Source organism: Streptomyces vastus (assembly GCF_039532825.1).
Taxonomy (GTDB): Bacteria; Actinomycetota; Actinomycetes; order Streptomycetales; family Streptomycetaceae; genus Streptomyces; species Streptomyces vastus.
The window spans coordinates 14,525-129,867 of record NZ_BAAASJ010000124.1 but is presented as its reverse complement, the minus strand read 5'-3'; the positions used below and the strand labels follow the sequence as shown (position 1 = coordinate 129,867).

Genomic DNA, 115,343 nt, shown 5'->3' with positions numbered 1-115,343 from the left:
TGGAGATCCCCCTCGGCGCGCTGTGCCGCAAGGGCCTCGCCAGGCACTTCGACGCCGACGACGTGTTCCTGGTGACCAAGCAGGGTCTTGACTTCTTCCACGACCACTTCGACTATCCGTACCCGTTCGGGAAGTACGACCAGGCGTTCGTGCCGGAGTACAACCTGGGCGCGATGGAGAACCCGGGCTGTGTGACGTTCCGGGAGGAGTTCATCTTCCGCGGCAAGGTGACACAGGCGTCGTACGAGCGGCGGGCGAACGTCATCCTGCACGAGATGGCGCACATGTGGTTCGGCGACCTCGTGACCATGGAGTGGTGGGACGACCTGTGGCTCAAGGAGTCGTTCGCGGACTTCATGGGGACGTTCTCGGCGGCCGAGGCGACCCGGTTCGCGGGCGCCTGGACCACCTTCGCCAACAACCGGAAGGCATGGGCGTACCGCGCCGATCAACTGCCTTCCACGCACCCGATCACGGCCGACATCAGTGACCTGGAGGACGCGAAGCTGAACTTCGACGGGATCACGTACGCCAAGGGGGCGTCGGTTCTCAAGCAGTTGGTGGCGTATGTGGGGCGGGACGCCTTCCTGGAGGGCGCGCGGCGCTACTTCAAGCGGAACGCGTACGGGAACACGCGGCTCGGGGATCTGTTGTCGGTCCTGGAGGAGACGAGCGGGCGTGACATGGCCGCCTGGTCGCGGGCCTGGCTGCAGACCGCCGGGGTCAACTCCCTCACGTCGCAGGTGCTGTTGGGCTCCGAGGGGCGGATCGACGAGCTCGCGATCCTCCAGGAGGCCGCCGAGTCGCACCCTGAACTGCGCCCGCACCGGGTGGCGGTGGGCCTGTACCGGCGGTCTTCCGAGGGTGCGCTGGAGCGGTACGCGCGGGCGGAGGTGGACGTCGACGGGCCACGTACGGTCGTGGCGGAGCTGGCCGGTGCCGAGGCTCCCGAGCTGGTGCTGGTGAACGACGACGACCTGACGTACTGCAAGATCCGTTTCGACGAGGGCTCGCTGGCGACGCTGCGGGAGCGGCTCGGCGAGATCAGCGACCCGCTGGCCCGCGCACTGTGCTGGTCCGCGCTGTGGAACCTGACACGGGACGCTCTGATGCCGGCCCGGGACTTCATCGACCTCGTCCTGCGCTTCGCGGGCCGCGAGTCCGACATCGGTGTGCTCCAGATGCTGCACGCGTGGGCGAACTCCGCGCTCACGCACTACGCGGCGCCCGATTGGCGGGAGGTGGGCGGGCAGTTGCTCGCGGAGGGTGCACTGCGGGAGCTGCGGCAGGCCGAGCCGGGCAGCCAGCATCAGCTGACGTGGGCGCGGTTCTTCGCGGCGGTCGCGTCGGGTGAGGCCGAACTGGGGCTGTTGCGGGATCTGTTGGAGGGGACGGCCAAGATCGACGGGCTGGAGGTGGACCAGGAGCTGCGCTGGGCGTTCCTGGAACCGCTCGCCTCGCACGGCGTCGCCGACGAGGCCGTACTCTCCGCGGAGCTCGCCCGAGATGACACGGCCTCCGGGAAGAGGCACCAGGTTCGGTGCCTTGCCGCACGGCCGTCCGCGGCGGTCAAGGCGCAGGCCTGGGCGGCGGTTGTCGAGTCGGACGCGTTGTCCAATGCGCTGGTGGAGTCAACGATCGCGGGGTTCGCGCAGCCGTCGCAGCGGGAGCTTGGGGCTCCTTATGTCGCCAAGTACTTCTCGGTGATCGAGCGCGTCTGGGAGGAGCGGTCCATCCAGATCGCCATGGACGTGGTCAAGGGCCTGTTCCCGTCCCTTCAGGACTCACAGGCGACGCTGTCCGCGACGGATGCGTGGCTCTCCGAGCATGAAGGGGCGGCTCCTGCGCTGCGGCGGCTTGTGCTGGAGGCTCGGGATGACTTGGCGCGGGCGTTGCGGGCACAGGCGTGTGACTCCGTCGGTTAGGCGGGGACGCGTTAGGGGCGGGTGCGTTGGTGCCATATGGCGGCTGCGGGTTCGTTGTGGCTGGTCGCGCCCGCGCGGCGGAGCCGCAAATTGATACAGCCCGCGCCCCTGATGGGGCGCGCCTGACTGGGCCAGCGTGAATCAGGCGCCCCAGGGACCGGGCCCGTATGAAGCGGGCGCAGCTTGAAGCGGGCGCGGGGCGACTCTGGCGGCGTCAACACACGTTGCCGGGCATAACAGTTACGGAATGCTGGTAATCGGGGCCGTAACCCCCATACGGACCAGGGGGTTTCGGCTGTCGTGCGCCTGCACTTCAGGGCTGGGCTGTCCGGGTTTTTCGACGGGAACGTAACAGCGGTTAGGGGGGCGGGCGGGTGCGGGAGATTCGGGGGCATGAACCACAACACCCCTCTCTCCCCCCGCCCCCTGAGCCACCTGTCCGACGCCCGGCGGCGCGTGCTGACCAACGCGCAGCTGCGGGCGCACGGCGTGACCAATGCCGAGATCAACGAGCAGTGCCGGCCGGGCGGAGCCTGGCAGCAGTTCCTGCCCGGTGTCTGCCTGTTGCACCCCGGCCCGCCCACCGGTGAGGAACGGCTGCACGCGGTCCTGATGTACGCGGCCCGCTCATCGCTGCGCGAACCGGGGCTGAAGGCACAGGGCATCCCGGCTCAGCCGGCCGCGACCGGGCCCGGCGCACAGGAACCGCCCGCACTCCAGCGTTATCCCGACGCGATGATCACCGGTCTCGCGGCCCTCGCCCTGTACGGCTTCCCGTCCGCACCCTCGCTTCTGTCGCTGGACCGGATCGACGTCCTCGTACCGCGCATGCGCCGGCTCCGCTCGACGGGCTGTGCGCGTATCGTCCGGGCCCCCGCGCTGCCGAAGCCCGAGGAGGTCACCGGTCTCCCGGTGGCTCCCGTTCCGCGCGCGCTGTCCGACGCCGTCGCCGAGCTCTCGGAGGCGGGCACCGTACGCCGTCTGCTGACCGAGGCGGTCCGCGGCGGCCACTGCGAACCGGCCGCCGTCGTACGGGAGTTGACGCAGGCCCGGCTGCTGAACCGGCCGCACGTCGTGGACGCCGTCGACACCCTGCTCGCCGAGGGCCGGGCCATCGCCGAGGACAACCTGTACCGCATGGTCCGCGAACACGGCCTGCCCGACCCCGTCTGGAACGTGGATCTGTGCCTGCCCGGCGGCCCTCACCTCGGCGGCCTCGACGCGTACTGGCCCGAACAGGCCGTGGCCCTCGAACTGGACACCAGGGCGCCCCGCCAGGACGACGACGCGCTGTGGTCGGAGTACGCCCGCAAACGCGACCACCTGGAACGGCTCGGTATCACCGTCGTCCACGTCACCCCGCGGAAACTGCGCGACGCCATGGAGCAGCAGGCAGCCGTCGTACGCACCGCGCTCATGGCGGCGTGCGACCGCGATCCGGCGGCTTACGTGGTGGTGCTGCCCCGGTGATCTGTGGGGGCCGCCGGACAACTGGTGGCCCCCACATCACTGATGGCCCCTCGCTCAGTCCACGATGGCCCCGCAGGAGATGTTCACGTCCGTCGCGGTCAGTGTGCGCGCCCGGTCGGAAGCGACGAAGGCGGCCACGTCGCCCACGTCCGCGAGGGTCGCGACGCGGCCGAGCTGGGTCTCCTTGACGAGGCTGTCGGTGATCGCCTCCTTGCCCGGGAACCCGTCGGGGATGCTCTCCGCCACGCCGCCCGACTTCAGGGTGACCACACGGATACCGTGCGGGCCCATTTCGATGGCCCACTGACGACGCAACCCCTCGAGCGCGTCCAGAGCGACCTTGAAGCCGCCGAGGCCGGGCAGCGTCTGCGTCCCGCCGCCGCCGAAGGCGAGGATGACTCCCGAGCCGCGGGCGGTCATGTGCCGGGCCGCCGCCCGGGTCGTCAGGAACTGCGAGCGCATCGCGTTCGTGATGGGCTGCAGAAAGTCCGCCACCGAGATCTCCATCAGCGGCTGCTGAACGTCCCCGATGCCGATGGCATTGAACGAGACGTCGATCCGCCCGGCCCGCGCGGCCACGCCGTCGACGAAGTCGTCCACCGCCGCCTCGTCCAGGGCATCGACCACAGCCGTCTCCGCCGTACCGCCGGCACCGCGAATATCTCCGGCGACCGCCTCGAGCGACGCCGCCGTACGCCCGGCGAGAAAAACCCGCGCCCCCTCGCGAGCAAAGGCCCGGGCCGCCGCCCCGCCGATGGACCCGCCGGCTCCGTACACCACGGCGACCTTCTCCTCCAGCAACATGATCGAACTCCATTCCTGCCCTGATCGACTACCGACTGTCCGATACCAACTGTCCGACCGAAGCCGACGGCTCCGGCCCACACCCGGCACGTCGGAGCCGCTCGCCGGATTTCGACAGACCCAGACAAAGTAAGATTCAATCTACGTAATATCGAATCTGAGTTTATTGAGCCGACCAGAGAGTGAGCCTCTGATGGAGTTCAAGGGCAGGACAGCCGATCTTGATCTGCTGGCTCAGCAGCTGGGCCTGGTGGTCGACGGTACGGGGGCCACCCGCGGACGGTCCATGATCATGATGGGCCGACGTCGCGTGGGGAAGTCCCGCCTGGTGCAGGAGTTCTGTGACCGGTCCGGGGTTCCTTACGTGGTCTTCCAGGCGACCCGGGGCCGTAATCCGGTGGCTGAGCGGGCCGACTTCACCGCGGCGCTCGCGCATTCCGCCCTGCCCGGCGCGGAACTGGTGGCCGGGCTGCAAGCCGCCGACTGGAACCAGGCGCTGCGCTCCATGGCCCTCGCGGTGCCGGACGACGCTCCGAGTATCGCCGTGATCGACGAGGTGCCCTGGCTGGTGGAGCAGGACGGCGAGTTCGAGGGGGCGCTGCAGACGGTGTGGGACCGCCATCTGTCCGCCAAGCCGGTGCTGCTCGTCCTCGTTGGCAGCGACATGTCGGTGATGGAGGCCCTGCAGTCGCATGGCCGTCCGTTCTTCGGCAGGGCGACGAAGATGACCGTACGGCCGCTGCACCTGGCCGATGTGCAGGCGGCGACCGGGCTCGACGCGGCGGAGGCGATGGACGCCCTGCTGATCACCGGCGGCTTCCCGGAGATCGTCCAGTCGTGGCGGCCGGGGACGCCCCGTACGGAGTTCCTGCGCGAGGCCGTGAGCAACCCTCTCTCGCCCCTGCTGGTCGCGGGCGAGCTGTCACTGCTCGGAGAGTTCCCCGAGGCGTCCCACTCACGTGCGGTACTCGAAGCCGTCGGCAGCGGTGAGCGGACCTTCTCCACCATCGCCGCACAGGCCGGCGGCGCGGGCGCGCTGCCCTCCGGCACCCTTGCCCCGCTGCTGAACACGCTGCTGGCCAAGCGGGTCCTGGCGGTGGACCTGCCGCTGTCCACAAAACCGGACAGCAAGAACAAGCGCTACCGCGTCGCCGATCCGTATCTGCGCTTCTGGCTGGCCTTCCTGCGACGCGGAATTCCGCTCATCGAACGCGGCCGGGGTGATCTGGCCCTGGAGCGCATCGAGCGGTCGTGGACGACCTGGCGGGGACGCGCCATCGAACCGGTGGTCCGCGAGTCGCTGCTGCGCCTGCTGCCGGACGACTTCTGGCCCGAGACCGAGGCGGTCGGCGGCTGGTGGAACCGGCAGAACAACCCCGAGATCGACCTGATCGGCGCGGACCGCGAACCCGTGGCGGGCGCCGTGCACTTCATCGGGTCGGTCAAGTGGCTGGAGTCCCAGCCCTTCGGGCGCCGCGAGTACGACGCCCTGGTCCGCGATGCACTCGCCGTGCCCGGTGCCGACCCGGACACACCCCTCGTCGCGGTCTCCCGCTCCGGTGTCACGGACGGCCTGCCGCTCGCGGCGCACTGGGGGCCGCAGGACTTGGTCGACGCCTGGCGGTAGGCGTTCCTTGTGTGAGGTGTACGGCACAGCCCACAGCCCCTCGATGCCCTACGCAACGCGGCTTTCATCACCGGTCGGCGGCGAGGAAAAGGGCCGTCACCCGGCTGTCCCGCCGGGTGACGGCCCTCCGGCGCACCACTGGCCGGGCGGGCCGATGGTGAGCGACATCAGACCCGCTCCAGGGGCCGGTACGGTCCACTGGGAAGTTCCGCTGCGATGGTGTCGCCCGGGCGCACCACGCCACCCTCCTTCACGATGCTCATGATTCCGGACTTGCGCACGACGTTCCCGGCTTCGTCACGGCCGACGACCTGCTTCAGCAGCCCGTCCTGGAAGTTGTCGATCTGCAGGCAGGGATTGCGCAGGCCGGTCACTTCCAGCACCGCGTCATCGCCGATACGCAGCAGCGTGCCGACCGGCAGGCCGAGCAGATCAATGCCGCGGGTGGTGATGTTCTCGCCGAGGTCACCGGGCACCACCTCGAATCCCTCCGCACCGACCTCGACGAAGAGCTCTTCATGGATGAGATGAACCTGGCGCAGGTTCGGCTGGGTGGGGTCCTGTGCGACCCGCGAGCGGTGCTTGACCGTCACGCCGGCATGTACGTCACCCTCCACACCGAGCCCGGCGAGCAGCGTGATGCTGTCCCGGTTCGGCTTGGTGAACGAGTACTCGCCGTTGCTGCTGACCGCCGTCACTATCCCGCTCATCCTCGGATCCCCCCTCAGCGACCTGATCAGCCACGACCCTAGCCCTTACGTCGTGTCCGGCGATCATTGAGCCAAACCGGCCGGCAGCCACCGCCGTACGGGGACTTCGAGCAGTACGCGGTCCCCGCCCGGTGTGTGCGGGGCGGAGACATCGCATCCGTACTTCGCCGTGAAGGCATCCGTGATCTTCTCCGGGAACAGGCCACGGTGCAGCACCGCCTACGTACGTACGCGGACGCCCTACTCGCCGCAGAACTCCGCCTCGATCACCGCCCCGCTGTCCCCCGCCCAGTCCCCGTTGAAGTTGAACGAGAACGAGTGGCGGCCGTCCGCCGTCGTGGCGGCCTCCGAGAGGGAGCCGTGGATGCCTCCGCCGTGGCCCCAGACCGTGATTCCGCAGCTCAGCTTGGTTGCCGACAGGCCGAGGCCGTACGCGAGGTTGGGGGAACCGTCGATCTTGACCGTCTTCTTCATTTCTGCGAGCTGGGCCTTGGGGACCAACTTGCCGCGCAGGAGGGCGGAGTAGAAGCGGTTCAGGTCGCCCGAGTCGGAGATCATGTCGCCCGAGCCGCCGGCGAGCGTGGCGTTCAGCTCCGTGACGTCGTACGTCGGGCCGGTCGCGGTCTCGGCCAGCTTCCCGTACGCCCGGCTGCTGGGCTGCGGCACCTTCGGATCCGTACCGGGGACGGACGTGGCGTGCAGGCCGAGCGGCTTGATGATGCGGTGGCGGATCTCGTTCCCGTACGAGTTGCCCGTGGCGCTCTCGATGACCATCGCGGCCAGGGTGTAGTTGGTGTTCGAGTAGTTCCAGGACGTGCCGGGAGCGAAGTCCGGCTTGTGGGACATCGCGATCTCCACGAGCTGCCCGAGGGTCGCCGTGTCGTAACGGTGCTTGAGGAAGCCGTCCTTGAGGAAGTACTTGCGGCCGAACGCCTCGTCCGCCGTGTAGTTGAAGATGCCGCTGGTGTGGTTGAGGAGCCGGCGGAGGGTGATCTTGCTGCCGTCGTGGCCGTTGCCGCGGACGACGCCGGGCAGCCACTTGTCGACCTTGTCGTCGAGCGAGACCCTGCCCTCCGCCTCCAGCTGGAGCAGCACCGTCGACACGAAGGTCTTGGTGATGCTGCCGACGCGGTAGCGGTCGTGGGCGGAGCGCGGCTGTTTCGTCTTGAGGTTGCCGACGCCCGAAGTGCCCTTCCAGACCCCGTGCTTGTCCTTCACCTGCCCGGCAACACCGGGGACGCCGTCCTTCACGGCGGCGTCCATCGCTTCCTGGGTCGCGCGGTGGGCTCTGGTGGTCGGGGAGGAGTCGGCCACCACGGGTTCCACCGCGGGAGCTGCCATCGCGGATGAGGTGAGCGACGCCGCGGTGAGCGCGACAGTGCCCGCCAGTGCGATACGCAGGGTGCGTGATGCGGTCATGTGTCGGTACGTCCCTTCCGTCGGAGGGTGATCGACGGAAGGGACACCGTAGCTGGGCAAGATGGTTGAACTGCCCTTGGGGGTTGGGCGCTTTTGAGCCTCGTGGGAACTACCCCTTGTTCAGGACGAGTTCCGTGTTCCGGTCCCCCGGCTCGCCCGTGAGGGTCGAGCGGGAGCCCGGGGCGTTGAAGGACAGTTCGCGGTAGAGGGCCGCGAGGCCTGTCTGGGTGAGGTCGGCGAAGTCCGTGCGGTGCGGGGCCGCGGATTCGATGAGGGTGGTGAATAGGGAGATCGTGCCGTCGTGGTTGTCGACGACCTCGATGACGCGGGCCAGTTGGGGGAAGTCGATGTGGGAGGCCGTGGAGATCTCCCAGAAGGAGCGGTTGCCCGGGGCGGGGTGCGGGGTGATGTTGTTCTTGTGGCTGTGGCCGTTCACCCAGGCCAGGGTGGAGCGGTAGCTGCCGAGGAGGGCGAGGACCTCGTCGCCGCCGTGGCGGCGCTCGCCGGGATGGTTCGGGTCCTCGCGGAGGTTGCGCATCGTCTTGCTGGTGTGGTGGCTGAAGACGATGACGTGTTCCTTGTTCTGCTCGGCCGTCTTCAGCGTCTGCTCCAGCCAACGCAGTTGGGCCGTGCCGAGTGAGCCTTCGTAGTGGCCGCCGGGGTCGGTGCTGTCGAGGCTGACACCGAGCAGGTCGTCCGCGATACGGAAGGTGTAGTACTGGGTCTTCGCGGCGAGGTTCGCCTGCGAGTAGCCGTGCCCGATGGGGCCGGGACCCGTGTACGCCGGGTCGAGGTGCGCCTGCAGGTACTCGGCGGCCGTGAAGGGCGCGCGCCCCTCGTCCGGGGTGACCGAACGCATCTTCCGCGCCTGCGACTTGAGCATGTCCTTGAGGAGCGTGCCCTTGGGGTCGCCACCCTTCCTGAGGTTCTTCCAGATGGTGGCGCCCACCGTCTCGTCGAGCGTCATCAGCTTCTTGCCGCCGACGGCCAGCTCGGCGAAGAAGGGGTCGCCGGGCGCGAAGCAGCCGCCGGGCAGGGAATCGTGGTTGCCCACCGTGGAGTACCAGGGCAGGTTGAGCCCGGGGCTCTGCAGTTCGCGTACGGCGGCGGCGAGGAAGCCGTCGATCTTCGGGAAGCCGAGCTGCTTGTCGCCGTCGCGGACGTCCGCGTCGGGCTGCCAGTACAGCTTGCTGCCGCTGTTCTGAACGCCCTCGTAGGACTTCGGGTCACCGGAGTTGGGGGTGATACGGCCGCCGCTCATCACCTTCAGGAACCAGTCCAGCTCCGTCTTGGCGTTGTTGTCGGTGTTGTCGCCGGTGGTCATCACGAAGTGCAGCGGGGAGCCTGTGACGGGGGCTCCGCGCAGCGCGTTGACCCGCTCGACGAGCGAGACCGCGCCGGCCACCGACAGCGACTCCTGCGGACGCCAGGCGTTGGCGGCCTGGGCGCGCAGATACTCGTACCGCAGCGGGTGCTGCACGTCGACCACGTGCAGGTCGGTGAACTGCACGAACGCGGCGAGCGCGGTGCGGCGTTCGCCGCGGCCCGCCTTGGGCGCGGCCAGGTCGCCGCGGACGACGCGCTGCCAGGCGGGGCCGTCGCCGAGCCGCCGGAAGCCGGCGGAGCCCCGCGGCGCCGCGACCGAGCCGAGTGTGGTGCCGCGGGTGTACGGCATGAGTGGCGCGGCGGGTGCCTGGCGGGATGACAAGGCGATGGCCGCCTGCCCCTCGTCGGCGGCGGGGACGGTGCTCCCGCCGCTGTCCGGGCGGAGTGCGAAGCCGATACCCGCGGAGAGTGACACCGCCCCGGTGGCGGCCAGGAAGGCGCGGCGGTCACGAACGGATGTGGCGACAGAGCGTATGCGCGACATGGCGCGGTCTCCCCGAGTGCGAACGCGTCAGCAGTGGTCGCGGGCGGTTCACTGACGCGAACTGCCCGCTCACACTGGATCGTTGGCACTGGGAGTGACCTGCACGTTAACTGAGCGGCAACGGGCAACGCCGATCACCGTACGTGGATCTTGGTCACTCTCCGCGTCCACCGACCCCTCGTCGAACGGAGGGGAGGCGGTCACTCCATGTTCACTTTGCTGGGTAGAGAACCTATTTCTCGGGGACCGGCAGCCCAGCCGTACGCCCGGTCGCCGGCCGTTCCCGCCAGAGCGCGAGCCCCACGTCGACGAGTCCGACCCGCTCCAGATCGTGGACTTCGTCGAGCGGATGCCAGGCCGCCATGTCGGTGGAGCCGCCGGTCTCGTGGCGGAGTTCGCCGCCGGTGACGCGGGCCTCGTAGACGATCCGCAGGCCCTGGAAGTCGGCCGTCGTGCCGAGCCGGCGCGGGTACTCGCGCCGGATGGAGTCGACCCCGAGCAGCGCGACGGGCTCGACCGCGTACCCGGTCTCCTCCTCGACCTCCCGGATCACGGTGTCGTACGGATCCTCTCCGTGATCCATCCCGCCGCCGGGCAGCGTCCACCGCTTGCTCCCGTCCCGCGCCACCCAGCGCGCGAGCAGCATCCGCCCGTCCCGCACGCATACGGCGTAGGCCGCCACCCTCAACTCCTTGTGCATGCACCGACGTTACGGCAGCGGCGGGTTGGCGGGTGAGTACTCGGGCGCCGACCAGCGCAGTGGGCTCGCTCCGGGCGTCTGGACGGCTTCGGTGACGGTGAAGCGGACCGTGCGCTCCCCGTCCGGGGCGAACTCGATGCGTGCCGCGCCGGTGAGCTGGAGCGTCGTGCCGGTGGTCCAGTCGAGGAAGAGCAGTCCCGCGCGCGGGTCGGCCGTGAGGTTGCCGAGAGTGAGGAACATCGAGTTGCCGGAGTAGTCCGGCCAGCTCAGTTCGTACGGCGAGTCGACCCGTACGAAGCCGGGGTTGCCGCCGCGATGGCTGGCGTCGGCACCTTCGCCATGGACGGTGGCGAGGAAGAAGGTGTCGGCTGCTTCGATGAACGCCTGCTGTTCGTCAGTGAGTTGCACACTCCTCCGGACGGCAGCCGAGGCCGGGCGCTCCACCTCCTCGTAACGCTCCCTCTTCTGCAGGTACTTGGGGCAGTTGGAGAACACCTGGTCGGCCTCGACCGCGAACCCGCGCGGCGTGGGGCGCGTCCGTCCGTTGAGGCGCATACGGCGACGGGTGCGCGGGTCGAGCGCGATGGTGCCGACCGGGGCGCCGTCCGGGGCGCCGGTCGCGAGCGTGTCCGCGAGGGGGTCGCCCTCACGGAGAGCTCCCGCGACCGAGATCTGCCGGGGTCCCGTGGCCCTGACGAACCCGGGGGTTCCCGTGAGCAGCGAGGCCCAGACGCGGCCCGCCCCGTCCGCCGCGCCGAGCACCAGCATCGGCTGGAGCTCCAGGAAGGCGGCGGCCACCGGTCTGATGCCCTGGCCGATGGACCGGCCGACGTGATCGGCGGACTCGCGCACGCCCAGGCGGTCCTGCACGGCGCGCGAGCCGGAGTGGTAGGGGTCGTACACAGGCAGGTCGTACGCAGCCACGGGACCCACTCCTCTAGAAGAAACCGCAGGTCGGAGTGGCCCCAGAGGGCGCCGGAGCCTCCTCGGCGCCGCTCGGCGCGTAGATTTCCAGGCGGGTGCCGTCCGGGTCGTGGAAGAAGATGCCGCCCGAGGCCGCGCCCTCGCCGTGGGCGACGACACCGTCGTACGCGAAGTCGACACCGTACGCGCGCAGCGCCGACTCGTACTCCCGGACCTGCTCGACCGTGTCGGCCTCCACGGCGAGGTGGTGGAGACCGGCGCGTTCCGCGTCGTAGCCGTCGTGGGCCTGCTCCCACAGCGTCAGCGTCGGGCGGCCGCCCTCCCCGAAGAACACGAAACGGCGTCCCTCCTCCTTGCCCTCGGCAAGTACGCCGAAGCCGAGGACATCCCGGTAGAAGGCCAGCGAGCGGTCGAGGTCCGTGACATTGAGGCCTATGTGGCCGGTGCGCAGCGTGCTGGTTGCCGACATGGCACACCCCTTCGTGGACGGCTGCCCGCCTCTTGCGAGCTAACCCTTGCAATGGAGATTAACGGTTAGGTGCGTGCGATGCAACCGGTCAAGTACTCTTTGCCGGTTAGCCAGGAAAGGGAGCCCCGAGATGTCCGCCGCCCTCGATCCGCGTCCGCTCACCGGCGAGCCGCTCTCCCTCGACCTGCTCAACACGCGCTGGATGCACGAGGGCGCCGTGCAGGACCTGCTCGTGGACACCGACGGGCTGGGCGTGTGGCTGGCCGCGAACGGGCTCGACCGCTTCGCCGCCGATGAGGCGACGCTGCGCCATGCACTGGCGGCCCGGGACGCCCTGCGGGCGGTCGTCGACGGCCCGCTGGAGGCGGACAGTGCCGGGCCGGTCGACGCCGTCCTCGCACACGGCCGGATCCGGGCGACGCTCACCGCCGAAGGACCGGGCGAGCGTGCGGAATTCGGGGACGAGTCCTGGGGGCCCGCGTGGCTCGCGGCGCGCGACTACCTGGAGTTGCTGAGCACAGCTCCCGATCGCATCCGTGCCTGCGCACACGAGGCGTGCATCCTGCACTTCTTCGACACCTCGCGGAACGGCACGCGACGCTGGTGCTCGATGGCGGTTTGCGGCAACCGGGCGAAGGCGTCCCGCCATTACGCGCGGACGACGCGCTCCGCGGAGCGCTGAGCGCTCCGCGGGAGGGGCAGTTTGGCAGCTGCAGGCCGTCAGTGGCTGGTCGCTCTCCCACTCTCGGCTTCGCTCGAGCGGGGGGACTCTCATCGCGGCGGAGCCCCTGATGTCACAGCCCCGTGCCCCTGACGGGGCGCGCCTGACTGTGCGCGCGCAGATGTGTGCAGCAAAATCGAATGCGGGCACATCCGCTTATGACGCTCTATCAACTCCATGGCGCATGGCGGGATTACGCCAGCTTTCCCTCGCGTACCTGTCAACTCTCCCCAAACAGGCATCTCTTGAGTAAAGCTGAGCGGTCATCCGGGTTCACATACCGGACTCATGCTCGTCCTTTACCTAACAGGGATGCTGATGACCCCCACTCCCGAGCCTCAGCGTGCTCCGATCAGAGGCGCGAGACACGTGGCCAGAATCGCCGTGGCCGCAGGCCTGGTGGCCGCACTCTCCGCGGCAGGGCCGATACCCATGGCCTTCTCCGCGGACGACCCCGCCGCCCGTGCGGCAACCGACCCGGCCGTCAAGTCCGCCGACGACAAGCTCGGTTCGGCCGATGCCGACCTGCTTGCCGAGGCCAAGGCCGACGGTGCGAAGAACGTCACGATGATGATCGCGACCGCGCCCGGCGAGACCGAGAAGGTCGCCGACCAGCTGGACGCGGTCAAGGGCGGCTCCGTCGGCCGCACCTACGACAAGCTCGGCTACGTCCGCGCCACCGTGCCCACGGCAAGGGCCGAGGCCGCCGTCGACGCCGCCGCGAAGCTCTCCTCCGTGCACGGCATCGACCTGCGGCACGAGATCGCCCTCGACGACCCGACACCGGGCGGCGACCGGGCCGAGGGCGCCGAGGCCACGGCGAAGAGGTACCCGGCCCCGGACAAGAACACCCCGGCGGAGAACCCGTACAACCCGTCCTTCGAGACGGGCGCCGTCGACTTCGTGAAGAAGAACCCGAAGGCGGACGGCCGCGGCGTCACCATCGGTGTGCTCGACACCGGTGTCGACCTCGGCCACCCGGCGCTGCAGAAGACCACCACCGGCGAGCGCAAGATCGTCGACTGGGTGACCGCGACCGACCCGCTCGTGGACGGCGACGCGACCTGGCGCGCGATGGTCACCGCGGTCTCGGGCCCGGTCTTCACCTGGGACGGCGAGACCTGGCAGGCCCCGGCGGGCGAGTACAAGGTCGGCCGTTTCCGCGAGTCCGCCACCACCGGCGGCGACGCGAACGGCGACGTCAACCGCGACGGCGACAAGACGGACAGCTGGGGCGTGCTGTACGACGCCGCGTCCGGCACCGCGCGCGTGGACGTGAACGACAACAACGACTTCTCCGACGACGCCGCCATGAAGCCGTACAAGGACGGTTTCCAGATCGGCTACTTCGGCACGGACGACCCGGCGACCCCCGTCGCCGAGCGCCAGCCGTTCGTCGTGGAGATCCGCAAGGACGTCCCGATGGACCCGCTGGGCGGCGACTGGGTCGGCAAGAAGTCCGACTTCGTCAACATCGGCATCATCGAGTCCGAGCACGGCACGCACGTCGCGGGCATCACCGCCGCCAACAAGCTGTTCGGCGGCAAGATGAACGGCGCGGCGCCCGGCGCCAAGATCGTCTCCTCGCGTGCCTGCATCTTCGGTGCCGGCTGCACCAACGTCGCGCTCACCGAGGGCATGATCGACCTCGTGACGAAGCGCGGCGTCGACATCGTCAACATGTCGATCGGCGGCCTGCCCGCCCTGAACGACGGCAACAACGCGCGCGCCGAGCTCTACACGCGCCTGATCGACGAGTACGGCGTCCAGCTGGTGATCTCCGCGGGCAACTCCGGCCCCGGCGCCAACACCATCGGCGACCCCGGCCTCGCCGACAAGGTGATCTCGGTCGGTGCGGCCATCTCCAAGGAGACCTGGGCGTCCAACTACGGCTCGGCCGTGGAGAAGAAGTACGCCATGTTCCCCTTCTCCTCCCGCGGCCCGCGTGAGGACGGCGGCTTCACCCCGACCCTGGTCGCGCCCGGCGCCGCGGTCAACACCGCGCAGACCTGGCTGCCCGGCGTCATAACCCCCGAGGCGGGCTACACGCTGCCGCCCGGCTACCAGATGCTCAACGGCACCTCGATGGCCTCCCCGCAGGCGGCCGGCGCCTCGGCGCTGCTGCTGTCCGCCGCGAAGCAGAAGGGCGTCGACCTGACGCCCGCGAAGCTGCGCACCGCGCTGACGTCGACCGCCGACCACATCAGCGGTGTCCAGGCGTACGCCGAGGGCGTGGGCCGGATCAACATCGTCGACGCGTGGAAGTCCATCAAGAAGGGCGCCACGGCGCACGAGTACACGGTCAAGGCCCCGGTCGACACCGCCATCGACGAGGCGCTCGAGACCCCGGGCTTCGGCACCGGCCTCTACGACCGTGAGGGCGGGCTCAAGGCCGGCCAGAAGAAGACGTACGACATCACGATCACCCGTACGTCCGGCCCGGACCGCGCGCTGCGGCACGAGCTGCACCTGGAGAACAACAGCGGCAAGACGTTCCGCATCGAGAGCTCCGACGAGGTGTCGCTGCCGCTGAACAAGCCGGTGACCGTGAAGGTCTCCGCGAAGCCGTCCTCGGACGGGATCAGGAGCGCGATCCTCGAGGTCGACGACCCGCGCACCGAGGGCATCGACCACCAGGTCATGTCGACGGTCGTGGTCTCGGCCCCGCTGAAGTACTCCTACTCCGCGTCGGGCTCGGTGCAGCGCAACAGCAACGACTCGTACTTCGTGACCGTCCCCGAGGGCGCGAAGACCCTCGAGGTCCGGATGAGCGGGCTGAAGGACAAGAGCCAGACCCGGTTCCTCTCCATCCACCCGTACGGCGTCGGGCTCGAATCGTCGTCCTCGCTGGACTGCTACCACAACTTCACGAGCCCGGACAGCAAGCCCTGCCGCCCCGACCTGCGCTCGTACGCGGATCCGCAGCCGGGCGTCTGGGAGATCGAGGTCGAGTCGCGCCGTACGTCGCCGCTGCTCGACAACCCGTACAAGCTGGACTTCGCCGTCCTGGGCGCGACCTTCGACCCGGAGCTCGTGACCATCCCCGAGGCCAAGGTCGGCACCCCGGCCGATGTCTCCTGGAAGGTGACGAACACGCTGGAGCCGGTCGAGGGCAAGCTCGCGGGCGGCCCGCTCGGCTCCGCGAAGAGCGAGCGGGCGACCATCGCCGAGGGCGCCACACAGACCAGCACGGTCGAGGTGCCCGCGGGTGCCGAGTCGCTGGACGTGACCATCGGCAAGCCGTCGGTCGCGAACGCCGACCTCGACCTGTACGTGTACGACGCGGAAGGCAACGAGGTGGGCAACTCGGCCGACGGCGACTCGGAGGAGTCGGTCTCCCTCGCCAAGCCCGCCGCCGGCACGTACACCGTGAAGGTCCTGGGCTACGCGGTCCCGGGCGGCTCCACGGAGTACGACTACCGTGACGTGTTCTTCTCGGCCGCACTCGGCGCGATCGAGGCCGACGACACGCAGGTGTCGCTCGGCACGGGCGACTCGGCGACGTTCTCCGGCTCGATCGTCGCGGCTGACGTGGCGCCCGAGGGCCGCGAGTTCTTCGGCCAGGTGCAGCTCGTGAACGCACGCGGTACGGCCGCGGGTACGGGCAGCGTGCTGATCGAGAAGGTCACGCCGTAGTACTCCGGTTGTGTACGACTGTGGGCGGGCGTCCGGTGTGTACCGGGCGCCCGCCCCTTTTGTTGCCCTCAGTCACTCCTCGGGCGGCGGGCACTTCAGCCCGTGTGCCCCAGGCAGCGCGTCGACGAGCCCATCGCGGTCTTCGGCGGCCTCGGGGCCGACCTTCCAGTCCTGCGGCTCCTGCGTGTGGATCGGCACCCGCACCAGGGCGTCGACGCCGACCTTCAGGTCCGCCCGCGCGCTGCCGTACAGGTTGACGGCGATGGTCGGGTGTTCGGCCACCGTCCGCTCGGGCCGGAGGTAGCGCTTCACCTCCAGTACGACTCGTACGTCTCCGTCGTCCCGAGGCGTGACGTTCTGTACGGTCCCTTCGACGAGGACCTTCGAGCAGGCGATGTACATCTCGGGTGAGAACGGTTTCTCGCCCGAGTCCGCGGCCGTGTCGTCGCCGCCGCCTTCGGCCCGGCCGGCGGCGGAATCGGCGGAGCTCGCGCCGGCGTCACCCCCGCCACCATTTTGGACGCCGAGCCATACCAGCCCGCCGAGCAGCGTGGTGCCCATGGCGACCACGAGGGCGCCCAGGGCGAGACCGGCGTAGCGCCGGGGCTGCCACGATCGCGCGGCGGGCTTGGGCGGTTTCGCCTTCACCTCGGCCGGACCTGGTGCCTTCACCCCGGCCGGACCGGGTGACACCGGGGCCGCCTGGGACCGCTCGCTCTCCGCGGCCAGCGCCTCCCCCATGAACAGCAACTGCTCCCGCAGCGCCGCCACGTCCGCCAGCGCCGCCCGGTGCTCCGCCATGAACTCCGGGTCGTCCAGGGCCTCTTGGGGCAGCGGTTCATCGGTGATCGCGGCCAGCAGCGCGTCGGTTCGCGCATCGCCTTCGCCCTCGTACTCGGCCACGTCACACCACCTCGTCCTCGTGCAGGCGGGCGCGCAGCGCGCGGACCGCCGTGTGCAGCCTGCTCTTGACCGTGCCCTCCGGGATGCCGAGCTCCTCGGCGATGCCGCGGACCGGCAGATCGGCGTAGAAGCGCAGGACGAGGATCTGCCGCTGGGCGTCGGGCAGCTCGTCCAGGCCCTGGGCCACGGCGAGCGAGAGCACCTTCGTGTCGTCGCCCGAGGCGTCGACGGGCTCCAGGTGGCGCAGCGCGGCGAGACGTTCCCCGATCCGCTCCTGCCGGCGCCTGGCCCGGTGCCAGTCCATCGCCAGGTTCGACGCCACGACCGCCACCCACGCGGACACGTCGCGCGGTGCCTCCGCCCCGCTGGCGGCCCGCTCCAGGAGCCGCAGCCGGACCTGCTGCACCCCGTCCGGCAGGTCCGACTGCGGTACGCCGCCGAGTGCGAGCACCGCACGCACCCGGCGTTCCTGGGCCGCGTCCAGCGGATCGTCCGCCGGAGCGTCGCTCCCCAGGCCGTCGCTCCCCTGGCCGCGGCGGCTTTTTCTGCGCAGCACAGCCACCCCTCCCCTCGCCACTGCCTCTACGACGCCGGTGCGGGCCAAAACGTTCGACCGAGACGTACGTCACTTCGTGCGGGCGCACACCGTCCCACTCCTCGGGCAGGAGCACAAAGGATTGGACAGGCGGGCCGGTGTGGGACGCATGATGGAACGCTGCCGCCCAGTGATGCACAGGTAAAGGGAGAGAGTCGCCGTGAAGGTAGGAATCGTCGGAGCCACCGGTCAGGTCGGCACGGTCATGCGCAGGATCCTCGTGGAGCGGGACTTCCCGGTCTCGGAGCTGCGCCTGTTCGCCTCGGCCCGCTCGGCCGGGTCGGTCATCGACGGTGTGACGGTGGAAGACGCTTCGACGGCGGACTACTCCGGCCTGGACATCGTGCTTTTCTCGGCGGGCGGCGCGACGTCGCGGGCGCTGGCCGAGAAGGTCGCCTCGCAGGGCCCGGTCGTGATCGACAACTCCTCCGCCTGGCGCAAGGACCCGGACGTACCCCTGGTCGTGTCCGAGGTGAACCCGCACGCGATCGTGAACCGCCCCAAGGGGATCATCGCGAACCCGAACTGCACGACGATGGCCGCGATGCCGGTGCTGAAGCCGTTGCACGAGGCGGCGGGCCTTGAGGCGCTGGTCGTCGCGACGTACCAGGCGGTGTCCGGCTCGGGCCTCGCGGGCGTGGCCGAGCTGCACGGCCAGGCCCAGAAGGTGATCGCCGACGCGGACAAGCTGACGCACGACGGTTCGGCGGTGGACTTCCCCGAGCCGCAGGTCTACAAGCGCCCCATCGCCTTCAACGTCCTCCCCCTCGCGGGCTCGATCGTCGACGACGGCCTGAACGAGACGGACGAGGAGCAGAAGCTCCGCAACGAGTCCCGCAAGATCCTGGAGATCCCCGGCCTCAAGGTCTCCGGCACCTGTGTCCGAGTCCCCGTCTTCTCGGGTCACTCCCTCCAGGTCAACGCCCGCTTCGCGCGTCCGCTGAGCGTGGAGCGCGCGACGGAGCTGCTGGCAGGCGCCCCCGGCGTCGCTCTGTCGGACATCCCGACCCCCCTCCAGGCCGCCGGCCAGGACCCGTCCTTCGTAGGCCGCATCCGCGCGGACGAGACGGTGGAAAACGGCCTGGCCCTCTTCGTCTCCAACGACAACCTCCGCAAGGGCGCGGCCCTGAACGCGATCCAGATCGCGGAGCTGGTGGCAGCAGAACTCAAGGGCTGACACCTGCCCGATTGAGGAAGGGGCGGTCACCGTACGGTGACCGCCCCTTCCTCATTTCCTCACGCCAGGATCGTCCCGTGTCTGCTCCGCCGCCGTTCGGCTTTCCCGAACCGGTCACCGCCGTGGCTTCGGCGGGTAGAGCTTGAACTGCGTGGTGTCCAGGCTGAAGCCGAACGGATCCGGAAGCTCGACGGGGTCGCCGAACGTGAACGGGTCCGACGTGCGGTAGCGGAGCTTGTGCGGATCCGGATCGGAGCACAGCTCCATGGTGCCGTCGTTCGGGTCGACGAGCAGGTAGAGCGGGATCTCGCTCATCGCGTACCACATGCGCTTCTTGATGTAGTCGCTGTCCTTGTCCGTCGAGACCACCTCGACGACCAGGTCGACGCGGTCGGCGGGCAGCGGGTTCCGGTTGTCCGAGATCTTCTCGAAGGTCGTGACGGTCAGGTCGGCCTTCGGCTCGAAGCTGGAGATGTCGGAGATCAGCGCCTGCTCGGCCAGAACCACCCAGCCCTTCTCATCGAGCTGTGTGGCCAGCTTGGTCACGATGAAGTTGTGCAACGGCGCTGCGGATGCCTGCATGACGATCTTTCCGTCGATGAGCTCGATCTTGAGCTGATCGAGCTCGGGGATCTCTTCCAGAAAGCGCAGCAGTTCGTGTCCGGTCTCGCCTCGCACGGTGTCCTCGGCTGTCTCGTGATGCATCAGTGTCATCGCGGCGCCTCCTTCCAGGCCGGAGCGTGGGGGCGGCGGCGTCCCGCTGCTCCACGGTAATCGCAGGACAGCACTATCGGGTGAATCCGACGCGGCATGGAAGGATGGTCGAACCGTTACATACGAGGACCGCACCGAGGAGATGACCGCGTGCCTGGCACAAACCTGACCCGTGAAGAGGCGCAGCAGCGGGCGAAGCTGCTCACCGTTGACTCGTACGAGATCGATCTCGACCTCTCCGGCGCGCAGGAGGGAGGCACCTTCCGGTCCGTGACGACGGTGCGCTTCGACGTCGCCTTGACCGGTATGGATTCCTTCATCGATCTGGTGGCTCCGACCGTCCACGAGGTCACCCTCAATGGGGACGCACTCGATCCCGACGAGGTGTTCAAGGACTCCAGGATCGCCCTGCCGGGGCTGCTGGACGGTCGCAACATCCTGCGGGTCGTCGCCGACTGCGCGTACACCAACACCGGTGAGGGGCTGCACCGGTTCGTCGACCCGGTCGACCAACAGGCCTACCTCTACACCCAGTTCGAGGTCCCGGACGCCCGCCGCGTGTTCGCGTCCTTCGAGCAGCCCGACCTGAAGGCCACCTTCCAGTTCACCGTGAAGGCCCCCACCGGCTGGACCGTCATCTCCAACTCGCCGACGCCCGAGCCCAAGGACGACACCTGGGTCTTCGAGCCGACGCCGAGGATCTCCACGTACATCACCGCGCTCATCGTCGGCCCGTACCACAGCGTCCACAGCGTGTACGAGAAGGACGGGCAGACCGTTCCGCTCGGTATCTACTGCCGGCCCTCCCTCGCCGAGTACCTGGACTCGGATGCGATCTTCGAGGTCACGCGGCTGGGCTTCGACTGGTTCCAGGAGAAGTTCGACTACGCGTACCCGTTCAAGAAGTACGACCAGCTCTTCGTGCCGGAGTTCAACGCGGGCGCGATGGAGAACGCGGGCGCGGTCACCTTCCGCGACCAGTACGTCTTCCGGTCGAAGGTGACGGACGCGGCGTACGAGATGCGCGCCGAGACCATCCTGCACGAGCTGGCCCACATGTGGTTCGGCGACCTCGTGACCATGGAGTGGTGGAACGACCTGTGGCTGAACGAGTCGTTCGCGACGTACACATCGATCGCCTGCCTCGCGTACGCACCCGAGTCGCGGTGGCCGCACTCGTGGACCACCTTCGCGAACCAGATGAAGACCTGGGCGTACCGCCAGGACCAGCTCCCGTCCACGCACCCGATCATGGCCGAGATCCGCGACCTGGACGACGTCCTCGTCAACTTCGACGGCATCACGTACGCGAAGGGCGCGAGCGTACTGAAGCAGCTCGTCGCGTACGTCGGCATCGACGAGTTCTTCCGGGGTGTGCAGGCGTACTTCAAGACGCACGCGTACGGGAACACGCGGCTGTCCGACCTGCTCGGCGCCCTGGAGGAGACCAGCGGGCGTGACCTGAAGAACTGGTCGGAGAACTGGCTCCAGACGGCGGGTATCAACATCCTCCGTCCCGAGATCGAGACCGACGCGAACGGCGTCATCACCTCCTTCGCCATCCGCCAAGAGGCCCCGGCCCTGCCCGCGGGCGCCAAGGGCGAGCCGACGCTGCGCCCGCACCGCATCGCGATCGGCCTCTACGACCTGGACGGTTCAGAAGGCGCGGGCGGCAAGCTGCTGCGCGACCCCGAGGGCGGCCGCATCGAGCTGGACGTCGACGGTGAACTGACCGCCGTACCCGAACTGGTGGGCAAGCGCCGCCCCGACGTCGTACTCCTCAACGACGACGACCTCTCGTACGCGAAGGTCCGCCTCGACGAGCAGTCGCTGGCCTTCGTCACGGAGCACTTGGGCGACTTCGAGGCGTCCCTCCCCCGCGCCCTGTGCTGGGCCTCGGCCTGGGACATGACGCGCGACGCGGAACTCGCCGCCCGCGACTACCTCTCGCTCGTGCTGTCCGGCATCGGCAAGGAGTCCGACATCGGCGTCGTGCAGTCGCTGCACCGCCAGGTGAAGCCGGCCCTCGACCTGTACGCGGACCCGGCCTGGCGCGAGACCGGCCTGACCCGCTGGACCGTGGCCACGCTGGAGCACCTGCGCGCGGCCGAGCCCGGCAGCGACCACCAGCTGGCCTGGGCGCGCGCCTTCGCGGCGACGGCCCGTACGCCGGAACAGCTGGACCTCCTGGAGGGGCTGCTCAGCGGCAGCGAGACCATCGAGGGGCTGGCCGTGGACACCGAGCTGCGCTGGACGTTCGTGCAGCGGCTCGCCGCGACGGGCCGGTTCGACGAGGCGGAGATCACCGCCGAGTACGAGCGGGACAAGACGGCCGCCGGTGAGCGCCACGCGGCGACCGCACGGGCCGCCCGTCCGACCGAGGCGGCGAAGGCGGAGGCCTGGGCCTCGGTCGTCGAGTCCGACAAGCTGCCGAACGCCGTGCAGGAAGCGGTGATCAGCGGCTTCGTCCAGACCGACCAGCGCGAACTGCTCGCCCCGTACACGGAGAAGTTCTTCGCGGCGGTCAAGGACGTCTGGGAGTCCCGCTCCCACGAGATGGCCCAGCAGATCGCGGTCGGCCTCTACCCGTCCGTACAGGTCTCCCAGGACACCCTGGACCGTACGGACGCGTGGCTCGCCTCCGCCGAGCCCAACGCGGCGCTGCGCCGGCTGGTCTCGGAATCCCGCTCGGGCGTGGAGCGCGCGCTGAAGGCACAGGCTGCGGACGCGGCCTCCTCGCACGAGTAGTACAGGTGTAGTAGCTGTAGTCCGTAGCGGACGGGGCGCCCGGTGTCGTACCGGGCGCCCCTTTCACCTGTCCAGGAGCTGCTGGGCCAGCCGGAGCATGGTGCGGGTGTGCAGCGCGGTCTGGCGGTGGACCGGTACCCAGCGGGCGTCGAAGGTGGCGTCGAGCTCGCGGCTCCAGTCGCTCACCAGGGCATCGAGGGCCTCGATGGCGGCCGTACCCGTCGCCGCCTCGCCGAAGGCGCCCCTCATCATCGCCGCCGCGCGCAGCGGGATGCGGCGGGCCGCGATGCCGAGGGAGACGGAGTTGCCGACGGTGGTGGCGAGTTCGGCGTCGCCGAGGCCCCGGGCGTCGTGCGTGGTCCAGGTGTCGACCACGCCGGGGCCGATGTCCATGAGCTCGCGGGCGGCCGTGTAGAACGGCAGCCGGGCGGGGTCCCGGGGCGGCCGGTCGGCCAACGGGCCTAGTACTTCCTCCAGTTGCTTGGAACGGCTGAGCAGGATCTCCGAGGCACGGTCGATCTCCCGTCCGGGGTCGGCGACGCGGCTCGGGTCGCTCACGGCCGCCACGCTCCACAGGGGAGCCTCGACGACGGCCGACACGGTGCCGTGCCGCATCGCGTACGTCCAGGTGGAACGGGAGGTGTAGCCGGACGGATCGCGTTCGTCGGCCGGGCTGCCGTCGGGCCGGACGAGCACGCCGGGACTGTCGACGAACCAGCCCATGCCGTCGAACGGCCGGTATTCCAGGGGTATTTGGAGCTCTGCCGCCACAGCGCGGAAGGCGTCCGGCGCGCCGGGCACGGGACGGGTGAGTTGCAGGAACGATCCGCCTGCTTCGACGCCGTGCAGCGAGAACTGCACGACGGGACGCAGCTCGTCGAGGAGCCGCGCGAGCGCTCGGGACTCCGGCAGGAGCGGACGCGGATCGGCCTCGACGGGCGGGAACTCCGGCTGTCCGGCGAAGGCGGGCCGGTAGAAGCCCCGGTAGTACTCCTCCAGCGTGGGCCGCTCGGCGAACCGGCGCTCGGCGAGCGCGGCACCGTCGGGATCCAGGCACAGCAGGAAGTGCCAGGTGCAGCCCCACTCTTCGAGGACACCCGGGTCGCGTACGAACTCCTCGGCCAGGGCCAGCGCGGACACCCCGCCGACGGGCTCGTTGGCATGCGCCCCGGCCACGGTGAGCACCTGCCGCTCACCCCGCCCGAACGACAGCACCCAGAGCGGCCGTCCGGCCCGCGACTCCCCGGCGCTCCGCAGCCGCACCACCCCGGGACGGGCCACCACCATCGCCCGCGCCGCGCGCGTCAGCTCGTCGACAGTGAGGATCACGCCCCCAACTCCTCACTTCCGCACGGATGTCGAGCGTTCATGACGGCCGATGGGGTCCGGTGGACCACCGCCTCGTCAAGGCTCGATGTGCCGCGTCAGGGAGTCAAGGGCGCGGTCCTGGGGAGCGGAGGGGGCTTTGGGGCGGCCGGGGCGGAAGTGCCGGGGTTCGTGTCGTCGCCGGGGCAGGCCGATCCTGCGGTCCGGGCATCCGCGCCGAGGCAGGCCGCTCCTGCCGACCGGGCGTCTGCGCCGAGGCAGGCCACGCCGTCCTCCCGCGCGCCGCCACCGCCGGAGAAACTCCGGCCCGCTCGCGGAGCTTCGTACGCGGTCCGAGCTGTCCCACCACCGTCGCCGCGAACGCCAGCGCCATACCCGCCAGTTGGACGGTGCCGAGCGACTGACCGAGCGCGACCCAGCCGACGACGGCCGCGGTCAGCGGGGAGAGCGGGCCGAGGAAGGTGACCTGGGTGGCGGCGAGGCGGCCGATGCCGCGGAACCAGAGCCAGTACGCCACCGCCGTGTTGGCCAGCGCGAGGTAGAGGTAGCCGCCGATCGCCCGGCCGTCGAGCGCGGGCGGTGCCCCCTCGACGAGCAGCGCGAGCGGAGCGATCAGCAGGCCGCCCGCGGTCAACTGCCAGCCGGTGAGCGCCAACGGGCCCACGCCCTCCGGCCGCCCCCACCTCTTGGTGAGCACCGTCCCGGCAGACATCGACGCGGTCGCGGCGAGCGCTGCCGCGACCCCTATGACGTCCAGCGCACCCGCCGCCTTGAGCACGACGAGGCTGACGCCGAGGGCCGCCGCGATGCCGGTGAGGAGCGTACGGACGGTCGGGCGCTCGCCGAGCAGGAGCGCCGCGAGGCCCGCGACGAACAGCGGGCCGACGGAGCCGACGACCGCCGCCAGGCCGCCGGGCAGGCGGTAGGCGGAGAGGAAGAGCAGCGGGAAGAAGGCTCCGATGTTCAGCGCGCCCAGGGCCGCCGCCTTCCACCACCACACGCCGCTGGGCAGCTTGCGGGCGACGGCGAGCAGGACGAGTCCCGCCGGCAGGGCCCGGATCAGGCCGGTGAACAGTGGGCGGTCGGCCGGCAGGAACTCCGTGGTGACGGCGTAGGTGGTGCCCCAGGAGATGGGAGCCAGGGCGGTGAGGGCGATGGTGAGGGGGGCGGCGAGCGTGGTGGGGCGGTTCATGACCGGCTCCAGAGGGCGGCGGGCAGGCGGGTGGCAGGGCGGACGGGGCAGACCGAAAGGGCTTGGCGCTAAGTAGCTTAGCCATAAGCTACTTAGCGTCAAGCTACTTTCTTGCGAGTGACTGGCCCGGCACGGATACTCCCCTCATGAGCAGCACGCCCAAGACCCCCCGGGACGCCGTCGACGCGATCATCGACCAGTGGGCCGTCGTACGACCCGATCTGGACACCGCCGCGATGGAGGTGTTCGGTCGCGTCTACCGGCTCTCACGGACCATGGGCGACCGGATGGACAAGGCGTACGCCCGGTTCGGGGTCTCGCGTGGCGAGTTCGACGTACTCGCCACGCTCCGGCGGTCCGGCGCCCCGTACACCCTCTCGCCCCGCCGGCTCTCGGAGTCGCTGATGCTGACCACCGGGGGCATGACGGGGCGGCTCGACAAGCTGGAACGGGCCGGTCTCCTCCGCCGGTCTCCCGACCCCCACGACCGCCGGGCCCTCCAGGTCACGCTCACGAACAAGGGGCTGGCGATGATCGACGACGCACTCGAGGCCGGACTGGCCCTCCAGACGGAGGCACTGTCGGCGCTCGACGACGAACAGGCCGGCCAGCTGGCCGACCTGTTGCGTCAGTTGCTCGCGGGCACGGTCACCCCACAGCCGTAGCCAACGCCTCCTCGATCTCCTCCGGGCAAGGCGCCGAAGGAGAGGCGGGAGTGCCCCTCCGGTGAGAACACGTCGAGGGCGCCGTCCTCGCCCACGTACCGCGAAACCTGCGTACGTGTGCGAGGGCGGCGCCCTCGACAGAAAACTCGGAGAGGACCGAGGTCAGGAGGCCTGCACCTGGTCCTCGCCCTGCATCCTGCCCTGCGCCTTGCCGCCGGGCTTCGGCTGCCGGTCCGTCGACCTGTCCAGGACCATCACCAGGCCGGCGATGACCGCGAACAGCGCGATCGGCGCCATGACGTACAGGCCCAGCGTCTCGATGACGCTCAGGCCCTGGCCGGGGTCGTCACCGTCGTCGGGGATCAGCGCGAGGGCGGGGGACGACGTGAGCAGCATCATCAGCGTCGTGCCGGCGGCCAGGGTGCCGGCTCGCAGGGCGTTCTTCTTGTCCACGGGCCCACGGTAGCCAACGGCTCCCTCGTGCGCTCGCCCGGGGTGCGTTTACCTTGGCCTGCGCCCACACCCCGCTGCCTCCGCCGGGTGGGCGCCTGTGGGTGGGCGGGGGTTCTTTCCCCAAGCCCGCCCCTTCCCGAAACTGAGGGCTGCGCCCCCAGGCCCCCGCCAGGGGGTGGGAGTGACAGTCGTGTCGCGGCTGCGGGTGCGTCGTGGCTTGTCGCGCAGTTCCCCGCGCCCCTTTGGGGCGCTACCCGGACCCCGCTCTTACGCGGCGCCCGGCGCTCTCCCCCGCACCACATCCAACAACGCATGCAGCCTGGGTGAGGCCGCCAGTTCCTCCAGTGTCACCGGGTGGCCCTCCGCGTCCGCGATCGGCAGGCGCCAGTTCGGGTACTGGTTCCAGGTGCCGGGGACGTTCTGGGGGCGGCGGTCGCCGACCGTGTCGGGGAGCCAGATGCCGATCATGCGGGCGGGGGTGCGGAGCAGGAAGCGGTGGACGGCCTGGATCTCCGCCTCCTCCGAGACTGCGGCTCCGCCGCCGAGGCCGTCGAGGAGGCCCAGGCGGGCCAGCAGGGTCAGCCACTCCCCCGCGTCCGCGGAGGCCTCGGCGCGTTCCTCCTCCAGGGAGCGGGTCAACAGGCCCAGGCGGTCGCGGAGTTCGACGTGGTCGCCGGTGAGGCGGGCCGCGGTGGGCGGCAGATCGTGGGTGGTGGCGGTGGCGAGGCAGTCGGCGCGCCAGCGTTCGGGCGGCAGGGGCTGGCCGTCGCCCTCCCAGTCCCGCTCGAACCACAGCACGGACGTGCCGAGGACGCCGCGCTCGTGCAGCGTGTCGCGGACGCCGGGTTCGACGGTGCCGAGGTCCTCGCCGATCACCAGAGCTCCGGCGCGCGAGGCCTCCAGTACGAGGATCGCGAGCATGGCTTCGGCGTCGTAACGGACGTACGTCCCTTCCGTCGGCGCCTCGCCCTGCGGGACCCACCACAGCCGGAACAGGCCCATGACGTGGTCGATGCGCAGCGCGCCCGCGTACCTGAACAGGGCGCGCAGGAGACGGCGGTAGGGAGCGTAGCCGGAGTCGGCAAGCCGGTCGGGGCGCCAGGGAGGCAGGCCCCAGTCCTGGCCGCGTGCGTTGAAGGCGTCGGGGGGCGCACCGACGGACATGCCCGCCGCGAAGTACTCCTGCTGCGCCCAGGCGTCGGCGCCGCCGGGATGCACGCCGACCGCGAGATCGTGCACGAGTCCGACGGGCATGCCGGCGTCGCGCGCGCTGCGCTGGGCGGTGGCGAGCTGGCTGTCGGTGAGCCAGACGAGACGGCTGTGGAAGTCGACGCGGTCCATCAACTCGCCGCGGGCGCGGGCGGTTTCGGGCGAGCGGGGATCGCGCAGGCCGGCCGGCCAGGAGTGCCAGTCGGAGCCGTATCTCTCCGCGAGCGCGCACCAGGTGGCGTGGTCCTCCAGGGCCTCGCCCTCCTCGGCGAGGAAGTCGCAGTAGGCGGCGCGTCGTCCGGGCCCGAGCGGCACGTCGCGTACGAGCTCCAGGGCTTCGCGCTTGAGTTCCCATACGGCGTCGCGGTCGATCAACGCGCCTTTGTGGAGCACGGATTCACGCAGCCGGTCGGCCCGCTCCAGCAGCGTACGAACGCGGTCGCGGTCCTCGGCGTACGCGAATTCCGGGATGTCCTCGACCCGCAGATGCACCGGGTCGGGGAAGCGGCGCGAGGAGGGCCGGTACGGGGAGGGGTCGGTGGGCTCGCCGGGCACGGCCACATGCAGTGGGTTGACCTGCACGAATCCGGCGCCGAGCGCCCGCCCCGCCCAGGCCGTCAGCTCGGCGAGGTCCCCGAGGTCGCCCATGCCCCAGGAGCGCCGGGAGAGGAGGGAGTAGAGCTGGACGAGCAGTCCGTACGTACGTCCCGGCGGCGCCGGCAGCCGGGACGGGGCGACCACGAGGTGGGCGCGGGCAGTGCGGCCGTCGGGGGCGGTGGCCGTCAATTCGTGGACGCCGTACGGGAGTTGCTCGGCGGAGGAGCGGGTCTCGCCCTGCTCGGTGCGGATCCGCAGGCGGGTGCCCGCGGGCAGTGCGGTGAGAGCGGCCGGCAGCGGACCGCTCGGGCGCCCGGCCCGGGCGGTCGGCGCGGGGTCGTCCGCCGCGGGTTCCCGGTCGCCGCTCACGGCGGCGGCTCCGCTCCAGCAGACCACGGTCGGCGGCAGCAGCCGCTCCCGCAGCTCCGTCTCACGGGCCGCGAGCGACCTCTCGACGGCCTCCGGAGTCCGGGCGTCGACGCCCAGCGCGCCGAGCGTGGCGATCACCGCGGCCTCCGAGGCGGGCACCGTACGGTCCGGGGACGGGCTGTAGGAGGTGGCGACGCCGTGCAGCGCGGCGAGCCGGGACAGCGGCATCAGACCCCCGGGAAGTCCAGGCCGGCGGCGGCGCCCGTGGAGGTGGGCTCGCTCGTCAGGGGGGCGGCGTCGGCGAGGGGCGGTTCGCTGGTGAGAGGAGCGGCATCGGGCAGCGGCGGCTCACTGGTCAGCGGAGCCTCGGCGCAGGAACCCTCGGCGCTGAAGACGCAAAGGTGCAGGTCGGGATCGGCGGGCAGGCCCGCCAGGCGTTTGGAGGGGTCCTCCAGGCGGTCTTCCGGGCGTTTGGAAAGGGCCGGGAGCAGAAGCGGTGCCGATGTGGCCACGAGGGCCTCCTTGAAGATGTCGATAGTGCGGGGTCAGGGGCCCCATACCCAGTGGGCGCGGACACAGACGTAAACGAGTGGGCAACGTGTTGGTGTTCACATTCTCTCCCGGATCCGGGGTTACCACCGAGGATCTTTTTGTCGGGCCGAGTCTCGGGCGGATTTCCTGCCTACTATTCACTCAGTACATATACCGCGTACATACTGGTCCCCATGAGCACCCGCCACATCCTGCTGGGGCTGCTCGCCGGTGGGCCGAGCCATGGCTACGACCTCAAGCGACGGCACGACGAACGTTTCCCGCAAGCCCGTCCGCTGGCCTACGGGCAGGTCTACACGACCCTGCAACGCCTGGTGCGCGACGGTCTCGCCGAGGTCGACGGCACCGATTCCGCCGGCGGCCCCGAGCGGACGCGGTACCGGTCGACCGGCGAAGGGGAGCGTGAACTGGCCAAGTGGACGGGCGAGATCACGCCGCCCGCGCCCTTCGTGACGAACGAGATCTTCGCCAAGGTCGTCTGCGCGATCCTCGCCTCCACGGACCCGGACGACTATCTGCGCGCCCAGCGCGCCGCGCACATGGAGCGGATGCGGCAGCTCACGGCGGTCAAGACCGCCCAGGGCGCCGATCTCGCGACGGTCCTGTCCGCCGACTACGCCCTGTCCCATCTCGACGCCGACCTGCGCTGGATGAACACCACCGCCGCCCGGCTCACCACTCTGACCGCGGAGGTCGACGCAGCATGAGCAACGAAATGCCGCTCCTGGCAGCCCGTGGCCTCGCCAAGGCGCACGGCAGAACGAAGGCGCTGCGCGGCGCCACGATCGAACTGCGCGCCGACGAGATCCTCGCCGTCACCGGCACCAGCGGCAGCGGAAAATCCACGCTCCTGCACTGCCTGGCCGGGATCGTCCGCCCCGACGAGGGCTCGGTGGTCTATGACGGGCGGCGCCTGGACCAGCTGCCGGAGAAGCAGCTCAGCGAGCTGCGGCGCACGGAGTTCGGCGTGGTGTTCCAGTTCGGGCAGCTCATCCCGGAGCTGACCGCGATCGACAACGTGGGGCTGCCGCTGCTGCTCGCGGGAGTGGGGCGGGCCGAGGCGCACCGGCGGGCGGGCGAATGGATGGAACGGTTCGGCGTACGCGGCCAGAAGGAGCTGCGGCCGGGCGAGATGAGCGGCGGTCAGGCCCAACGGGTATCGATGGCACGGGCGTTGGTGACCGGTCCAAAGGTCGTCTTCGCCGACGAGCCGACCGGCGCGCTCGACTCCCTGGCGAGTGAGCAGGTGATGACGGCGATGGTGCACACCGTCCGGGAGGCGGGCACGACGATGCTGCTCGTCACGCACGACCACCAGGTCGCGGCGTACGCGGACCGTGAGGTGCGGCTGAAGGACGGCGTCGTCCTTGAGGACTCGGTGGACCTGGAGGTTGCCCAGTGACGACGCCGGTGAAGGCCCCGGTGATGACCTCGGTGAAGCCCTCGCTGAAGACCTCGGTGATGGAGGATCTCCGGCTCGCGTGGCAGCTCACGCGGGGTTCCGACCGGCGCGAGTGGTGGCGCGTGCTGCTGACGGCGGTGGGAGCCGCGCTCGCCACCGGCTTCGGGCTCGCGGCGCTCGGGATCGGCGCGGTGCGCGGGATCGTGGAGTTCCCGTATCTCAACGGTCTGCTGGATGAGCCGGGGGTACGTTCCGGGGTGGTCGTCGCGTTGCTGCTCCTGCTCGTGCCGGTGCTCGGGTTCCTCGCGCAGTGCGCGCGGATCGGCGCCGTGCACCGGGACCGGCGGCTGGCCTCGCTGCGCCTGGTCGGGGCGACGGCCCCGCAGGTGCGGCGTATCGCGGCCCTGGAGGCGGGCCTCGCCTGTCTGCTGGGCTCGGCTCTCGCCGCGTCGGTTGCCGTACCCCTGGTGCTGCTTCTGTGGGAGCGGCCCCCGCTGTGGCTCTGGGCCGGCTTCGCCCTGGTGACGCTGGCCGTGCCGGTCGTCGCCGCGTTGGTGAGCGTTCTCGCGCTGCGCCGGGTGGTGGCCTCGCCGTTGGGGTGGGTGCGCCGGGTGCGGCCGGAGCGCGGCGGGAGTGCCCTGCTCACGCTGGGGGCGCCCGCGCTGCTAGTGGGCGTGGCGGGCGCACTGGTCCTGACGGGGGGCCGGCAGCTGAGCTATGCCGCGTTCCCGCTGGCAGTGTTCGGCGCGGTGACGCTGACCGCTGTGGGCTCGGTCGCCATCGCCGGGGCCACGGCCAGGGTCATGGGCTGGTGGCTCGCCGCGCGGACCGGGAACCCGGCGGTACTGATCGCGGCCGAGCGCCTGCGCACCGACCCCTGGGCCGCCGCGCGCACCCACGCCGCCGTACTCCTGGTGACCATCGTGGGCGTGAGCTTCCTGGGCATACGGCAGATCCTGCTCGACGACCTGAACGGACCGGGTCACAGCCGCTCCCCCGAGGACACGGCCTTCTACACCACCGGCATCAACCTCGCGGGCGCCGCCGTCCTCGTCGCGCTGGCCATCACCCTGAGCGGTCTCGCCGTCGGCGCCGCCGAGTCACTGGCCACCCGGCGCCGGGGCCTCGCCGCGCAGGCCGCCGCCGGGGTACCGCGGGCGGTGCTCGGCCGGGCGCTGCTCCTGGAGACGGCGCTGCCACTGGCCCCGGCGATGCTGCTCGCGGGTCTCGGCGGTACGGCGGTGTACCTCGCGTACGGGATCGCGACGGACGTCTCCGTCCCACTCCTGCTGCCGCTGCTGTTCCCCCTGGCGGTGTACGCGTCCTGCCTGCTCGCCGCGGCCACGGCGCTGCCGCTGCTCAGGCGTGTGGCCCAGCCGGGCGAACTGCGCTACGCGTAGCCCCGCGTGCCGGTGCGGTTCGGTGCGGCCGCGCCCCGAAGGGCCACGGGGAACTGCGCGACCAGCCACGACGAACCCGCAGCCAACAGCCGACGCAGCCCCCCTGCTCAACCCAGCGGAGCGCTTACGCAAGACGAAGGCCCGGAGCGTCAGGCAGAGATGCCATCGATCCGGGCCATCGCGTCATCCGCGCCGTACGGCTGCAAATACGGCAGCCAGCGCGGGTCCCTATGCCCGGTTCCGATGATGCGCCAGGCCAGACCCGAGGGCGGGGCCGGTTTATGGCGCAGCCGCCAGCCGATCTCGAAGAGATGGCGGTCGGCCTTCACGTGGTTGCAGCGGCGGCAGGACGCCACCACGTTGTCCCAGACGTGCTGACCCCCGCGGGAGCGCGGGATGACGTGGTCGACGCTGGTTGCGACGCCACCGCAGTACATGCACCGGCCCCCGTCGCGGGCGAACAACGCGCGACGGGTCAGCGGAACGGGCCCCCGGTAAGGGACCCGTACGAACCTCTTCAGCCGGACCACGCTGGGTGCGGGGACAGTAACGGTTGCACTATGCATAAAGGCGCCGGATTCCTCGAGGCAGACAGCCTTGTTCTCGAGGACGAGGACGAGCGCGCGGCGGAGCGGTACGACGCCGAGTGGCTCGTACGACGCGTTGAGGACCAGGACATGCGGCACGGATGCCTCCTTGTACGCCGGCGGCGCGTGGCTCGCGCCGGGACGATCTGTAGTCAGTCTCCCCTCATGCCTGGTGGAAGCGCCACCATGTCCCGGTAACGGGCTGGGAGTGTTTTCGACCACACCGTTTTCACTTCCCCGTGTTCATCCCCAGGTGAGCACAGTCTCCCCTCGGACATTGCGACGATCCACACATGGTGCCCCGATAGTGTGTTGAGTCTGCCCGTCCGGTGACCTTCTTGTGACCCCCATGCCACGGGCGGACCGCTACGCCTGGAGGTACCTGCCGTGTTCTTGTCCGTCCTGTCGGCCGCCGATCCCACAGACGAACCATCGGCTCCCTCGCTTCAGGACGCCCAGGAAAGCGCGAGCAACGCCGCGAGCTGGGTGGAGCAGAACTGGTCGACGTGGCTCAGCATCGGGCTTCGTGTCCTGCTGATCCTCGTGATCGCAGGCGTCCTGAGAGTGGTGATCCGGCGGGCCATCACCAAGCTGATAGACCGCATGAACCGCACCGCCCAGGCCGTCGACGGCACCGCGCTGGGCGGTCTCCTCGTCAACGTCGAGCGCCGCCGTCAGCGTTCTCAGGCAATCGGTTCGGTACTGCGCTCGGTGGCGTCCTTCCTGATCATGGGCACGGCCGGGCTGATGATCCTCGGCACGTTCGAGATCAACCTGGCCCCACTGCTGGCCTCGGCGGGTGTGGCGGGCGTCGCAATCGGTTTCGGTGCGCGGAACCTGGTGACCGACTTCCTCTCCGGCGTCTTCATGATCCTGGAGGACCAGTACGGCGTCGGGGACAGCATCGACGTCGGGGTGGCCACCGGCGAGGTGATCGAGGTGGGGCTGCGCGTGACCAAGCTGCGCGGCGACAACGGCGCGATCTGGTACGTGCGCAACGGCGAGGTCAAGCGGGTCGGCAACCTCAGCCAGGGCTGGTCGACGGCACACGTGGACGTCACGCTGCGCCCGGAGGAGGACCTGGACCAGGTCCGGTCGATCCTCACCGAGGTGGGCGAGGCCATGGCGAAGGACGAGCCGTGGAACGAGACGCTGTGGGGCCCGGTGGAGGTCCTCGGCCTGGACAGCGTGCTCCTTGACTCGATGGTGGTGCACGTCTCCGCGAAGACGATGCCCGGCAAGGCCATCGGCGTCGAGCGCGAGCTGCGCTGGCGCGTCAAGCGCACCTTCGACGCGGCCGGCATCCGCATCGTCGGCGGCATCCCGGGCCAGCCGGACGAGGGCGCGGCTTCCTCCCCTGTGGATGTGGCACCCCCGTCAGCACACGCGAGCACGGCGTAGCCGCAGCCGCAGGCGGCTACGCAGCTCTCTCCCGCACCGGCGGCTTCGGCTTCGCCGAACGTGGCGAAGTAGCGGCTTGCACTTGTACGGGGATGGCGGCGCCCGGAGGGTTCTGGGCGCCGCTTCGTTGTGTGCGTGGTGGCCGCGGTAAACGAACCGGCATGCTCGTTCGAATGATCGCTCGCGGAATTCCAGGTCACCAGCCGACCGAGCTCGACGAGTCGTACCGCAAGGCCCACAAGGGCTGGTACCCCATCGACATGATCGCCTTGGCCGGCGAGGTCACCCCGACCCCGAGGGCCCGCTCGTCCGCGCCGAAGCGCTGGCTTCCGGTCTCGTGGCGGTCGCGGCCGCAACGGCCATGGCCACTGCGTCGCGGGCGGGGCGGTCCAGGAGGTCCGTGAGGTCGGGGGCGGTGCCGTCCAGGAAGCCGTGTCGGATGCCAGTGGCGATCGAGGCGAGCATGGGCGGCTGGAACGGCAGCAGCCCCGGGGTCTCGTGGAGGAGCCTGCGCCGGTACTCGGCCAGGCTGATGGTGCGGTGCGGGACCCCGAGCCGGTCGGCCACCTGTCGCGCCGTGATCGGCGTGCCGACGAGGTCGTAGACGCGTCCGCTGTGCCGTGTCGGATTCGCCGCAACGATCGCCGCCGCATCGGCGAGATCCTCTCGCGCGACCGCGGCCAGGGCACCGTCCCCGAACGCAGACTCCACACCATCGCCGGCCCATATCAGGAGACCGCCGAAGAGTTCGGCGTAGAGGCCGTTGCGCAGGATCGTCCACGGCAATCCGCTTGTCCGGACAAGGCGTTCGGTCACACGGTGCGCGAGCGCGAAACCGAGATGGTCACCGGCACCGGTCAGGCTTGTGTAGACAACGTGATGGACGCCATCGCGGACGGTGGCGTCAAGGATGGCCGCATGCCGCGCGACGACCTGGTCGTCCTCGGCATAACCGGCGGAGATCAGCACCAGGTCCGACACACCGGCGAGATCGAGGCCCCCATGGTCGTCGAAGTCGAGACGCCGCATTCCCTCGCTGGGCGTGCGGCTGCCGCCCTTCGCGACGGCGCCACGAGCACGCAGCGCCGCAAGAGTGGCCGAGCCCAGATTCCCGTTCGCTCCGGTCACCAAAATCATGTCAATCGCAGTCTTCCGTCGTGGTTCTCATCGGTAACTACGCTTGATCCTTGACCGCACGCCCACGGGCTACAAGAAGGCAGTTTGATGTCACTCACGCACACCGGGGTAACCGCCACCCCCGCCGACCTCGAGCCCTGCGGACGCGAAGACCACCCCGACTGCGGCATCCGCGACGTCCTGGACCGCATCGGGGACAAGTGGTCGGTGCTCGTGATCGTCGAACTCGCGGGCGGGCCGCGCCGGTTCCGCGAACTGCAGCGCGCCATCGACGGCATCTCCCAGCGGATGCTCACCCTCACCGTACGCAGGCTCGAACGCGACGGCCTCGTGTTGCGCACCGTGTACCCGACCGTCCCGGCCCAGGTCGACTACCGCCTGACCGAGACCGGGACCGGCCTGACCCACCTGGTCAAGGCACTCGCCGACTGGTCCCTCGCCCACCGTGCCGCCATCGCCGAGGCACGCAGCGCGTACGACCAGACCCACCCCGACCACGACATCCGCTGACGAGAACCGACAACGCCCCTACCGGACGTACGTCGAGGATGTGCTGCCCCTGTGAGCTCGTCTCCTCCGGCATGCCCGCCTGCAAGGTCACGTCGGTCGGGGGCCAGCCCAGTACGCGCATCGCCCAAATGATGTCCTGGCCGTCAGTTGAAGGATGAGCACTTCATGTCCTTGCGGTTCGGCCCGGCACGGATCATCCACGGCCATAACGACCATATGTCCGTCACTTACTACGGGAATGGTCGTGACTTGATCGTTGACGGTGGGCATGACGGATATCGGGCCGATACCTACCGGAACTATCTCCGGTCTCCAGCTGCCCACAACATCGTCGAAGTCGTCGGTGTCCGGCACCGTTGGGACGCTCCGACACGGCTCACGCGGAAGACATTGGGTCCGCGGCACCAGTTTTACGAAACCACCGACAGAGCATACGGAGGAATCACCCGTACTCGGGGTGTGCTCCTGGTCGAGGATCCAGGATTCCTGCTCGTGTATGACCGAGGGCACGACCAGCAGGCACGCACCTGGGGAGCGATGTGGCACCTGGCTCCCGACTTCACACCCAGAGAGATCTCGCACTCCTACGTCAGTGCCCTGAGTGCCGACGGCAGAAGTCGGCTGCTTGTCAGCCAGGTGCCTCTTCCCGGCCACTCTGTGCCATCTGACAATACGCGTGTCGTACGTGGTGCCAGAGATCCGTACCAGGGCTGGGTCTCCCCTGCCGAAGGCCAACGGCTACCGGCAAGCACAGTCATGATGCATCGCCACGGGAAGGAACTTCGAATGCTCACCTTGATCGTTCCAGGAACCGCCCGTCAACCCGTCTCCTCATCGGTGCCCCAGGGATCCGATGGCTGGTATCGGGTTACCGTCCGCATCGGATCAGGCGAACGCACAATCCGGGATCCGCCCCGATGGCCATATGACGGGCTGACCTGTTCTGGAGGACTCGGTCTGGCCGGCCCAGCTGTACGCGCGCCGCTGGACCAGCGAAACGGTCTACCAGTCGGAGGCAGCCTGACGCGACCTCGCGATCTGCTACGACAGGGCCTACGGCCTCCCGCCGGGAGATGGCACGATGAACTCGTACGTGGGTGAGGCATTGAACACATTTCCTGTGGCCTGGTACCCGTGCGGTTCCAGAACGGAAAGGATCCGGGCCATTTCTTCCTCCGTGTGCGCCTCGGCGAACACCCTCGGCCGGTGATGCCTCAGCATTTCCTGGGCCCCCGCGAGCGCCTGCGCCTCCATGCCTTCGATGTCGAGCTTGATTACGGCGACAGGCCCTCTCACGAGCGTATCCAGCCGACGCGTGTGGAGCGTGTGGTTCACCCGGTCCAGACGGACGTCTACAGTGCCCTCGCGGTCGGACAGCGCCCAGTGTGAGGTGGTCACTCGGCTCTGTACGTTGTTGAGTTCCAGGTTGCGTTGAAGGCGTTTCATTGCTGCTGAACGCGGTTCGAAGGCATATACCCGGTCAGCAGGGCAGTGCACGGCGAAGAAGACCGTGTGTGTTCCGATGCACGCGCCGACATCAACGTATGTTCCTGGGATCTGCAACGAGGCAATGTAGTGAAGGAAGGCATGTTCATAGAATTTGCCCTTGAGTAGCGGCCCATACATGGTGCCGGGGCTCTCCGGATCGACGCCCTCGTCGTCGAAGTGGCAGACTTTCCCCGCATACTTGATGTCGATCACAAGTGGTCTCCTCTCATTGTTCAAACCGGTTTCGGTCGTCACGCTTCCACAGCACAATCCGCCATGCGTCCCGGTCCTTGATGACGAGTCCCCGGGCACCGGGCAGCGCTGCGGGGGACTCGGGCATCACCCGGACACGAGCAGTTCCGCCCAGTCTTGGGCCACCCGCTCCAGCGAGAAGGAATTCCGCACCTGAGTGCGGGCCAGCTCTCCGGCCGACTGCCAGTCGTCCGGGCCGAGATCGGCGATGGCGTCGGCCATCGCCTCCGGGCTGTCATGGATCCACTGTCGGTCGTAGATCTCGTCCGCACCCGCCCAGGGCAACAGCGCAGGTACGGCGCGGGAGGCCATGCTCTCGGCCGTGGCGAGGTGGAAGCTTTCCAGGTCGCTGGTGGACAGCACATGGCCAATGCGCCTGAGCCAGCTCGGCACGTCCGGTCCGAAGGCGTCGAAGACGACGGCTCCCTCCAGCAGCGGCGAGGTCTGCACGCGGCGCAGCACGGCGTCGTAATGCGCGCGCTCCTCGGGCTTGTTCCAGATCCACCAGTAATCCCACGGCGGCTTCGACTTGACCGACAGATGCCAGCGCCGATCCTGGGCGCGCAGCTTTTCGAGGACGTCGAGGCCGAGGTCGAGGCGTTTGAGGCTCGGCACGATGCCGATCATGCCGAGGCGGAAGCGGGCCCCGGGCACCTTGGGGCGGTCGAGCTGAGCGGTGTCGACCCAGTTCGGGATGACCGTGATCTTCGACTCCGGCCAGCCCGTGTGTTCGCGGGTGCTGCGGGCGTACTGCGGGCTGACGCACACCACCCGGTCGACCGCGTCGATGTCGACCTGCCGCGGCCATGGGCCGGTCAGTTCGAAGCGGTGCAGCCGTACGACGAGACGGCTGCCGCGTCGCTTGTGGCGGCTGTACCAGACGGCGGCAGGTCCGCACCACTCGACGAACACCACGTCGGCCCAGTCGGCGAGCTCCTTGCTCGCGGCCGGGTCGTGGCGGGCGAGCGCGGGCCAGGCGTCGATGCGTACGTCGAGGCCGGGCAGTGCGCGGAAATGGTCGAGCAGCCGGGTGAGGAACTTCAGGTCGTGGCCCGCGACACCGACCCGCAACGGCTGTTGCCGAGCGCCCACGGCAGGTGATCCCCCCTTCTCGAGCGAAGTCGAGAGCCTGGAGGAGGACGGGAAGGCGCGGTCGAGGTGCGCGCGCCAGCGGTTCGCCGCGGCCTCCAGGGTGTACCGCTGGGCGGCCTCCCGGCAGCGTTCGGCCGCCAGCCGCCGGGCTCCGGGCTCGTGCACTGCGAGCGCGACGGCGTCGGCGGCGTCGGCGAGCACGGCGCCCCCGGGCACGTACAGCGGATAGTCGCGGCCGAGCAGCGTCTCGTGCGCGGGCGTGCGGTTCACGACGACGGGCAGACCGAGTACCCCGAACTCCAGGATTTTGGTGGAGAGTTCGAGGCTGGCGTCGAGGAACGTGTCCCTCCAGCCCAGACCCAGATCGCAGTCGGCGGCAATGCACATGGCCTCCTCGCGGGACTTGCCGCCGTGGTGGTGGACGCCGGGTGCGCGCAGCGCCTGGATCATCTCGGCCTTGAAGTCGGGGCAGGCCCGGTCGTCGTGGATCTTGTCGCCCACCGTGTGGAGTTCTGCACGGATGTTCCGCTTACCGAGCAGCGTCGGCAGACGTGTCATGGGCAAGGTGTTCCAACGCGGCGCGAACTTGCCGGTGTAGACGAGCCGTAGTGGATCGTGCGGCCTGTCGCGCTCCGGCAGGGAGAATGCGGGTACGGGCACGGCGGGTGGGCAGAGCGCGCTCTTGCCGCAGGCCTCGGGCACCCAGGTCTCCAGGAAGCAGCGCAACTCCTCCGTCTGGCACAGGATGTGGCGGCAGGAGCCGGCGATGCGGGCGAGGTCCGTGCGGGCCGCCTCCGTCATCTCGGCGGCCGACTGCGGGATATCGGTGAGATAGGCCCAGATCCGTTCGTCGAAGGCGCCGTCGGCGACCAGGCGCCTGACCACTCTCTGACCGCGCAGCACCAGCAGGTCGCAGCGCTCGTCACCATCCAGCCGGGCGAGCAGCTGCGAGGCCTGCACGGGTGAGAGGGAGGAGCGCGGCCCCTGTTCGGGCACCAGCCGCTTCTCGTAGGGGCGCACCACCGTGACCCCGGGCAGCCCGGCCAGCGGTTCGATCAGTCTCTCGGTGCGGACCGGTGACTTGAGGACGAGCCGGGTCCGGCAACCCGCCCGCGACAGTGCCTGCACCGTCGACTGGGCCCATACGGCGGAGCCGTCGATGATGTTGAGGTCGACGTCGCCGTAGACGAGGGCGTTGAACGTGCGGGTCATGCGATCTCCTTCCCGCTTACGGCGAACAGCCGGTGCCCCTTGCGGAACCAGGTGTCCGCGGAGGTGCCGGCCAAGAACAGGGACCGCCGGACGAGGGAGGGCCGCAGGTCCGGTACGAAGGCGTAGTCGTCGTCAGCGGGCGTGTGGCCCACGGCGTCCGCGCCCGAGTACTCCTGGGCGCACATCAGGTCGAGCAGCAGGGTGTCCGGGCGGTCCACGGACAGATCGGTCCAGTCCGCGACCCACGGGGCGGTGGGTTCCCCGTCGTGGACGGCGACGCCCGCGGCGGTGAGTTCGTCGAGCGCGGCACCCGCCGGGTCGGGCACGACCACCTCGGTCGGCCGGTGCACCTGGCGGAGCACCTGGTCGGTGAGCCGGGCGATGTCGGTGTCGTCCCGGGGCGAGGCCAGGATGGCGACGCGTCGCCGGTCCAGCGGGTCGGGGGCCCCGACCAGCCTGGCGAGCCGGGACAGCCGTACGGGGGTGCCGGCGTGGCTGAACGCCTCCCACAGCCCTTCCCTGCCGTCCGCGACCGGGTCCAGCCCGGACAGCCGTACGCCGGTGTCGCCGTCGATGACGGCGTCCCAGGCGAGGTGGGCGAGCCCCGGTGCACCTGACGTCGGGGCGTCCCGCCACAGCACCGACTTCCGTCCCAGGGCCTTTGCCTGGCCTACGAGTTCGGCCAGGCTGCGGTCCAGGTCGGGGGCCAGTCCGGTGCCGGTGAGCGACCACGGACCGACGGCGTCGGAGCAGGCGCTCAGCTGGACGACGAGCGCGTCCGGGTCGGTGCGCTCCACGAGCAGCCGTCCGTCGTGCGGCAGTAGCCGGTTGACGACGGCGTACGCCGCGAAGTCCTCGGCGGTGCTGTCGCCGAGCACCCCCGCGATCACTAGCCGGTCGCGGGGCGCCGAGGAGAAGCCGCGGTGGGCGAGGTGGAGGCGGCCGTCGGGCACGGCGGCATCCGCTTCCCGGGTCTGTGGGACCGGGGCCGGACGGGCCGCCGTTCCGCGCCCGCGTCCACGCCACATGCCGTACAACTCCCGCGGCAACCGCACCATCCCGCGCCCCGGTGACCGGGCCGCCGCGACCAGCGCCCGTCCGGCCCGCAGCGAAGTCGAGCCCTCCAGCATGGCCACCCGAGCCTCCAGCAGCTCGACCCGGTCCCGGGCGCCGCGCAACGCGGAGTCCAGCTGCGCCTTCTCCCGCGTTACGGCGGCCAGGTGCTCGGCCGTGCCGCCGTCGCGCGCGGCGTCCAGGGCGCGGGTGGTCTCCTCGGCCGTACGCTCCAAATCGAGCGTGCGGGCGCGCAGGGCACGGGAGGCGAAGTCGGCGAGGACGTACTCGCCGGCCACGCGCAGCTGCGTGGCGAGGCCGTCCGACGGTACGGGACGGCCGAACCAGTCGTGGAGCGGCAGGAGTTCCTCGGTACAGGCGAAGACCGCGCCCGCGTGCAGGTGGGTGTAACCGAGGGCGGAGGCGCGCAGCACCTGGCAGCGATGGGTGACCAGATGGTCGAGCAGCCGGTGGTAGGGCAGTTCGAGGCCGTCATGGCCGAAGAGGATCAGGCCACGGCCGCCGGGGCGCATCCTCTTCAGTACGGTGAGGCAGGCCTCCTCATCACCGTGCAGCTTGGGATCGGGACCGTAGGACAGCAGCACCAACTGGCCTGGGCCGATGGGCTGTTCGTGGGTGCTCAGTCTGACACCCGGCGGCAGATGAACATAGCGGTCAAGGCGCAGACCGCCGCCCGCCGTGGCGTCCACGACGGTGGTGACGCCGTCCAGGTGAGGGTGGAGCAGATCGGTCAGGCGCATCAGCGGGTCCTCGTGAAGACGTGGAAGCCGAGTGGGTTCTCGCGGAATCCGTAGGGCTTGAACAGGGTGTGGCGCAGGCCGAGGGGATCGAGTTCCCGGCGGTAGGCGGCCGTTGGGCGGTGCACGATGTAGTCGCCGAGCGGGGTGCGCTCGTTCCCGTCCTGGTCGGCGACGATCAGACGGCCGGTGACCCGCACGAGGGAGGCGAGATTGCGCAGACCGGCCGCCCACTGCGCGTCGTCCATGACGTGGAAGAGGACGTCCACGCACAGCACGACGTCGTACGGCCAGGGGTTGCGCCAGCCGGTGAGCGAGGCTTCGGCGTAGCGCGGACCGCCGCCCTCGGCGCGGGCGTGCGCGACGGCCGCGGGGCTGGTGTCGAAGGCGTCGACGCGATGGCCGCAGCGTGCGAGTGCCCGGGCGAAGTGCCCTTTGCCGCAGCCCGCGTCGAGCACGAACAGCGGGGACTGGGGGCTCGACAGGTCGCCGATGAGGGTGAGCAGGGCGCCGAGCCGCAGCGCGTAGAAGATCTCGTTGCCGGGGCGGTCGAGGCCGATGTGGCCGCCGGAAGCGAGGTCGTCGCGTTGCCGGTGGCGGGTGTTCCAGTAGGCGCGGGTTCGGTCGTCGGCCGTGGTGGGGGCGCCCGTCGCGGCGCGGTTGTCCGGCGTGGTGCGGGTTCCCGGCGTGGCGAGGTCGTCCGCCGTGGTGACGTCAGCCATGGCTCTCCAGCCACCGGGTGAGCACACGCGCGATACGAGGGCCGGCCTTCCCGTCCCACAACGGCGGCCCCTCGGCCGACACCGTCGCCGTGCCGGCCAGCACCTTGTCCAGGGCGGGCGCCAACTCGTCATGCCGCACCAGGCGGTTGGTGCCGTGGGTGACGGTGACCGGGCGCTCGGTGGTGCTGCGCAGGGTCAGACACGGGACGCCCAGCACGGTGGTCTCCTCCTGGACTCCGCCCGAGTCGGTGATCACGGCTGCGGCGCCCCGGACCAGGCTCATGAACTCCACATAGCCGAGCGGTTCGAGGAGGTGGATGCCGGGCGCCTCCGCGAGGCCCGCCGCGCGCAGCGCCGCCCCGCTGCGCGGATGCAGTGGTACGGCGAGGTCGAGGTGGGCCGCGGCCTCGGTCAGGGCGCGGGCGGCGGCCCGCACCGCCTCGGGGTCGTCGACGTTCGCGGGCCGGTGCAGTGTGACCACGCCGTAGCGTTCGGGCAGTCCGTACGCGGCACGGGCGACGGCCGGGTCGAAGCGGTCCAGATGGCCGAGCAGGGTGTCGATCATGGGATTGCCGACGAGGTGGACGCGGGCCGGGTCGACGCCCTCCCTGGAGAGGTGGCCGACAGCTTCCGGGCTGGTGGCGAACAGCAAGTCGGCGAGCTGGTCGACCAGGCGCCGGTTGACCTCCTCCGGCATCGTCATGTCGAAGCTGCGCAGGCCCGCCTCGACATGGGCGAGGGGGATGGAGAGCTTGGCGGCGACCAGGGCGGCGGCGAGCGTGGAGTTGACATCGCCGTAGACCACGACCACGGTCGGCTCACGGGCGGTCAGCTCGGCCTCCAGCGCCACCAGCAGGTCGGCCGTCTGCCGCGCGTGGCTGCCGGAGCCGACGCCGAGGTCGGTGTCCGGTTCGGGCAGGCCGAGCTGGCGGAAGAAGACGTCCGACAGGCGTTCGTCGTAGTGCTGCCCGGTGTGGACGAGGGCCTGGTCGCAGCCGGCCGCGCGCAGCGCGGCGACGACCGGTGCCGCCTTGACGAAGTTCGGCCTGGTGCCGACGACATGGAGTACCTGGCCGTTCATTTCCGTTGTTCTCCGCTCCGTCGGCCTACCGTTACGATATGTCACTTCGTATCCCATATGCACTTATTCTTGCGGCATCGGTGGCCTGGGCCGAGCTGCGCCACGACCCCGTTCGGGCGATACTGCTCGGTTTGCGTCTGTTGCCGACGGCTGCCCGACGCCGACTGCGCCGGTTCGAGCGGTGGCTCACTGCCCGCGCCCGCACGGCCGGACCGACCGCGACGCCCTCCGCGGCGCGGCTACCCGCACCCGCCGGGCGGACCATCCGGCCCGTGCCGGGCCGGGTGCTCCACCTCGTCACCAACGGGCTGCCGTTCAAGCACGCCGGCTACACCGTGCGCACCCAGGCGCTGACCGAGGCACAGCGGGCGGCAGGGCTCGATCCGCACGTCGTGACGCGCATGGGGTTCCCGGTCGCGCAGGGGGTGCTGGACGCCCGCCCCTTGCACATCGTGGGCGATGTGCCGCAGCACCGGCTGCTGCCGCTGGTGCTGCCGTACGGGCAGAGCGCGGCGCTGGCCCGCAACGTCGAGTTGGCCGGCGGTCTGGTGGAGCGGCTGCGGCCCAGCGTCTTGCACGCGGCGACCGACCACGGCAACGGGCGTGTGGCGCTGGCCCTGCGCGAGAGCTACGCACTGCCCGTGGTCTACGAGGTACGGGGCTTCCTGGAGGAGACCTGGCTGACCCAGGCCCCGGGCCGTTCCCGCGACGACGAGACCTACCGCACCCGGCGCGATCTGGAGACGTACTGCATGCGCGAGGCCGATCTGGTGCTGACGCTGGGCGCGGCGATGAAGGCCGAGATCGTGGCGCGGGGGGTGCCCGAGGAGCGGGTCCTCATCTCACCGAACGCGGTGGACGAGACATTCCTCGCTCCGCTGCCGGACGGCGCGCCACTGCGTGCCCGGCTCGGCATCGCTTCGGACGACCTGGTCGTCGGCACCGTCAGCAGTCTTACGCCACACGAGGGCATCGGCACGTTGCTCCGTGCGGGTGCCGAGTTGCGGCGCCGGGGAGTACCCCTACGACTGCTGATCGTGGGCGACGGTCCGGAACGCCCAGCGCTGCAGCGACTTGCCGCCCGACTGGGCCTCGACGACGGCGTCGCTCTGTTCACCGGTCGGGTGCCGCACTCCCAAGTGCGCGATTACTACTCCGCGTTGGACGTCTTTGCGCTGCCACGCACCGACGAGCGCGTATGCCGTCTGGTGACCCCACTCAAGCCGGTCGAGGCGATGGCGAGCGGCCTTCCCGTCGTCAGCAGCGATCTCACAGCCATGCGGGAACTGGTCGAGCCGGAAGTGAGTGGTCTCCTGATTCATTCTCAATCATCCCGTGTCTGGGCAGATTATCTAGAAGAACTTATTTACTGTCAAAAGCGACGAAACGAATGGGGAGCAGCCGCCCGTGAGCTGGTCGCGCGCGAACGCACCTGGAAACGGGTCGCGGCCACGACCCGTGAGGCGTACCGCAGTCTCGGATGCGTCTGACGCCCAGATCCCCCAGCCGCACCGTCTTGCACCTTCGGTCCATCACGTCCTGCCGTCCGGCAGGACCTGCCTTGAGGCGGAGTGAATCGCTATGCAACTCTCACCGGCCGAACCGCTCGGGGAATTGAGTGCACTACTGGCGGAGGAAGAACGCGACGACCGCGTCGAACTCGCAGTGATCGGGCTCGGTTACGTCGGACTGCCGCTCGCGCGCGAGGCGGCCTCCGTCGGCCTGAGAGTCGTGGGGTTCGACAGAGATCCCCGGGTCGTCGCGGGACTCAACGCCGGCCGCTCCCACGTAGACGACGTGTCGGACGAGGACGTCCGCCGGATGCGGCAGGCGGGATTCACGGCGTGCACGGACGACGCCTGCCTCGCCCGGGCGCAGACCGTGGTGATCTGCGTGCCGACCCCGCTCAGCGGGGACGGAGGACCCGACCTGAGTGCGGTGGCCTCCGCGGCCCGCGCGGTCACGAGCAGGCTGCGGCCCGGACAACTCGTCGTCCTGGAGTCGACCACCTATCCGGGCACCACCGAGGAGATCGTACGGCCGCTACTGGAGGAGTCCGGGCTACGGGCGGGCGAAGACTTCGCACTGGCCTTCTCACCGGAGCGCATCGACCCCGGCAACACCACGCACGGACTGCGCGAGACACCCAAGGTGGTCGGCGGCTGCACCCCGTCGTGCGCCGCCCAGGCGGTCGCCTTCTACGGAAAGCTCGTCGACACGGTCGTCCAGGCCAAGGGCACCCGCGAGGCCGAGATGGCCAAACTGCTGGAGAACACCTACCGGCACGTGAACATCGCACTCGTCAACGAACTGGCCATCATCAGCCGCGAGTTGAATGTCGACGTCTGGGACGCCATCCGCTGCGCGGACACCAAACCGTTCGGCTTCCAGGCCTTCCGGCCGAGCGCCGGAGTGGGCGGGCACTGCATCCCCATCGACCCCAACTACCTGTCGTACAAGGTGCGTTCCTCGCTCGGCTACGACTTCCGCTTCGTCGAGCTCGCCCAGGACATCAACCGGCGGATGCCCGAGTACGTCGTACGCCGCGCCCAGGACCTCCTCAACACCGCCGGCCGGCCGCTGCACGGCTCCCGGGTGCTGCTGCTCGGCGTCACCTACAAGCCCGACGTCGCGGACCAGCGCGAGACCCCGGCCCTGCCGGTGGCCCGGCTGCTGCGAGGGCGGAAAGCCGAGGTGTCCTTCCATGACCCGCACGTGCCGCTGTGGACCGTCGACGGGGTGACCGTCCCCCGCGTCTGCGACCTCATGACGGCCGTACGCGATCACGACCTGACGATCCTGCTGCAGGACCACTCGGCCTACGACCTGCCGTTGCTCGCCGACGAGGCCCGCCTGCTGTTCGACACCCGAGGGCGGATCTTCCAGCCCGGGGTCGAAGTCCTGTAGACCGCCCCATCCACCGCGGCACGTTCCAACGTCCCTGGGCTGCCGGGGAGTTATGAGGTTCTTTGAATGCGTGTACTCGTCGTCACCATCGTGCATCACCCCGAGGATGCGCGGATCCTGCACCGGCAGATCGCCGCCCTGCGGGAGCGCGGCCACCAGATCGAGTACGCCGCGCCGTTCACGGCGTACGGGGTGACGCCGCGGCCGGGCATCGAGGGCGTGGACCTCCCCCGGGCCGCCGGCCGCGACCGCCGCGCTGCGCTGCGCGCGGCCCGCAAGCTGCTGGCCGAGCGCGGGCCGGAGGCGGACGTGGTGCTGCTGCACGACCCCGAACTGCTGCTGGCTGTGCCCGGCGCGATGCGCCGCTGGCGGCGTGGCGGGCGGGCTCCGGTGACGGTGTGGGACGTGCACGAGGACACGGCGGCGGCGCTCGTCATGAAGCGCTGGGTGCCGGGCGTGCTGCGGCCACCGCTGCGGCTGGGAGTGCGGGCCGCCGAACGGCTGGCGGAGCGGCATCTGCGGCTCCTGCTGGCCGAGGACGCGTACCAGGCCCGCTTCCGCCACGTCCAGCCCGTCGTGCCGAACTTCGCGACCGTACCGCCTCTCCCGCCCGAGCCGCCCTGCGACGACCGCGTCGTCTATCTGGGTCGCCTGTCGCGGGCGCGCGGCGTACTGGACATGATCGAAACGGCACGGCTGCTGGGACCTGCCGTGCGGGTCGAGGTGATCGGCGAGGCGAACCCGGACGTACGAGATGCACTCACGCAGGCCCACCGGGAAGGAGTCCTGCGCTGGTACGGCTTTCTGCCCAACAACCGTGCGCTCGCCAGGCTTTCTGGCGCTCTGGCCGGCCTCTCCCTCCTGCACGACCAGCCCAACTACCGCCACTCACGCCCGACCAAGGTGGTCGAGTACATGGCCCACGGTGTGCCTGTCGTCACCACACCCACGCCGCTCGCGTCGGAGCTGGTCGAGCGGCACGGCTGCGGACTGGTCGTACCGTACGAGGATCCGGCGGCCGCGGCGGAGGCCGTACGACGTCTGCGTGGCGACCCCGAGCTCCGAGCGCGCGCAGCTCGGCAGGGTCGTGAGGTTGCCCTCGCCGGCCTGAACTGGCGGGTCAGAGCGGCCGAGTTCGCGGCCCTCCTGGAGCGATGGGTGAAGGAGGCGGACGCCGGCATGCACGCCGCTTCCGGCTCCGTACCCAAGAGTGACGCGGCTCTGGTCGGCTGACCACGGCTCCGGACCTACGGTCCCCAGTCGGCGGGCCCGGTCTGCGGCCGCGGCGGCGTCGGCGCGCATGAGGATGGTGCGGCGCAGGCCGGGTGAGTCGTCGGGGCACTGGCGGCTTCTGCTTCGCCACAGTGCCGGTCAGCCACCGGCGACCTCGCGCTGCGCGGCGCGCGCGATGTCACCGGCCTCCCGTATCGCACGGTCGCGCACGGCCGGATCCGGGCTGCTGATCGCCGCTCAGCGGCGTGGAGTCGCCGGGCGGTCTCCGGATGGCGCTCGATCTCAACAACGACGCCCCACTGCCGGTAGAACATCCGGAGCGGTACGACGCTGTCCTCGTCCCGGCCCGCACGAACGCCTTCTGCAGGTCCTCGAAGAACTCGAGGAGCCGGGACGGCGGGACCGTGGCCACGGCCTGGCGCAGGGTGCACCAGCGGGAAATCGCGCGTCAACTGTCCTGGGCCGTCGGCTTGGTGGGGAACTGCTGCGACTGCGCGACGCCGTCGGAAAGACACAGCAGCAGGCCGCCAATGTCCTCGACGCGACCAACTCGAAGATCGTGAAGATGGAACGCGGCTGGATGCCGATGCGGACGTCGGCATCCGCGCTCTGTGCGAGCGCTACGGCCTCGACGACCGCAAGGCCGTAGCCCGGCTCCCGACCTGACCAGGCTGGACCGCGAGCGCCGTGTCGGCTGCCTCAACCTCATCGGCGGCGTGTTCGTGCAGCCAGCGCAGTGCGGTGTAGGCGTCCTCGAGCGGGGTCGGGAAGGGGTGGGTGCTCGGGGGCGCGGCGGTACTCGACTGACAGCATCGGTACGCCGCTGGCGGAGACGTAGCGGGCGAGCGGCCCGTCGAACAGGTCGATGTGGCCGAAGATGTATCCGCCGCCGTGGAAGAACAGCACGGCCGGGCGAGGCGCCGCGCCGTCCTTGGTGTACCAGCGCATGGTGATCCGCGCGCCGTCGCCGGTGGTCGTGTAGTGCTCGCTGGTCTTCACGTCGGCCGGGACCGGCTGGGCCGTTCCCGCGGCGCCGATGATCGGCTCCCACATGGCGCGCCGCGCCGAGATGTCCCCCACGGCCGGTGGTGTGGCGTCCGCCATCGCGCCGGCCATCGGGGCCAGCGCCTCGGCGATTTCGGGATCCAAACTCAGTGCCATGGCCTTTTCCTTTCGGTGGAGGATCGGCGTCAGGCGACGGGCGGGACGACGATGACCTTGCCGTGCACCGCGTTTTCGGCGGCCCGGGCGTGGAGCGCCGGCAGCTCGGCCAGCGGCACCCGCTCGGCGACGTCGACGCGCAGCTCGCCGCGGTCGATCAGCGCTACCAGCTGCGACAGCTGGTCGGCGTCACTGCGGACGAACAGGTCGATGCCGCGCACGCCGCGCTCCTGGTCGGAGGGCGCGGGCATCCATACCGTCGTGTTCACCACGACCCCGCCCGGACGGACCAGTGTGACGAGCGCGGCCAGCTCGGCCGGGTCGACCGGCGCGAGGTTGAGGACGACGTCGACCGGCTCGGTCACCGCCGCGCTCACGCCGGTGGTGGTGTGGTCGATGACCTCATCGGCGCCGGCCGACGTGACCGCCTCGCTGCTGCGCGGGCTGGCCGTGGCGATCACGTGGGCCCCGGCTCCCTTGGCCAGCTGCACGGCGTAGCCGCCGACCGCTCCGCCGGCGCCGTTGATCAGCACGCGTTGCCCGGCCGTCAGCTTGCCGTGGTCGAACAGCGCCTGCCACGCGGTGAGGCCCACGAGTGGCAGTGCGGCGGCGTCGGGCAGGGGGATGCTCTTGGGCGCCGGCGTCAGGACCTCGGCCGGCGCGAGGACGTACTCCGCGGCGGCGCCGTTCCCGTCCATCGGCAGGAAGCCGATGACGTCGTCACCGACCGCGATGCCGTCCACGCCCTCGCCCAGCGCGTCGATGGTGCCGGCGACGTCGATGCCGGGAGTGTGCGGCAGCACCACCGGGATGGGGCCGCGCATGAAGCCGCCGCGGATGTTGCCGTCGACGGAGTTGAACGACGTCGCGGCGACGCGGATCCGGACCTCACCGGCCCCGGGGACGGGCTGCTCCACGTCCTCGTAACGCAGGACGTCGGGGTCGCCGTACTCGTGGAAACGTACTGCCTTCATTTCGGTTCTCACCTTCACTGCAGTCGATGTTGCTTCGAATTCGAAGCAACTGTAATGACGATACCTCTGCTTCGAATTCGAAGCAAGTGTTGTCGGTCACTGCCGGTGCGAGCGCATCGCCGCGGCGAGTTCGGCGGCGGCTTGGTCGATGCAGGCGCGCAGTCGTGCCGCGTCGCTGTGAGCCGTGGCCGGCCAGTCGGCGGGGTCGGCGACGACGACCGTGGGCACGGGGTCGGCGTGCACGCCGGCCAGGCGCCTGCGTAGCACCTGCGCGAGGTCCGGCGGCCGCCAGCGGGAGCCGCTGTTGAGCGCCAGCAGCACCGGCATGCCGGAGAGGACACCGTCCCCGAGGACGGCGAAGAACAAGTCGAGCACCTCGCTCGGGGAGGCGGCGAGCACCGGGGTCGCCACCACGAGCCCGTCGGCCGCCACGACCGCCGCGATCGCCTCCCGCAGGTCGAGGCTGACGCGGTCGTGGGTGGAGTGCTGGGCGAGGTCGGCCGCCAGCCGGTGCAGCTCCAGCACCTCCACCTCGGCGCGCGCACCACCGACCGCCAGTGACCGGCACACAGCCTCCGCGACCCAGTCCGCGAGCAAGCGGGTCGGGCGCCCGTAGCCGACGCCGGCGCACAGGACGGCCAGAGACACCGGGCTCCACGCGGCGGTGTTCATCCCGACATCGTGTTCATGGCTTCCTCCCCGCGGCCGGGCTGTCGTGCCGTCACCGGGGAGGGCCGCGGACGACGTTGCGCGAGGTAAGGGGTGTTCATGGCCGGTCCTCGAGATCTGTGGGCGGCGGCGCCGTCCTTCTGCTCGCAACCCTGCGCCGCATCACTGCCCGATCTCCATGTTCTGCGGTGCTCAGCCGGGCCCAACACTGCCCACACCGTGCGCGCACGAGGTCACGACATCAGACCCGTGAGACCCTCGCGTCCGGCTCAATACACCCGGCCGGGATGGCATCGAAACACGCGGAGAAGTTCGGTTCCAGCGCCGCCTGCGGTAACTGGAAGTCGCCACCCCACACTCTTCGAATTCGAAGCAGTAGACTTCGGTCATGCCTGATTCACCGCCGTCGCTCGACCCCGTGCAGCTCCGCGCTTACTTCGACCTCATCGAGGTGACCAGCCTGCTCCGGCATGCCGTCGAGCAGCAGCTGCGCGAGGCCGGCGATCTCAGCTATGTGCAGTTCCAGCTGCTGGCCCGCCTCGGGGACTCGCCGACGGGCAGTCACCGCATGACCGACCTGGCCGACGGCGTCGTCTACAGCCGCAGCGGCCTGACATACCAGGTGGATCTGCTCGAGAAGAAGGGCCTGGTCATCCGCGCTCCCTCGCCGGACGACGAGCGGAGCATCACCGTCACCATCACCGATGCCGGGCGTGCGCTGCTTGCGAAGGTGCTGCCGGGTCACGTCGAGGTAGTCAGCGGCCTCCTGTTCGAGCCGCTTTCGCGCGACGACGTCAAGGCTCTCGCCGGCCTGCTGGCGCCGGTGCGCGACCACATGCGCTCGACGCCGTCTCGCTCGGCCGCACCTCGCCGCCGCAAAGGCGGAGCATAAGGATCCGACCCAGGCCACGCAGAAGGGACCACGACACGTCCCGCTCGACGTGGGGCCAGTGGAAGAAGCGACGAGCCACGCCGAGGACAGGGACCGTGGCGTAGCACCCGGACGACGTCGAGTCGGTGCTGCATACATGCGAGCAGCGCTCTCCGTCCCGGGTGCTGCCCCGCGCTCGGTGCTACTCACGTCGAAAGCGCTTCATCAATAGGATCTTCGACGGCAAGATGGGCCTGACGAGAGGAGCCCGGATTGGGTGCGAGGGGCCTGGCGGGCCGGCTGGCCGCGGCACGAGCCGGTGCGCTGGTGGGCAGGGAGCCGGAGCGGGCGGTGCTCGACCGGATGCTCTCGGGCGCGGCGCAAGCGCCGTTTGTGGCGTACCTGCACGGCCCCGGTGGCATCGGCAAGTCCTCGCTGGTGCGCTACGCCGCCCGGCAGGCGGAACTCACCGGCCGCCGCGTGGTGCACGTGGACGCACGGTTCCTCGACGCCGATCCGCGCCGACTCGAGGAGGCCGCCGCCCCGGCGTGCACCGAACCCGGCACGGTGCTGCTCATCGACACCTTCGAGCAGTGCCAGCCCCTCGAGACGTGGCTGCGCGAAACCTTCCTGCTCCGGCTCGCCGACCATTCGATCGTGGTTGTGGCCAGCAGGACCGCCCCCGACGCCGAATGGTCGCTGGACCCTGGATGGGCGCAACTGTTCACCGCACTGGCCGTGCAGCCGCTCGACGCCGCCCAGTCCGACGCCCTGCTCGCCGCCCGGGGTGTCCCCGCCGAGCAGCGCGGCGCCTTCGTCGCCTTCGCCGGAGGCAGCCCGCTCGCCCTCTCGCTGGCCGCCTCCGTGCCCGCCGCGGCACCCGGCGCACCGTGGTACCCCACCGGCGACATCCTGACGACCCTGGTCGAGCGGCTGGTCGGCGACCTGCCCGGCGCCGTCCACCGACGCGCCCTCGAAGTCGTCGCGCAGGCCTACGTCACCCGCGAGCCCCTGCTCCGCAAAGTGCTGGGTGACCAGGACACCAACACGGTGTTCTCCTGGCTGCGCCAGCTGCCCTACATCGAGGCCACGCCTGAAGGGCTGCACCCGCACGACGCGGTGCGGGCGACCCTCGAGGCCGACCTGCGCTGGCGGGACCCCGAGCGCTACGACGACGTCCGCGCCCGCATCTCGCTCGCCGGCCTGCACGCCGTGCGCTCCGCCACCGCCGACGACGCGCTCTTACGAGTCGCGGAATGGATGTTCCTCTTCCGCGACCAGGGCGGCCCGGACAATCTGTACAACTACCGGACGCACCCCCATATCGAGGACACTCCGCTCCGGTCCGAAGACGTGCCCGGCGTGCTGCGCATGACCGAGGAGGCCGAGGGCCCGGCATCGGCAGCCGCGGTCGCACACTGGCTGCGCCGCCAGCCGGAGGCCTTCCGCGTCCACCGCTACGCGGGCTCTTCCGCACCCGTTTCGTTCATGGCCATCCTGCGGCTGGACGCACCGCTGCCGGAGGACCGCGCCGAAGACCCGGTGATCGCCGCAGTCTGGGACCTCGTGGAGGCGGCCGCTCCCCTGGGACCGGGCGAGCACCTGGGCATCCGCCGCTTCGCGGTGCAACCCGGCGGGCACCAGCGGCCCTCACCCCTGATGGAACTCATCAGCCGGCGCACCATCGCCGAGGAGATGACGAGCCACGGACGCGCGGTGACCTTCACCGTCTTCGAAGACGCCGACCGGTGGGGACGCTACCTCGCCAAGGCCGGGATGCCGGAGGTCGCGGCCGTGGACGTCGGCGGCCTGCGACAGCACGTCTTCGGCCGGGACTGGCGACGGCAAACAGTGGAACAGTGGGTGCAACACCGGGCTCGCACCGCGGTCACGCCCGTAGCGACATGGCCTGCAACCGCCTCCACGAGGGGCCCAGGCGACCAGCTGCCGCGCGCCGCGTTCGAGGAAGGCGTGCTCGAGGCGCTGCGCACCTGGCAGACCCCACGCGAATTCGCGACCAGCGTCCTGCTGCACTCCCATCTCGTGCCGTCGGGCTCACCCGACCCGGTCGCGGACCTGCGCGGCGCCATCACCACCGCCCTCGACGCGATACAGATCGACCCCGCGGGCGTCAAAGCCCACGAGGCTCTCACCGCCACCTACATCACGGCCTTGCGCACCCACAAGGCCGCCGCCCGGCGACTGGGGGTGCCCTACGGCACCTACCGGCGCCACCTTGCCCTGGCCAAGGAACGCCTCATTGAACAACTGCTGCGTCAACCGGCCACGGCATCCACACCGACCCCGCCACACTCGTCCCCGGAGGAGTGAGGCCACCGCGGTACCGCGGGGCAACGTCCTCAGGAGGACGGCGCCGCTGTCCGCGGACCTTTACCGCAACATGCGGGAGCTGCGCCCGCGGAGCGGCGGCACCGTCAGCATCCGGATGTTGTTCATCTTCGACCCCGTCCGGCGTGCGGTATTCCATGAAGCTCCCGCCCACCAGCCGGACGTCGGCCGACCAGCCGAGGGTGGCGAGATCGGCGGTCAGCGTCTCAGGGGCGTGGAAGACCTTCACTACGCGATGCCGGCTGCCGTCGTCCAGTTGGCGCACCACCGCGGAAGCGGACTGCGGCGCGAGAAATTCCTCGCGCCAGGCCTCGGACGGGCCCTCGTCGATGAAGATCGCCTTGCCTTGCGGGGCGAGTGCCTCGCGGACCGTGTTCCAGAAAGCGGGCAGTCGTGACGGCGGGACGTGCGAGAGCCAGAATGCGAAGAAGACCGTGTCGTAGCGGCGGGACGGGTGCCAGGTGAAGACGTCGGCCTGGGTGAACAGGACGTTGGGGGACGTGACGCGGGCGCACGCGATGTCCAGTGTCTCCGCCGCCGCGTCGAGCGCGGTCACCGAGCGGGCGCGTTCGGCGAGTGCGCCGGTCCACTGGCCGGTTCCGCAGGCCAGCTCCAACACGTCCCCGGAGATGGGGAGTTCGTCGGTGGCGGCCAGCAGGTTCCGTAGGTCCTCGCGCTCGGCATAGACCCGGTCGTACTCGGGTGCTCTGGCCTGGTAGTAGGCCATCTGCTCCGCCAGAAGGGCGTCGTCCGGAAGGCCATGGTCCACAAGCGCTTCGTCCTCGCCAGCCATGGGCCGACCCTAGCCGTACAGCCCCACGTAACGACTTTGTTGCCTGGCAGTGGCTGGTATTGACGCTTCCGTGGCCGAAGGCCTACCTTCCTCAACCAATAGGAAAGTTTCCTAACAGTGATTCGGGCAAGGTCCCGCATGGACGCCTGCACGAGATCGCTGAGAAGCTGGCCAAACGGAAGGGCAGGTGACGACAGCGATGGCAGGATCCGCCGGTACCCCGGGCACCCCGCGTGTCCTGCGCGCCATGAACGACCGGGCCGCTCTCGATCTGCTGCTGGAGCACGGGACGCTGTCGCGGACCAGGATCGGCAACCTCACCGGCCTGTCCAAGCCGACCGCCTCGCAGCTCCTCGCCCGGCTGGAAGCCGCCGGTCTCGTCGTCGTGACCGGCACCAGTGAGGGGCGGCCGGGGCCCAACGCCCAGTTGTACGCGGTGAACCCCGCCGCCGCCCGGGTCGCGGGCCTCGACGTCACCCCCACCGGAATCCGCGCCGCGATCGCCGACATCACCGGCGAGACCGTCGGACGGTTCGAACTGCCGACCCCCGGCCGCAGCGCACAGGGCGCCATCGACCGCGTACTGCTGGCCCTGGACGGCGCGGTCAAGGACGCCGGGCTGCACCGGGCCGACGTGCACCGGGTCGTGATCGGTACGCAGGGCGCCTTCGACCCCGCCACCGGCAACCTGCGTTACGCCAGCCACCTGCACGGCTGGCACTCGCCCCGGCTGCTGGAAGACATGGCCGCCGCGCTCGGCCCCATCCCCTTCGAAGTGGAGAACGACGTCAACCTCGCCGCCATCGCCGAGCAGCGCATCGGCGAAGCGCGCGGCTGCGAGAACTTCACCCTGCTCTGGGGAGAACGGGGCTTCGGCGCCGCGGTCGTGATCGGCGGCCGGCTGCACCGGGGCGCCACCGGAGGCGCCGGCGAAGTCGCCTTCCTCCCGTTGCCGGGAGCCCCGCTCGTACGCAATGTCGCCCGGAGCAACTCCGGCGGTTTCGAGGAACTGGCCGGTCGCCGGACCGTGTTGCGCCTGGCACGCGAACACGGACTGGCGGTCCCACCGGGCAGCGGCGGTGGCACCCTCACCGAGAAGGCCGCCGCGGTGGTCGCCGAAGCGGCCCATACGGCCGAGAGCCCCGGACCGGGGCAGGCCGTGCTCACCGAGTTCGCCACCCGGCTCGCCACCGGACTCGCCGCGGTCGTCGCGGTGATCGACCCCGAACTGATCATCCTCGCCGGCGCGGTGATCACGGCCGGCGGCGAACCCCTGCGCTCCCTCGTCCAGTCCGAGCTCGCCGAACTGGCCGTCCCCCGCCCCGCCATCCGCCTCAGTACGACACCCGACAGCCCCGTACTGACCGGCGCCCTGCAGTCCGCCCTCGCGGCCACCCGCGACGAGGTCTTCGACACCACGGGTCGCACCCCCTGACCCGTACTGCCTGTACTGCCTGTACTGCCTGTACTGCCTGTACTGCCTGACCGGTACCCCCAGCCTCGTACTGCCGGACCGGTACCGCCTGCCCACACCACCTGATCCATACCGCCTGATCCGCGGGCTCCGCCCCTCCTCTCCCCTCCCCACGCACGCCCAATTCCCTTCGCACGCCCAAAAGTTCCCCGCGTACGCCCCAAGGAGTTCAGTCATGCCCAGAATCAGTCCCGTACGTCTCGCCGTCGCGGCCACCGCGCTCGCCCTGACCGCCACGGCCTGCACCGGTTCCAGCACGTCCGGTGCGACCGACGACGCGAGCAAGCCGTCCACCATCACCTTCTGGCACCCCTGGAGCGCGCCCAACGAGGTCAAGGCGATCGAGGCGAACGTGGCGGCCTTCGAGAAGGCGCACCCCAACATCAACGTCAAGGTCGTCGGGAACGTCGACGCCGACAAGGTGAACCAGGCGCTGCGCGCGGGCGGTTCGAACGCACCGGACGTGGTGGCGTCCCCGGAGACCAGCAACGTCGGCAAGTTCTGTTCGTCGGGTGTCTTCGCCGACCTCGATCCATTCCTGGAGAAGTCGAAGATCGACACCGCGAAGACCTTCCCCAAGCCGATGCTGGACTACACCCAGTTCGAGGGGACGCGCTGCGCACTGCCGCTGCTCGGCGATGCCTACGGGCTCTACTACAACAAGACGATGTTCGAGGAGGCGGGCATCACGTCCCCGCCCAAGACGCTCTCCGAGTTCAAGGCCGCCGCGATCAAGCTGACCAAGAGCAAGGGCGGCAGTTACTCGCAACTGGGCTTCATGCCGAACTTCCACGGCTACGAGGTCACCGTCCCGCACCTCGCGGCGCAGTGGAGCCCGGAGTACTTCACCGCCGACGGCAAGTCGAACGTCGCCAAGGATCCGGCGTTCAAGGAGCTGCTGACCTGGCAGCAGGACATGGTGAAGTCGCTCGGCGGCTTCCAGAAGCTGGAGAAGTACCGCTCCACCTTCGGTGACGAGTGGTCGGCCCAGAACCCGCTGCACACCGGGCAGATCGCCATGAACATCGACGGCGAGTGGCGCGGCGGGATGATGAAGGACGCGGGCGTGGACTTCGAGGTGGGTGTCGCGCCGTTCCCGGTCCCGGACGACCAGGCGGACACCTACGGCAAGGGCTTCCTGACCGGCACGATCATCGGCCTCGCCAGCACCAGCAGCAAGCAGAACGCCGCCTGGGAGCTGGCGAAGTACATGACCACGGACACCGACGCGGTCGTCTCCTTCGCCAACGCCATCAACAACGTCCCCTCGACCTTCGCGGCACTTGAGTCCCCGAAGCTCGAGAACGACGCGACGATGCAGGCCTTCGTGAAGATCGCTCAGAACCCGAACAGCAACACCGCGCCCGCCGCGGTCAACGGCAGCGCGTACCAGGAGACGCTGCAGAACCTCGCGTACGACTACGAGTCCGGCAAGGTGAAGGATCTGGACGCCGGCCTTGCGAAGGTGGCCGGCCAGATCGACACCGACATCGCCAAGGCGAAGTAGCCCCATGACGATCCTGCACGGCCACTCGGCGGCGCTTCGCTCGAAGCGCCGCCGGGAGGGGCTGCGTACGCTGGCGTTCCTCTCCCCCTGGCTCATCGGTTTCAGCGTCTTCTTCGTCTATCCGCTGCTCTCGACCGTCTACTTCTCTTTCATGAAGTACGACGGCTTCAAGCCGCCCACCTTCAACGGGCTGACCAACTGGACGTACGTCTTCACGGACTATCCGTTCTTCTGGGCCGCGATGCGCAACACCCTGTGGCTCGTGGTGATCATGGTGGCGGCACGGGTCGTCTTCGGGCTCGGCGTCGGGCTGCTGATCACGAAGATCAAGACGGGTGCGGGCGTGTTCCGTACCTTCTTCTACCTGCCGTATCTCGCCCCGCCCGTGGCGGCGACCCTCGCCTTCGCCTTTCTGCTCAATCCCGGCACCGGCCCGGTCAACCAGGTGCTCGGCGACCTGGGTCTGCCGACGCCGGGCTGGTTCAACGACCCGACCTGGTCCAAGCCGGCGCTGACGCTGCTCGCGCTGTGGGGCATCGGCGACCTCATGGTCATCTTCATGGCCGCGCTGCTCGATGTGCCCAAGGAGCAGTACGAGGCCGCCGAGCTGGACGGGGCAGGCTCCTGGAAGCGCTTCCGGTACGTCACCCTGCCGAACATCTCGCCCATCGTGCTGTTCGCCGTGGTCACCGGCGTGATCCAGACGATGCAGTACTACACGCAGCCGCTCATCGCCGGTAAGACGGCCAGCGGTGTCATCGGCGCCGGGGCCGGCCAGATCTACGAGCCCGGCTACCCGGGGAAGTCCACGCTGACCCTCCCCCAGCTCATCTACAGCCTGGGCTTCCAGCGCTTCGACACCGGCTCCGCCTGCGTGGTCGCACTGGTGCTGTTCGCTCTGTCCATGGCATTCACCGCGCTGCTGATGCGCCGCCGCGGCGGCCTGATCACGGTGGAGGACTGATCCCCATGACCCACACCGTCACCACTCGCCCACCTGCCCCCACCAAACCCGTCGGCCCGCTCGGTACAGCCGGCCGGAGCTCCGCGGCCCGTACCGCCCGTCGCAAGGCGCTGCTGCACTGGATCGCCGTGCACTGCCTGGGCATCGCCGCTGCCCTCTTCTTCATCATGCCGTTCGTGTTCATCCTGCTCACGTCCCTGATGGACGATCGGCAGGCGCTGACCAGCGCCCTGTGGCCGAGGTCCTGGAACTGGGACAACTACGCGAACGTCTGGAACGCCCCCGGCTTTCTGACCTGGTGGCGCAACACTCTGATGTACGCGGGCCTGGGCACCCTCTTCACCGTCGTCTCCAGCCTTCCGGTGGCGTACGCCCTGGCGAAGTTCCGCTTCCGCGGGCGCCGGATCGCGACGATGCTCGTGATCTCCGCGATGATGCTGCCGCCGCAGGTGATCATCGTTCCGATGTACCTGTTCTGGGCCAAGCAGATGCACATGACCGGCACGCTGTGGCCGCTGATCATCCCGATGGCCTTCGGCGACGCCTTCAGCATCTTCCTGCTGCGCCAGTTCCTGCTGACCATTCCGGGCGAGTACCTGGACGCGGCGAAGGTCGACGGCTGCGGTGAGCTGCGCACGCTGCTGCGGATCGTGGTGCCGCTGGCCAAGCCGGGGATCGCGGCCGTAGCGCTGTTCCAGTTCTTTTACTGCTGGAACGACTACTTCGGCCCGCAGATCTACGCGAGCGACAATCCAGCGGCCTGGACGCTCAGTTACGGCCTTGAGTCGTTCAAGGACAACCACCATACGAACTGGAATCTGACCATGGCCGCGACCCTGCTGGTCATGGCGCCCGTGATCATCGTGTTCTTCTTCGCGCAGAAGGCGTTCATCGAGGGTGTCACGCTTACCGGAGTGAAGGGCTGACCGACCGTGAAACTGGCAGTAGTGGGCGGGGGTTCGACATACACCCCCGAACTCATCGACGGCTTCGCCCGGTTGAGAGACACCCTGCCCGTCGAGGAGCTGGTGCTCGTCGATCCGGCGGCCGAACGGCTTGAGCTGGTCGGCGGCTTGGCCCGGCGCATCTTCGCCAGGCAGGGGCACGGCGGCCGGATCGTCACGACCTCCGACCTGGACGCCGGCATCGAGGGAGCCGACGCCGTCCTGCTCCAACTGCGCGTCGGCGGACAGGCCGCCCGCGAGCAGGACGAGACCTGGCCCCTGGAGTGCGGCTGCGTCGGGCAGGAGACGACCGGTGCGGGCGGTCTCGCGAAGGCCCTGCGTACGGTGCCGGTGGTGCTGGACATCGCGGAGCGTGTACGGCGGACGAATCCGGGCGCCTGGATCATCGACTTCACCAATCCGGTCGGCATCGTGACCCGTGCCCTGCTCGAAGCCGGTCACAAAGCGGTCGGGCTGTGCAATGTGGCGATCGGTTTCCAGCGGAAGTTCGCCGGGCTGCTCGGCGTCGCACCCGTGGACATGCACCTCGATCACGTCGGGCTCAACCACCTCACCTGGGAGACGGGTGTACGACTCGGAGGTCCCGAGGGCGAGAACGTCCTGCCGAAGCTGCTCGCCGAGCACGGCGACGCCGTCGCCGCCGATCTGCGCCTGCCCCGCCATGTCCTCGACCGCCTTGGCGTCGTCCCCTCCTACTACCTGCGCTACTACTACGCGCACGACGAGGTGGTACGAGAGCAGCACACCAAGCCGTCGCGGGCCGCCGAAGTGGCCGAGATGGAAGGCGAGTTGCTGAAGATGTACGGCGACCCGGAGCTCGCCGAGAAGCCGGCGCTGCTCGGCAAGCGGGGCGGGGCGTACTACTCGGAGGCGGCCGTCGGCCTGGCGGCCTCGCTGCTCGGTGGCGGGGCGGGAAGTCCGTACCAGGTCGTGAACACGTACAACAAGGGGACGCTGCCCTTCCTGCCGGACGACGCCGTCATCGAGGTCCAGGCGGCCGTCGGATCCAGCGGGGCCACTCCGCTGCCAGTGCCGTCGGTGGATCCGCTGTACGCGGGCCTGATGGCGAACGTCACCGCGTACGAGGACCTGGCACTTCAGGCCGCGCTGCTCGGTGGCCGCGACCGGGTGTTCCGCGCCCTGCTCGCGCATCCGCTGGTCGGCCAGTACGCGTACGCCGACACCCTCACCGATCAGCTGATCGCGCACAACCGGGAGCACCTCGCGTGGGCGTGAGAGCGGGTGTTCTCGCCATCGACGCGGGGAACAGCAAGACCGATGTCGCCGTCGTCGCGCGGAACGGGCGGGTGCTCGCCGAGGCGCGCGCGGGCGGTTTCCGGCCGCCCGTGGTCGGGGTGCGGCAGGCCGTTGACACCCTGGCTCAGGCTGTCGACCGGGCCTTCGCCGAGGCGGACGTCACGTCCGTGGACCATGTCTCCGCGTGTCTCGCCAACGCCGATCTCCCCGTCGAGGAGGAGGAGTTGGCCGCCGCGCTGCACGCGCGCGCGTGGGGCACGAGTACCGAGGTGCGCAATGACACCTTCGCGATCCTGCGCGCCGGAGTCGCCGAGCCGCGCGGGGTGGCGGTGGTGTGCGGCGCGGGCATCAACTGCGTCGGCATGCGGCCCGACGGACGCATCGCCCGCTTCCCCGCCATCGGCCGCCTCTCCGGTGACTGGGGCGGCGGCGGGGGCCTGGCGGAGGAGGCCATCTGGCATGCGGCGCGCGCCGAGGACGGCCGGGGCGGCCCGACCGTGCTGGCCCACGCCCTGCCCGCCCACTTCGGCCTCGACTCCATGTACGCGCTGATCGAGGCGTTCCACCTCAGGCACCTGGGGCACGAACGGCGTCACGAACTGACGCCGGTCCTGTTCGCCACGGCAGCGGCCGGCGACCCGGTGGCCTGCGCGCTCGTCCACCGGCTCGCGGAGGAGGTGGCGGTCATGGCGAGCGTCGCCCTGTCCCGACTGGAACTGCTCGACGAGGACGCCCCCGTACTTCTCGGCGGCAGCATCCTGGCGGCCCGACACCCCCAACTCGACGACCGGATAAGGGAACTGCTGGCCGAACGCGCCCCCAAGGCCGTACCCCGAGTGGTCACCGCGAGCCCGGTCCTGGGCGCCGCGCTGCTCGGCCTCGACCACGTGGCGGCGCCTGACGGGGTGCACGCGCGCGTGCGGGCGCATTACGAGGGCTCACGCCGGGAACCGTAGGGTTCTGGATGGCGTATTCATGGTTGCGCTGCGGTACGGATTGCACTGCGATACGAACAAGATCCAGTCAGGGCCTGTGCGGATGTCAGTCCCGGCGGGGATACTTGCGGCCGTGCACTTCTTCCCGTGCGTCCTGACGTGCGGGCGGACGTGACGGAGGGATGACCATGGGGGAGGTCAAGTGACATACACGCCGAACGGCGGCTCGGCGCCACCTGGCGCGGGACCGCCCACGATGCCCGCCATGCCGCCGCAGCCCGGGCCACCGGTCGCGCTGCCACCGGCTGCACCCGCCGCGCAGCCCGGCCCTGCCGTGCCCGGCGGGCCCGCCCCGACGCCCCCGCGCCGTACGGCCTGGGCGGAAGGCATCGACCAGTTGCGTGCCGCGGCGACGACGGAGCCGGGGCGGCTGCGCATCATCGGTGCCGTGCTGGCCCTGCTCCTCATGGTGTTCGGCGCGATGACGGCCTGGCAGATGACGGAGCGTTCGGCCGCCGCGGACGACGTGCTGAACAGCAGTCAGCCGCTGAGCGCCGACGCCGCGCTCATCTACCGCTCGCTCGCCACCGCCAACACCGCGGCCTCCAGCGGCTTCCTCGCGGGCGGCCAGGAAACCGCCGAGTCCCGCCAGGAGTACGAGCAGGGCATCAGCACGGCCGCGGACAGGCTGGTCAACGCGGCGGCCAACTCCGAGCCGGGCTCCAAGTCGGCGGAGACCATCACCCGGCTGAACAAGCGGCTGCCCGAGTACAAGGGCCTCATCGAGCGAGCCCGGTCCAACAACCGGCAGGGCTACCCGCTCGGCGGCGCCTACCTGCGATACGCCAACGCGAAGATGCAGGTCATGCTCAAGGACGCCGAGGATCTCTACAAGATGGAGAACCAGCGGCTGCGTTCCGACTACGATGCCGCGACGCCCTATCCGTGGATAGCGATCGGCGCCGGCGTCGTGGCGATCGGCGGCCTCGTCTGGGCCCAGCGGCGCAATTTCCAGCGGACGAACCGGGTGCTGAACCACGGCATGGTCACCGCGACCGCCGCCTCCACGGTGGTGCTGCTCTGGCTGGTGGTCGGCCACAGCTTCGCCAAGGCAGGGCTGAACGACTCGTACGACCACGGGGTACGGTCGCTGAACGTGCTGAACGACGCCCGGATCGCCTCCCTCAAGGCACGCGGCAACGAGACCCTGACGCTGGTGAGCCGGGGCGCCGAGACCAAGGAGGTCGACGGCGAGGTCGTGGACGCGTACGACAACGACTACCAGGCGCAGATGAAGGACCTCTCCGCCAAGCTGGCCGCCGCCGAGAACCTCGCCGACGACAGTGCGGGCGAGTCCCCGGTGAAGGGCGCGACGGCCAATATGCAGGTCTGGCAGGACCGGCACAAGGAAGCCCGCAAGGCTGACGACTCGGGCGACTACCAGGGCGCGCTGGACAAGGTGGTCGGCTCCAAGGACGACAAGCCGACGGGCGAGTGCTTTGACAACGTGGACAAAGATCTCGACAAGGCGCTCCACCATGAGCAGGGCGAGTTCGAGGTGGCGGCCGCGGACGGCAAGGGCGCGATGACGGGGCTTCCGGTGGGTGCCGCGGTGCTCGCGGTGCTGGGTGCCTCGGGTGCGGTGCTCGGTATCGGGCGCCGGTTGTCGGAGTACCGGTGAGAGGGGGCATGACGATGAGGGCACGACGTGTGCGGGCCGCTCTGCAGGGCTGGGGCGGCGTCGGCGCGATGGCGGTCGTCCTGGCCCTGACGGCGGTCTTCGCGCTGGTGCTGCCGCTGTCGCAGTCCCGCGAGGACGGCAGCACGGGCACCGGCGGCCAGGGCGTGGCCAGGGGCATGCAGACCAAGGCCGAGGAGTGCACCAACCCGCAGGACCAGAGCCTTGCGCCGTCCGGCGACCAGAACGGCGAGACGATCCAGAAAATCCGGGAACGCGGCAAGTTGCTGGTGGGCGTCGACCAGAACAGCTACCGCTGGGGCTACCGCGATCCGAACAGCGACTTGAAGACCAGCGAGCTGGAGGGCTTCGACATCGATCTCGCGCACGCGATAGCGGGCGAGATCCTCGGCGACCGGGAGGCGATCGTGTTCCGCGCCATCCCCACCAACGAGCGGATCCCGGCGATCCAGGACGGCCGCGTCGACATGGTGGTCCGCACGATGACGATCAACTGCGACCGGCTCGAGCAAGTCGCCTTCTCCTCGCCGTACTTCCAGACCGGTCAGCAGGTCCTCGCCCCGAGGACCTCGGACATCAAGGGGTACGACGCGTCCTTGGCGAACAAGGAGATCTGCACGGCGAAGGGCTCCACCGCCCTGGCGGCCCTGGAGGTGGACAAGAAGGCAGGCAAGCTGGTCGCCTCCGCCGACATCAAGACCACCGTGCCCAACCAGCTCGACTGTCTGGTGAGGCTCCAGCTCGGTGAGGTCGACGCCGTGGTGACCGACGGCGCGCTCGCCGCGAGCCAGGCCGCGCAGGACCCGACGGTCGAGCTCAAGGGGGAGCCGTTCACCACCGAGTTCTACGGGGTGGCCATGAAACTCGGCGCCGACGACCTGGTGCGCCGGGTCAACCAAGTACTGGTGGACTACCGCAAGGACGGCTGGCAGCAGTCGTACGACAAGTGGCTCAAGCCGACCATCAAGAAATCGGCGGTACCACCGCCCGTCAAGTACAAGTAGCCGGAGCCCGGGTTCCGGCGGCCAACCTGATACCACCAACCTGATACCACTGGAGAGTTGCCCGGAGCGCGGGGGGACGCGCACAGGGAACGACTGAGAGCGAGAGGTGATCGATGGGCGTCGCGGGACCCTCCGGGCCGGTAATGGACCGGGACGAGGTGGACCGTGCGCTGGCGCGGCTCGGCGCGGAGCACGAGGCCATCGAGACCTCGCTCCTCGCCCTGCAGGACCACGCGGGCCGCAGACTCCTCGAAGGCGCCGAGCTCACGGGCACGACCCGGGAGCGCTGGACGGCCACCGAGGCGTCGATCTCGCTCCTGTGGACGTACTTCGACGCGTACGCGGACGCGTTGCGCTCTGCGCGTGACGTGCGCTCCCGCAGGCGCTGGCCGAACCGCGACGACCTGGTGGAGCTGACGGAGCTGCTGCGCGGCGAGAGCGTCACGGTGGCGGGCAGCGCCGCCGCGACGGCCTCCGCGCCCACCATGGCCGGCACGGGAAAGCTCAGTGAGCGCTTCACCCTCGTCGAACTCGTGGAGCGTATGAACGAGTTGTACGCGCAGTCGCTCGACATGGTCGTGGCGGCCGACGCCGTGTGGTCGGCGCTGCCCGCACGGATCGACCTGCTGGCCGCGGAGCTGCAGCGCACCCGCCAGCTCGCGCACTCCGTGGGCGTACGCCCCGGGGAGCACCCGGCGGGCGACGACCTGGAGCGGATCACGCGCACGCTGACGTCCCTGCGGGAGCAGGTGGTGTCCGATCCGCTGGCGTTCTGGCTGCCCGCGCAGGGCAGTTCGGCGCCGGGCGGCGGCCGTCCCGACACCACGCGCTACGACCGGGAGGCGCGCGCCCTGGACGAGGTGCGCCGCGAGATCGACGCGGTGCTGAGCGTGAGGCAGGACGCGGAGACACGGCTGGTGAAGCTGCGGGATGTGCTCTCGCGCGCGGACCGCACGCTTGCCGAGGCGCGCTCCGCGCGCGGTGAGGTGCTGGCGAAGATCGCCGCGTCGGAGGTGCCCGCGGTCAGCGGCCCGCCGACCGCGCTGCAGGAGCAGCTGGCGACGGCCGCCGAATACCGCAGACACGCGCAGTGGCATCGCCTCTCGCCGCTGCTGGAGTCCCTGGAGCAGCGGGCCGAGGACGAACTCCTCAGGGCCCGCGAGTCGTTGACGGCCGTCACCGCGCCGCTCGCGGTCCGCGCGGAGCTGCGCGGCCGGCTCGACGCGTACAAGGCGAAGGTCGCCCGGCACGGCCTCGCCGAAGACCCGCTGCTCGTGGAGCGCTACGACGCGGCGCGCCGCATGCTGTGGAGCGCGCCCTGCGATCTGCGCGTGGCGGAACAGGCGGTGCTGCGCTACCAGCACGCCGCCGCCGACTTGCTGGTGCCCAAGGTCCCCGGCCAGGCCGGTCACGGGGGACCACAGGACCGGAGGGGGCCCTCGCGTGAGCGATAAAGGGGATGCAGCATGAGCGAAGAGAACGCCGGCGAGCGGAAGCAGTGCCAGCGCCCCGGTTGCACGGGGGCGTACGAGGACGTGGGCGGCGGCGAGTTGTACTGCGACACATGCGGTCTGGCGCCGGTCGTCTCCTCGAGCGGCATGGTCGGCTCGCCGCCGACCGGGATCACGGCGGGCGGCAAGAACTCGCGCGGCTCCGGCCGCGGCAGTGCGAGTTCGCGCTCCAGCTCCCGGTCGTCGTCGCGCTCGGCACGCTCCTCGCAGTCCCGGCGCTCGGTGTCCGGGCGTCTGTCGCGCTCGTTGTCGGGGCGCACCTCGGGCCGTTCGGTGTCGGTGCGCAGCTCCGGTTCGACGGCCGGATCCTCCGGCCGCGGCCGGCTGGGCGTCGGCCTCGTCCAGGTCCCGGACGTGCCGCGCCCCGATCCGCGCGAGATGGTCCAGGACAACCCCGAGGTGCCCGAGCGCAAGCGGTTCTGCTCGCGCTCCGACTGCGGGGCGCCGGTGGGACGTTCGCGGGGCGAGAGGCCGGGGCGTACGGAGGGTTTCTGCACCAAGTGCGGCCACCCGTACTCGTTCGTGCCGAAGCTGCGTGCGGGCGATGTGGTGCACGGCCAGTACGAGGTCGTCGGCTGCCTCGCGCACGGCGGGCTCGGCTGGATCTACCTCGCCGTGGACCGCGCGGTGTCCGACCGCTGGGTGGTGCTCAAGGGCCTGCTCGACACGGGCGACCAGGACGCGATGGCCGCCGCCATATCCGAGCGCCGGTTCCTCGCCGAGATCGAGCACTCCAACATCGTGCGGATCTACAATTTCGTCGAGCACCTCGACCAGCGCACGGGCTCCCTCGACGGCTACATCGTCATGGAGTACGTCGGAGGCAAGTCCCTCAAGGAGATCGCCAACGAGCGTCGTACGCCCGCCGGGAAGCGGGACCCGCTGCCGGTCGAGCAGGCCTGCGCGTACGGCATCGAGGCGCTCGAGGCGCTCGGCCATCTGCACAGCCGCAACCTGCTGTACTGCGACTTCAAGGTCGACAACGCGATCCAGACCGAGGACCAGCTCAAGCTGATCGACATGGGCGCGGTGCGCAGGATGGACGACGACGAGTCGGCCATCTACGGCACGGTCGGCTACCAGGCGCCGGAGGTCGCCGAACTCGGCCCGTCGGTCGCCTCCGACCTGTACACCGTCGCCCGAACGCTCGCGGTGCTGACCTTCGACTTCCAGGGCTACACGAACGTCTTCGTGGACTCCCTGCCGGACCCCGACAACATCGAGGTCTTCCGCCAGTACGAGTCGTTCTACCGGCTTCTCGTCCGCGCCACCGACCCGGACCCGGCCCGCCGGTTCGCCTCCGCCCAGGAGATGGCGGAGCAGCTGACGGGCGTACTGCGCGAGGTCGTGGCCCTGCAGACGGGCCGCCCCCGCCCCTTCCTCTCCACGCTCTTCGGGCCCGAACTGAAGGTCACGGACACGGAGTTGTTCGGGGAGCTGGAGGGGGATGTGTCGCGGCTGGGGGCGCGGGCGGTACCGGTGGGACGGCGCCGCCGGGCGCTTGTCGGGGCCAACGGGGGCCGCGCGCTGGTGACGGGCAACGGCGGTGCAGCCGTTTCTTCAGGCACCGGAGGTGCCACGCTGTCCGGCGGCGGAGCCGCGGGCGGTCTTGGCGCTGGGGGCGCTGGGCAGTTGGGCGGCGGAGCCGCGGGCGCTCTCGGCAGCGGAGGCGCTGGGCAGTTGGGCGGCGCAGCCGCCAACACTTTCGGCGCCGGAGGCGCCGGGCAGGCAGGCGGTGCAGCCGCCAATGCCACCCCCGCCCAAAGCGCGGCAAGCGCCCTCGCGCCGCCGCCGACCGCACTGGTCAAGCCCGTCCAAACCGCGGCCAGCGCGCTCGCGCTGCCGGTCCCCCGGGTAGACCCCGCCGACCCGAACGCCGGTTTCCTCGCCGGCCTCATGGCGTCCGCACCCGCGGAGCTGATCGCCGCGCTGCACGCGGCGCCCACCGGCTCCCTGGAGCTGCGGCTGCGGGAGCTGCGGGCCCGCCTGGAGATGGGCGAACTCGACAGCGCCACCGGGGCACTCGCGGCCCTGGAGGCGGACCATCCCGACGACTGGCGGGTGGTCTGGTACCGCGGCATCGCCGCGCTCGCGAGCGGCGACCACGAGGTGGCGGCGCTGTCCTTCGACGCGATCTACGACGCGTTCCCCGGCGAGCCCGCCCCCAAGCTGGCCCTCGGCCTGTGCGCGGAGGTCCTAGGGCAGCTGGACAACGCCGCCGAGTACTACCGCCTGGTGTGGACGACCGACCCGAGCTATGTGAGCTCGGCGTTCGCACTGGCCCGCGTACAGCTGGCGGCGGGCGACCGGCAGGGGGCCGTACGGACCCTGGAGTCGGTGCCGGAGGCGTCGATCCACTACACGGCGGCCCGAGTCGCCGCCGTACGGGCGCGGCTGCGCCACCGGATGAACGAGGGGCCCAGCGCGCCGCTCCTGGACGACCTGACCGCGGCGGCCGGACAGATCGAGGCCCTGCGCGGATACGGCCTGGACGCGGTCCGCCGCGAGCAGTTGTCCACAGAGGTCCTCGGCTGCGCCCTGGACTGGGTACTCTCCGGTAGCCAGGGTTCCGCGCCACCGAGTACGGGAGCGCGGACCGTACTGCTCGGCAGTGACCTGGACGAGCGAGGCCTCCGCTTCGGTCTGGAGCGCTCGTACCGGACACTGGCCCGGCTCGCCCAAGGTGGCGAGGAGAGGATCGATCTGGTGGAGCGCGCCAACCGCTACCGCCCCCGGACGTGGGTGTAATTCATGTCGCAGATGCCCCCGGCGTTGTCGAAGTGCCCCAGCTGCGAGGAGCCGCTGGAGTCTGGCGACCGCTTCTGCGGTGCCTGCGGGTACGACCTGTCGGCCGTGCCCGCGCCGCCGGACGACAACCCCACGATGACCATGAACGGCACGGCGCCGCACCCCCCGTCGGCCGCCGCGCCGGTGGACTGGCCGGTCGCCCCGGAGGTGGACAGCTCCCACAGGCCCGCCCCGGTCCATGTGCCGTCCGAGATCCAGGGCACCGACTCGGCGGGCCACGAACTCCCGGCCCACGCGTCGGGCGTACGGTTCGACGGGCCCCCGGAGCCGGACGAGTACGCCTTGCAGGCGCCCGACCCGCGCACCGCCGAGTTCGCGGGGACACCGTCCGCGGGCACCAAGGTGTGCGTGGCCTGCCGTGCGGGCCAGGTCGACCAGGACGGCTACTGCGAGAACTGCGGCCACGCACAGCCGCGTGAACGGGACCACATGGAGCAGGAGTTGAGCGCCGTCTCAGCGGTCAGCGACCGGGGGCTGCGCCACCATCGCAACGAGGACGCGTTCGCGATCTCCTCGACCGCGCTGCCCGACGGCACCTCCGCGGTCGTGGCGATCGTCTGCGACGGGGTGTCCTCGGCGACCCGCCCGGACGAGGCCTCCCTCGCCGCGTCCCGCGCCGCCAACGAGTCGCTTCTGGAAGCCCTGCCCCGGGGCACGCACCCCCAGCAGGCCATGCACGACGCAATCGTCGCCGCCTCCCGGGCGGTCAACTCCCTTGCGGGAGCCGCGCCGTCCGAGCACGCCCCGCATCAGAACGCGCCCGCCTGCACCCTTGTGGGCGCAGTGGTGACCCCCACCCTCCTGATCGTCGGCTGGGTCGGAGACAGCCGCGCCTACTGGATCCCCGTGGACCGCGCCTCCCCCGCGGCCCGGCTCACCGAGGACGACTCCTGGGCCGCGCAGATGGTCGCCGCGGGCCTGATGAACGAAGCGGAGGCGTACGCCGATGAGCGTGCCCACGCGATCACCGGCTGGCTCGGGGCAGATGCGTACGAACTGGAGCCGCACACCGCTTCCTTCAAGCCGGACCGGCCGGGTGTAGTGGTGGTGTGCACCGACGGACTGTGGAACTACGCGGAGGCGGCCGAGGAGATGGCGCAGGTCATCCCGCACGACGCCGCGCTCCGCCCGCTGCACAGCGCGCAGGTTCTGGTCGGCCACGCCCTGGACGGCGGGGGCCACGACAACGTAACAGTGGCCGTCCTGCCGTTCCCGGCCCCGCCGATGGGGGCAGGATCGGCCTGAGGCCGGACAGGGAACGGTCTCCAGGGCCGGGCAGGACCGGCCTGAGGCCGGGCAGAACGGCCGTGGACCGGAGGGGACCGGTCCGCTCACCGACATCACCCACGGCTCGTGGGGTCCTGAGGGGGAGCTAAGAAGGCATGGCCAATTTCTCTAAGTCGAACGTGCCGCAGTTCTCGGTGGAGGTGTACCAGAACGAGTACCTGCCGGAAGGCGGTCGCGAGGTCAACGCGATCGTGACGGTGACCTCGACCGGCGGCGGCACCATCGGGAGTGCGGTCGCAGCGCCGCACCTCTACACCCCGGGCCAGGGCCCGGACGCGGCCGTGGCGATCATGGTCGACTGTTCGGGCTCGATGGACTACCCGCCGACCAAGATGCGCGGCGCCCGGGACGCGACGGCCGCCGCCATCGACGCCGTGCGCGACGGAGTGCACTTCGCGGTGATCGGCGGCACGCACGTGGCCAAGGAGGTCTACCCCGGCGGCGGGCAGCTCGCGGTGGCCGACGCGGGGACCCGCGAGCAGGCCAAGCAGGCGCTGCGCAAGCTGAGTGCGGGCGGCGGCACCGCGATCGGCACGTGGCTGCGGCTCGCGGACCGGCTGCTGGCCTCGGCGGACGTCGCGATCCGGCACGGCATCGTGCTCACCGACGGACGGAACGAACACGAGTCGGCGGAAGACCTCAAGGCCGCGCTGGACGCCTGCGCGGGGCGCTTCACCTGTGACGCGCGGGGCGTCGGCACCGACTGGGAGGTCAAGGAGGTCACCGGGATCGCCTCCGCGCTGCTCGGCACCGCCGACATCGTGGCCGATCCGGCGGGCCTGTCCGCCGACTTCACGCAGATGATGGAGACGGCGATGGGCAAGGAGGTCGCGGACGTCGCGCTGCGGCTGTGGACGCCGGTGGGCACCTCCATCAAGTTCGTCAAGCAAGTGGCGCCCACGGTCGAGGAGTTGACCGACCGCCGCACGGAGGCGGGCCCGCGCGCCGGGGACTACCCGACCGGCTCCTGGGGAGACGAGTCCCGTGACTACCACGTGTGCGTGGAAGTGCCGACGGCCGACATCGGCCAGGAGATGCTCGCGGCCCGGGTCTCTCTTGTGATTCCGCAGCCCGAGGGCCCCGCCCAGACGCTGGGCGCCCAGGGTCTCGTACGGGCCGTGTGGACCGACGACATGGCGGCGTCCACCTCGATCAACCCGCAAGTCGCGCACTACACGGGTCAGGCCGAACTGGCGCAAGTCATCCAACAGGGGCTGGATGCCCGCAAAGCGGGAGATGTCGACGGGGCAACGGCCAAGCTGGGCCGCGCGGTTCAGCTCGCCAGCGTCTCCGGAAACGCGGATACGGCGAAACTGCTTGCGAAGGTGGTGGACGTGGTCGACGCCCCGGCAGGTACTGTGCGACTGAAGGCGAAGGTCGAAGAGGCCGACGAGATGACACTCGAAACACGGTCGACAAAGACTGTTCGTGTAAAGAAATAGGTGGTCCGGCCCCTCCCCGGGGCCGGAGCGACGAACCCGGACCCTGTACCGAGGGGGACGGAGAACTTCGGTCCCCCGGGGCCGGAACAGAAAGGGGGAAGCGCCGACATGCCGACCTGCCCGAACGGACACCAGTCGGGTTCCGACGACTGGTGCGAGGTCTGCGGTCACCGCATGGCCGGTGCCGTACCCCCGCCTCCGCCGCCGCCCCCCGCCGCCGCCGGCTACGGCTATCCACAGCCCGGTTCGCCGCCGCCCGGCCAGGGCGGACGCCCGCACCTGTCCGCCGTACCGGACCCGTCACCCGAGCCCGAGTTCTGCCCGCAGTGCCATACGCCGCGCGAGGGCGCGGCTCCGTTCTGCGAGGAGTGCCGGTGGAACTTCCTGACGAACACGGCGACCTCGTACACCCCGGCCGCACCTCCTGCCGGCCCCGGCGGCCCGAACCCGGCGCTGCGGTTCCAGCAGCAGCCGCCCGGACAGCACGGTTCCGGCCATGACCCGTACGACTACCAGAGCTCGCGTCCCTCACAGATGAACCGTCCCGCCGAGCCGCTCTCACCGTACGGCGACCCCTCGGGCCAGGGTGGGTACCCCGGTGGTCCCGGGGACTTCGGGGGTCAGGGTGGTCAGGGTCAGGGCGGGCACGGTGGCCCCGGTGCCGCGCAGGCGTACCAGCAGCAGGCTCCGCCCGGGTATCCGCAGGAGACCGGGCATCCACAGGGTCCGGGCGGGCAGCCCTACGGGGGCGGGGACGACTGGGTTCTCCCTCCGCCGGGCGGGGATCCCGGCGGCCAGGGCCAGGGCGGCTACGGCTATCCGCAGCCCGGTGCGACGCAGGCCCCGCCCGGGTACCAGCAGCAGCCGATGGCCTGGAGCATCACGATCGGGCCCGACCGCGAGTACTTCATGGCGATGATGCAGCGCTCCGGTCCGGAGGCCGCGGGCCTGAACCTGCCCGCGTACTCCCCCGAGCAGCAGCGCCCGCTCATCGGCAACCAGATCACGATCGGCCGCCGTCGCCACTCCACGGGCGAGTCCCCGGACATCGATCTGTCGGTGCCGCCGGAGGACCCGGGCGTCTCGCACCAGCACGCGGTCCTCGTCCAGCAGCCGGACGGCAGCTGGGCGGTGGTCGACCAGAACTCCACGAACGGCACCACGGTCAACGGCGGCGAGGAGCCCATCCAGCCCTTCGTCCCCGTTCCGCTGCAGGACGGCGACCGGGTGCACGTGGGGGCGTGGACGACGATCACGATCCGCCGTGGCTGAGCAGCCGCGTCCTCTGGTCTGCGGTATGTGACCTGCGGTATGTGATGAGCGTTACGCGAGCGGCCAGGGGTACGGCCCTTCCGGGTCGTCCAGCCAGGCCCACTCGCGTTCGCCGCTGACCGTGATTCCGTACCGCGCGCGTTCCGGCTGTTCCTCGCGCTCCCACAGGGCCAGGGCCTCGTGCGGGTCGAGGGCGCCCGCGGTGAGGGCCAGCAGGAAGCGGAAGAGTTCGTTCTGGACCGCCCGGCGCGGCAGGCCGCCGTCTGCGGTGGGCCGCGGTTCGGGGCGCTCGGCGCCGCGCAGAGGCACGAAGTAGGCGGGCGTGTGCAGGAAGTGGCCCTCGGCGTGCTCGGCGTCGCGTACGCGCAGGTCGATCACGCCGGTCGCGATCGGCGCGAGGATATGGGCGCCCGGGTTGCACTGGGCGAGCCAGGGGCGCGGGATCGAGGTCACGGCGCAGGTCACGATGACGCGGTCGTACAGGGCGTGCTCGGGACAGCCGCGGGCGCCGTCGCCCGTGACGACTCTCGGGTGGTACCCGGCGGCGGTCAGATGCCGCCGGGCCGACTCGGTGATCTCCGGATCCAGGTCGATGGTGGTAACCAGTTCGTCGCCGAGGCGGTGGGCCAGCAGGGCCGCGTTGTAGCCGGTGCCCGCGCCGATCTCCAGGACCGCGTTGCCGTCCTGTACCTCCAGCTCCGCCAGCATCTTCGCCATCAGGGACGGCTGGCTGCTGGACGAGAGCAGCCGGCCGTCGCGGACCCGGGTGGCCAGCGGGGAGTCTGCGTACGCGCCGCGCAGCCAGCGCTCACGCCGGCGCGGGTCGGGGTCCTCGCCCCACAGTCGTTCGTAGCCGTCCTCGGCACCGACGTAGTAGTACGGCACGAAGAGGTGGCGCGGGACGCTCTCGAAGGCCTCCCGCCAGGCCGGGTCGCTGTCCCAGGCCCCGCTCGCCTCGATCTCGCGTACCAGCGCCGCCCGCGCCGTGGCGGCGAGGTCGTCAAGGCCGTGGTCGATGACGTGCGCGCTCATACCTCCACTGTGCGGCGCGAGGCTCCCGGAGGCGAGCGCGTGAACGCGCCGTTCCGCGAGCCTTGCGCATGGTCCTAAGCCTTGAGTCCTCGGTCTTCCCGTCTGAGACCATGGGGTACGTGGCTGCAATTTCCGGGGGACAGTCCCCGGACCCCCGGCCGAACAGAGCCAGGGGCTGACCAGAGCGATTTTTGTGAGGCCAACCAACGTGGTCGAGATTCGGCGCGGCACGCTTCAGGAGCAGACCTTCTACGAGCAGGTCGGCGGGGAGGAGACCTTCCGCCGCCTCGTCCACCGTTTCTACGAGGGTGTCGCCGAGGACCCGCTGCTGCGGCCCATGTATCCCGAGGAGGACCTCGGCCCGGCTGAGGAGCGCCTCACGCTGTTCCTGATCCAGTACTGGGGCGGCCCCACCACGTACAGCGAGAACCGCGGCCACCCCCGGCTGCGGATGCGCCACGCCCCCTTCGCCGTCGACCGCGCGGCGCACGACGCCTGGCTGAAGCACATGCGGGTCGCCGTCGACGAGCTCGGCCTCTCCGAGGAGCATGAGCACACGCTGTGGAAGTACCTGACATACGCGGCGGCGTCGATGGTGAACACGGAGGGCTGATCCAGATCGTGGGCTGACGCACCCGGCGGGCTACGCCACCTTTCGATCACAATCCGGTCAAGCCCGGACGACAAGCGCTTACCCTCGCCCGTTCCCTCTGACAACATCGCCCGGAGGTCCGGGGGGACAGTGGCGGGGGAGCCGGGTGACGGAGTTCGTCTTATCGCGCGCGCGGGCACACCGCCTGCTGCTGACCGCCGCGCTGCTCACCGTCCTCCTCACGACCGCCGTCCTGGCGACCCTCACCTCGTACTCCGGCGCGATCGGCGACGCGGCCCTGCGTCACTCGCTCCTCGAACCGGTCCGCGCCTCGGACACGTCGAGCGCATCGGGCGCCTCTGACGCCTCGGGCACGTCGGGCACGGAGAGCGCCGCGGCCACGACCCTGATCGTCGAGGCCGACGTACCGGCGGACGAGCGCGAGGCCGCCGACAAGGCCGTACGCGACGGGGCCCGGCGTACCTTCGACGGGCTCCCGGTGACGCTGCGGACGCTGGTGCGGTCGGGACCGTACGCGCTGCCGCGGTCCCTCCAGCCGCCCTCCGCACGGTCCGGCGACCCGGATCTCACGCACTTCGCGGCGCTGGACCGCTCGCAGGTCCGCCTCGTCGAAGGGCGGCTGCCCCGCGATATGGCAGGCCGCGAGATCGAGGTGGCCCTCCCCGAGGCGGCGGCACGGGCGCTGTCGCTGAAGCCGGGCGCGCTGCTCACCCTCGTCGACCGGCTCGACGGACCGGAGGCGCACATCCGGGTCAGCGGTGTGTACCGGCCCGGCCAAGTCACCTCGCCCTACTGGCAGTTGGACGAGCTCGGCGGCCGTGGCATCAAGAAGGTCGACTTCACCACGTACGGGCCGCTCCTCGCCGATCCGGCCGTACTGCGCGCGAACGGGCGCGTGAGCGAGGGGCCTTCGGCCTGGCTGGCGTCCGCCGACTTCTCGACGCTGACGACCGGCCGGATCGACGCCCTGCGGGACGCCGCGCGCGCCGGACCCAAGGCGCTGGTCAAGTCACCCGCGATGCACGGCACCACGGCCGTCACGACATCGTTGCCGGAGGAGCTGGACCGGGTCGAACGTTCGCTGCTGGTGTCCCGTTCGACGCTGCTGATCGTCGCGCTCCAGCTCGCGCTGCTCGCCGGCTACGCGCTGCTGCTCGTGGCCCGGCTGCTGAGCACCGAACGGGCCGGTGAGACGCGGCTGTTGCGGGCGCGCGGCGGTTCGCGGGGCCGGGTCGCGGGCTTCGCCGCGCTCGAGGCGCTGCTGCTCGCGGTGCCCGCGGCGGCGTGCGCACCGCTGCTCGCCGGGCCGTTGACGCGGTTGCTGGCCGGTCAGGGGGCGCTGTCCCGGATCGGGCTGCGGCTCGACACCTCGGCGGCGGGCGGCGCGGTGTGGGTGGTGGCGGCGGGGGTGGCGCTGGGGTGTGCGCTGGCGGTGACCGTGCCCGCGCTGACCGAGGGGACGGAACGCGGACGTGCCCGGGCACTGCCCGCGCCGGTGCGGGCGGGCGCGGACATCGGCCTGCTGGTGATCGCGGCGGTCGCGTACTGGCAGTTGAACCGGCAGACCTCCGGAGCCGTCACCGACGACACCTCCGGCACCCTCGGCGTCGACCCCCTCCTCGTCTCGGCACCCGCGCTCGCCCTGCTCGCCGGGACCGTCCTCACCCTGCGGCTGCTTCCGCCCGTCGCCCGCCTCGCCGAACGCCGCGCGGCCGGCGGACGCGGACTACCGGCGGCGCTCGCGGGGTGGCAGTTGAGCCGCCGTCCGATGCGCGGCGCCGGTCCCGTACTGCTGCTCGTCCTCGCCATCGCCCTGGGCATGCTAGCCATCGGCCAGGGCGCCTCCTGGGACCGCTCGCAGGACGACCAGGCGGACTTCCAGGCCGGTACGTCGGTACGTGTACTCGGTGCCGGCGAGGGCGGGTTGGGTGCGGCCGGGGTCTACTCCGAGGTCGAGGGCGTACGCGAGGCCGCACCCGCCATGCGTACGACGCTGCCGTTGTCCGGAGACCGGACGGCCACGGTGCTGGCCCTGAACACGGGGGACGCGGGAGAGGCGAGAGGCAAGGAGGGCTCCGGGGATGGCGGGTTCCTGATGCGGCGGGATCAGGCGGACCAGCCGATGGGGCGATTGCTGGCGGGGCTCGGGCCGGGGCAGGTGACTGCCGAGGGCACAAGGCTGCCGAAGGGAACCACCCGACTTGGCCTCGGCCTTCGGCTCCGCGACCTCTCCGACGCTTCCGGCGCGGGTCCTTCGGAGGTGACCGCGGACATCGCGGTGACCCTGGAGGACCGGTACGGGGTGCCGTACCGGGTCACCGTCGGCGAACTCCCCGCCGACGGCCGGGCGCACACCCTCACCCTTGACCTCGCGCGGGCCGCCGCGGCCCCGGCCGAGCCGCTGACGCTCACCGGGACGCAGCTGGACATGACCCAGCCGGTCGGCAGGGCCGAGCAACACCGGTTCTCCGTCGAGGAGTTGACGGCCACGGGAGCCGACGGCCGGCGGCAGGCGCTGCCGCAGCCCGCCTCCTGGAAGGCGAAGTCCCGCACCGACAGCACCACGGTGGACCCCGAGGGCGACGCGGCCCCGAAACGCCCGCACGTGGAGTCCACCCAACCGCTGACGGTCAGCTACGGCACCGGCTATCTGCCCCGCGAGTACGCCTGGCAGCCCTCGCCGTTGACGATCCGGATGCAGGTCGGTCAGCCCGTGGCAAGCGAGGTCGCGGCGCTGGCGACCGACCGCTTCCTGGAGTCGGCGGGCGCGCGCACCGGGCAGCGCGTTGACGTGCCGTTCGGCGGTTCGACCGTGCCGGTGCGGATCGTGGGGAACGTACGGGCGCTGCCGACGGCCGAGGACGCGGGGTCGACCAGCGGTGGCTCACTGCTGGTCGATCTGCGGTCCGTGAACCGGGTGCTGGAGGCGCGGTACGGCGAGAGCGTGACGCCCACCGAGTGGTGGCTGCGGGCCGCACCGGGCAGTGCGGCGCATGTGGCGGCTCAGTTGCGGGAGCGGCCCGATGTCGAGCCGTCGCAGGTGGTCGTCCGTGACGAGCTCGCCGAAGGCCTGCGCGACGATCCCTTCGGGGCGGGGCCACAGGCGGCGTTCGCGGCGGCGGCCTTGGTGGCCGCCGCGCTGGCCGCGGTCGGTTTCGCGGTGAGCACGGCGGGGTCGCTGCAGGAGAGGGGCGCCGAGTTCGCGATCCTCCGAGCCCTGGGCGCCCCGCGCCGCCAGCTGGCCCGGCTGATCGCCGCCGAGCAGGGCGTCCTGGTCGCCCTGGCGCTGGTGGTGGGCGTCGCCCTCGGGGCGGTGCTGACCCGGGCGGTGATCCCGCTGATCGTCCTGACCCCACGGGCCACGCAACCGGTGCCGAAGGTGCTGGTGGAGCTCCCGCCGGGTCAGGTGGCCGTCCTGCTGACGGCGGTCGTCATCATGCCGCTGCTCGTCACGGCGGTGATGGCGCTGCGCCGCCAGGATCCGGCGAGTTCGCTGCGCAGTCAGGGGGATGAGTGAGATGGCCGCACCTCGTGACACGGTCGGCCCCTGGACCCGTACCCGCCTGCGCGCCGCCCCTGGTGCCGCCGTCGCCCTCGCTCTGCTCGTGGCGCTGACCGCGTCGCTGGCCGGCGTCTTCCCGCGCGCGGTCGACCGTTACGAGGACGCGGGTCTGCGCCGGGCCGTCGAGGAGGCGACGGCCCAGTGGACCTCCGTACAGCTCTCCGCGCCTCAACCCGCGGCCGAACTCCCGCAGGAAGAACGGGAGTCGGCCCTGCTCCCGGACACGCTGGGCGAGCAGTACGCGAAGCTGCTGGACGTGGTCCGGCGCCCCCTCGTCGCCGACCGCGAGCAGTCCACGTACGGCGTCCGCAACGCCCAACCGCTCGAGGCGCCCGAGCCCTGGCTGCCGAGGCCGAGCGGGCTGCCCGCGCAGATGTCGCTCGCCGCGCCGAACGGCCTCGCCGACCACTCCCGGCTGCGCGAGGGCCGCCTCCCGCGCACCCACAGCACGGTGACCGCCGCGACGGCCGAGGTGGAGGCGGCGGTCACCACGGAGACCGCCGAGAAGCTGCGGATCAAGGCGGGTTCGGTGATCCACGTACCCGGAGTGGAACGCGCCCCGCTGGCCGTCCGCGTCACCGGCATCGTCGCCCCCCGCGATCCCGAGGGCGCGTACTGGACGACCCAGCCGCTGCTGCGCCGCCCCTCCCTCGCCCGGGTCCCCGGCTCGATCGGCAACGAGGACACGTACTGGCTGGGCGCCCTGCTGTTGCCCCCGGACGCGGCCCCGGCCCTCCTCGGCACGCCCGGAAACCCGCTGCGTTACTGGCGGCTCGCCCCCGACCCCGCCACCCTGACCGCGCGCGACCTGTCCCGGCTGAACAGCGCCGTCGCCGCGCTCGAATCCGGCCCGGACCTGCTGAAGGTACGTGACTTCATCCACCCGCTGACCGAAGCGACCACCGACCTCGACGAGGTCCTCACCTCGTACGCCGGACTCCGCTCCGGCATCTCCCCCCTCGTCGCCGTCGCCGCCTTCGGCACCGGCACGGTCGCGGCGATCGTCCTGCTCATGGCCGGTGGTCTCGCCGCCGACCGCCGCCGCACCGAACTCGCCCTGCTGCGCGCCCGCGGCGGCTCCCTGCGCGGCGTCATGGGGCGGCTGCTCGCCGAGACGGCCGTGGTCGCGGTTCCGGCGGGCGCGCTCGGCCTGACGGCCGCCCTGCTCGCCGTCCCGTACGGCCGCCTGTCGTACGCCGTGACGGCCACCGCCGCGGTCACCCTCCTCGCCTGCGCCGTGCTCCCCCTGCGCGCCGCGGCGGCCCATCGGGTCGTACGCGTCCACGGCGCCCGCGAGGACCTGACGTCCGTACGTCCCTCACGCCGCCGTACGGTCGCCGAGGTCACCCTGCTCGTCCTGGCGTCGGCCGCGGTGTTCGCCCTGCGGCGGCGCGGGGCGGCGTCCGGCGATCAACTGGTGTCGCTCGCCCCGGTGTTGATCGGCGTCGTCGCCGCACTCGTGCTGGTCCGGGTCTACCCGCTGCCCCTGCGCCGCCTTGCCCGTCCCGCGGGCCGGCTGCGCGGAGCCGTCGGCCATCTCTCGCTGGCCCGCGCGGGCCGCACCTCCGTCTCCACGGTGCTGCCCCTGCTCGCGCTGCTGACCGCGCTGACCACCGCCGCGTTCGGGGGGTCCGTGCTGGCGGGCGTCGCGGACGCGCGGGACCGGGCGGCGCTTCTCACCCTCGGCGCGGACGCCCGGATCGAAGCCACCCGTCCGCTGCCCGCCGACCTGCCCGAGGACGTCCGTTCGACGTCCGGCGCGGGCGAGGTGACGGCGCTGAGCATCGCGTACCTGGCGAAGCCGGAGGGCGGGCCGGTGACGGTGCCGCTCGCGGGGGTGGAGCCGGAGGAGTACGCGAGGCTGGCGGGCCGGACGGGTCTTGGGGCGTTCCCCGCGGGCGAGTTGAGCCGTCCGGAGGAGGCCGCGAAGGAGGGCACGCAGCGGGTGCTTCCCGCTCTCGCCTCCCCCTCCGTCGCCGAGCGTTTTGGCAGCCGCCCCCTCCCCGTACGCCTGGAGGACGGCAGCGAGATCACCGTCCGCATCGCCCTCGTACGTGACCTCACGCCTGCCGTGTCAGGCACCGATTTCCTGGTCGTGGACCGTTCGGGTCTCGGCACCGAGGCCGCGCGCCCGACCGCCCTGCTGGTGACCGGCGACCACCTCGACGCGGGCGCGCTGCACAAAGCCGCGGACGCCGGCACGGACGTACGACTGCGGTCCGAGGAACGGGCGCGATACGTGGACTCCCCTCTCCAGTCCGGCGCCGAGCGCGTCTACACGGCGGCGGTCGCGGCGGGGGCCGGATACGCCGTACTCGCGCTGCTGCTCGCCCTGGTCCGCGCCGCTCCGGAACGCGCCGCCCTGCTGGCCCGGCTGCGCACCATGGGCCTCACCCGGAGCCAGGGCCGCCGCCTGCTCGTACTGGAAGCCCTGCCGGGGGCCCTCCTCGCGGCGGCGGGCGGCGCCCTGACCGGCTGGGCAGCCGTCCGCCTCCTGGCGCCCGGCATCGACCTGACCGCGATCGCCCTCGCCACTCCCGGCGGTGCGCCCCCACCGGGCACCGCCCCGCTGCACACCGACCCGGCGTCCCTGTTGCTCCCTGCCCTGGCCGTGCTCCTCCTCGCGACGGGCATCGCGGCGGCTCAGGCGTGGTGGACGGGGAGGAAGGGCTCGGTCACGGAACTACGGGCGGGGGATGCCCGATGACACCGGACGGCACGGAGCCCCGTACGGGAGACAGCCGGCTGACCACTACCGGAGGAGCCGCCCGATGACGGCCACGAACCCGACCTTCGCCGACCTGGCCCACCGCGCCGCCGCCCGCCGTGACCGGCCCGCCTACGGCCACGACGCGCTGATCACCTGTGACCGTCTGGTCCGTGTCTTCTCCACAGACGGTGTGGAGGTGCAGGCGCTGCAGGGCCTCGATCTCCTGGTCCGCGAGGGCGAGTTGATGGCCCTGGTGGGCGCGTCCGGCAGCGGCAAGTCGACCCTGATGAACATACTGGCCGGCCTCGACACCCCCACGGCGGGCGCCGCCCGGGTCGCCGGCCGCGATCTGCTGACCATGAACGCGAAGGACCGCCTCCGCTACCGCCGCGAGACCGTCGGCTTCGTCTGGCAGCAGACCGCCCGCAACCTCCTCCCCTACCTCACCGCCGCTCAGAACGTCGCCCTCCCCATGCAGCTGCGCGGCACCCGCGGGCGCCGGGCGAAGGCCGAACGCGCGTCGGAACTCCTGGAGTTGCTCGGCGTCGCCGACTGCCGGGCCCGCCATCCGCACCAGCTGTCCGGCGGCCAGCAGCAGCGCGTCGCCATCGCCGTGGCCCTGGCCAACTCCCCCGCCGTGCTCCTGGCCGACGAACCCACCGGCGAACTCGACTCCCACACCGCCGAGCAGATCTTCGCCGCGTTCCGTACGGCGAACGAGCACCTCGGCACCACCATCGTCATCGTCACCCACGACCAGGCGGTCGCGGGCGAGGTCCGCCGCACGGTCGCCATCCGCGACGGCCGCACCTCCACGGAGGTGCTGCGCCGCACCGAGGTCGACGCCACGACGGGCCGCGAGAGGGTGGTGGCCCGCGAGTACGCGATGCTCGACCGCGCGGGGCGGCTCCAGCTTCCCGCCGAGTACACCGAGGCCCTCGGCATGCGCGACCGCGTCGCCCTGGAACTGGAGCCCGACCACATCGCCGTCCGGCCCGACGAGGGCGAAGACGAGTGATCCAGAGTGGTCCAAGGGTGAACCAGAGTGGTCCAGTGCCGTAACCGAACAGCAATCGCGCACAGGTATTGATGGGCCCGGGAGCCGGTGTCATGGTTACCCGCATCGAGACATCAGATGTCTGACGTCAGATCTGTAGATCACCATCGCGTTCATGTGATGTCAGACTCTGGATCAATACCTGCCCTGACCCGCCCGCCGGAGGCTCAACGATGTCGCTCTCCGAAGACCTCGCCGAGCAGTTGCTCAACGCGATCATCGACGGTACGTATCTGCCGGACGCAGCCCTCCCTCCGGAGGCCGAGCTGGCCGAGCAGTCGTCCGTGAGCCGCCTGACCGTGCGCGAGGCGGTGAAGCACCTGCGCGCCCAGAACGTCGTACGCGTGGTCCGCGGCCGTGGCACGTACGTGAACTCACCCGACCGCTGGACGGCCCTGGAACCCGTGGTCCGCGCCGCGTCCCGCGCCTCGCACACCGCCCTCTCCGAGCGGCTCATCGAGGCCCGCCGCCTCATCGAGAACGGTGCCACGGAACTCGCCGCGCTCCGCCGCAGCGAGGCCGACCTCGCCGAGTTGCGCGATCACCTCGCGACGATGCGCGAAGCGGCCGACACCGCCGACACGGAGCTGTTCGTGCAGGCGGACATCGACTTCCACGCCACGGTGATGCGCGCGACCGGCAACCTCTTCGTCCCCCTTCTCTTCGAGCCCTTCGGCCCGCTGCTGACAGAAGGACGCCGGGAGACCTCGGCCATCCCTCAGATCCGCGTCAACGCGATCGCCCACCATGAAGCTGTCCTGGTCGCTCTGGAGTCCGGCGATCCGGACAAGGCCCGCCGCGCGATGGACGCCCACATGAACCAGACCGCGAACGACCTGCGCACGCATGTGATCAAGGACCAGGCCCCGTAGCCGAAGGCCGTCATGCCGCCGGCGCGGCACCCGGCCCGAAGAACACAACACCCGACACACACCCGACACCCGGCGCGCGCCGGTGACCAAGCGCCGGTGACCGCGCGCGGGTGAGCATCCCAACAGCCGTACGGCCCTTGCCCTCGAGCCCCATGCCTCCGGGCACTCGAACCCCGGCCCGCACCGCTCCACAAACCACCCACCAGGCCCAGGAACCGCCATGTCCCTACCCCGTCATGCCCTCTCCGAGCACGAGGTCCTCTCCGGCCTCCCGCCCGTCCGGCCGATCCCGGCATCAGAGGTCGCCGAGAGAATCCAGTCCGCCCCTCGTCTGGCAGTCCTGGACGACGATCCCACCGGCACTCAGACCGTCAAGGACATCCCCGTCCTCACCACCTGGACCGTCGACGACCTCCGCTGGGCCCTTCGCCAGAACAGCACCGCCTTCTTCGTCCTCACCAACACCCGCAGCCTCGCCCCCGCCGACGCAGCCGCCCGTAACCGTGACATCGTGCGCGCCCTCCACAAGGCCTCCGAGGCCGAAGGCATTCCCTACGTCATCGCCTCCCGAAGCGACTCGACCCTCCGCGGCCACTTCCCCCTCGAAACGGACGTACTGGCCGAGGAGCTGACCCGCCTCGGCGCCGGCGCGCGCACCGGACCCGACAACGGCGAGCGCGGTCCCGACGGAGTCGTCCTCGTCCCCGCGTACATCGAGGCCGGCCGCCTCACCGTCGACTCCACGCACTGGATGCGCACCGCGGACGGTCTCCTCCCGGTCGGTGAGAGCGAGTTCGCCAAGGACGCCACCTTCGGCTATCGCTCCTCCGCCCTCCCCGACTGGGTCGAGGAGAAAACCGCGGGACGTATCCCCGCCGACAAGGTCCTGTGCATCACGCTCACCGACCTCCGCACCTACGGCCCCACGCACGTCGCCGCCCTCCTCACCAGCCTCCGCGACGGTGCCACCGCCGTCGTCGACGCCGTCTGCGACGACGACCTCCGCGTCCTCTCGCTGGCCCTCGCCGAGGCCGAGGAGAGGGGCGCCCGCCTCCTCTACCGCGTGGGCCCCTCCTTCGTACGCGCCCGAGCCGGCCAGTCCGCCCACCCTCCCCTCACCGCCTCCGAACTCCGCCCACTCCGCGGGGACGCCCCCCACGGCCTCATCGTCGTCGGCTCCCATGTCTCCCTGACCACCCGCCAGTTGGACCGGCTGCGCGAACAACGGGGCAGCCTCGCCGAGTACGAACTCGACGTCGCCCAACTCCTCGACGACACCCGCCGCGACGCCCACATCCAGAAGACCGCCACCGCCGCCGCGGCCGCCCTGGAGACCTCCGACGCCGTCATCCGCACCACCCGCGAGGTCGTCACCGGCAAGGACGCGGACACCAGCCTCGCCATCTCCCGCCGCGTCTCGGCCGCCCTCGTCGAGGCGGTACGCCTCGTCAACGCCGCCCGCCGCCCCGCCTTCGTCATCGCCAAGGGCGGCATCACCTCCAGCGACACCGCGACCCACGGCCTGGAGATCCGCCGCGCCTGGGCCCGCGGCACCCTGCTCCCCGGCATCGTCTCCCTGTGGCAGCCCGTCGACGGCCCGGCAGCCGGCATCCCGTACATCGTCTTCGCCGGAAACGTCGGCGGCGACAACGCCCTCGCCGACGCCCTCGCCCTCGCCCTGCTGAGGAGCGCCGCCTGATGCTGCTCACCGGCACCGCGGCAAGGTGCTCGTCAAGACCGGTATCGGTGACGCCGTCTCCGACCTGCTGCAGGCCAGCGGTCTGCCGCTGCTCGCCTTGGCCTTCCTGATGACGCTCGTACTGCGGGCCGCTCAGGGCTCGGCCACGGTTTCGCTGGTCACCGTCGGCGGTCTCCTCGCCCCGCTGGTGAAGGAGGTGGACCTGTCCTCGCCCCAGCTGGCGCTGGTCGCCCTGGCCATGGGCGGTGGAGCACTCGCCCTGTCGCACATCAACGACTCGGGCTTCTGGATCTTCACCAAGCTGGTCGGGATCAGTGTGAGTACCGCCCTGCGCACCTGGACGGTACTGACGACCGCGATGGGTCTGGCCGGCTTCGCGCTCGCGGCCGCTCTGTGGCCCCTGGTGTAGTAGCCGGGGCAGGAGTCGGGGCGCGGGACATGAGTCGGGCCGTGGGGCATCAGTCGGTGCACGGGGCACGAGGCCGTGCGCGGGCCACGAGGCGGGCTCAGCGCACGCTGACGTCCAGCGCCCCGAGTCCCGCCCTGCGTACGGCGATCGACCCGTACGGCGTCCGCAGTCTGAGCCACGTGCCCGACGAGAGCAGCGCCAGTGCCGCCTCGTTGGGCACGGCCGCGCGTGCCGCGGGGCGCAGGAAGCCCAGCGACTGCGCCGCGTGCGCGGCTCGGACCGGGAGTTCGGTGTCACCGATCGGCCGGGACCAGATCTCTCGCCCGATCCGGTCCAGTTCGGCGCGCGTACGCCGCTCGGGCGCCAACTCCCCGATACGGGAACGGAATTCGGTGACCGCCGAGGCGACCATCGCCCGTACCGTGTCCGGCGCGGGCAGCCCCGGCTCCTGGCGCCAGCCGCCGCGCGGCGGCAGCACCCCGGCCCAGGGCGGACCGGTGACGGCGGTGGGCACGAGCGCCGTGGCCGCCGACTCGTCGATGGACTCCAGGAGTTCACCGGCCGAGACGGTCACATCGAGCGAGGCGTCAAGGCCGTTCTCGTACGGCTTGGCCAGCCGCGCCGTACGGATCGCCAGCACCTCGAACGACGGGGGCCGGCCGAACACCGCGAGCGCCGTCCCCGACCCCTGCAACCGCACGGCTGCCGCGCGGTCGTAGTGGATCAGCCGGGCGAGGAAGGCGGCGAGGTCCGCCGCCTCCCCGGCGTCGGCGAGGTGCAGGGCCGTCATGCGGCGACGGCCTCCGAGGGGTCGCCGTCTTCCGCGGAGTCCGTGTACTCCTCGAGAAAGGCCCGTTCCTCGGCGGTGATACGGCGCGGTCGCTGCGCCTCGAAGTCGAACGGCACGATCACCGTCGAGGCCCGGACATACACCTGGTCCGGGTCCTTGACCTCGTACGAGATCGTGAACGACGCCGCCCGGATCTGGGTGACCCACAGCTCGATGTCCACCGGTGTGTGCCGGTGGACGAGCTGCTGCTTGTAGTCGATCTCATGTCGTGCCACCACGGACCCCTGCTGGAAATCCTTGTCCGGGCGGAACAGGAAGTCGATACGGGCTTCCTCCAGATACCGGAGGAAGACCACGTTGTTGATGTGGCCGTACGCGTCCATGTCCGCCCAGCGCAACGGGCAGCGGTAGATGTGCCGCAAGATCAGCCCCGGGTCAGCTTCTTGTAGGTGGCGCGGTGCGGACGAGCGGCGTCCGGGCCGAGCCGCTCGACCTTGTTCTTCTCGTACGACTCGAAGTTGCCCTCGAACCAGAACCACTTGGAGTCGCCCTCGTAGGCGAGGATGTGCGTCGCCACCCGGTCGAGGAACCACCGGTCGTGGGAGACGACCACGGCGCAGCCGGGGAACTCCAGCAGCGCGTTCTCCAGCGACGACAGCGTCTCGACGTCCAGGTCGTTGGTCGGCTCGTCGAGGAGCAGCAGGTTGCCGCCCAGCTTGAGGGTGAGCGCGAGGTTCAGACGGTTGCGCTCACCGCCGGAGAGGACGCCGGCCGGCTTCTGCTGGTCAGGGCCCTTGAAGCCGAAGGCGGAGACGTACGCGCGGGACGGCATCTCGACCTGGCCGACGTTGATGTAGTCCAGCTCGTCGGAGACGACGGCCCACAGCGTCTTCTTGGGGTCGATGTTCGCGCGGGTCTGGTCGACGTAGCTGATCTTGACGGTGTCGCCGACCTTGATGGAACCGGAGTCCGGCTCCTCCAGGCCCTGGATCATCTTGAACAGCGTGGTCTTGCCGGCGCCGTTCGGGCCGATGACGCCCACGATGCCGTTGCGCGGCAGCGTGAAGGACAGGTCGTCGATGAGGAGCTTCTCGCCGAAGCCCTTGCTCAGGTTCTCGACCTCGACGACCACATTGCCCAGGCGGGGGCCCGGCGGGATCTGGATCTCCTCGAAGTCCAGCTTCCGCATCTTGTCCGCCTCGGCGGCCATCTCCTCGTAACGGGCAAGGCGCGCCTTGGACTTGGCCTGCCGCCCCTTGGCGTTGGAGCGGACCCACTCGAGCTCTTCCTTCAGACGCTTCGCACGCTTGGCGTCCTTCTGGCCCTCGACCTTGAGACGGGTCTGCTTGGTCTCCAGGTACTGCGAGTAGTTGCCCTCGTAGCCGTGCAGACGGCCACGGTCGACCTCGCAGATCCACCCGGCGACGTTGTCCAGGAAGTACCGGTCGTGGGTGACGGCGACGACGGTGCCGGCGTACTTGGCGAGGTGCTGCTCCAGCCAGTTCACGGACTCGGCGTCGAGGTGGTTGGTGGGCTCGTCGAGGAGCAGCAGGTCGGGCTGCTCGAGCAGCAGCTTGCAGAGCGCGACGCGGCGCTTCTCACCACCGGAGAGGTTGGTGACGGGCCAGTCGCCGGGCGGGCAGCCGAGCGCGTCCATGGCCTGCTCGAGCTGGGCGTCGAGGTCCCACGCGTTGGCGTGGTCGAGCTCCTCCTGGAGCTTGCCCATCTCGTCGAGGAGCGCGTCGGAGTAGTCGGTCGCCATCTGCTCGGCGATCTCGTTGAACCGGTCGAGCTTGCCCTTGATCGAGGCGACACCCTCCTGGACGTTCTCCAGGACGGTCTTCTCCTCGTTCAGCGGGGGCTCCTGCAGCAGGATGCCGACGGTATAACCGGGCGACAGGAACGCGTCACCGTTGGACGGCTGCTCAAGGCCGGCCATGATCTTGAGGACGGTCGACTTACCGGCACCGTTCGGGCCGAGGACACCGATCTTCGCTCCGGGCAGGAAGCTCAGGGTGACGTCGTCGAGAATCACCTTGTCGCCGTGCGCCTTGCGCGCCTTGCGCATGGTGTAAATGTACTCAGCCAAGAGAAACCGTCCGGACGCTTGAAATCGGCAGTGGGCAGATACACCCCATACTGCCCGACGGCTACCCCTGGGGGGAAACTCATATCACCGAGGTGCTCTGACCTGCGGTTTCGCTCCTAGCCGGGAAGGACCTGTTCACGGGCGGGTGCAGCGGCCCGTCGGATTCGTGGCCGGTGGGCGGCATTGGAAGGCGAAGTCGGAGGCCTTCTTGCTCAGGTAGCGGCCCAGACAGGTGGTCGCGGTGGTGCGGCCGCGCTCGCGGCAGAAGGTCAGGGCGGCGCGGCCATCGGCGAAGGGGCCCGGGGCGTAGATGACCCAGAAGCCGGGGCGCAGGGAGGCGAAGTTGCCGCTGCGGACGTAGACGGCCTCGGGGACGGACTGGCGGATCCGGGCCAGCCGCTGGTCTCTGGCGGCCGTGCCCGCGCTGACGGGCTCGGAGTAGAGCTGGGCGATCCAGCGGCCGCCTTTGGGGGCGGCGGGTGGGTCGGTCGGGCCGGCGGTCTGCTTCGGCGGAGTCGGCGTCGGAGTCGGGGTTTGTGCGGGCGTCGGCTGCTGGTTCGGCTCGGGACTCTGGCGCGGCTGCTGCGTAGCCGGAGTGGAGGAGGTACCGCCGCGGGCCTCGTTGCCGTTCCGATCGCCGAGCGTGAGGGCGAGGGCAGTGGCGGCGGTGACCGCGAGGGCGACCGCGATGACCGCGATGACGATCGGCGTACGGCTGCGCGCGCGGCCGGGCGCGTGGTCGGGGCGGGGGTGCGGCGTCGTCGGGCGGGGCGTGTCCAGCTGGGTGAGCGGGTGCGGCACCGGGGCCGGGGCCGGCGGTGCCGTCGTCGTCACCGTCGGCGGTGCCCAGTGCGGGGTCGCGCCGTGCTCCACCTGCGCGAGCATCGCGTCCAGCCGTGCCTGGTCGGGGCGGGCCGCCGGGTCCCGTACCAGCAGCGCCTGGAGTACGGGTGCGAGGGGGCCGGAGCGCACCGGCGGCGGTACCGGATCGTCGAGCACCGCGGCCAGGGTGGCGAGCGTGGTCCCGCGGCGCAGCGGGCTGACGCCCTCGACGCAGACGTACAGCACGAGGCCCAGCGACCAGAGGTCGGAAGCCGGATCGTCGTCGTTGCCGCGGATCCGCTCGGGGGCGATGTACTCGGGGGAGCCGATGAGTTCGCCGGTGGCCGTCAGGGAGGTCGAGCCCTGGAGGGCCGCGATGCCGAAGTCGGTGAGCACGGCCGTGCCGTCGGAGCGCAGGAGGATGTTGGCGGGCTTGACGTCCCGGTGCTGGATACCGGCGGCGTCCGCGGCCCGCAGCGCGGCGAGCACCTGACGGCCGATACGGGCAGCCTCGGCGGGAAGCAACGGGCCGTCGTCGAGCCGCTGTTGGAGGGAGACGCCCCTCACCAGCTCCATCACGAGCCAGGGGTGCGGGTCCTCGTCCACGATGTGATGGATGGTCACCACGTTCGGATGGCTGAGCCGGGCGAGCGCCCGTGCCTCTCGCAGCACTCGCTCCCGCAGGGCGTCGGACGTCGCTGCGTCCGCCCGTACGGCCTTGAGGGCGACCTCCCGGTGCAGCACACTGTCGCGCGCCCGCCACACCGTTCCCATCCCGCCGCTTCCGAGCCGGTCGATCAGCTCGAACCGGCCGTCGATCATGTCCCCCGGTGCGTTCATGGGCGACAGGTTAGAGGAGTGGGGGGAGGGTTCGCCGGGTGGGCCCGTTCCCCGTTCACCGTTCCTCGGTCGCCGCGGAGTTGGCGTACAGACGGGGCTGAAGTGACGTAGCCGCTCGGTCAGTCGGATTCGGCCAGCCGGTGTTCGAGGCTGTCGCGCGTTGCCGTGGCCCGTGGATCGTCGTAGTCGGCGAGGAGCCTCAGTGCCTCCGTCCAGTGCCGGCGAGCCGCGTCCGGGGATTTGTCCAGCAGGGCCACGGCGAGGCCGTCGAGGGCGAGAGCTTCGTGCCAGGCATCGCCGAGGTCGTGGTGGGTGGCGGCGGCCTGGCGGTGGAAGTCGGCCGCCTCCGGGTGGCGGTCGAGCCGGCGGTAGACCTCGCCCACGCCGTGCCAGGCGCACGCCTGCCTGGTGCGGTCGCCGAGACGCTGATGCAGCGTGGCGGACCGCTGGTAGGAGGTCAGCGCGTCCGCGAATTGCCCGGCCGCCTGCTGGGCATCGCCGAGTGTGAGCAGCCAGTAGCCCTCCATGCGGAGGTTGCGGAGTGCCAGGGCGATGTCCACCGCGGACTGGGCTGCGGCCAGAGCCGCCTCGGTATCGCCCTGTTCACGTTTCAGGCCGCTCAACAGGCTCAGGATGTTGCCCTCGCCACGCTGGTTGCCGAGGTCCAGGTGTGCTGTGAGGGCCTGCTCGATGACGGTCGCGGTGTCCTGGAGGCGTCCCGCCCGGTAGTGGGCGGTCGCGAGGTTGGACAGCGCGGTGGCGGCCCAGAGTGCGGAGTCCTGCTCCTGGAAGACCGCGATGGCCTGCTCGAAGCGGCGGGCAGCACTGTCGAGCCGCCGGCGGCGCAGATGGTTCAGCCCGATCAGGTTGAGCGAGTGCGCCTCGTTGAGGCGGTCGCCAAGATCGGTCCAGATCTCCAGTGCGCTCCGGTGGCATTCGAGGCTTCGGTCCAGGTCGTTGACCCGCGCGTAGGCCATGCCCAGGTCCGTGCACAGCAGGCCCTCGGCGGCTCGGTCGCCGGACCGGCGTGCCGCTTCCAGGCCGGTACGGCCCACGCCCAGCCAGTCGGCCCCCGCCGCGGAAGGGAACTGCGCGTTCCACAGGACGGCGCACAGCTGCCAGGCGAGCCGGTCCGCTCCGGCGGCTGCCGCGGTGCGCACCGCCCGCAGGAGGTTGGTGTGCTCACGCTCGGAGAAGTCCACGGCCGCGTCGTAGTCGGCGAAGGACAGGGGACGTACGCCCTCCGGTGGCGCTGCGAGGTCCAGGTGGTCCTCGGCGGGAGCGATCCAGCTCTGTGCGGCGTCGGCGGAATGGAGGTACCACTTCAGGATGCGGCGCAGCGCCGCGCCCCGTTCCTCGGGGGGCTCCTCGTGCTGGGCCTGGTCGATGGAGTAGGCGTGCAGCAGGTCGTGGAACTGGTAGCGGTCCGGGGCGGTCTGCTCCAGCAGATGGGCGCCGACCAGGGAGTCCAGCAGCTGGCGGGTCCGGCTCGTGGTCGCGCCGGTCAGGGCCGCCGCGGCGTTCAGGCCGAACTCGGGGCCGGGGTGCAGGCCGAGCAGCCGGAAGAGACGGGCGGCCTGGTCGGGCAGGGCCCGATAGGACCAGGCGAAGACGGTGCGGACGGCTTCGGCTTCTTCGTCGTCGCCGGTGCTCAGGGCGTCCCACAGGGCGGATTCGTCGCGCAGGTCGGCCGTCAGATCGGCCAGCCGCATATGGGGATCGCTGGCGGCCCGTTCGGCGGCGATACGCAGCGCGAGGGGCAGTCGCGCACAGAGCCGGGCCAGTTCGGCGAGTTGCTGTTCGTCGTCCTGGGGCCGGTACCCGGCGGTGACGGTGCGCAGCAGGGCGATGGCCTCGCGCTCCGGCAGCGTGCCCAGGGTGAGCCGGCGTGCCCCGTCCCGGACCGCGAGTCCGGAGAGCCGGCTGCGGCTGGTGACGACGACCAGGCTGCTCGCACTGCCGGGCAGCAGGGGACGGACCTGCCCCACGGTGGCCGCGTTGTCCAGGACGACCAGGACCCGGCGGTCGGCCAGCAGCGAGCGGTACAGCGCCGCGGCGGCGTCCAGATCCCGCGGTACGGAGGGGGCGCTCACTCCGAGGGCGGCGAGGAAACGGTGCAGGGCCTCCTGGGCGGTGACCGGCTGACCGGGGTCGTAGCCGCGCAGGTTGACGTAGAGCTGGCCGTCCGGGAAGCGGTCGCGGACCTGGTGGGCCCAGCGCAGCGCGAGGGAGGTCTTCCCCGCGCCGGCGGTGCCGGCGATGACGTACACCGAGACGACCAGCGGGTCGTCCCCCTCACCGGTCAGGACCGCGTTCAGCTGGTCGAGTTCGTCGGTGCGGTTGACGAAACCGCGTACGTTCGCCGGGAGTTGCCGTGGGGTGGGGTTCGCCGATCCGCTGCCGTGGTCCGCCTTCGACTGTTCGTGGAAGTGGATTCCTCCGGTGACGTCCCTGGCCTGTACGACGTCATGGGAGGACGACCCCGACAGCTCGGAGTGCGTACTGCCGGGGTGCTTGTCATCGGGGCGAGGCTCTGTGATCGGTTACTCCGTCCTGGTCTGGGGCGGGGGGAGGTGTGCCACCTCGCGCTCGAAGTACTCCCGTACGTCGTCCCCGGCCTCGTAGAGCTTGCGGATGTAGCTCTGCCAGCTGTCGATCAGCTCGCGGTCGGTGTAACGGACGGCGCCGAGGGTGGCTCCGGACGGGGAGTAGAGGACCTGGAAGAGGGTGTCGTGGCCGAGGACGACGACTTCCGGCAGCAGGTGCTCGCGCTCGGCGGCGGCGACCTGTTCGGCGCTGACGACGCGGATCCGCTCGCCGTACTCCGCGCGCTGCCGATGGGAGTGGAGTTCCCACTGCACGTACGGCGTGAGTGGTTGCTCGACCACCCGTACCCGGTGGAAGCGGTGGCCCTTGCGGTCGTCGTCCCGAGCGGTGGCGAGCAGGTCGTCACGCCGCTCTCCCAGGAGCCGCAGGGCCTCCTGCCACTCCCCGCGGCGCAGCGCGTCCCGGCTGGGACTGCCCTGCTCCTCGAAGTGCTGGCGGCGCTCCAGCTTCCAGGAGTCCGCGTTCAGGATCCTCGCGTCGCGTTCGCGGAAGTCCCGTTTGTAGGCGTCGCGCGTGAGTCGTTCGCCCTGGTCGGGCCGGAGGAGGGGAGCGAGTAGGTCAAGCATCGGGGATGTCCGCCTTTGCCGCGCTGAGCATGCTGCCGGGAATGATCACCAACCGCTCGTCGGGGGCAAGGGTCACGCCGTCGGGGAGGCGGGGGCGGTAGACGGCCGTGAGGTCGCGGCCGATGACGGCGATATCGCCGTTGTCGAGCTGCCAGATGTCCGGGCAGTCGTCACGGCCGTCCGTCTTGCCGAGTTCCTTGGCCGACTTTCCCAGCCGTCGCTTGAATAACGCGGACGGGTCTGCTTCCCAGGCGCGGGTCAATTCCGTCTCCCCCTCGAGATGGTTGCGCATTCATTCACTACGGATTGTATCGGCTTGAATACGCAGCACAACTGGGGAATTGGGCTAATCGAGGTGCTTTTCGGTCGTTGTCGCGCCCGGGCGTGCGACTGACGCGACTCAGGTGAGCTGTGTGAACTCGGTCAGGAGTGCTGCCGCCGTCGTCACGTCGCCGGTGAGCGGGCGGTCCGCCATGGCCGGGTTCAGGACCTCCGCCGCGCGGGTGTAGGCCCGGCCCGCCGGGGTTCCTGGCGGGGGCGCCGTGCCGCGCCGGCGCAGGGCGCGGACCGCGGCTACGAGTTCGCAGGCCAGGACCTGGCGGTAGGCGTCGGTCAGGCGCAGGGTCTTGCGGGCCGCCTGGGTGGCGAAGCTCGCGGCCTCCTCCACTCCCTGGGAGAGCACCACGTGGGCGAGGGCGGCCGGGGTGGCGTACGTCTGGATCTCGGCGGTCGCGGCGGCCGCGCCGTACTCGAGGATCATCATTCCCGAGCCTGCGGACGCCTCGTCGGCCAAGTAGGAGCGCAGGCCGGTCAGTTCGGGGCGGCCGAGGGCGGAGAGGCGGGCGGCGGAGAGGCGGGCCGTGCCGAGGACGGCGAGGCACAGGTGGTCGAGTGCGAGGGTGAGCGGGGTGGCGAAGAAGCCGCCGTGGTGGTGTGCGACCGGCGTGCCGGTGGACTCGTCCCAGCCGATCAGAGGGTTCTCGGTGGCCGAGTTGAGGTCGACGAACAGCACTCGCTCCAGGTTCGCCCATGCCTCCATCGCGGGGCCGTGCACCTGGGGGAAGCAGCGGAAGCCGTAAGGATCCTGCACGCGGGGCCCCCGGGAGGACGGCAACTGTCGTACGGGCGATGACGGCAGGTCTCCTACGGACCGTATCGACTCGCCCCGTGCGGGCTCGACCGGTGTCGACTGGTCCGGTGCCGACTGGTCCGGTGCCGACCGGACTGTCACGCCCAGGAGTTGCCGTACGTCGGCCGCGGCGCGAACGGTCGCCGGATGCGGGTGCGCGCGGTGGACCTCGGGTGCGTACGCCTCCAGGGAGCCGTCCACCGCGTACAGCGAGAGCGCCGTCACCACGTGCGCCGAGCGCAGCAGGGCGCCGAGGTCGTGGCAGGCGAGGGCGGACTGGCCGAGGGTGAGAGCGTTGCTGCTCAACAGGGCGAGCGCGTCACCGCGTTGGATGCGCAGCGGCTCGGGTTCCTCGGCGGCCGTCGCATCGGACTCCCAGGGGGCGTGACCGAACAGCGCGAGGCCCAATTCGGCCAGGGCCGTCAGATCGCCGGTGCCCACCGAGCCGTACTCGTGGACCGGTGGATGCACCCCCGCCCGGAGCGCGCCCAGCAGAGCCGTGGCGATCTCGGGGCGCAACCCCGAGCCCCCGGCGAGGAGTTGGCCGGCCCGGACCAGCATCATCGCGCGCACCTGGCGCACCGGCAGCAGCTCACCGATGCCGCCCGCATGGCTGAGCAGCAGCCGCAGATCGTGGCCGTAGCCGTCCCGCTCCTCGACAGCGGCGCCACGGTGCGCTCCAACTCCGGTGCTGCGCCCATAGACCCGGCCGCCCTGCGCCGCGAGAGCACACGCGGCCTGCCGCGAGCGCTCCATCGCCTCCAACGCGGCCGGGTGCACGACGGGAGGGGGCGCTCCGTCGGCGACCCCGGCGACGGTGGCGGCATCGAGGCCCCGGCCGTCGAGCGATGCCGCGGCCGCCGGGTCCTCCCCCGAGGCAGCCGGGCGGGCCGAGGCCCGTCCCGGCCCCGAACCCGTCAGGTCAGTCCGTTCGAGGACAGCCAGGTTTTGGCCACCTCCAGCGGGTCCTTGTTCTCGTTCTGCACCTCGCCGTTGAGGCTGATCAGGGTTTCCGTGTCGAGCTTCGCCGATACGGCATTGAGTGCGGAGACTCCCTCTGCCGGGAGATCGCTCTTGAATGCCAACGGAGTTACGTTCTCGAAGCCGAACAGATTCTTCGGGTCCTGCATGATGAGGAACTTGTTCTTTTCGATACCGGGGTCGGTCGTGAAGATGTTCCCGGCCTGAATGTTGTCGCCCTTGAGCGCCGCCACCGTCAGCGGACCGCCCGCGTCCAGCGCCTTGAAGGACTTGAACTCGAGCCCGTAGTCGTCCTTGAGGCCCGGCAGCCCGTGGTGACGGGTCTGGAACTCGGGAGAACCGCCGATGACCAGCTCAGGAGCCGCTTCGGCGAGGTCGGCGAGCGTCGACTTCTCCGTCAGCTTGTACTTCTTGGCCGTGGCCTCGTTGACCGCGACGGCGTCCTTGTCCTGGGCCTCCGAGGACTCCAGCAGGGTCAGTTTGGGATCGAGTTCGGAGGCAATGGCCTTGTTGGCCTCCTCGGGCGTCGTCGCCTGCGCATCCTTGTTCAGATACGCCAGCAGCGCCCCGTTGTATTCGGGCAGAACCGTGATCGTGCCGTTTTTGATCAGACCGTAGGTCGTTTCGCGGCTGCCGATGTTCAGTTTGTAACTGACCTTGATGCCCTTGGACTTGAGGGCTTCGCCGTAGATGTCGGCGAGCAGGATGCTCTCGGGGAAGTTGTTGGAACCGACCACGACGGTCCCGCCCTTGGATGCATCCTCCTGCAAGGGGTCGGAACTGCCGGAGGAGTCGTCGGAGGAACCACATCCCGCCAGCGCGGCCGTGGCCACAACCAGCAGGGAAACGGCGTACGTTGCGGATTTTCTGGTGCTTCGTGCGATGGTCACGTTCGTCATCCAGACTTGCGGTGTGGGCGGTGCGGGCAGTGTGCCCATGGTGTCGACGTCGCGACGATCCAAGCGAGCCCGGTCACGGACCGTCAAGACACGAATAGATCACCGAAGGGCACCGGACGGCTTCGTCCCGTGTGCGCAACGGGGCCAATATACGAATGAATCCGGCGTATCTCCGTGCCAGTTTTTGGTTGATCATGGCCGTACTGTTGCGCCAGCCGCTAATGTTGGCCGCGTCGGGGGTTCTGTTCCACCTGGTTCCACTTGTCGGTCGAAGCGCGCTGTCGCGACCCTGCAACCCATGAGTTTCGGACAGCGGACTTCCCATGTGATGCAAGCAGCAAGGAGGTTCGGTGCCCGCGCACAGAAAGGCTGCCCGGGAACAATCCCCCGCGGCTCCCCGCACCGGCCCGACGCCGCCCCTCCTGGACCGCTGGCCCTTCCGGCGCAAACTGAACGTTCTGGTGATCGTTCCGCTTGCGGTCGTCTCGGCGATCCTCGCCTACGTCGTCTACGCCCAGGTCGACCAGGCCCGTTCCGCCGCCTCCACCGCTCAACTCGTGCGCGACAGCGCGCAGGTGACCCGGCTGATCGACAATGTGCAGACCGAGCACCGGCAGGCCCTGCTCATCTCCCTGCGGTACGAGGCCGCCGGCCCCGAGGAAGGACCGCCCGACACCTCCGCGTATCTCCAGGCGCAGCAGAAGGTCAACTCCCAGATAGAGACGGTCCGGGAGACCTACGGGGAGCGGCTGCCGGAAGGCGAGGTCCAGGCGCTGAAGGAACTGGAGGGCCTGGACAGCCTCAGGAAGACCGTGGAGCAGGGGCCCATCCCCGCCGACAACATCGACCCCGCGTACGGATCGGTGATCGAGGGCCTGATCAGCGGACTCGGGCTCGGTGAGTCGGGTGCCGAGTCCTCCTCGTCCGCGGGCAATCTGCTCGACGCGCTGCTGCGGGCCGACACGGCCCACGCGTCCTTCGAGACCAGCGTGTTCGCCGCCCGGACCCGTGACCCGAACGCGCTCATCCAGTTCACCGCCGCCGTCGGCGACCTTGAGCAGTACACCCACCAGGCCGAGCGGTTCACCCGGTTCGCCAGCCAGAAGCAGGGCGCGGAACTGGCCGGGATCGAGCAGAGCCCGTACCAGAGCGTCATCGCCCAGCACTATGTCTCGCTGCAGGTCGACCCCGGCGCGTTGGTCGCCGAGAACGCGACCCAGCTGCGCAGGGCCCTCGGCGAGGCGCTGCAGGCCGAGCCCACCTACGAGCGGCAGGCGCAGAACCGGCTGAAGATCACCCAGTCGCTCATCGACCAGATCGCCGCCGACACCCAGTCCGCGTCGAACACCGCCTGGTGGCAGGTGGCCTGGCTGGTCGCCGGCACGCTGCTCGCCTTCGGGGCCTGGCTGCTGTTCTCGGTGCTGGTGCGCCGTTCCGTGGTGCGGACCGTGCGGACCCTCACCGGTGCGGCCCAGCACGTGGCCGCCGCGGCCGAGACGGAGCTGGCCCGGGTCGCGGACGACGACGCCGACGACGCGAGTCCGGCGCGCCTGGAAGCCGTACCCGTGCCCGTACGCGACGAGATCGGTGAACTCGCCGAAGCCTTCAACCAGGTTCAGGTCACCGCGACCGCCCTGCTGGAGCGCCAGGTCGTCAGCCGTCGCAACATCGCCGAGATGTTCGGCAACGTCGGCCGCCGCGTCAGCAACCTCACCGCACGTCAACTCGCCCTGATCGACTCGGTGGAGCGCGGCGAGACCGACCCGCAGGTGCTGGAACGGCTCTACCGCATCGACCACATCGCCGTACGTCTCCAGCGCAACGCCGACAGCCTGATGCTGCTCGCCGGAATCCGCGAGACGGGCCTGAACACCGGGCCCATGCGGCTCAGCAACATCGTCCGGGCCGCGCTCGGCCAGATCGAGGGCTATCAGCGCGTCACTCCGCACGCCGAGGGCGATGTCACCGTCGCCCCCGACATCGTGGGCGATCTGACGCTGATGCTTGCCGAACTGCTGGAGAACGCGGTGACCTTCTCGCCGGCGCACACCAGCGTCGAGGTGGTCCTGCGGCCCCGGTTCGGCTCCGGCGGTGCCGTGGTCGAGATCATCGACCACGGGCTCGGGATGAGCGCCGAGCGGCTGGACGAGGAGAACGCCCGGCTGATCCGCCGTGAACGGCTCGACCTGGCGCCGACGGAGGTCCTCGGCCTGTTCGTGGTCGGCGGTCTGTCCCGGCGCTGGGGCATCGAGGTAGTGCTCTCCCGCACCCCGGGCGGCGGTGTCACCGCCACCGTCGCGGTCCCCCCGGCCCATCTGCTGTCCACCGACCCGACGGCACCCGCGGCACGCCCTGCGCAGATCATGCCGCCCGCCCGCCGCTCGGGCCCGGCCGAGCCGCGTCCCGCGATGGTGGAGGCGGCGCCCGGCCGCTCGTCCCTGCCCCGCCGGGTCCCCGCGCGGAGCCGACCGGAGCAGCCGCCGGCCCAATCCCCGACCCTGTCCCCGGCTCAGCCCCGGTCGCCCGGCCACGCGCGCCGTCTGGAAGCCACGGCGGAGAGCGGGCGCGGGCGCGAGGAAGCAGCCATGGGCCACACTCCGTACGGCCCCGGCACTCCCCCGCTGCCCCGGCGCGGCGCCCCCGCCCCCTCGCCAAGGCCCGCAGCCGGTACGGGAGTCGGCGCTCACGAGGCCGCCGGGCGCGGTGCCGGTGGCGGCAACAACGGATCCTCCGGTACGGCCCCGGCGCGGCCCGACGCTCCCGGCCCCCTGCGGCGCCGGGTCCGCGGTGCGACCCTGGGCGCCACCACCGCCTCCAGCCGCCAGCCCAAGCGAGCGCCGACGAACCAGCGGCCGTCCGCCTGGCAGCCCGTGGATCCGGAGGCGGCGCGGTCCGAGCTCGACGAGTTCGAGGCCGCCGTCCAGCGGGCCCAGCGTGAGGCCGCGGCCGAGATCCGGCCGCGTACAGCATCAAGACCCATAGATCCGAGACCTACAGATCCCCATTCCCGGAAGGCTTGAGCAAGTGATGATGTGGACAGGTGGACCGCAATCCGGGGCCGTCGAGCCGGTGACGGATGTGAAGACCGCCGCTGCCGACTTCAACTGGCTGCTGAACCGCTTCGCCACCGAGACCGCCGGGGTTGTCGACGTGATCGGTGTCTCCTCCGACGGGCTGCTGATCGCGGTGTCCCAACTGCGCGGCCAGGCCGACTCCGAACGGCTCGCGGCGATCGTCTCCGGTATCACCAGCCTGGCCATGGGGGCGTCGGGCAACTATGGACTCGGCGGCCTGAACAAGGTCATCATCGACCTCGAGGAAGGACACGTCCTGGTGTCGGCGCTCGGCGCGGGCGCGGTGCTCGGCGTGGTCGCGTCCAAGGAGGCGAAGCTCGGCAACATCGCGTACGAGATGACCCTCTTCGCCAATCGCGCCGGTGCCGCGCTGAGCCCGCAGCTGGTCATGGAGCTGAAGAACACCGTGGGGATCGCGCCGGCCGGGTGACGGACGGCCGAGAACCGGGGCGTTGGCCGACAATGACGCCCGTGAGGTGAAGGGGGAACGTGATGACGGCCGGTGAGCCACCAGCCGCCGACGACGCCTTGTGGGGGCCTGAGCCTCCCGCGCCTCTCGTTCGGCCGTTCCTGCTGACGGCGGGGCGGATCGCCGGTGGCGACAGTCTCGTGCCGCCGATTCCGATCGAGACACAGGTGATCGCGACCGACGTGGGTCTGGCCACGCTGGACGCCTTCGCCTTCGACCAGCACCGCGACATCATCATGATCTGCCGCCGGCCGCAGTCGCTGGCGGAGATCGCGGCGAAACTGCGGATGCACCTCAATGTGATCCGGGTGCTCGCCGACGATCTGCGCGCGGACGGTCAACTGGCCTTGTACGTACCGCAGGACGGTTCCGCCCGCGACGCCACTGTATTGCGAAGGGTTATCGATGGTCTTCGAGACATCCCCGACTCCCGGGGCCGGGTCCGTGAACGATGAGGCCCAGGGGACCCGGCCGCCGCTGCCGGTGAAGATGGTGATCGCGGGCGGCTTCGGCGTGGGCAAGACGACCACGGTGGGCGCCATCTCCGAGATCGAGCCGCTGACCACCGAGGCGTCCATCACCTCGGTCGCCGCCGGCGTCGACGACCTCTCGCACACCCCGGAGAAGATGACGACCACCGTCGCCATGGACTTCGGCTGCGTCACGCTCGACCCGACGCTGAAGCTCTATCTGTTCGGGACGCCCGGCCAGGAACGGTTCGGCTTCATGTGGGACGACCTGGTGGACGGCGCGCTGGGCGGGCTCGTCATCGTCGACACCCGCCGCCTCGACGACTGCTACGCGGCCGTCGACTACTTCGAGCACCGGAAGATCCCTTTCGCGGTGGCCGTCAACGCCTTCGACGGCAAGGTCGAGCACGACCTGAACGACGTACGGTGGGCCCTCGACGTCGCCGACCACGTCCCGCTCACCGTGTTCGACGCCCGCGAACGCGGCTCGGTCCGGGACGCGCTCCTCGTGGTCCTGGAACACGCCCTGGCCACCGCCGAAAAGCGGTGACCCGGCGGGGCGGGCCCCCGGTCAGGCCGCCCCGCGCCTGCGTACCCCCGGGGACACCGCAGTGCGGCCCGCGGCCCAGAACACCACGAGGACGAGCAGGGCGAGGGCGGCGGTGAGGGTGGCGCCGCCGACCACCTTCTCGTAGTCGCGCTGGTAGAGGCCGTCCACGATGTACCGGCCGACGCCGCCCAGAGAGACGTACGCCGCGATCGTCGCCGTGGAGACGATCTGGATCGCCGCCGAGCGCAGCCCGCTGAAGATCAGCGGCAGCGCGGCCGGCACCTCCACCTGGAACAGGATCTGAGACTGTGACATGCCCATTCCGCGGGCGGCGTCGACGGGCGAGGGGTCCACGGTGCGCACCGCCTCGTAGGTGGTGATGAGGATCGGCGGGATCGCCAGCACCACCAGCGGGATCATCACGGGCAGCACGCTCAGCCCGAGCCAGACGAACATCAGCACCAGCAGTCCGAACGTGGGCAGGGCGCGGGCCGCCGCCGCCACGAACGCCATCGCGTTGCCGCCGCGGCCGGTGTGCCCGGTGACCAGACCGATCGGCAGGCCGATGGCCGCGGCGATCGCGAGCGCCGCGGCGGAGTACTGAAGGTGCTCCCACACGCGCTGCGGGATGCCGTCGTAGCCGCTCCAGTGGGCGCTGTCGCTGAAGAAGGACTCGATGAAGTTCAGTACGTTCAAGAGACGCGCTCCGGTGCGCGGGCGGCGCCCGCCGTTGTGGACGTGTCCCCCGCCGAGGGGCCCGCCGCGGTACGCAGCGCGGTGCGCCTGGCCTTGCTGTCGGACGGCGGCTGCCAGGGGGTGAGCAGCCGGCGCGCGAGGACGAGCAGGGCGTCGACGAGCACGGCGAGTACGGCGGTGGTGACCACCGAGTTCAGGGCCAGCGCGGGGCGCTGGTAGAGCAGCGCGGTGGTCAGCAGATTGCCCAGCGCGCCCTGGTTGCCGATCAGCGCGCCGACGCTGACCAGGCTGATGCTGGAGGCGGCGGCCACCCGCAGTCCGGCGATGATCGCGGGTACGGCGATGGGCAGTTGGACCTGGAGATAGCGGCGTACGAGGCCGATGCCCATGGCCTGGGCGGCGGCGTTCGTCTCCTCGGGAACCGACCGGATGCCGTCGACGACCGACGGGACGAGGACGACCAGGCTGTACAGGCACAGCGGGATCATCACCGTGAGCTTGCTCAGCCCGGTGTAGTCGATGAGCACCACGAAGAAGGCCAGCGACGGGATCGCGTAGATCACCGTGGTGGTCCACAGCACGGGCGGGTAGAGCCAGCGGACGCGGACGCACAGCAGGCCGATCGGCAGCGACAGCAGGAAGCCGACCAGCACCGGGATCAGGGCTTCTTGCAGGTGCGTGGAGATCAGGCCGAAGTAGCTGCTCTGGAGGTCGCTCGGGATGTCGAAGAAGCCGTTCATCGCGTGGCCTTCACCGGAGGCGGGTCCTGCGGAGAGTCCGTGCCCCGCGCGGAGCCCGCGGCGCCGGCGGCGTGCTGCCGGCGGGCGGCGCGGATCGCCGCGGCGATCGTCTCCTGACCGGCGATCCCCAGCACTCGTCCCGACCTGTCCACGGCGACCGCGTGACCGGTGGGCGACAGCACCGCCCGGTCCAGGGCGACCCGCAGGGAGTCCCGGCCGACCTCGAAGCTCTGCCCGTACGGCGTCAGGGTCACGGCGTCGCCGTCCCAGGCCGCGGGGTCGGTCCAGCCGAGGGGCTTGCCGTCGGCGTCGGTGACCAGAACCGGCTGGGCATCGGCGGTCCCGGAGCCGGTGGCCTCGGCGATCCGCTGCCGGTCGGTGCTGATCGGGAAGATCCGGGAACGGTCGAGTTCGAGGTCGCGCGTGGACAGGAACGACAGTCCGCGGATGCCCCGGTCGCCGCCCAGGAACTCCTCCACGAACTCGTCGGCGGGCGACGACAACAGCTCGTCCGGCGCGGCGAACTGGGCGAGCCGGCCGCCGGTGCGCAGCACGGCGATACGGTCGCCGATCGTGATGGCCTCGTCCATGTCGTGCGTGACGAACACGATCGCCTTGCCGAGTTCGCCCTGAATGCGCAGCAACTCCTCCTGCAGACCCCGGCGGACGACCGGGTCGACGGCGGAGAACGGCTCGTCCATCAGCAGGATCGGCGGGTCCGCGGCCAGCGCACGGGCCACGCCCACACGCTGCTGCTGACCGCCGGAAAGCTGGTACGGGTAGCGGCGGGCCATGTCCTTGTCGAGGCCGACCCGTTCCATGAGCTCGGCCGCCCGGGCCCGGGCGCGCTGCTTGGACCAGCCCAGCAGCCGCGGCACGGTGGCGATGTTGTCGATGATGGTGCGGTGCTGGAAGAGGCCGGCATTCTGGATGACGTAACCCATGGAACGGCGCAGGGCGTTGACCGGCTGACGCTGGACGTCCTCGCCGTTCACCCGGATTGTGCCGCTGCTGGGCTCGACCATGCGGTTGATCATGCGCAGCGTGGTGGTCTTGCCGCATCCCGAAGGCCCGACCAGCACGGTGATGGAGTGGTTCGGAATCTCAAGGGACAGGCGATCGACGGCCACCGTGCCGTCGGCATATCGCTTGCTGACCTCTTCGATGGCTATCAAGCGTCGAAACCCTTCGGGAACGGCATGGCCCGTACGTGGCGCGATCACGTGCACGGGGGTGCGAGTCTAGCCAGTCGGTGGCTGACTGTGACCGGGCCGGGGGCTGTTCGTACCACTCTCTACCCGGGTGTGATCACCACGGTTACCGTTCGGTTTCGTGCGGCGCTGTCGTACGGGGCGTCCTGCTGTTCCGCGCTGGTGGTGGTGAACGCGGTGAGGGGTTTGCCATGTCGCCGGACCAGCAGGGTGTCCCCGTGCTTCAGCAACTCCCGGCCGCGTACCGGCCGGACCTCGCTGCCCGGCGCATCCCGTTGCAGCAGCGTGCCGTTCCTGGCGTGGTCGGTGACCCACCACTGGCCGAGCTCCAGGTCGAGGATGCAGTGCAGCCGGCTGATCCAGCCCTGTGGATCGGGGGCGAGCACGATGTCCGGCTCGTGGTTCGGCGCGACTCGGCCGACGGTGTACTGGTCGCCCTCCAGTACGTAGACGCGCGCCTTCCCCGCGGGAGAGGACACCTTCAGCTTCGCCGGTCGCACGCCACGCTCACCTCCGCCCTCTCCTGCGGCTTTCGCGCCTGCCTCCGAGTCTGCGGACGGCGTAAGCGGCCGGCCATGGAAGGGAGTTGGAATCCGGATGGACACAGGACGGTTGTACCGCCGAGGATCCGGGACCCCTCCCGGAGCGGCAGGCCGGGGGCATCCTGTCCCACTCGAGATCTCCAAGGAGCCGATATGCCCGACGAACCCGCCGTACGCGAACTCCGCCTGGTGGTCACGGCAGCCGACTACGACGCGGCGCTGCACTTCTACCGCGACGTCCTCGGTCTGACCGAGCGCGGCGCGTTCTCCTCCCCCGGCGGACGCGTCACCATCCTCGACGCCGGCCGGGCCACGCTGGAGCTGACGGATCCGAACCACGCCGCCTTCATCGACGAAGTCGAGGTCGGGCAGCGGGTCGCCGGCCACATCCGGGTCGCCTTCCAGGTCGACGACTCCGCCACCACCACGTCGCAGCTGGCCGCCGCCGGAGCCCAGGTACTCGCCGAGCCGACCCGCACTCCGTGGAACTCCCTGAACTCTCGGCTCGAGGCCCCGGCCGCCCTCCAGCTGACCCTCTTCACCGAACTCGACGACTAGGCGGTGGGACGGCTGCGGCCGGCGGTCGCAGGCTCACGTCATCGGCCACGCCGCCGTCCGCTCCGCCCACAGCGAAGTCCGGCCCACTGAGCCACGCAAGGTTGTAATCATGTAATTCAAACCTTGGGCAAGCCGAAGGGGTCGACTCGTGGCCGAGACAGTCTCCGAGCCCGACCGCTCCCGCAGGGAGCAGGCCGCGCTCGACACGTACTCCCAGGTCGTCGTATCGGTCGCCGCCGAGCTCACTCCGAAGGTGGCGGCCCTGAACGTCGCGCACCGGCGCCACAGAGGGCGGTTCGTGATGGGCACCGGCTCCGCGGTGGTGTTCACGGACGACGGTTTCCTGCTCACCAACGCCCATGTCGTCGGGCACTCCGACGCCGGTACGGCCTCCTTCGCCGACGGTACGACCACCCCTTTCCATGTCATCGGCGCCGACCCGCTGTCCGACCTCGCGGTGGTCCGCGCCGACGGGCCGACCCCGCCGCCGGCCCGGCTCGGCGAGGCCAACGCACTGCGCGTGGGCCAGCTGGTCGTCGCGGTCGGCAACCCACTCGGGCTGGCCGGCAGCGTCACAGCAGGCGTGGTCAGCGCCCTGGGACGGTCACTGCCGGCGAGCACCGGCTCCGCGACACGCGTCATCGACGATGTCGTCCAGACCGATGCCACCCTCTATCCCGGCAGTTCGGGCGGAGCCCTCGCCACCGCCGACGGCAAGGTGGTCGGCATCAACACCGCCATCGCAGAGATCGGCCTCGGTCTGGCGATCCCGGTGAACGACACCAGCCGGCGGATCGTCGCCGCCCTGCTCGCCGACGGCCGAGTCCGCCGCGCCTACCTCGGCCTCGCCGGTACGCCCGCACCGCTCCCGCCGCCGCTTCGGGCACGGCTCGGCCAACGCAGCGGCCTGCGCATCGTCGAGGTCGTACCCGCTTCCCCCGCCGCCCGCGCCGGGCTGCGCGCCGGCGACCTGCTGCTCACCGCCCACGACGAGCCGGTCACCAGCGCACAGACCTTGCAGCGGCTGATGCTCGAGGACGCCATCGGACGGCCACTGGCGCTGACCGCGCTACGCGGCGACGCCCTCGTGGACGTCATCGCCACACCGGCGGAGCTGGCCGCGAACGACTGAGACACCTGATACGCCCGGAAAATCCGGGGCCCAGAGATCCGGGAGCAGAAAACCCGGCGAATCGCATCACAAGCGATGCAACCGTATGCCTCTGCCGGATGTCACACATAATGAAATCGCTGCCCCTCACCAGGAGAAATCGGGGGCGTCATGCAACATCATCCACGCCGCGCGGCCATCGCCGCAGGCATCCTCCTCACCGCCGCAGTCGGCACCACGATTCCCGCCTCTGCGTCTACCTCGGCCTCCGCTCAGGCCGAGGCCTCCCGGCAGACTCCCGCAACCCCCCTCGTCGTCAACGCACGCTGGGGCGGGCACTGTTCGCACGACCGGATCGTCATCGACGTCCGGGGCACCATGCCCCCTGTCACCGTGAAACCGGTCAGAGAACTGCGCTACGACGGCACCGGAGCGAAGGTCCCGCTCGCCGGCAAGTATTTCCTGGAGATCAAGCTCTCCCCCGCCGCCGCGCACAACGAGGCGGGCCGGTCGGTCTACCAGGGTCCCAAGCTGCTGAAGATCCACCTGCCCAAACTCAAGGGCCTCGCCCTGACCGGCGACTTCGAGGGCACGGTCACGTTCGGAGCCGCCTTCCACACGAAGCCCACGTACAAGACCTTCAAGCTGCACTCCCCGGAGCGCTTCGTCGTCGACGTCAGCCACACCAACCGGTGCCGCTGACGCGCGCGATCGCTCACTGTGCAGGTGTCAAGGTGCGGTCATTCGTCGCTCAGTCCGGAGACATTCAGTCACGCGTCATTCAGTCCTGAGTCGGCTTCTTCTTGTGGACGAGGAGCAGCGCGATGCCGCCGATCACGAGCAGGGCGATCGCGATTTCGACCATCACCGGTGTGGCACTGGAGCTGCCGGTCTCGGCGAGGTCGGTGCCGCCGGTGGAGGTGCCGCCGACTGTGGCCGGACTCGGTTCGCTCAGCGTCTGTGTGGTCTCACCGCCCGCGCTGCTCTGCGTCTGGCAGTCGAGGACGCCCTTGAACCGCTTCTCGTAGCCGTGCGGCCCTCTGATCGTGAAGTCGTACGCCTGGTCCTCCTGGAGCGGAATCGTCACGGTCTGCGATGCGCCGGCCTCGACGGTGTGCCGGACCCCCATCAGCTCGAAGGTGAACGGCTCGTCCCCCGCGTTGGCCGCCGTGATGTCCACGGCTCCCTCGGCGCAGTTCTTCTCGGCTGACAGCGCGGGTATCGCGCCCTCCTCGGCCCAGTTCGCGGTCGCCGTCGCGGAGACCGTCGACTCGCTGGAGCCCGCGAGGATCTGCGTCTGACTTCTGTTCTCGGAGGCGAAGGCCCGGCCGACCGGCACCGTGGTCGAGGCCTGCACCGTCAGCGCGGCCGAGCCGTCCGCGGCGCTCTCGGGAACGTCGAAGAACAGCTGGCTGCCGTCGGCCGCGGAGGTGATGGCCCGGCCGTCCTTGTCGACGACCTTCACTCCGCTCGTCGCGTCGGCGGGCGGCGTCACCAGCACGCTGTCCGCGTCGGTGTGGACCGTGACGGGGCCGAGTACCTCACCGGCGCGCCCGGAGACCGCCGGCGGCCCCAAGGTCAGCGAGGCCTCGGGCTCCGCGACGTTCCGCGCGCTCTTGTGCAGGTAGTCGGCGAGCTTCTCCGCCTTCGGGTTCACCGCGTCCACGTCGGCACCGTCCGAGTACCGCCAGATCGCCACCTGCGTCCCGACCGCCGCGTCCTCCTCGGTGAGACCACTCGCGCCGGCTCTTCTGGCCAGCGCCGAGAGGTCGTTCACCTGCGGGTAGGAGTTCTGCAGGATCCAACGGATCTTGCCCGCGTCCGGGTTGCCGCTCAGCGACGTACCACTCCAGGGCGTCTCCTGGTACTTGGCGGACATCTGCGTCGGGTGGTCCATGTCGACGCAGTAGGTCTGCAGAGTGCCGCCGTTGTCGACGGACATCTCGAACAGCCCCGCGGGCACCTGCCTGTCCTCACCGTTGTCGTGTATGACGGCGAACCCGGACGTCTTCAGCCCACCGATGGTGGCGGTCGCGCCGCCCCGGCTCGGCGGGGTCTCGTCGTCGGCAGCAGCTGCCACACCCGCCGTGGTCATGGCGCTCACCACGACGAGCCCGGACACCAGCGTCGCCGCCGCGAGGCGGGCGGCACCTCGCCCGCGTGCGGACAACGCAGACAACGAAGAAAGCACAGAATTCCCCTTCGAGCAGGACCCGTTGACGTGGGGGTTGCGGTCCCACCAGCAGAATCAGAAGCCCCGAGAGCTATGCCCGGCATCCTAGGTACGAGGCGCACCGCGCTCCCCAGGCATCCCATCGGATAACCGATCCGACTCGGAATTGTTATCGCCAAGATCGCATCCGAGCTGGAAGTGTCGATAAATCCATGGCGGACCGTCCGGGACACATTCGTCGATAAGCCGCACTTCGACGGAAGTACCTGGCGTCACGTCACCAGGGCTGGCTCCGCCTGCTGTTGGGCAGGCACGGTCGACTGACCACCCGGCTCCGTTTCCCAGCTGGGCTCCGGCCGGGGTGGCGCGGCCGATGCCATCTCACCCCTGTTCGCCCGCCGGAACATCGCGGAGCCGCGCGACAGATCGTGGCCGACCGCGGACGCCTCGATGTCGGCGTACGTCCATGTCTTGCCGTCGCGTTGATCGGTGCGGACCTTCAACCGGCCCTGGACGACGACCGGATCGCCCAGCGTCACGGACGCCTGCACATTGGTCGCGAGCGACTTCTTGGCCCATACAGTGAAGAAATTGGTGTGGCCGTCCGCCCACACGTTCTTCTCGCGGTCCCAGTACCGCTGCGTCACCGCCATTCGGAACCTCGCCGACGCCCCTGCCGCGGTCTCCCGGTACACCGGCTGCGTAGCGACGTTCCCCACCGCACACACCGTCATCTCGTTCATGGCCGGATCCCTCCCATGTCCACACACGTACGGGCTCGTCCCGTACGGCTGCGTCTGTCGCGACGATCGCGCTGTGATCGCCGCGGTCCCAGACTGCCTCCGCCGGCCCGAGCCCGCTGAGCGCTGTGGGCTACCGCCCGGTTGTGGACAACTCCGTCACCCGATCGGGGTTCCGACCCCCGTGACACGCACGTACTGCTCCCGCACCTCCCGATATCGCAGCAGCTCAGCCGCCACCGGATCCAGCACCCGCGCCCGGCCGCACGCCGCGGCCGCCTCCCGCAATCGCCGTTCCGCCTCGTCCCCGTACCGTCGCGCCGGCCCGCGCACCGCCAGCTTGCAGGCCCACTCGATGGCCGGACCGCCGACAATGCCGATCGCCATCAGCAGCACCGCCACCCCGAGATTCGGTGACATGAAGCCGATGACCTGCCCCAACAGCCATAGTCCGCCGATGACTTGGAGGATGGTCATGGAGGCCTGCGCCAGCACAGCCAGAGGCCACCAGCCGGGCCGCGGCGGTCGCCCGGCCGGAGTCCCGGCCCCTGCTGCCAGCTCGTCCAGCGCCTCGGGCAGCCCCTGCGATCCTCGTACGGCCGCCTCGCGCACCGCCTGCGCCCAGGGCGCCGGCAGTCCGCCGGACGCCTGCTCGGCCACCGTACGCACCGCCTGCTCCACGCGCTGCCGCGCAGTGGCCTCCTCCTCGGCGTACATCCGCACGGCCTGGCGCCCTGTCGGCGGCTCACGCAGGTCCTGGTACCAGCGCCACAGCCGCAGCCAGGGCGTACCGCAAGCGCGGTTGGCGTGGCGGCACCAGGCGCGCTCGGCGGCCTCTCCGGCAGCCGTGGCGCCCACCGCGTCCGCGAGCCGGTCGGCGAACTCGTCGCGCGCCTCCTCGCTGAGCCCGGCCCACCGTCCGTTCGCGTAGACGGGCCACAGCCGCGCCGCCGCCGCGTCCAGGTCGGCGGAGATCCGGCGTGCCGCGGCGCCCCGTTCTGCCACGAAGTGGCCGAGCGCCTCGCGGAGTTCGCCGATGCCCTTGCCGGTGAGGGCGGACACCGCGAGCACGTTCGCGCCCGGTTCGCCGTATTCGCCGAGCGCGATCCCGTCCTCGTCGAGCAGTCGCCTGAGGTCGTCGAGGACGAGGTCGGCGGCATCTCCGGGAAGCCGGTCGATCTGATTGAGCACTACGAAGGTGACCTCCGCGTGGCCCGCCATGGGCCGCAGATAGCGCTCGTGCAGCACGGCGTCGGCGTACTTCTCCGGGTCGACGACCCAGATGACCGCGTCGACCAGCCCCAGGATGCGATCCACCTGCTCGCGGTGCTGGACGGCCGCGGAGTCGTGGTCGGGCAGGTCGACGAGGACGAGCCCGCGCAGCTGCGCCTCGGCCTCCGGGCTTTGCAACGGGCGCCGCCGCAGCCGCCCCGGAATACCGAGCCGGTCGATGAGCGTCGCGGCGCCGTCACTCCAGCTGCACGCGATGGGCGCGGCGGTGGTCGGCCTGCGTACTCCGGTCTCCGAAATGGCCACTCCGGCCAGCGCGTTGAAGAGCTGCGATTTGCCGCTGCCGGTGGCTCCGGCGATGGCGACGACGGTGTGCTGCCCGGAGAGCCGACGCCGTGCCGCAGCCGCGTCGAGGACCCGTCCCGCCTCGGCGAGCGTCCTGCTGTCGAGCCGGGTCCGGGACAGGCCCACCAGTTCGCGCAGAGCGTCGAGACGCGACCGTAGCGTCCTGTCGTACGCGAGAGGAGGCACAGGCGGCGACCACGGTTCCCCGACCGGCTCCCGTACGACCTGTCCGTACCCCTGTGCCTCGTCTGTCGCGGACACGCGGCGTGCGATCAGCCCGTCGTCCCAGAAGCCTTCGGAGTCCTGGTCCACGTCCGTGTCCGCGACCGCGTCGGTGGCGGTGTCGGCGTCGGTGGCGGTGGAATCCGCTGACTCTCTGTAATTCACCGCCTCCGAGGGGGCCGTTTCCTCGGCATCATCCACGCGCGCGTGCTCATCGTTCCCGTGCCCCTCGTCCCCGTGTTCCTCGTCGTCTCCGGAGTGGTCGGAGTGATCCCTGTGATCCGTGGCGGCGGTCACCTCGGTCACCTCTCCTTCTGCAGTACGGACAGCGCGGCGATGAGTTCGGCCTGGGGTTCCGGGCGTACGTCGAGGGCGTCGAGCGGGGCGAGCCGCCGCTCTCGTTCGGCATGCAGCGTCTTGTCCAGGTAGTCCGTGAGGAGTCGCCCGGCCCGGTCGCGCAGCCGCAGAGCGCCGTGGGCACCGATCCGCTCCGCGAGGCTTTCACCCGCGGATCGCGCCCGGCGACCGCCCAGGAGCGAGGTGGCGACCAGCGCGGCCACCATCTCGGCGTCGGGCGCGATGCTCCTGTCGAGGTGGCGTACCTCGTCCTCGGCGTATTCCTCGAGGACCCGCCGCCAGCGCCGTACGGCCAGCCCGATCCGGTGCTCGGCGTCTTCGGGACCCGGATCACGGTTCGTCAGGCCGGGAGCCTTCGCGGCGGGTTCGCGGCGCCAGGCCTCGTCGATGCGTTCGTCGGCGGCGGCGACGGCGCACAGCAGCAGTGCGGCCAGGCTCTCGACGAGCGCATCGAGCAGTTCACCGGCGGTGCAGTCCAGCGGGTAGCTGCGCCACCGCTTCAACGCGTCCCCGGCGAGCACCGCTCCGGCCTGCAAACGAGCCCGCACGCGCGCGTGCTCGCTGTTGTACGCCCCGTCGACGGCCGCGGTGAGCCGCAGCGCGGCGGCGTACTGCGCGGCCGAGGCACTGGCCAGTTCGGGCATCCGCGCCTTCAGCGAGTCGAGCACTCCGTACGCCGTGCGCGCCATCACCTCTTGCCGGGCCCCGGCATCCTGCACCTGATGGGTGAGCCAGGTGCGCAGCGGCGCCACGGCGGTTGCGGGAAGCAGCCCACCGCCCCACGCGGACTCGGGCAGCTCGGGCACGGTGAAGCGGGGCACGTCGCCGAGTCCCGCCTTGGTGAGCAGAGCGCCGTACTGCCGCGACACCTCGGAGACCACCTGGTGCGGGACGCGGTCGAGGACGGTGACGAGGGTGGCGTCATGTTCCTTGGCGGTACGCAGCAGATGCCAGGGCACGGCGTCGGCGTACCGCGCGGCCGTGGTGACCATGATCCAGACGTCAGCAGCGCAGATCAGCTCGGCGGCAAGGACGCGGTTGTCGGCCAGCAAGGAGTCGACGTCGGGCGCGTCGAGGAGTGCGAGCCCGCGCGGGAGGGTGTCTGCGGTTTCGATACGCAGCACGCGCGCGCGTGGACCGTCCGGCTGCAGCACATCGCCCTTGGGGTCCGGTTGTGGCCTCCATACGCGTGTGAGGTCGGGCAGTACGCGCATCCCGCTGTACCAGTGGTGGTCCTCCGGGTGGCACACCAGCACCGGAGTGCGCGTCGTGGGCCGCAGCACTCCCGCCTCGCTGACGCGACGCCCCACAAGGGAGTTGACGAGTGTCGACTTTCCGGCGCCGGTGGAGCCCCCCACGACGGCGAGCAATGGCGCTTCGGGTTCCCTCAACCGGGGCACCAAATAGTCGTCGAGCTGTGCGAGCAGTTCGTCGCGGTTGGCACGCGCGCGTGGGGCCCCCGCCAGGGGCAGCGGGAAGCGTGCGGCGGCGACACGGTCGCGCAGGGCGGAAAGTGCATCGAGCAGCTGAGGCCGTACGTCCAAGGTCACCACATGCGAAGAATGCCCAATTTTGGAGGCTTTCTGAAGCATATGACTACATCTGCGCGCCGATCGGACACAGGGGGCGGAAGGGATGACTGGGGCGCAGGCATAACGAGTGCACAACACCAGGTGCGCGAGACGCCAAAAGCGATGCACGATTCGCACCTGCCTGCGATTATCAGGACCGCTTCACCGAACCTCCACATCGAGCCACGGAGGCGAAGCACCGGGGACCAGGGCAAGGGAGCCCTATCCTTGTCCCCGGCAAGGTCACGGATCCGCCCACACCTGGGCATCAGTGCCACAGGCCATCACACCTGGCCCCCGTAGCTCAGTGGATAGAGCAGGCGCCTTCTAAGCGCTTGGCCGCAGGTTCGAGTCCTGCCGGGGGCGCTCTCTTATGGGCTGGTTAACAGCCCCGGCGACCGCTGCGGCTCGTTCCCCGATCTGGGCGAGATCAGGAGCGACGGCAGCCAAGATCGTGACTTGCAGCTGGGTGCCGCGGTCGCGTCCGTCGTAGCGGACGCGGAGCCGGAAAGCGTCGAAGATCTCGCGCTTGAGGGCATCCGGAAGAGTGGCGAATCGGAAGCCAAGTTGCGGGATCACTTCGAGGAGCGCGGGATCGCCGGGCTCATCCGGTGCTGCTTCTGCGCGAAAGGTCTCCAGCTGAGCGAGGGCCGCGCGACGCTTGTACTCAAGGGCGTCGAAGCGTTTCCGGATGCCCTTGCGGAACTCCGCAGCCGTTTCAGGGTCTCCCCCGTCTTCGTCGGAGGAGGCCAGCTGGTCGAGCAGGAGCTCCTTGCGGCGCGCGAGACTGTCCGCCTCGTTTTGGAGACGCTGGATGTCGGATGATCGGTCGGGGCCGGTGGCTGTCGCAGTCGTGGCGATCGCCGCTTCGAGGAGTTCACGACGCTGAGGGCCAAAGATGCGATCCTCAAAGAAGGTGTGGATGGCTTCGAGCATGACGCGCTCGCTGATCCAAACCGCCTTGGGGTGGGAGGCGTACCAGTCCGCGTCCTGGTGCTGGTCTTTCTTGGGCTGGCAGGCGTAGTACGAGCGTCCCTTGCTGTCCTTGCCGTATATCCGGTGGTCGCAAAGCGCGCAGAAGAGGTAGGAGCGCAGGACGTAGGAGCGGTCGGCGGATGCTGCAACGGCGCGGGCCACTCGCTCCTTCTTGACGCCGGGGTGTGCGGAGGCGGCGGGCCAGGCAGCATCGAAGAGCTGGCGGGTGACGAGGGGTTCGTGGGTGGGTCTGGGTGACCAGACCCATTCGCTGAGGGGGTTGACGCGGTTGCCGCGCTTGCGGGCCTTGCGGTTCCAGACCTGGTAGCCGGTGTACTTGGGGTTTTCCAGGATGGAGCGGACCGCCGAGGCGGTCCAGCGTTGCTTGGTAGTGTCGGCCCGGTTGGGCTGGGGTGGCGGGTACCTGGGCAGGTCGGTGTTCAGCTCGGCGGCGATGCGCGCGTAGCTGAGTTTGCGCAGGACTCGCATCCGGAAGATCTCGGTGACAACGGGCCCACGCAGCGGGTCGGGGATCAGGCGGTGCTTGGTCAGCCCTTGCTCGCGCTTGGCGGGCACCGGGTGCGGGACGCGCTCGGCGAGATAGCCGTAGGGCGGCTTGCCGATGTTCCAGCCCTGCTCGATGTGCTGGATGAAGCCGTCCCAGGACAGCTCCAGCATCTGCAGGACGTACCACTCGGAGACAGCCTGTTTGACGCGGCGGGTCAGCGTCGGTGTGGCGCGTTTGGCGCGGCTGTCGGTGAGGATCGGTTCGTCCGCTGCGCACAGCGCGACGCCGGACTGCTCAAGCTCGTACTCGATCTTCGTGCCGAAGTAGGTGCGCCTCGCGACTCGTTCGATCGACTCGCAGATCACTGCTGCGAAGCGCCGGTCGGGGCTCTTGGCTTCTTCCAGGAGATCAGCGATACCGCCGTCTCTCGGGATAGGAATGTTGAAGCGTTCGTGAGCACGGCTGTGTCCGCGCGCGTCGAGGTCCTTGCGACCGGACTCGACGTCATAGAAGTGGGCGACGATCACCCAGCCGGGGGGCAGGGCAGCGCGTGCGTTGCGCAGCTGGCGGGGCAGGGAGAGCGTCGGGTCCTGGGCGTCCTCGGTGGAGGTGCGGCCCAGCCAGGCAACCGGCACCGTGGGCTGCGGTGCCGGCTGCCGACCGGGCTCTATCGGTGACCACGGTGTTCCCGGAGAGGACGGACCGAAGGCGAGGACCGGTGATGTGTCCGTGGACATTCCAGCTCGTACCTTTCTGCCACCGGTTGCCGTCAGGCCACCGTTACTCCGTAGCTACGTCGCCTTCGCTCCCGGGGTGGGAGGCGAGCCAGGCAAGGGCCCGGCGGATCGCGGCGATCTGGCACTGCTCGAGTGCCTCGCCATCGCTGCCGTCGATCGCGACGTATTGCACGGTCACCTTCAACGGCCGCTCCCGCCTGGACTGTTCCGACGAAACGTCCCTGGTAGTCGGCCGTGTACCGGTGACCGACGACCATGGACGCTCCGTCTCGGGCCCGTCGTCAAGGCCGCGACCTTGTGCATCAGCGCGGGTCCGTGGCCGGGTGCTCACCGCTGGCCTCCCGCTCGAGCCCCACACGGCGGCAGTGAGTCGTGGGACGGGACGTCCTGGCCGAGCAGGATGTCCACAGCATGCGCGGCTTGTCGGGGAACAACGCTGTTGCCGAGCAGGCGTAGCTGCGCGGCACGGGACAAGCCCTCGGTCTGGGTGACCCAGCCTCCGGGGAGCGCCATCATCCACTCGACGAATTCGGCGGACAGTCGGCGCGTGCCGGGCTGAGTGGGCATGAGTGCGGCGCGTTCGGTCACGTGTTCCCATCGGCGGATGACGGGTAGGTAGTCGGCCCACCAGTGGGCAGGTGAGTGACGGCCGTTCTCAGGTTCATGCCGCCTTTGCGTTTTGGGGTCGTGCCCGCGCCTCCGTTCCCGTCCGCGGAGGTCGGGGTGGGGAGTAGATGTTCGGTCGCATCGGCCGGGGCCGTGGTGTGGCCTGCGGCCTTCTGCAGGTCGGAGGGCTGCCTCGCGTCGGCCCCGGTCGAAGTGCTCTGCGCGGTGAGTGCTGCTGCGGTGGAGGCAAGGGCGAGGGTGCCGTCGCCGTGCCGCTGGTTCGGTGAGCCCTTGGCACCGTCGCTGGCTTTCGGGGTGGGCAGGAGGTGTTCGATCTCGTCGGCCAGAGTGGGACCGTGCCCTCCGGCCTTGCGCCGGTCCGGGTGCTGGGAACCGCCATTGCTTCCGAGGTTCGCCGTCGGTGTCTTCAACAGCGGCTCGTTCTGCGGATGTTGCTGGCCGGGCAGTGAGGATGACGCGCTCTCGACGGTGCGGGGCGCCGACGTCAGAGGCGCGTACGCACGTCCAGCTCGCGTCGTACCCGAGGTCGGCCAGGTCCGCGAGTAGCACGCCCAGTGCCCGCATGCGGGGTTGACCGGGTGGGTCTCCCAGACACCGCGGGCAGGGTTCCACGTGGCGAAGGGGGTGGGTTCCGGCTCGGGTGGAGAGCAGGCCGCGGACATTCTCGATCACCACCAGGCAGAGGTTGAGGGCGTCGATGGCGTCGGCTACGTGGTGCCACAGGCCGGAGCGGGTACCGGGGGCCAGTCCGGTGCGGGGCCCGGCGACCGAGAGGTCTTGGCAGGGGAATCCAGCCGTGAGGACGCATACGGGCTCGATCTTGTGCCAGTCGATGGCCCGTACATCGCCCAGGTTGGAGACATGGGGCCAGTGGCGGGCGAGGACCTGGGCGGGGCGTGGGTCGGTTTCGGCGTGCCAGGCGATGTGGCCACCGAGCGCGGCCTGGACACCGAGATCCAGGCCGCCGACTCCGGAGAACAGGCTGCCGATCGGAAGGTCAGTGGCCGCCACAGCGGCCCTTCCGGGCGCAGGTGCGGGACCGGAAGGCTGCCGTTGCCGCCTGCCTGCCCGCGGCTGCGGCCGTGCACTTCGGTTCACTCTTCGTCGTCTCCACAGGGTCGGCCGCCCGGGCGAACTGCTGACCGGGCCGGGTGAAGACCAGGACGTCCTCGTGCTGGACCACGGCGAGCGGGATGCCCTGGCGGCGGGCGTCGCGGACGTTTTTCATCTGGAAGAACGACGGGCGCGCGATGAGGCGGCTGTCGCGGATGCCGGCGAGGAGGGCGACGCAGCGTTCGGCGGGGGTGAGTCCGGCGGCCTGGCCTGCGGCGAGGACGGCGGAGGGCAGGTCGATGAGTTCGCCGCGTTCGCGCCAGGGGCGGGTGGTGACCACAGCGGTGCCGCCGGGGCGCAGCACTTGTCGGCACTGGGTGAGGATTTCGGTGAAGGCGTCCAGGAGCCGGTCGGTGGAGACGTGGGCGAGGTTGGAGGGGTCGTGGCTGTAGCGGTAGTCCTTCTTGAGTACGCCGCGTTCGCCGGTCTCGCGGGTGGAGCGGACCTGTCCGTGTACCGAGTTGCCGTACGGCGGTGAGGTGACGACGAGGGCGATCTTGCCGTGGTGGCGGGCGTCGATGAGGTCGGTGAGGTGGCGGGCGTCGCCGCAGGCTACGTGTCCGCTGCCGCGTTCGGTGGCCTTGATGGTGTGGAGGACGTTGGCGCGGGCCAGGTCGGCCCAGCGCGGTTCGTACTCGGTGCCCAGGGCGTAGCGGCCAAGGCGGATGGCCTCGACGAGGGTGGTGCCGATGCCA

The 115,343-nt window shown here is 70.5% G+C and carries 96 protein-coding genes, 1 tRNA gene and 1 pseudogene (1 of these 98 cut by a window edge); 49 read left to right on the top strand and 49 right to left on the bottom strand.

Annotated features, from left to right (window positions below; all coding sequences use genetic code 11):
- Together pepN (ABD357_RS41800) and ABD357_RS41795 are read left to right on the top strand one after the other, a co-directional pair.
- A protein-coding gene (gene pepN, locus ABD357_RS41800; protein ID WP_344396801.1) for an aminopeptidase N crosses the window boundary here: on the top strand, nucleotides 1–1,925 show its 3' portion. The gene continues 649 nt to the left of window position 1, outside the view; only the last 1,925 of its 2,574 coding nucleotides appear in the window; the start codon falls outside the window, past its left edge; the stop codon is at nucleotides 1,923–1,925.
- 393 nt (nucleotides 1,926–2,318) lie between these two features.
- A complete protein-coding gene (locus ABD357_RS41795; RefSeq protein ID WP_344396800.1) occupies nucleotides 2,319–3,395 on the top strand; it encodes a hypothetical protein in 1,077 nt (358 codons plus the stop codon).
- A 54-nt stretch (nucleotides 3,396–3,449) separates the two neighbouring features.
- Here ABD357_RS41795 and ABD357_RS41790 read toward each other — a convergent pair whose 3' ends face one another.
- On the bottom strand, nucleotides 3,450–4,199 hold the full coding sequence (locus tag ABD357_RS41790; protein ID WP_344396799.1) for an SDR family NAD(P)-dependent oxidoreductase: 750 nt from the start codon (nucleotides 4,197–4,199) through the stop codon (nucleotides 3,450–3,452).
- A 193-nt stretch (nucleotides 4,200–4,392) separates the two neighbouring features.
- On the opposite strand from ABD357_RS41790, the gene ABD357_RS41785 reads away from it, so the two are divergent.
- Nucleotides 4,393–5,826 (top strand): ATP-binding protein, encoded by a 1,434-nt coding sequence (locus tag ABD357_RS41785; RefSeq protein WP_344396798.1) that lies wholly within the window; start codon nucleotides 4,393–4,395, stop codon nucleotides 5,824–5,826.
- A 167-nt stretch (nucleotides 5,827–5,993) separates the two neighbouring features.
- Here the strand turns inward: ABD357_RS41785 and ABD357_RS41780 are convergent, their stop codons facing one another.
- The 7 genes from ABD357_RS41780 to ABD357_RS41750 form a co-directional block, all read right to left on the bottom strand.
- Nucleotides 5,994–6,536, bottom strand: coding sequence for an MOSC domain-containing protein (locus ABD357_RS41780; protein WP_344396797.1), 543 nt, complete (start codon nucleotides 6,534–6,536; stop codon nucleotides 5,994–5,996).
- A 63-nt stretch (nucleotides 6,537–6,599) separates the two neighbouring features.
- Nucleotides 6,600–6,752, bottom strand: a complete 153-nt coding sequence (locus ABD357_RS41775) for a hypothetical protein (protein ID WP_344396796.1) — start codon at nucleotides 6,750–6,752, stop codon at nucleotides 6,600–6,602.
- A gap of 24 nt (nucleotides 6,753–6,776) precedes the next feature.
- A complete protein-coding gene (locus ABD357_RS41770; protein WP_425585227.1) occupies nucleotides 6,777–7,955 on the bottom strand; it encodes a serine hydrolase domain-containing protein in 1,179 nt (392 codons plus the stop codon).
- A 109-nt stretch (nucleotides 7,956–8,064) separates the two neighbouring features.
- The gene (locus ABD357_RS41765; protein WP_344396795.1) at nucleotides 8,065–9,825 is read right to left on the bottom strand and encodes a TIGR03767 family metallophosphoesterase; all 1,761 of its coding nucleotides are present in this window, start codon (nucleotides 9,823–9,825) and stop codon (nucleotides 8,065–8,067) included.
- Between the two features lie 232 nt (nucleotides 9,826–10,057).
- Nucleotides 10,058–10,525 (bottom strand): NUDIX hydrolase, encoded by a 468-nt coding sequence (locus ABD357_RS41760; protein WP_344396794.1) that lies wholly within the window; start codon nucleotides 10,523–10,525, stop codon nucleotides 10,058–10,060.
- A gap of 9 nt (nucleotides 10,526–10,534) precedes the next feature.
- Nucleotides 10,535–11,449, bottom strand: coding sequence for a pyridoxamine 5'-phosphate oxidase family protein (locus ABD357_RS41755; RefSeq protein ID WP_344396792.1), 915 nt, complete (start codon nucleotides 11,447–11,449; stop codon nucleotides 10,535–10,537).
- Between the two features lie 13 nt (nucleotides 11,450–11,462).
- Nucleotides 11,463–11,918: a VOC family protein gene (locus tag ABD357_RS41750; protein WP_344396791.1), complete on the bottom strand. Its 456-nt coding sequence runs from the start codon at nucleotides 11,916–11,918 to the stop codon at nucleotides 11,463–11,465.
- A 130-nt stretch (nucleotides 11,919–12,048) separates the two neighbouring features.
- On the opposite strand from ABD357_RS41750, the gene ABD357_RS41745 reads away from it, so the two are divergent.
- Nucleotides 12,049–12,600 carry a CGNR zinc finger domain-containing protein gene (locus ABD357_RS41745; RefSeq protein ID WP_344396790.1) on the top strand — a complete coding sequence of 184 codons (552 nt, stop codon included), beginning with the start codon at nucleotides 12,049–12,051 and terminating at the stop codon, nucleotides 12,598–12,600.
- Between the two features lie 351 nt (nucleotides 12,601–12,951).
- Nucleotides 12,952–16,275 (top strand): S8 family serine peptidase, encoded by a 3,324-nt coding sequence (locus tag ABD357_RS41740; protein WP_425585226.1) that lies wholly within the window; start codon nucleotides 12,952–12,954, stop codon nucleotides 16,273–16,275.
- 72 nt (nucleotides 16,276–16,347) lie between these two features.
- Here the strand turns inward: ABD357_RS41740 and ABD357_RS41735 are convergent, their stop codons facing one another.
- Both ABD357_RS41735 and ABD357_RS41730 read right to left on the bottom strand, forming a co-directional pair.
- Nucleotides 16,348–17,178: a hypothetical protein gene (locus ABD357_RS41735; RefSeq protein ID WP_344396788.1), complete on the bottom strand. Its 831-nt coding sequence runs from the start codon at nucleotides 17,176–17,178 to the stop codon at nucleotides 16,348–16,350.
- Nucleotide 17,179: 1 nt separating this feature from the next.
- A complete protein-coding gene (locus ABD357_RS41730) occupies nucleotides 17,180–17,740 on the bottom strand; it encodes an RNA polymerase sigma factor (protein WP_425585224.1) in 561 nt (186 codons plus the stop codon).
- Nucleotides 17,741–17,933: 193 nt separating this feature from the next.
- Between ABD357_RS41730 and ABD357_RS41725 the strand changes: the two genes are divergently transcribed.
- Nucleotides 17,934–18,950 carry an aspartate-semialdehyde dehydrogenase gene (locus tag ABD357_RS41725; protein ID WP_344396785.1) on the top strand — a complete coding sequence of 339 codons (1,017 nt, stop codon included), beginning with the start codon at nucleotides 17,934–17,936 and terminating at the stop codon, nucleotides 18,948–18,950.
- Between the two features lie 114 nt (nucleotides 18,951–19,064).
- Here ABD357_RS41725 and ABD357_RS41720 read toward each other — a convergent pair whose 3' ends face one another.
- The gene (locus ABD357_RS41720; protein WP_344396783.1) at nucleotides 19,065–19,664 is read right to left on the bottom strand and encodes a Uma2 family endonuclease; all 600 of its coding nucleotides are present in this window, start codon (nucleotides 19,662–19,664) and stop codon (nucleotides 19,065–19,067) included.
- Between the two features lie 150 nt (nucleotides 19,665–19,814).
- Here ABD357_RS41720 and pepN (ABD357_RS41715) point away from each other — a divergent pair, with 150 nt between their 5' ends.
- Nucleotides 19,815–22,412 carry an aminopeptidase N gene (gene pepN / locus ABD357_RS41715; protein WP_344396782.1) on the top strand — a complete coding sequence of 866 codons (2,598 nt, stop codon included), beginning with the start codon at nucleotides 19,815–19,817 and terminating at the stop codon, nucleotides 22,410–22,412.
- Between the two features lie 63 nt (nucleotides 22,413–22,475).
- Here pepN (ABD357_RS41715) and ABD357_RS41710 read toward each other — a convergent pair whose 3' ends face one another.
- Both ABD357_RS41710 and ABD357_RS41705 read right to left on the bottom strand, forming a co-directional pair.
- Complete coding sequence (locus tag ABD357_RS41710; RefSeq protein WP_344396780.1) at nucleotides 22,476–23,741, bottom strand: M14 family zinc carboxypeptidase; 1,266 nt, start codon at nucleotides 23,739–23,741, stop codon at nucleotides 22,476–22,478.
- A gap of 103 nt (nucleotides 23,742–23,844) precedes the next feature.
- Nucleotides 23,845–24,930, bottom strand: coding sequence for an EamA family transporter (locus ABD357_RS41705; protein WP_344396779.1), 1,086 nt, complete (start codon nucleotides 24,928–24,930; stop codon nucleotides 23,845–23,847).
- Nucleotides 24,931–25,076: 146 nt separating this feature from the next.
- Here ABD357_RS41705 and ABD357_RS41700 point away from each other — a divergent pair, with 146 nt between their 5' ends.
- Entirely contained in the window at nucleotides 25,077–25,595 is a 519-nt protein-coding gene (locus ABD357_RS41700; RefSeq protein ID WP_344396778.1) for a MarR family winged helix-turn-helix transcriptional regulator, read from the top strand.
- Nucleotides 25,596–25,757: 162 nt separating this feature from the next.
- Here the strand turns inward: ABD357_RS41700 and ABD357_RS41695 are convergent, their stop codons facing one another.
- From ABD357_RS41695 to ABD357_RS41685, 3 genes are all read right to left on the bottom strand, one after another.
- Nucleotides 25,758–26,048: a hypothetical protein gene (locus tag ABD357_RS41695; protein ID WP_344396775.1), complete on the bottom strand. Its 291-nt coding sequence runs from the start codon at nucleotides 26,046–26,048 to the stop codon at nucleotides 25,758–25,760.
- Nucleotides 26,049–26,315: 267 nt separating this feature from the next.
- A complete protein-coding gene (gene malQ / locus ABD357_RS41690) occupies nucleotides 26,316–28,451 on the bottom strand; it encodes a 4-alpha-glucanotransferase (RefSeq protein ID WP_344396774.1) in 2,136 nt (711 codons plus the stop codon).
- Nucleotides 28,451–28,735 (bottom strand): hypothetical protein, encoded by a 285-nt coding sequence (locus ABD357_RS41685; RefSeq protein WP_344396773.1) that lies wholly within the window; start codon nucleotides 28,733–28,735, stop codon nucleotides 28,451–28,453. The genes malQ and ABD357_RS41685 overlap by 1 nt, the downstream gene beginning before the upstream one ends.
- Before the next feature lie 213 nt (nucleotides 28,736–28,948).
- Here ABD357_RS41685 and ABD357_RS41680 point away from each other — a divergent pair, with 213 nt between their 5' ends.
- From ABD357_RS41680 to ABD357_RS41670, 3 genes are read left to right on the top strand one after another with little or no spacing between them, the layout of a single operon-like run.
- A complete protein-coding gene (locus tag ABD357_RS41680) occupies nucleotides 28,949–29,482 on the top strand; it encodes a PadR family transcriptional regulator (RefSeq protein WP_344396772.1) in 534 nt (177 codons plus the stop codon).
- Complete coding sequence (locus ABD357_RS41675; RefSeq protein ID WP_344396770.1) at nucleotides 29,479–30,177, top strand: ABC transporter ATP-binding protein; 699 nt, start codon at nucleotides 29,479–29,481, stop codon at nucleotides 30,175–30,177. Before ABD357_RS41680 ends, ABD357_RS41675 begins: the two co-directional genes overlap by 4 nt.
- Before the next feature lie 23 nt (nucleotides 30,178–30,200).
- Complete coding sequence (locus ABD357_RS41670) at nucleotides 30,201–31,577, top strand: FtsX-like permease family protein (protein ID WP_344396926.1); 1,377 nt, start codon at nucleotides 30,201–30,203, stop codon at nucleotides 31,575–31,577.
- Between the two features lie 149 nt (nucleotides 31,578–31,726).
- On the opposite strand, the gene ABD357_RS41665 is transcribed toward ABD357_RS41670, so the two are convergent.
- Complete coding sequence (locus ABD357_RS41665) at nucleotides 31,727–32,263, bottom strand: HNH endonuclease (RefSeq protein WP_328771555.1); 537 nt, start codon at nucleotides 32,261–32,263, stop codon at nucleotides 31,727–31,729.
- 288 nt (nucleotides 32,264–32,551) lie between these two features.
- Here ABD357_RS41665 and ABD357_RS41660 point away from each other — a divergent pair, with 288 nt between their 5' ends.
- On the top strand, nucleotides 32,552–33,565 hold the full coding sequence (locus ABD357_RS41660; RefSeq protein WP_344396769.1) for a mechanosensitive ion channel family protein: 1,014 nt from the start codon (nucleotides 32,552–32,554) through the stop codon (nucleotides 33,563–33,565).
- 282 nt (nucleotides 33,566–33,847) lie between these two features.
- Here ABD357_RS41660 and ABD357_RS41655 read toward each other — a convergent pair whose 3' ends face one another.
- Nucleotides 33,848–34,702: an NAD(P)H-binding protein gene (locus tag ABD357_RS41655; RefSeq protein ID WP_344396768.1), complete on the bottom strand. Its 855-nt coding sequence runs from the start codon at nucleotides 34,700–34,702 to the stop codon at nucleotides 33,848–33,850.
- An 87-nt stretch (nucleotides 34,703–34,789) separates the two neighbouring features.
- On the opposite strand from ABD357_RS41655, the gene ABD357_RS41650 reads away from it, so the two are divergent.
- Together ABD357_RS41650 and ABD357_RS44985 are read left to right on the top strand one after the other, a co-directional pair.
- Nucleotides 34,790–35,212 (top strand): winged helix-turn-helix transcriptional regulator, encoded by a 423-nt coding sequence (locus ABD357_RS41650; protein ID WP_344396767.1) that lies wholly within the window; start codon nucleotides 34,790–34,792, stop codon nucleotides 35,210–35,212.
- Between the two features lie 165 nt (nucleotides 35,213–35,377).
- The gene (locus ABD357_RS44985; protein ID WP_425585223.1) at nucleotides 35,378–36,313 is read left to right on the top strand and encodes a heparinase II/III domain-containing protein; all 936 of its coding nucleotides are present in this window, start codon (nucleotides 35,378–35,380) and stop codon (nucleotides 36,311–36,313) included.
- Here the strand turns inward: ABD357_RS44985 and ABD357_RS41645 are convergent.
- The 5 genes from ABD357_RS41645 to wecB all read right to left on the bottom strand — a co-directional run bounded on the left by ABD357_RS41645 (nucleotide 36,266) and on the right by wecB (nucleotide 42,870).
- Complete coding sequence (locus tag ABD357_RS41645) at nucleotides 36,266–36,913, bottom strand: FkbM family methyltransferase (protein WP_344396766.1); 648 nt, start codon at nucleotides 36,911–36,913, stop codon at nucleotides 36,266–36,268. The genes ABD357_RS44985 and ABD357_RS41645 overlap by 48 nt on opposite strands.
- 126 nt (nucleotides 36,914–37,039) lie before the next feature.
- Nucleotides 37,040–39,256 carry a glycosyltransferase gene (locus ABD357_RS41640; RefSeq protein WP_344396765.1) on the bottom strand — a complete coding sequence of 739 codons (2,217 nt, stop codon included), beginning with the start codon at nucleotides 39,254–39,256 and terminating at the stop codon, nucleotides 37,040–37,042.
- Complete coding sequence (locus ABD357_RS41635) at nucleotides 39,253–41,070, bottom strand: hypothetical protein (RefSeq protein ID WP_344396763.1); 1,818 nt, start codon at nucleotides 41,068–41,070, stop codon at nucleotides 39,253–39,255. The genes ABD357_RS41640 and ABD357_RS41635 overlap by 4 nt, the downstream gene beginning before the upstream one ends.
- Complete coding sequence (locus tag ABD357_RS41630) at nucleotides 41,070–41,789, bottom strand: class I SAM-dependent methyltransferase (RefSeq protein ID WP_344396761.1); 720 nt, start codon at nucleotides 41,787–41,789, stop codon at nucleotides 41,070–41,072. Before ABD357_RS41630 ends, ABD357_RS41635 begins: the two co-directional genes overlap by 1 nt.
- Nucleotides 41,782–42,870, bottom strand: a complete 1,089-nt coding sequence (gene wecB / locus ABD357_RS41625; protein ID WP_344396759.1) for a non-hydrolyzing UDP-N-acetylglucosamine 2-epimerase — start codon at nucleotides 42,868–42,870, stop codon at nucleotides 41,782–41,784. Before wecB ends, ABD357_RS41630 begins: the two co-directional genes overlap by 8 nt.
- Before the next feature lie 38 nt (nucleotides 42,871–42,908).
- On the opposite strand from wecB, the gene ABD357_RS41620 reads away from it, so the two are divergent.
- The 3 genes from ABD357_RS41620 (at nucleotide 42,909) to ABD357_RS41610 (ending at nucleotide 47,010) form a co-directional block, all read left to right on the top strand.
- Entirely contained in the window at nucleotides 42,909–44,360 is a 1,452-nt protein-coding gene (locus ABD357_RS41620) for a glycosyltransferase (RefSeq protein WP_344396758.1), read from the top strand.
- Between the two features lie 124 nt (nucleotides 44,361–44,484).
- Entirely contained in the window at nucleotides 44,485–45,777 is a 1,293-nt protein-coding gene (locus tag ABD357_RS41615; RefSeq protein ID WP_344396757.1) for a nucleotide sugar dehydrogenase, read from the top strand.
- 66 nt (nucleotides 45,778–45,843) lie between these two features.
- A complete protein-coding gene (locus ABD357_RS41610) occupies nucleotides 45,844–47,010 on the top strand; it encodes a glycosyltransferase (protein ID WP_344396755.1) in 1,167 nt (388 codons plus the stop codon).
- Between the two features lie 705 nt (nucleotides 47,011–47,715).
- Here the strand turns inward: ABD357_RS41610 and ABD357_RS41605 are convergent.
- The 3 genes from ABD357_RS41605 to ABD357_RS41595 form a co-directional block, all read right to left on the bottom strand.
- The gene (locus ABD357_RS41605; RefSeq protein WP_344396754.1) at nucleotides 47,716–48,171 is read right to left on the bottom strand and encodes an alpha/beta hydrolase; all 456 of its coding nucleotides are present in this window, start codon (nucleotides 48,169–48,171) and stop codon (nucleotides 47,716–47,718) included.
- A gap of 29 nt (nucleotides 48,172–48,200) precedes the next feature.
- Nucleotides 48,201–49,145, bottom strand: a complete 945-nt coding sequence (locus ABD357_RS41600) for an NADP-dependent oxidoreductase (protein ID WP_344396753.1) — start codon at nucleotides 49,143–49,145, stop codon at nucleotides 48,201–48,203.
- Nucleotides 49,146–49,241: 96 nt separating this feature from the next.
- Entirely contained in the window at nucleotides 49,242–49,817 is a 576-nt protein-coding gene (locus ABD357_RS41595) for an NAD(P)H-dependent oxidoreductase (RefSeq protein WP_344396752.1), read from the bottom strand.
- A 385-nt stretch (nucleotides 49,818–50,202) separates the two neighbouring features.
- Between ABD357_RS41595 and ABD357_RS41590 the strand changes: the two genes are divergently transcribed.
- Both ABD357_RS41590 and ABD357_RS41585 read left to right on the top strand, forming a co-directional pair.
- Complete coding sequence (locus tag ABD357_RS41590) at nucleotides 50,203–50,706, top strand: MarR family winged helix-turn-helix transcriptional regulator (protein ID WP_344396751.1); 504 nt, start codon at nucleotides 50,203–50,205, stop codon at nucleotides 50,704–50,706.
- A gap of 252 nt (nucleotides 50,707–50,958) precedes the next feature.
- Nucleotides 50,959–53,016 (top strand): ATP-binding protein, encoded by a 2,058-nt coding sequence (locus tag ABD357_RS41585; protein WP_344396750.1) that lies wholly within the window; start codon nucleotides 50,959–50,961, stop codon nucleotides 53,014–53,016.
- Here ABD357_RS41585 and ABD357_RS41580 read toward each other — a convergent pair.
- Nucleotides 52,943–53,827, bottom strand: a complete 885-nt coding sequence (locus ABD357_RS41580) for a class I SAM-dependent methyltransferase (protein WP_344396749.1) — start codon at nucleotides 53,825–53,827, stop codon at nucleotides 52,943–52,945. The genes ABD357_RS41585 and ABD357_RS41580 overlap by 74 nt on opposite strands.
- A gap of 199 nt (nucleotides 53,828–54,026) precedes the next feature.
- Here ABD357_RS41580 and ABD357_RS41575 point away from each other — a divergent pair, with 199 nt between their 5' ends.
- The 13 genes from ABD357_RS41575 to ABD357_RS41515 all read left to right on the top strand — a co-directional run bounded on the left by ABD357_RS41575 (nucleotide 54,027) and on the right by ABD357_RS41515 (nucleotide 71,952).
- A complete protein-coding gene (locus ABD357_RS41575; RefSeq protein WP_344396748.1) occupies nucleotides 54,027–55,262 on the top strand; it encodes an ROK family transcriptional regulator in 1,236 nt (411 codons plus the stop codon).
- Between the two features lie 214 nt (nucleotides 55,263–55,476).
- The gene (locus tag ABD357_RS41570; RefSeq protein ID WP_344396747.1) at nucleotides 55,477–56,808 is read left to right on the top strand and encodes an ABC transporter substrate-binding protein; all 1,332 of its coding nucleotides are present in this window, start codon (nucleotides 55,477–55,479) and stop codon (nucleotides 56,806–56,808) included.
- Nucleotides 56,809–56,812: 4 nt separating this feature from the next.
- Nucleotides 56,813–57,772 (top strand): carbohydrate ABC transporter permease, encoded by a 960-nt coding sequence (locus ABD357_RS41565; RefSeq protein WP_344396746.1) that lies wholly within the window; start codon nucleotides 56,813–56,815, stop codon nucleotides 57,770–57,772.
- Between the two features lie 5 nt (nucleotides 57,773–57,777).
- Entirely contained in the window at nucleotides 57,778–58,698 is a 921-nt protein-coding gene (locus ABD357_RS41560) for a carbohydrate ABC transporter permease (RefSeq protein ID WP_344396745.1), read from the top strand.
- Between the two features lie 6 nt (nucleotides 58,699–58,704).
- A complete protein-coding gene (locus tag ABD357_RS41555) occupies nucleotides 58,705–59,973 on the top strand; it encodes a 6-phospho-beta-glucosidase (RefSeq protein ID WP_344396743.1) in 1,269 nt (422 codons plus the stop codon).
- Nucleotides 59,964–60,950: an N-acetylglucosamine kinase gene (locus ABD357_RS41550; protein ID WP_344396741.1), complete on the top strand. Its 987-nt coding sequence runs from the start codon at nucleotides 59,964–59,966 to the stop codon at nucleotides 60,948–60,950. The genes ABD357_RS41555 and ABD357_RS41550 overlap by 10 nt, the downstream gene beginning before the upstream one ends.
- Nucleotides 60,951–61,131: 181 nt before the next feature.
- Nucleotides 61,132–62,610, top strand: a complete 1,479-nt coding sequence (locus ABD357_RS41545) for a hypothetical protein (RefSeq protein WP_344396740.1) — start codon at nucleotides 61,132–61,134, stop codon at nucleotides 62,608–62,610.
- Between the two features lie 14 nt (nucleotides 62,611–62,624).
- Nucleotides 62,625–63,632 carry a glutamate ABC transporter substrate-binding protein gene (locus tag ABD357_RS41540; protein ID WP_344396739.1) on the top strand — a complete coding sequence of 336 codons (1,008 nt, stop codon included), beginning with the start codon at nucleotides 62,625–62,627 and terminating at the stop codon, nucleotides 63,630–63,632.
- 113 nt (nucleotides 63,633–63,745) lie between these two features.
- Entirely contained in the window at nucleotides 63,746–65,086 is a 1,341-nt protein-coding gene (locus ABD357_RS41535; protein WP_344396737.1) for a hypothetical protein, read from the top strand.
- Nucleotides 65,087–65,098: 12 nt separating this feature from the next.
- Complete coding sequence (locus ABD357_RS41530; protein WP_344396736.1) at nucleotides 65,099–67,891, top strand: serine/threonine-protein kinase; 2,793 nt, start codon at nucleotides 65,099–65,101, stop codon at nucleotides 67,889–67,891.
- A 3-nt stretch (nucleotides 67,892–67,894) separates the two neighbouring features.
- Nucleotides 67,895–69,196, top strand: a complete 1,302-nt coding sequence (locus ABD357_RS41525) for a PP2C family protein-serine/threonine phosphatase (RefSeq protein WP_344396735.1) — start codon at nucleotides 67,895–67,897, stop codon at nucleotides 69,194–69,196.
- Between the two features lie 137 nt (nucleotides 69,197–69,333).
- Nucleotides 69,334–70,680, top strand: coding sequence for a vWA domain-containing protein (locus tag ABD357_RS41520; RefSeq protein WP_344396734.1), 1,347 nt, complete (start codon nucleotides 69,334–69,336; stop codon nucleotides 70,678–70,680).
- A gap of 108 nt (nucleotides 70,681–70,788) precedes the next feature.
- On the top strand, nucleotides 70,789–71,952 hold the full coding sequence (locus ABD357_RS41515) for an FHA domain-containing protein (RefSeq protein ID WP_344396733.1): 1,164 nt from the start codon (nucleotides 70,789–70,791) through the stop codon (nucleotides 71,950–71,952).
- Nucleotides 71,953–72,003: 51 nt separating this feature from the next.
- On the opposite strand, the gene ABD357_RS41510 is transcribed toward ABD357_RS41515, so the two are convergent.
- Nucleotides 72,004–72,984 carry a methyltransferase domain-containing protein gene (locus tag ABD357_RS41510; RefSeq protein WP_344396731.1) on the bottom strand — a complete coding sequence of 327 codons (981 nt, stop codon included), beginning with the start codon at nucleotides 72,982–72,984 and terminating at the stop codon, nucleotides 72,004–72,006.
- A 208-nt stretch (nucleotides 72,985–73,192) separates the two neighbouring features.
- Here ABD357_RS41510 and ABD357_RS41505 point away from each other — a divergent pair, with 208 nt between their 5' ends.
- From ABD357_RS41505 to ABD357_RS41475, 7 genes are all read left to right on the top strand, one after another.
- Nucleotides 73,193–73,597 (top strand): globin, encoded by a 405-nt coding sequence (locus ABD357_RS41505; protein ID WP_165341989.1) that lies wholly within the window; start codon nucleotides 73,193–73,195, stop codon nucleotides 73,595–73,597.
- Between the two features lie 145 nt (nucleotides 73,598–73,742).
- On the top strand, nucleotides 73,743–77,114 hold the full coding sequence (locus ABD357_RS41500; protein ID WP_344396730.1) for an ABC transporter permease: 3,372 nt from the start codon (nucleotides 73,743–73,745) through the stop codon (nucleotides 77,112–77,114).
- 1 nt (nucleotide 77,115) lies between these two features.
- A complete protein-coding gene (locus ABD357_RS41495) occupies nucleotides 77,116–79,866 on the top strand; it encodes an FtsX-like permease family protein (RefSeq protein WP_344396729.1) in 2,751 nt (916 codons plus the stop codon).
- Nucleotides 79,867–79,930: 64 nt separating this feature from the next.
- A complete protein-coding gene (locus tag ABD357_RS41490) occupies nucleotides 79,931–80,887 on the top strand; it encodes an ATP-binding cassette domain-containing protein (RefSeq protein ID WP_344396728.1) in 957 nt (318 codons plus the stop codon).
- A gap of 212 nt (nucleotides 80,888–81,099) precedes the next feature.
- Nucleotides 81,100–81,798 carry a FadR/GntR family transcriptional regulator gene (locus ABD357_RS41485; protein ID WP_344396727.1) on the top strand — a complete coding sequence of 233 codons (699 nt, stop codon included), beginning with the start codon at nucleotides 81,100–81,102 and terminating at the stop codon, nucleotides 81,796–81,798.
- Nucleotides 81,799–82,018: 220 nt separating this feature from the next.
- Nucleotides 82,019–83,497 (top strand): four-carbon acid sugar kinase family protein, encoded by a 1,479-nt coding sequence (locus tag ABD357_RS41480; RefSeq protein ID WP_344396726.1) that lies wholly within the window; start codon nucleotides 82,019–82,021, stop codon nucleotides 83,495–83,497.
- Between the two features lie 25 nt (nucleotides 83,498–83,522).
- Complete coding sequence (locus ABD357_RS41475; protein WP_344396724.1) at nucleotides 83,523–83,906, top strand: GntT/GntP/DsdX family permease; 384 nt, start codon at nucleotides 83,523–83,525, stop codon at nucleotides 83,904–83,906.
- Between the two features lie 97 nt (nucleotides 83,907–84,003).
- On the opposite strand, the gene ABD357_RS41470 is transcribed toward ABD357_RS41475, so the two are convergent.
- From ABD357_RS41470 to ABD357_RS41430, 9 genes are all read right to left on the bottom strand, one after another.
- Nucleotides 84,004–84,696, bottom strand: coding sequence for a DUF8185 domain-containing protein (locus ABD357_RS41470; protein ID WP_344396722.1), 693 nt, complete (start codon nucleotides 84,694–84,696; stop codon nucleotides 84,004–84,006).
- The gene (locus tag ABD357_RS41465; protein WP_344396721.1) at nucleotides 84,693–85,118 is read right to left on the bottom strand and encodes an acyl-CoA thioesterase; all 426 of its coding nucleotides are present in this window, start codon (nucleotides 85,116–85,118) and stop codon (nucleotides 84,693–84,695) included. Before ABD357_RS41465 ends, ABD357_RS41470 begins: the two co-directional genes overlap by 4 nt.
- A 2-nt stretch (nucleotides 85,119–85,120) precedes the next feature.
- Nucleotides 85,121–86,785, bottom strand: coding sequence for an energy-dependent translational throttle protein EttA (gene ettA, locus ABD357_RS41460; protein WP_344396720.1), 1,665 nt, complete (start codon nucleotides 86,783–86,785; stop codon nucleotides 85,121–85,123).
- A gap of 135 nt (nucleotides 86,786–86,920) precedes the next feature.
- Complete coding sequence (locus ABD357_RS41455; protein ID WP_344396719.1) at nucleotides 86,921–88,447, bottom strand: serine/threonine-protein kinase; 1,527 nt, start codon at nucleotides 88,445–88,447, stop codon at nucleotides 86,921–86,923.
- 119 nt (nucleotides 88,448–88,566) lie between these two features.
- Nucleotides 88,567–90,717, bottom strand: a complete 2,151-nt coding sequence (locus ABD357_RS41450) for an ATP-binding protein (protein ID WP_486389237.1) — start codon at nucleotides 90,715–90,717, stop codon at nucleotides 88,567–88,569.
- 273 nt (nucleotides 90,718–90,990) lie between these two features.
- A complete protein-coding gene (locus tag ABD357_RS41445; RefSeq protein WP_344396717.1) occupies nucleotides 90,991–91,620 on the bottom strand; it encodes a DUF6879 family protein in 630 nt (209 codons plus the stop codon).
- Entirely contained in the window at nucleotides 91,613–91,882 is a 270-nt protein-coding gene (locus ABD357_RS41440; protein ID WP_344396922.1) for a hypothetical protein, read from the bottom strand. Before ABD357_RS41440 ends, ABD357_RS41445 begins: the two co-directional genes overlap by 8 nt.
- A gap of 138 nt (nucleotides 91,883–92,020) precedes the next feature.
- Nucleotides 92,021–93,670, bottom strand: coding sequence for an aromatic amino acid ammonia-lyase (locus tag ABD357_RS41435; RefSeq protein ID WP_344396921.1), 1,650 nt, complete (start codon nucleotides 93,668–93,670; stop codon nucleotides 92,021–92,023).
- Nucleotides 93,667–94,629 (bottom strand): ABC transporter substrate-binding protein, encoded by a 963-nt coding sequence (locus tag ABD357_RS41430; protein ID WP_344396920.1) that lies wholly within the window; start codon nucleotides 94,627–94,629, stop codon nucleotides 93,667–93,669. The genes ABD357_RS41435 and ABD357_RS41430 overlap by 4 nt, the downstream gene beginning before the upstream one ends.
- Nucleotides 94,630–94,979: 350 nt before the next feature.
- Here ABD357_RS41430 and ABD357_RS41425 point away from each other — a divergent pair, with 350 nt between their 5' ends.
- The 4 genes from ABD357_RS41425 to ABD357_RS41410 all read left to right on the top strand — a co-directional run bounded on the left by ABD357_RS41425 (nucleotide 94,980) and on the right by ABD357_RS41410 (nucleotide 99,192).
- Entirely contained in the window at nucleotides 94,980–97,649 is a 2,670-nt protein-coding gene (locus ABD357_RS41425; RefSeq protein WP_344396716.1) for a sensor histidine kinase, read from the top strand.
- A 7-nt stretch (nucleotides 97,650–97,656) separates the two neighbouring features.
- A complete protein-coding gene (locus ABD357_RS41420; protein ID WP_344396919.1) occupies nucleotides 97,657–98,133 on the top strand; it encodes a roadblock/LC7 domain-containing protein in 477 nt (158 codons plus the stop codon).
- 62 nt (nucleotides 98,134–98,195) lie between these two features.
- A complete protein-coding gene (locus ABD357_RS41415; RefSeq protein ID WP_344396715.1) occupies nucleotides 98,196–98,627 on the top strand; it encodes a DUF742 domain-containing protein in 432 nt (143 codons plus the stop codon).
- Nucleotides 98,578–99,192: a GTP-binding protein gene (locus ABD357_RS41410; RefSeq protein ID WP_425585221.1), complete on the top strand. Its 615-nt coding sequence runs from the start codon at nucleotides 98,578–98,580 to the stop codon at nucleotides 99,190–99,192. The genes ABD357_RS41415 and ABD357_RS41410 overlap by 50 nt, the downstream gene beginning before the upstream one ends.
- Nucleotides 99,193–99,213: 21 nt before the next feature.
- On the opposite strand, the gene ABD357_RS41405 is transcribed toward ABD357_RS41410, so the two are convergent.
- From ABD357_RS41405 to ABD357_RS41390, 4 genes are all read right to left on the bottom strand, one after another.
- Entirely contained in the window at nucleotides 99,214–99,888 is a 675-nt protein-coding gene (locus ABD357_RS41405) for an ABC transporter permease (RefSeq protein WP_344396714.1), read from the bottom strand.
- Nucleotides 99,885–100,628: an ABC transporter permease gene (locus ABD357_RS41400; protein WP_344396712.1), complete on the bottom strand. Its 744-nt coding sequence runs from the start codon at nucleotides 100,626–100,628 to the stop codon at nucleotides 99,885–99,887. The genes ABD357_RS41405 and ABD357_RS41400 overlap by 4 nt, the downstream gene beginning before the upstream one ends.
- A complete protein-coding gene (locus tag ABD357_RS41395; protein WP_344396711.1) occupies nucleotides 100,625–101,803 on the bottom strand; it encodes an ABC transporter ATP-binding protein in 1,179 nt (392 codons plus the stop codon). The genes ABD357_RS41400 and ABD357_RS41395 overlap by 4 nt, the downstream gene beginning before the upstream one ends.
- 119 nt (nucleotides 101,804–101,922) lie before the next feature.
- Nucleotides 101,923–102,339: an FHA domain-containing protein gene (locus ABD357_RS41390; RefSeq protein WP_344396709.1), complete on the bottom strand. Its 417-nt coding sequence runs from the start codon at nucleotides 102,337–102,339 to the stop codon at nucleotides 101,923–101,925.
- A 195-nt stretch (nucleotides 102,340–102,534) separates the two neighbouring features.
- Between ABD357_RS41390 and ABD357_RS41385 the strand changes: the two genes are divergently transcribed.
- The 3 genes from ABD357_RS41385 (at nucleotide 102,535) to ABD357_RS41375 (ending at nucleotide 104,752) form a co-directional block, all read left to right on the top strand.
- Nucleotides 102,535–102,939, top strand: coding sequence for a VOC family protein (locus ABD357_RS41385; protein ID WP_344396708.1), 405 nt, complete (start codon nucleotides 102,535–102,537; stop codon nucleotides 102,937–102,939).
- A gap of 148 nt (nucleotides 102,940–103,087) precedes the next feature.
- Entirely contained in the window at nucleotides 103,088–104,071 is a 984-nt protein-coding gene (locus tag ABD357_RS41380) for a S1C family serine protease (RefSeq protein WP_344396707.1), read from the top strand.
- Nucleotides 104,072–104,221: 150 nt separating this feature from the next.
- On the top strand, nucleotides 104,222–104,752 hold the full coding sequence (locus tag ABD357_RS41375) for an AMIN-like domain-containing (lipo)protein (protein WP_344396706.1): 531 nt from the start codon (nucleotides 104,222–104,224) through the stop codon (nucleotides 104,750–104,752).
- Between the two features lie 79 nt (nucleotides 104,753–104,831).
- On the opposite strand, the gene ABD357_RS41370 is transcribed toward ABD357_RS41375, so the two are convergent.
- The 4 genes from ABD357_RS41370 to ABD357_RS41355 form a co-directional block, all read right to left on the bottom strand.
- On the bottom strand, nucleotides 104,832–106,241 hold the full coding sequence (locus ABD357_RS41370) for a Cys-Gln thioester bond-forming surface protein (protein WP_344396705.1): 1,410 nt from the start codon (nucleotides 106,239–106,241) through the stop codon (nucleotides 104,832–104,834).
- A 254-nt stretch (nucleotides 106,242–106,495) separates the two neighbouring features.
- Nucleotides 106,496–106,966, bottom strand: a complete 471-nt coding sequence (locus ABD357_RS41365; protein ID WP_344396703.1) for a single-stranded DNA-binding protein — start codon at nucleotides 106,964–106,966, stop codon at nucleotides 106,496–106,498.
- Between the two features lie 156 nt (nucleotides 106,967–107,122).
- Nucleotides 107,123–109,057, bottom strand: coding sequence for a YfjP family GTPase (locus ABD357_RS41360; protein ID WP_344396917.1), 1,935 nt, complete (start codon nucleotides 109,055–109,057; stop codon nucleotides 107,123–107,125).
- A 5-nt stretch (nucleotides 109,058–109,062) separates the two neighbouring features.
- Nucleotides 109,063–110,670: a dynamin family protein gene (locus ABD357_RS41355; RefSeq protein WP_344396701.1), complete on the bottom strand. Its 1,608-nt coding sequence runs from the start codon at nucleotides 110,668–110,670 to the stop codon at nucleotides 109,063–109,065.
- A 311-nt stretch (nucleotides 110,671–110,981) separates the two neighbouring features.
- Between ABD357_RS41355 and ABD357_RS41350 the strand changes: the two genes are divergently transcribed.
- Both ABD357_RS41350 and ABD357_RS41345 read left to right on the top strand, forming a co-directional pair.
- Nucleotides 110,982–111,054, top strand: a tRNA-Arg gene (locus tag ABD357_RS41350).
- A 93-nt stretch (nucleotides 111,055–111,147) separates the two neighbouring features.
- Nucleotides 111,148–111,513 (top strand): hypothetical protein, encoded by a 366-nt coding sequence (locus tag ABD357_RS41345; RefSeq protein WP_344396699.1) that lies wholly within the window; start codon nucleotides 111,148–111,150, stop codon nucleotides 111,511–111,513.
- A 411-nt stretch (nucleotides 111,514–111,924) separates the two neighbouring features.
- On the opposite strand, the pseudogene ABD357_RS41340 reads toward ABD357_RS41345, so the two are convergent.
- Nucleotides 111,925–112,152 (bottom strand): annotated as a pseudogene (locus ABD357_RS41340) (recombinase family protein); the annotation flags it as partial.
- 51 nt (nucleotides 112,153–112,203) lie between these two features.
- Here ABD357_RS41340 and ABD357_RS41335 point away from each other — a divergent pair.
- Nucleotides 112,204–112,848: a hypothetical protein gene (locus tag ABD357_RS41335; RefSeq protein ID WP_344396697.1), complete on the top strand. Its 645-nt coding sequence runs from the start codon at nucleotides 112,204–112,206 to the stop codon at nucleotides 112,846–112,848.
- A gap of 103 nt (nucleotides 112,849–112,951) precedes the next feature.
- Here the strand turns inward: ABD357_RS41335 and ABD357_RS41330 are convergent, their stop codons facing one another.
- From ABD357_RS41330 to ABD357_RS41320, 3 genes are all read right to left on the bottom strand, one after another.
- Nucleotides 112,952–113,086, bottom strand: coding sequence for a hypothetical protein (locus ABD357_RS41330; protein WP_344396694.1), 135 nt, complete (start codon nucleotides 113,084–113,086; stop codon nucleotides 112,952–112,954).
- 149 nt (nucleotides 113,087–113,235) lie between these two features.
- Nucleotides 113,236–114,546 carry a DNA cytosine methyltransferase gene (locus ABD357_RS41325; protein ID WP_344396692.1) on the bottom strand — a complete coding sequence of 437 codons (1,311 nt, stop codon included), beginning with the start codon at nucleotides 114,544–114,546 and terminating at the stop codon, nucleotides 113,236–113,238.
- The coding region (locus ABD357_RS41320; protein ID WP_344396690.1) for a TRM11 family SAM-dependent methyltransferase at nucleotides 114,533–115,343 on the bottom strand (811 nt) is incomplete at its 5' end. The genes ABD357_RS41320 and ABD357_RS41325, both read right to left, overlap by 14 nt.

Bases quoted from the DNA above. Each gene is read 5' to 3' on its own strand.
- wecB (WP_344396759.1), bottom strand. From the start codon at position 42,870: ATGAACGGCCAGGTACTCCATGTCGTCGGCACCAGGCCGAACTTCGTC.
- ABD357_RS41630 (WP_344396761.1), bottom strand. From the start codon at position 41,789: ATGGCTGACGTCACCACGGCGGACGACCTCGCCACGCCGGGAACCCGC.
- ABD357_RS41415 (WP_344396715.1), top strand. From the start codon at position 98,196: ATGACGGCCGGTGAGCCACCAGCCGCCGACGACGCCTTGTGGGGGCCT.
- ABD357_RS41565 (WP_344396746.1), top strand. From the start codon at position 56,813: ATGACGATCCTGCACGGCCACTCGGCGGCGCTTCGCTCGAAGCGCCGC.
- ABD357_RS41410 (WP_425585221.1), top strand. From the start codon at position 98,578: ATGGTCTTCGAGACATCCCCGACTCCCGGGGCCGGGTCCGTGAACGAT.
- ABD357_RS41765 (WP_344396795.1), bottom strand. From the start codon at position 9,825: ATGTCGCGCATACGCTCTGTCGCCACATCCGTTCGTGACCGCCGCGCC.
- ABD357_RS41700 (WP_344396778.1), top strand. From the start codon at position 25,077: ATGAGCAGCACGCCCAAGACCCCCCGGGACGCCGTCGACGCGATCATC.
- ABD357_RS41740 (WP_425585226.1), top strand. From the start codon at position 12,952: ATGCTGATGACCCCCACTCCCGAGCCTCAGCGTGCTCCGATCAGAGGC.
- ABD357_RS41470 (WP_344396722.1), bottom strand. From the start codon at position 84,696: ATGACGGCCCTGCACCTCGCCGACGCCGGGGAGGCGGCGGACCTCGCC.
- ABD357_RS41650 (WP_344396767.1), top strand. From the start codon at position 34,790: ATGTCACTCACGCACACCGGGGTAACCGCCACCCCCGCCGACCTCGAG.
- ABD357_RS41745 (WP_344396790.1), top strand. From the start codon at position 12,049: ATGTCCGCCGCCCTCGATCCGCGTCCGCTCACCGGCGAGCCGCTCTCC.
- ABD357_RS44985 (WP_425585223.1), top strand. From the start codon at position 35,378: ATGTCCTTGCGGTTCGGCCCGGCACGGATCATCCACGGCCATAACGAC.
- ABD357_RS41445 (WP_344396717.1), bottom strand. From the start codon at position 91,620: ATGCTTGACCTACTCGCTCCCCTCCTCCGGCCCGACCAGGGCGAACGA.
- ABD357_RS41430 (WP_344396920.1), bottom strand. From the start codon at position 94,629: ATGACGAACGTGACCATCGCACGAAGCACCAGAAAATCCGCAACGTAC.
- ABD357_RS41375 (WP_344396706.1), top strand. From the start codon at position 104,222: ATGCAACATCATCCACGCCGCGCGGCCATCGCCGCAGGCATCCTCCTC.
- ABD357_RS41705 (WP_344396779.1), bottom strand. From the start codon at position 24,930: ATGAACCGCCCCACCACGCTCGCCGCCCCCCTCACCATCGCCCTCACC.
- ABD357_RS41535 (WP_344396737.1), top strand. From the start codon at position 63,746: ATGGGCGTCGCGGGACCCTCCGGGCCGGTAATGGACCGGGACGAGGTG.
- ABD357_RS41520 (WP_344396734.1), top strand. From the start codon at position 69,334: ATGGCCAATTTCTCTAAGTCGAACGTGCCGCAGTTCTCGGTGGAGGTG.
- ABD357_RS41750 (WP_344396791.1), bottom strand. From the start codon at position 11,918: ATGTCGGCAACCAGCACGCTGCGCACCGGCCACATAGGCCTCAATGTC.
- ABD357_RS41495 (WP_344396729.1), top strand. From the start codon at position 77,116: ATGGCCGCACCTCGTGACACGGTCGGCCCCTGGACCCGTACCCGCCTG.
- ABD357_RS41365 (WP_344396703.1), bottom strand. From the start codon at position 106,966: ATGAACGAGATGACGGTGTGTGCGGTGGGGAACGTCGCTACGCAGCCG.
- ABD357_RS41570 (WP_344396747.1), top strand. From the start codon at position 55,477: ATGCCCAGAATCAGTCCCGTACGTCTCGCCGTCGCGGCCACCGCGCTC.
- ABD357_RS41785 (WP_344396798.1), top strand. From the start codon at position 4,393: ATGGAGTTCAAGGGCAGGACAGCCGATCTTGATCTGCTGGCTCAGCAG.
- ABD357_RS41605 (WP_344396754.1), bottom strand. From the start codon at position 48,171: ATGGCACTGAGTTTGGATCCCGAAATCGCCGAGGCGCTGGCCCCGATG.
- ABD357_RS41580 (WP_344396749.1), bottom strand. From the start codon at position 53,827: ATGGCTGGCGAGGACGAAGCGCTTGTGGACCATGGCCTTCCGGACGAC.
- ABD357_RS41455 (WP_344396719.1), bottom strand. From the start codon at position 88,447: ATGAACGCACCGGGGGACATGATCGACGGCCGGTTCGAGCTGATCGAC.
- ABD357_RS41670 (WP_344396926.1), top strand. From the start codon at position 30,201: ATGACCTCGGTGAAGCCCTCGCTGAAGACCTCGGTGATGGAGGATCTC.
- ABD357_RS41400 (WP_344396712.1), bottom strand. From the start codon at position 100,628: ATGAACGGCTTCTTCGACATCCCGAGCGACCTCCAGAGCAGCTACTTC.
- ABD357_RS41525 (WP_344396735.1), top strand. From the start codon at position 67,895: ATGTCGCAGATGCCCCCGGCGTTGTCGAAGTGCCCCAGCTGCGAGGAG.
- ABD357_RS41795 (WP_344396800.1), top strand. From the start codon at position 2,319: ATGAACCACAACACCCCTCTCTCCCCCCGCCCCCTGAGCCACCTGTCC.
- ABD357_RS41480 (WP_344396726.1), top strand. From the start codon at position 82,019: ATGTCCCTACCCCGTCATGCCCTCTCCGAGCACGAGGTCCTCTCCGGC.
- ABD357_RS41655 (WP_344396768.1), bottom strand. From the start codon at position 34,702: ATGATTTTGGTGACCGGAGCGAACGGGAATCTGGGCTCGGCCACTCTT.
- ABD357_RS41590 (WP_344396751.1), top strand. From the start codon at position 50,203: ATGCCTGATTCACCGCCGTCGCTCGACCCCGTGCAGCTCCGCGCTTAC.
- ABD357_RS41595 (WP_344396752.1), bottom strand. From the start codon at position 49,817: ATGAACACCGCCGCGTGGAGCCCGGTGTCTCTGGCCGTCCTGTGCGCC.
- ABD357_RS41790 (WP_344396799.1), bottom strand. From the start codon at position 4,199: ATGTTGCTGGAGGAGAAGGTCGCCGTGGTGTACGGAGCCGGCGGGTCC.
- ABD357_RS41720 (WP_344396783.1), bottom strand. From the start codon at position 19,664: ATGACACTGATGCATCACGAGACAGCCGAGGACACCGTGCGAGGCGAG.
- ABD357_RS41675 (WP_344396770.1), top strand. From the start codon at position 29,479: ATGAGCAACGAAATGCCGCTCCTGGCAGCCCGTGGCCTCGCCAAGGCG.
- ABD357_RS41575 (WP_344396748.1), top strand. From the start codon at position 54,027: ATGGCAGGATCCGCCGGTACCCCGGGCACCCCGCGTGTCCTGCGCGCC.
- ABD357_RS41515 (WP_344396733.1), top strand. From the start codon at position 70,789: ATGCCGACCTGCCCGAACGGACACCAGTCGGGTTCCGACGACTGGTGC.
- ABD357_RS41530 (WP_344396736.1), top strand. From the start codon at position 65,099: ATGAGCGAAGAGAACGCCGGCGAGCGGAAGCAGTGCCAGCGCCCCGGT.
- malQ (WP_344396774.1), bottom strand. From the start codon at position 28,451: ATGCCGCTGTCCCGGCTCGCCGCGCTGCACGGCGTCGCCACCTCCTAC.
- ABD357_RS41420 (WP_344396919.1), top strand. From the start codon at position 97,657: ATGATGTGGACAGGTGGACCGCAATCCGGGGCCGTCGAGCCGGTGACG.
- ABD357_RS41635 (WP_344396763.1), bottom strand. From the start codon at position 41,070: ATGCGCCTGACCGATCTGCTCCACCCTCACCTGGACGGCGTCACCACC.
- ABD357_RS41385 (WP_344396708.1), top strand. From the start codon at position 102,535: ATGCCCGACGAACCCGCCGTACGCGAACTCCGCCTGGTGGTCACGGCA.
- ABD357_RS41490 (WP_344396728.1), top strand. From the start codon at position 79,931: ATGACGGCCACGAACCCGACCTTCGCCGACCTGGCCCACCGCGCCGCC.
- ABD357_RS41770 (WP_425585227.1), bottom strand. From the start codon at position 7,955: ATGACCGCATCACGCACCCTGCGTATCGCACTGGCGGGCACTGTCGCG.
- ABD357_RS41620 (WP_344396758.1), top strand. From the start codon at position 42,909: ATGTCACTTCGTATCCCATATGCACTTATTCTTGCGGCATCGGTGGCC.
- ABD357_RS41780 (WP_344396797.1), bottom strand. From the start codon at position 6,536: ATGAGCGGGATAGTGACGGCGGTCAGCAGCAACGGCGAGTACTCGTTC.
- ABD357_RS41600 (WP_344396753.1), bottom strand. From the start codon at position 49,145: ATGAAGGCAGTACGTTTCCACGAGTACGGCGACCCCGACGTCCTGCGT.
- ABD357_RS41510 (WP_344396731.1), bottom strand. From the start codon at position 72,984: ATGAGCGCGCACGTCATCGACCACGGCCTTGACGACCTCGCCGCCACG.
- ABD357_RS41485 (WP_344396727.1), top strand. From the start codon at position 81,100: ATGTCGCTCTCCGAAGACCTCGCCGAGCAGTTGCTCAACGCGATCATC.
- ABD357_RS41640 (WP_344396765.1), bottom strand. From the start codon at position 39,256: ATGACCCGCACGTTCAACGCCCTCGTCTACGGCGACGTCGACCTCAAC.
- ABD357_RS41610 (WP_344396755.1), top strand. From the start codon at position 45,844: ATGCGTGTACTCGTCGTCACCATCGTGCATCACCCCGAGGATGCGCGG.
- ABD357_RS41680 (WP_344396772.1), top strand. From the start codon at position 28,949: ATGAGCACCCGCCACATCCTGCTGGGGCTGCTCGCCGGTGGGCCGAGC.
- ABD357_RS41760 (WP_344396794.1), bottom strand. From the start codon at position 10,525: ATGCACAAGGAGTTGAGGGTGGCGGCCTACGCCGTATGCGTGCGGGAC.
- ABD357_RS41560 (WP_344396745.1), top strand. From the start codon at position 57,778: ATGACCCACACCGTCACCACTCGCCCACCTGCCCCCACCAAACCCGTC.
- ABD357_RS41540 (WP_344396739.1), top strand. From the start codon at position 62,625: ATGAGGGCACGACGTGTGCGGGCCGCTCTGCAGGGCTGGGGCGGCGTC.